This is a genomic window from Streptomyces africanus (genome assembly GCF_030816955.1).
Classification (GTDB): Bacteria; Actinomycetota; Actinomycetes; order Streptomycetales; family Streptomycetaceae; genus Streptomyces; species Streptomyces africanus.
This window is the reverse complement of sequence record NZ_JAUSYP010000001.1, coordinates 791378-904155: the sequence shown is the minus strand read 5'-3', so window position 1 is coordinate 904155 and position 112778 is coordinate 791378. Positions and strand designations below refer to the sequence as shown.

General features: G+C 71.4%; 107 protein-coding genes and 2 pseudogenes (2 of these 109 running past the window's edge). 66 read left to right on the top strand and 43 right to left on the bottom strand.

Translation table 11 applies throughout. The annotated features are described in order from the left end of the window. A protein-coding gene (locus QF034_RS04415; RefSeq protein ID WP_307173669.1) for an FAD-dependent oxidoreductase crosses the window boundary here: on the bottom strand, positions 1-603 show its beginning. Its footprint begins 741 nt before the window's first position; 603 of the gene's 1344 nt are visible here — the first part of the coding sequence; it begins with the start codon at positions 601-603; its stop codon lies off the left edge, out of view. Between the two features lie 209 nt (positions 604-812). Between QF034_RS04415 and QF034_RS04410 the strand changes: the two genes are divergently transcribed. Further along, positions 813-1277 carry a DUF6214 family protein gene (locus tag QF034_RS04410; RefSeq protein WP_307173668.1) on the top strand — a complete coding sequence of 155 codons (465 nt, stop codon included), beginning with the start codon at positions 813-815 and terminating at the stop codon, positions 1275-1277. A gap of 34 nt (positions 1278-1311) precedes the next feature. Here the strand turns inward: QF034_RS04410 and QF034_RS04405 are convergent, their stop codons facing one another. Then, the gene (locus QF034_RS04405; RefSeq protein ID WP_307173667.1) at positions 1312-1965 is read right to left on the bottom strand and encodes a DUF305 domain-containing protein; all 654 of its coding nucleotides are present in this window, start codon (positions 1963-1965) and stop codon (positions 1312-1314) included. 190 nt (positions 1966-2155) lie between these two features. Here QF034_RS04405 and QF034_RS04400 point away from each other — a divergent pair, with 190 nt between their 5' ends. Next, a complete protein-coding gene (locus tag QF034_RS04400) occupies positions 2156-3658 on the top strand; it encodes an LVIVD repeat-containing protein (RefSeq protein ID WP_307173666.1) in 1503 nt (500 codons plus the stop codon). Here the strand turns inward: QF034_RS04400 and QF034_RS04395 are convergent. The 5 genes from QF034_RS04395 to QF034_RS04375 form a co-directional block, all read right to left on the bottom strand. Beyond that, complete coding sequence (locus QF034_RS04395) at positions 3646-4332, bottom strand: TetR/AcrR family transcriptional regulator (protein ID WP_307173665.1); 687 nt, start codon at positions 4330-4332, stop codon at positions 3646-3648. The two genes, QF034_RS04400 and QF034_RS04395, sit on opposite strands and share 13 nt — an antisense overlap. Before the next feature lie 156 nt (positions 4333-4488). Beyond that, positions 4489-5178 (bottom strand): HAD family hydrolase, encoded by a 690-nt coding sequence (locus QF034_RS04390; RefSeq protein WP_307173664.1) that lies wholly within the window; start codon positions 5176-5178, stop codon positions 4489-4491. An 11-nt stretch (positions 5179-5189) separates the two neighbouring features. Next, entirely contained in the window at positions 5190-5885 is a 696-nt protein-coding gene (locus QF034_RS04385) for a phosphatase PAP2 family protein (RefSeq protein ID WP_307173663.1), read from the bottom strand. A gap of 147 nt (positions 5886-6032) precedes the next feature. Beyond that, entirely contained in the window at positions 6033-6968 is a 936-nt protein-coding gene (locus QF034_RS04380) for a M56 family metallopeptidase (RefSeq protein ID WP_307173662.1), read from the bottom strand. 99 nt (positions 6969-7067) lie between these two features. After that, positions 7068-7628: a DUF5134 domain-containing protein gene (locus tag QF034_RS04375; RefSeq protein WP_307173661.1), complete on the bottom strand. Its 561-nt coding sequence runs from the start codon at positions 7626-7628 to the stop codon at positions 7068-7070. Positions 7629-7795: 167 nt separating this feature from the next. On the opposite strand from QF034_RS04375, the gene QF034_RS04370 reads away from it, so the two are divergent. Together QF034_RS04370 and QF034_RS04365 are read left to right on the top strand one after the other, a co-directional pair. Next, positions 7796-9478 carry an FUSC family protein gene (locus tag QF034_RS04370; protein WP_307173660.1) on the top strand — a complete coding sequence of 561 codons (1683 nt, stop codon included), beginning with the start codon at positions 7796-7798 and terminating at the stop codon, positions 9476-9478. Continuing rightward, complete coding sequence (locus tag QF034_RS04365; protein ID WP_307173659.1) at positions 9475-10137, top strand: MarR family winged helix-turn-helix transcriptional regulator; 663 nt, start codon at positions 9475-9477, stop codon at positions 10135-10137. The genes QF034_RS04370 and QF034_RS04365 overlap by 4 nt, the downstream gene beginning before the upstream one ends. 28 nt (positions 10138-10165) lie before the next feature. On the opposite strand, the gene QF034_RS04360 is transcribed toward QF034_RS04365, so the two are convergent. Together QF034_RS04360 and QF034_RS04355 are read right to left on the bottom strand one after the other, a co-directional pair. Continuing rightward, positions 10166-11218: an aldo/keto reductase gene (locus tag QF034_RS04360; RefSeq protein WP_307173658.1), complete on the bottom strand. Its 1053-nt coding sequence runs from the start codon at positions 11216-11218 to the stop codon at positions 10166-10168. 104 nt (positions 11219-11322) lie between these two features. Then, positions 11323-12081: a VOC family protein gene (locus QF034_RS04355; RefSeq protein ID WP_307173657.1), complete on the bottom strand. Its 759-nt coding sequence runs from the start codon at positions 12079-12081 to the stop codon at positions 11323-11325. A 179-nt stretch (positions 12082-12260) separates the two neighbouring features. On the opposite strand from QF034_RS04355, the pseudogene QF034_RS04350 reads away from it, so the two are divergent. After that, a pseudogene (locus QF034_RS04350) lies at positions 12261-13027 on the top strand (N-acetyltransferase). 2 nt (positions 13028-13029) lie between these two features. Here the strand turns inward: QF034_RS04350 and QF034_RS04345 are convergent. Beyond that, entirely contained in the window at positions 13030-13422 is a 393-nt protein-coding gene (locus tag QF034_RS04345; RefSeq protein ID WP_307173656.1) for a VOC family protein, read from the bottom strand. Positions 13423-13492: 70 nt separating this feature from the next. Between QF034_RS04345 and QF034_RS04340 the strand changes: the two genes are divergently transcribed. Further along, positions 13493-14044, top strand: a complete 552-nt coding sequence (locus QF034_RS04340) for a GNAT family N-acetyltransferase (protein ID WP_307173655.1) — start codon at positions 13493-13495, stop codon at positions 14042-14044. On the opposite strand, the gene QF034_RS04335 is transcribed toward QF034_RS04340, so the two are convergent. Beyond that, complete coding sequence (locus QF034_RS04335) at positions 14041-14724, bottom strand: glycerophosphodiester phosphodiesterase (protein ID WP_307173654.1); 684 nt, start codon at positions 14722-14724, stop codon at positions 14041-14043. The two genes, QF034_RS04340 and QF034_RS04335, sit on opposite strands and share 4 nt — an antisense overlap. Before the next feature lie 249 nt (positions 14725-14973). Here QF034_RS04335 and QF034_RS04330 point away from each other — a divergent pair, with 249 nt between their 5' ends. The 3 genes from QF034_RS04330 to QF034_RS04320 are packed head-to-tail and all read left to right on the top strand — an operon-like array spanning position 14974 to position 18229. Beyond that, positions 14974-16371: a DUF6421 family protein gene (locus QF034_RS04330; protein WP_307173653.1), complete on the top strand. Its 1398-nt coding sequence runs from the start codon at positions 14974-14976 to the stop codon at positions 16369-16371. Between the two features lie 41 nt (positions 16372-16412). Beyond that, positions 16413-17162, top strand: coding sequence for an SDR family oxidoreductase (locus tag QF034_RS04325; RefSeq protein WP_307179797.1), 750 nt, complete (start codon positions 16413-16415; stop codon positions 17160-17162). Continuing rightward, positions 17159-18229 (top strand): threonine aldolase family protein, encoded by a 1071-nt coding sequence (locus QF034_RS04320; protein ID WP_307173652.1) that lies wholly within the window; start codon positions 17159-17161, stop codon positions 18227-18229. Before QF034_RS04325 ends, QF034_RS04320 begins: the two co-directional genes overlap by 4 nt. Before the next feature lie 24 nt (positions 18230-18253). Here the strand turns inward: QF034_RS04320 and QF034_RS04315 are convergent, their stop codons facing one another. Next, positions 18254-19621 carry a COG1361 family protein gene (locus QF034_RS04315; RefSeq protein ID WP_307173651.1) on the bottom strand — a complete coding sequence of 456 codons (1368 nt, stop codon included), beginning with the start codon at positions 19619-19621 and terminating at the stop codon, positions 18254-18256. Positions 19622-19795: 174 nt separating this feature from the next. Here QF034_RS04315 and QF034_RS04310 point away from each other — a divergent pair, with 174 nt between their 5' ends. Then, complete coding sequence (locus tag QF034_RS04310) at positions 19796-20368, top strand: transglutaminase domain-containing protein (RefSeq protein WP_307173650.1); 573 nt, start codon at positions 19796-19798, stop codon at positions 20366-20368. A 38-nt stretch (positions 20369-20406) separates the two neighbouring features. Here QF034_RS04310 and QF034_RS04305 read toward each other — a convergent pair whose 3' ends face one another. Beyond that, the gene (locus QF034_RS04305) at positions 20407-21135 is read right to left on the bottom strand and encodes a lysophospholipid acyltransferase family protein (protein ID WP_307173649.1); all 729 of its coding nucleotides are present in this window, start codon (positions 21133-21135) and stop codon (positions 20407-20409) included. 195 nt (positions 21136-21330) lie between these two features. Beyond that, positions 21331-21747, bottom strand: a complete 417-nt coding sequence (locus tag QF034_RS04300; protein WP_307173648.1) for a DUF4395 domain-containing protein — start codon at positions 21745-21747, stop codon at positions 21331-21333. Positions 21748-21825: 78 nt separating this feature from the next. Between QF034_RS04300 and QF034_RS04295 the strand changes: the two genes are divergently transcribed. The 4 genes from QF034_RS04295 (at position 21826) to QF034_RS04280 (ending at position 24853) form a co-directional block, all read left to right on the top strand. Further along, positions 21826-22239 (top strand): thioredoxin family protein, encoded by a 414-nt coding sequence (locus QF034_RS04295; RefSeq protein ID WP_307173647.1) that lies wholly within the window; start codon positions 21826-21828, stop codon positions 22237-22239. Positions 22240-22334: 95 nt separating this feature from the next. Then, the gene (locus QF034_RS04290; RefSeq protein WP_307173646.1) at positions 22335-22826 is read left to right on the top strand and encodes a flavin reductase family protein; all 492 of its coding nucleotides are present in this window, start codon (positions 22335-22337) and stop codon (positions 22824-22826) included. Between the two features lie 220 nt (positions 22827-23046). Continuing rightward, complete coding sequence (locus tag QF034_RS04285; protein ID WP_307173645.1) at positions 23047-23835, top strand: electron transfer flavoprotein subunit beta/FixA family protein; 789 nt, start codon at positions 23047-23049, stop codon at positions 23833-23835. 55 nt (positions 23836-23890) lie between these two features. After that, a complete protein-coding gene (locus tag QF034_RS04280; protein WP_307173644.1) occupies positions 23891-24853 on the top strand; it encodes an electron transfer flavoprotein subunit alpha/FixB family protein in 963 nt (320 codons plus the stop codon). A gap of 58 nt (positions 24854-24911) precedes the next feature. Here the strand turns inward: QF034_RS04280 and QF034_RS04275 are convergent, their stop codons facing one another. Further along, positions 24912-25817, bottom strand: a complete 906-nt coding sequence (locus QF034_RS04275; protein ID WP_307173643.1) for an endonuclease/exonuclease/phosphatase family protein — start codon at positions 25815-25817, stop codon at positions 24912-24914. A gap of 194 nt (positions 25818-26011) precedes the next feature. On the opposite strand from QF034_RS04275, the gene QF034_RS04270 reads away from it, so the two are divergent. Both QF034_RS04270 and QF034_RS04265 read left to right on the top strand, forming a co-directional pair. Further along, a complete protein-coding gene (locus QF034_RS04270; protein WP_307173642.1) occupies positions 26012-27313 on the top strand; it encodes a DUF6986 family protein in 1302 nt (433 codons plus the stop codon). Positions 27314-27375: 62 nt separating this feature from the next. Beyond that, positions 27376-28548, top strand: a complete 1173-nt coding sequence (locus QF034_RS04265) for a hypothetical protein (RefSeq protein ID WP_307173641.1) — start codon at positions 27376-27378, stop codon at positions 28546-28548. Here the strand turns inward: QF034_RS04265 and QF034_RS04260 are convergent. Next, entirely contained in the window at positions 28494-29309 is an 816-nt protein-coding gene (locus QF034_RS04260; protein ID WP_307173640.1) for a hypothetical protein, read from the bottom strand. The genes QF034_RS04265 and QF034_RS04260 overlap by 55 nt on opposite strands. A gap of 73 nt (positions 29310-29382) precedes the next feature. Next, the gene (locus QF034_RS04255; protein ID WP_370880932.1) at positions 29383-30369 is read right to left on the bottom strand and encodes a LacI family DNA-binding transcriptional regulator; all 987 of its coding nucleotides are present in this window, start codon (positions 30367-30369) and stop codon (positions 29383-29385) included. 238 nt (positions 30370-30607) lie between these two features. Between QF034_RS04255 and QF034_RS04250 the strand changes: the two genes are divergently transcribed. The 14 genes from QF034_RS04250 to QF034_RS04185 all read left to right on the top strand — a co-directional run bounded on the left by QF034_RS04250 (position 30608) and on the right by QF034_RS04185 (position 44170). After that, positions 30608-31561, top strand: coding sequence for an ROK family protein (locus QF034_RS04250; protein WP_307173638.1), 954 nt, complete (start codon positions 30608-30610; stop codon positions 31559-31561). 75 nt (positions 31562-31636) lie between these two features. After that, positions 31637-32104 carry a hypothetical protein gene (locus QF034_RS04245; protein WP_307173637.1) on the top strand — a complete coding sequence of 156 codons (468 nt, stop codon included), beginning with the start codon at positions 31637-31639 and terminating at the stop codon, positions 32102-32104. A 60-nt stretch (positions 32105-32164) separates the two neighbouring features. Further along, positions 32165-32638 (top strand): helix-turn-helix transcriptional regulator, encoded by a 474-nt coding sequence (locus QF034_RS04240; protein WP_370880767.1) that lies wholly within the window; start codon positions 32165-32167, stop codon positions 32636-32638. 10 nt (positions 32639-32648) lie between these two features. Next, positions 32649-33062 carry a VOC family protein gene (locus QF034_RS04235; protein ID WP_307173635.1) on the top strand — a complete coding sequence of 138 codons (414 nt, stop codon included), beginning with the start codon at positions 32649-32651 and terminating at the stop codon, positions 33060-33062. 125 nt (positions 33063-33187) lie between these two features. Beyond that, the gene (locus QF034_RS04230) at positions 33188-35581 is read left to right on the top strand and encodes an ATP-binding cassette domain-containing protein (RefSeq protein WP_307173634.1); all 2394 of its coding nucleotides are present in this window, start codon (positions 33188-33190) and stop codon (positions 35579-35581) included. Positions 35582-35724: 143 nt separating this feature from the next. Next, entirely contained in the window at positions 35725-36000 is a 276-nt protein-coding gene (locus QF034_RS04225) for a hypothetical protein (RefSeq protein ID WP_086560370.1), read from the top strand. Between the two features lie 50 nt (positions 36001-36050). Then, on the top strand, positions 36051-36275 hold the full coding sequence (locus QF034_RS04220) for a hypothetical protein (RefSeq protein ID WP_307173633.1): 225 nt from the start codon (positions 36051-36053) through the stop codon (positions 36273-36275). 66 nt (positions 36276-36341) lie between these two features. Further along, complete coding sequence (locus QF034_RS04215; protein WP_307173632.1) at positions 36342-36572, top strand: hypothetical protein; 231 nt, start codon at positions 36342-36344, stop codon at positions 36570-36572. 149 nt (positions 36573-36721) lie between these two features. After that, positions 36722-37765, top strand: a complete 1044-nt coding sequence (locus QF034_RS04210) for an NUDIX hydrolase (RefSeq protein ID WP_307173631.1) — start codon at positions 36722-36724, stop codon at positions 37763-37765. Positions 37766-38071: 306 nt separating this feature from the next. Then, complete coding sequence (locus QF034_RS04205; RefSeq protein ID WP_307173630.1) at positions 38072-39103, top strand: ABC transporter permease; 1032 nt, start codon at positions 38072-38074, stop codon at positions 39101-39103. A 79-nt stretch (positions 39104-39182) separates the two neighbouring features. Next, positions 39183-40859 (top strand): ABC transporter substrate-binding protein, encoded by a 1677-nt coding sequence (locus QF034_RS04200; RefSeq protein WP_307173629.1) that lies wholly within the window; start codon positions 39183-39185, stop codon positions 40857-40859. A 78-nt stretch (positions 40860-40937) separates the two neighbouring features. Then, complete coding sequence (locus QF034_RS04195) at positions 40938-41930, top strand: ABC transporter permease (protein ID WP_307173628.1); 993 nt, start codon at positions 40938-40940, stop codon at positions 41928-41930. A 27-nt stretch (positions 41931-41957) separates the two neighbouring features. Further along, complete coding sequence (locus QF034_RS04190) at positions 41958-43058, top strand: ABC transporter ATP-binding protein (protein WP_307173627.1); 1101 nt, start codon at positions 41958-41960, stop codon at positions 43056-43058. Between the two features lie 26 nt (positions 43059-43084). After that, complete coding sequence (locus QF034_RS04185) at positions 43085-44170, top strand: ABC transporter ATP-binding protein (RefSeq protein WP_307173626.1); 1086 nt, start codon at positions 43085-43087, stop codon at positions 44168-44170. Here QF034_RS04185 and QF034_RS04180 read toward each other — a convergent pair. Beyond that, the gene (locus QF034_RS04180) at positions 44167-44895 is read right to left on the bottom strand and encodes an MBL fold metallo-hydrolase (RefSeq protein ID WP_307173625.1); all 729 of its coding nucleotides are present in this window, start codon (positions 44893-44895) and stop codon (positions 44167-44169) included. The two genes, QF034_RS04185 and QF034_RS04180, sit on opposite strands and share 4 nt — an antisense overlap. Before the next feature lie 60 nt (positions 44896-44955). After that, complete coding sequence (locus QF034_RS04175) at positions 44956-46311, bottom strand: dipeptidase (RefSeq protein WP_307173624.1); 1356 nt, start codon at positions 46309-46311, stop codon at positions 44956-44958. 134 nt (positions 46312-46445) lie between these two features. Between QF034_RS04175 and QF034_RS04170 the strand changes: the two genes are divergently transcribed. Then, positions 46446-47690 carry a geranylgeranyl reductase family protein gene (locus tag QF034_RS04170; RefSeq protein ID WP_307173623.1) on the top strand — a complete coding sequence of 415 codons (1245 nt, stop codon included), beginning with the start codon at positions 46446-46448 and terminating at the stop codon, positions 47688-47690. On the opposite strand, the gene QF034_RS04165 is transcribed toward QF034_RS04170, so the two are convergent. Continuing rightward, positions 47674-48123 carry a nitroreductase family deazaflavin-dependent oxidoreductase gene (locus QF034_RS04165; protein ID WP_307173622.1) on the bottom strand — a complete coding sequence of 150 codons (450 nt, stop codon included), beginning with the start codon at positions 48121-48123 and terminating at the stop codon, positions 47674-47676. The two genes, QF034_RS04170 and QF034_RS04165, sit on opposite strands and share 17 nt — an antisense overlap. Before the next feature lie 179 nt (positions 48124-48302). On the opposite strand from QF034_RS04165, the gene QF034_RS04160 reads away from it, so the two are divergent. Further along, positions 48303-49004 carry a TetR/AcrR family transcriptional regulator gene (locus tag QF034_RS04160; RefSeq protein ID WP_307173621.1) on the top strand — a complete coding sequence of 234 codons (702 nt, stop codon included), beginning with the start codon at positions 48303-48305 and terminating at the stop codon, positions 49002-49004. Positions 49005-49013: 9 nt separating this feature from the next. On the opposite strand, the gene QF034_RS04155 is transcribed toward QF034_RS04160, so the two are convergent. Then, the gene (locus tag QF034_RS04155; RefSeq protein WP_307173620.1) at positions 49014-49808 is read right to left on the bottom strand and encodes an AfsR/SARP family transcriptional regulator; all 795 of its coding nucleotides are present in this window, start codon (positions 49806-49808) and stop codon (positions 49014-49016) included. A gap of 129 nt (positions 49809-49937) precedes the next feature. On the opposite strand from QF034_RS04155, the gene QF034_RS04150 reads away from it, so the two are divergent. From QF034_RS04150 to QF034_RS04140, 3 genes are read left to right on the top strand one after another with little or no spacing between them, the layout of a single operon-like run. Then, the gene (locus tag QF034_RS04150) at positions 49938-52109 is read left to right on the top strand and encodes an MMPL family transporter (RefSeq protein WP_307173619.1); all 2172 of its coding nucleotides are present in this window, start codon (positions 49938-49940) and stop codon (positions 52107-52109) included. Between the two features lie 53 nt (positions 52110-52162). Further along, positions 52163-53386 carry a sensor histidine kinase gene (locus QF034_RS04145; protein ID WP_307173618.1) on the top strand — a complete coding sequence of 408 codons (1224 nt, stop codon included), beginning with the start codon at positions 52163-52165 and terminating at the stop codon, positions 53384-53386. A gap of 42 nt (positions 53387-53428) precedes the next feature. After that, entirely contained in the window at positions 53429-54094 is a 666-nt protein-coding gene (locus QF034_RS04140; protein WP_307173617.1) for a response regulator transcription factor, read from the top strand. On the opposite strand, the gene QF034_RS04135 is transcribed toward QF034_RS04140, so the two are convergent. Continuing rightward, positions 54055-54339, bottom strand: coding sequence for a DUF6332 family protein (locus tag QF034_RS04135; RefSeq protein ID WP_307173616.1), 285 nt, complete (start codon positions 54337-54339; stop codon positions 54055-54057). The genes QF034_RS04140 and QF034_RS04135 overlap by 40 nt on opposite strands. 60 nt (positions 54340-54399) lie before the next feature. Further along, positions 54400-55320 (bottom strand): class I SAM-dependent methyltransferase, encoded by a 921-nt coding sequence (locus QF034_RS04130; RefSeq protein ID WP_307173615.1) that lies wholly within the window; start codon positions 55318-55320, stop codon positions 54400-54402. A 129-nt stretch (positions 55321-55449) separates the two neighbouring features. On the opposite strand from QF034_RS04130, the gene QF034_RS04125 reads away from it, so the two are divergent. From QF034_RS04125 to QF034_RS04110, 4 genes are read left to right on the top strand one after another with little or no spacing between them, the layout of a single operon-like run. Then, positions 55450-56430: a branched-chain amino acid ABC transporter permease gene (locus QF034_RS04125; protein WP_307173614.1), complete on the top strand. Its 981-nt coding sequence runs from the start codon at positions 55450-55452 to the stop codon at positions 56428-56430. Between the two features lie 10 nt (positions 56431-56440). Beyond that, positions 56441-57433 carry a branched-chain amino acid ABC transporter permease gene (locus QF034_RS04120; protein ID WP_307173613.1) on the top strand — a complete coding sequence of 331 codons (993 nt, stop codon included), beginning with the start codon at positions 56441-56443 and terminating at the stop codon, positions 57431-57433. Continuing rightward, entirely contained in the window at positions 57423-58307 is an 885-nt protein-coding gene (locus QF034_RS04115) for an ABC transporter ATP-binding protein (RefSeq protein ID WP_307173612.1), read from the top strand. Before QF034_RS04120 ends, QF034_RS04115 begins: the two co-directional genes overlap by 11 nt. Positions 58308-58309: 2 nt before the next feature. Next, positions 58310-59050 carry an ABC transporter ATP-binding protein gene (locus QF034_RS04110; protein ID WP_307173611.1) on the top strand — a complete coding sequence of 247 codons (741 nt, stop codon included), beginning with the start codon at positions 58310-58312 and terminating at the stop codon, positions 59048-59050. Between the two features lie 22 nt (positions 59051-59072). On the opposite strand, the gene QF034_RS04105 is transcribed toward QF034_RS04110, so the two are convergent. Beyond that, positions 59073-60320, bottom strand: a complete 1248-nt coding sequence (locus QF034_RS04105) for an ABC transporter substrate-binding protein (protein WP_307173610.1) — start codon at positions 60318-60320, stop codon at positions 59073-59075. Between the two features lie 194 nt (positions 60321-60514). Beyond that, on the bottom strand, positions 60515-61996 hold the full coding sequence (locus QF034_RS04100) for an MFS transporter (RefSeq protein ID WP_307173609.1): 1482 nt from the start codon (positions 61994-61996) through the stop codon (positions 60515-60517). 86 nt (positions 61997-62082) lie between these two features. Between QF034_RS04100 and QF034_RS04095 the strand changes: the two genes are divergently transcribed. Beyond that, positions 62083-62478, top strand: a complete 396-nt coding sequence (locus QF034_RS04095; protein WP_307173608.1) for a MarR family winged helix-turn-helix transcriptional regulator — start codon at positions 62083-62085, stop codon at positions 62476-62478. A gap of 6 nt (positions 62479-62484) precedes the next feature. Here the strand turns inward: QF034_RS04095 and QF034_RS04090 are convergent, their stop codons facing one another. From QF034_RS04090 to QF034_RS04080, 3 genes are all read right to left on the bottom strand, one after another. Further along, positions 62485-63213, bottom strand: coding sequence for a maleylpyruvate isomerase family mycothiol-dependent enzyme (locus QF034_RS04090; protein WP_307173607.1), 729 nt, complete (start codon positions 63211-63213; stop codon positions 62485-62487). A gap of 55 nt (positions 63214-63268) precedes the next feature. Further along, complete coding sequence (locus QF034_RS04085) at positions 63269-64147, bottom strand: SDR family oxidoreductase (protein ID WP_307173606.1); 879 nt, start codon at positions 64145-64147, stop codon at positions 63269-63271. A gap of 150 nt (positions 64148-64297) precedes the next feature. Then, positions 64298-65467 (bottom strand): MFS transporter, encoded by a 1170-nt coding sequence (locus tag QF034_RS04080; RefSeq protein WP_307173605.1) that lies wholly within the window; start codon positions 65465-65467, stop codon positions 64298-64300. A gap of 121 nt (positions 65468-65588) precedes the next feature. Here QF034_RS04080 and QF034_RS04075 point away from each other — a divergent pair, with 121 nt between their 5' ends. Continuing rightward, on the top strand, positions 65589-67067 hold the full coding sequence (locus QF034_RS04075; protein WP_307173604.1) for a glutamate-cysteine ligase family protein: 1479 nt from the start codon (positions 65589-65591) through the stop codon (positions 67065-67067). A 19-nt stretch (positions 67068-67086) separates the two neighbouring features. Here the strand turns inward: QF034_RS04075 and QF034_RS04070 are convergent, their stop codons facing one another. Genes QF034_RS04070 through QF034_RS04060 form a run of 3 tightly spaced genes read right to left on the bottom strand, consistent with a single transcriptional unit; the run spans position 67087 to position 69799 of the window. Further along, complete coding sequence (locus QF034_RS04070) at positions 67087-68208, bottom strand: Gfo/Idh/MocA family protein (protein WP_307173603.1); 1122 nt, start codon at positions 68206-68208, stop codon at positions 67087-67089. Further along, positions 68178-68888, bottom strand: a complete 711-nt coding sequence (locus QF034_RS04065) for a ThuA domain-containing protein (RefSeq protein ID WP_307173602.1) — start codon at positions 68886-68888, stop codon at positions 68178-68180. Before QF034_RS04065 ends, QF034_RS04070 begins: the two co-directional genes overlap by 31 nt. A 50-nt stretch (positions 68889-68938) precedes the next feature. Further along, entirely contained in the window at positions 68939-69799 is an 861-nt protein-coding gene (locus QF034_RS04060) for a class I SAM-dependent methyltransferase (protein WP_307173600.1), read from the bottom strand. 79 nt (positions 69800-69878) lie between these two features. Here QF034_RS04060 and QF034_RS04055 point away from each other — a divergent pair, with 79 nt between their 5' ends. Continuing rightward, a complete protein-coding gene (locus tag QF034_RS04055; protein ID WP_307173599.1) occupies positions 69879-70307 on the top strand; it encodes a helix-turn-helix domain-containing protein in 429 nt (142 codons plus the stop codon). A 116-nt stretch (positions 70308-70423) separates the two neighbouring features. After that, a complete protein-coding gene (locus QF034_RS04050; RefSeq protein WP_307173598.1) occupies positions 70424-71692 on the top strand; it encodes an MFS transporter in 1269 nt (422 codons plus the stop codon). A 356-nt stretch (positions 71693-72048) separates the two neighbouring features. Here the strand turns inward: QF034_RS04050 and QF034_RS04045 are convergent, their stop codons facing one another. Further along, entirely contained in the window at positions 72049-72246 is a 198-nt protein-coding gene (locus QF034_RS04045; RefSeq protein WP_307173597.1) for a hypothetical protein, read from the bottom strand. On the opposite strand from QF034_RS04045, the gene QF034_RS04040 reads away from it, so the two are divergent. The 5 genes from QF034_RS04040 (at position 72236) to QF034_RS04020 (ending at position 75108) form a co-directional block, all read left to right on the top strand. After that, the gene (locus QF034_RS04040; protein ID WP_307173596.1) at positions 72236-72367 is read left to right on the top strand and encodes a hypothetical protein; all 132 of its coding nucleotides are present in this window, start codon (positions 72236-72238) and stop codon (positions 72365-72367) included. The two genes, QF034_RS04045 and QF034_RS04040, sit on opposite strands and share 11 nt — an antisense overlap. Positions 72368-72372: 5 nt before the next feature. Then, positions 72373-72510, top strand: a complete 138-nt coding sequence (locus QF034_RS04035; protein WP_307173595.1) for a hypothetical protein — start codon at positions 72373-72375, stop codon at positions 72508-72510. A gap of 71 nt (positions 72511-72581) precedes the next feature. After that, the gene (locus QF034_RS04030; RefSeq protein WP_307173594.1) at positions 72582-73073 is read left to right on the top strand and encodes a pyridoxamine 5'-phosphate oxidase family protein; all 492 of its coding nucleotides are present in this window, start codon (positions 72582-72584) and stop codon (positions 73071-73073) included. A gap of 122 nt (positions 73074-73195) precedes the next feature. Beyond that, positions 73196-73972: a carbonic anhydrase gene (locus QF034_RS04025; RefSeq protein WP_307173593.1), complete on the top strand. Its 777-nt coding sequence runs from the start codon at positions 73196-73198 to the stop codon at positions 73970-73972. Between the two features lie 116 nt (positions 73973-74088). Further along, positions 74089-75108: a LacI family DNA-binding transcriptional regulator gene (locus QF034_RS04020; protein ID WP_307173592.1), complete on the top strand. Its 1020-nt coding sequence runs from the start codon at positions 74089-74091 to the stop codon at positions 75106-75108. Here QF034_RS04020 and QF034_RS04015 read toward each other — a convergent pair. Beyond that, a complete protein-coding gene (locus QF034_RS04015; protein WP_307173591.1) occupies positions 75105-79088 on the bottom strand; it encodes a glycosyl hydrolase in 3984 nt (1327 codons plus the stop codon). The genes QF034_RS04020 and QF034_RS04015 overlap by 4 nt on opposite strands. Positions 79089-79296: 208 nt before the next feature. On the opposite strand from QF034_RS04015, the gene QF034_RS04010 reads away from it, so the two are divergent. From QF034_RS04010 to htpG, 7 genes are all read left to right on the top strand, one after another. After that, positions 79297-80559 carry an MFS transporter gene (locus tag QF034_RS04010; protein ID WP_307173590.1) on the top strand — a complete coding sequence of 421 codons (1263 nt, stop codon included), beginning with the start codon at positions 79297-79299 and terminating at the stop codon, positions 80557-80559. Positions 80560-80590: 31 nt separating this feature from the next. After that, complete coding sequence (locus QF034_RS04005; RefSeq protein ID WP_307173589.1) at positions 80591-82054, top strand: L-fucose/L-arabinose isomerase family protein; 1464 nt, start codon at positions 80591-80593, stop codon at positions 82052-82054. 618 nt (positions 82055-82672) lie between these two features. Further along, positions 82673-83947 (top strand): cation:proton antiporter, encoded by a 1275-nt coding sequence (locus tag QF034_RS04000; RefSeq protein ID WP_307173588.1) that lies wholly within the window; start codon positions 82673-82675, stop codon positions 83945-83947. A gap of 199 nt (positions 83948-84146) precedes the next feature. Further along, positions 84147-84434 carry a DUF3040 domain-containing protein gene (locus tag QF034_RS03995; RefSeq protein WP_307173587.1) on the top strand — a complete coding sequence of 96 codons (288 nt, stop codon included), beginning with the start codon at positions 84147-84149 and terminating at the stop codon, positions 84432-84434. A gap of 167 nt (positions 84435-84601) precedes the next feature. After that, positions 84602-85288 (top strand): hypothetical protein, encoded by a 687-nt coding sequence (locus tag QF034_RS03990; RefSeq protein WP_307173586.1) that lies wholly within the window; start codon positions 84602-84604, stop codon positions 85286-85288. A 133-nt stretch (positions 85289-85421) separates the two neighbouring features. Continuing rightward, positions 85422-86138 (top strand): class F sortase, encoded by a 717-nt coding sequence (locus QF034_RS03985; RefSeq protein ID WP_370880766.1) that lies wholly within the window; start codon positions 85422-85424, stop codon positions 86136-86138. Positions 86139-86225: 87 nt separating this feature from the next. After that, entirely contained in the window at positions 86226-88121 is a 1896-nt protein-coding gene (htpG, locus tag QF034_RS03980; protein ID WP_307173584.1) for a molecular chaperone HtpG, read from the top strand. A gap of 12 nt (positions 88122-88133) precedes the next feature. Here the strand turns inward: htpG and QF034_RS03975 are convergent, their stop codons facing one another. Continuing rightward, positions 88134-88364: a twin-arginine translocase TatA/TatE family subunit gene (locus QF034_RS03975; protein WP_307173583.1), complete on the bottom strand. Its 231-nt coding sequence runs from the start codon at positions 88362-88364 to the stop codon at positions 88134-88136. Positions 88365-88888: 524 nt separating this feature from the next. On the opposite strand from QF034_RS03975, the gene QF034_RS03970 reads away from it, so the two are divergent. Next, complete coding sequence (locus QF034_RS03970; protein WP_307173582.1) at positions 88889-89398, top strand: cupin domain-containing protein; 510 nt, start codon at positions 88889-88891, stop codon at positions 89396-89398. A 70-nt stretch (positions 89399-89468) separates the two neighbouring features. On the opposite strand, the gene QF034_RS03965 is transcribed toward QF034_RS03970, so the two are convergent. From QF034_RS03965 to QF034_RS03945, 5 genes are all read right to left on the bottom strand, one after another. Then, the gene (locus tag QF034_RS03965) at positions 89469-91937 is read right to left on the bottom strand and encodes a CBM35 domain-containing protein (RefSeq protein WP_307173581.1); all 2469 of its coding nucleotides are present in this window, start codon (positions 91935-91937) and stop codon (positions 89469-89471) included. A 100-nt stretch (positions 91938-92037) separates the two neighbouring features. Further along, complete coding sequence (locus QF034_RS03960) at positions 92038-92862, bottom strand: carbohydrate ABC transporter permease (protein WP_307173580.1); 825 nt, start codon at positions 92860-92862, stop codon at positions 92038-92040. Continuing rightward, positions 92859-93782: a carbohydrate ABC transporter permease gene (locus QF034_RS03955; protein ID WP_307173579.1), complete on the bottom strand. Its 924-nt coding sequence runs from the start codon at positions 93780-93782 to the stop codon at positions 92859-92861. The genes QF034_RS03960 and QF034_RS03955 overlap by 4 nt, the downstream gene beginning before the upstream one ends. A 2-nt stretch (positions 93783-93784) precedes the next feature. Continuing rightward, entirely contained in the window at positions 93785-95116 is a 1332-nt protein-coding gene (locus QF034_RS03950) for an ABC transporter substrate-binding protein (RefSeq protein ID WP_307173578.1), read from the bottom strand. A gap of 86 nt (positions 95117-95202) precedes the next feature. Then, positions 95203-96240, bottom strand: a complete 1038-nt coding sequence (locus tag QF034_RS03945; RefSeq protein WP_307173577.1) for a LacI family DNA-binding transcriptional regulator — start codon at positions 96238-96240, stop codon at positions 95203-95205. Positions 96241-96373: 133 nt separating this feature from the next. Between QF034_RS03945 and QF034_RS03940 the strand changes: the two genes are divergently transcribed. Continuing rightward, positions 96374-98479 (top strand): alpha-galactosidase, encoded by a 2106-nt coding sequence (locus tag QF034_RS03940; protein WP_307179796.1) that lies wholly within the window; start codon positions 96374-96376, stop codon positions 98477-98479. 34 nt (positions 98480-98513) lie between these two features. On the opposite strand, the gene QF034_RS03935 is transcribed toward QF034_RS03940, so the two are convergent. The 4 genes from QF034_RS03935 to QF034_RS03920 all read right to left on the bottom strand — a co-directional run bounded on the left by QF034_RS03935 (position 98514) and on the right by QF034_RS03920 (position 102879). Beyond that, entirely contained in the window at positions 98514-99662 is a 1149-nt protein-coding gene (locus QF034_RS03935) for an acyltransferase family protein (RefSeq protein WP_307173576.1), read from the bottom strand. 175 nt (positions 99663-99837) lie between these two features. Next, positions 99838-101469, bottom strand: coding sequence for a cellulase family glycosylhydrolase (locus tag QF034_RS03930; protein ID WP_307173575.1), 1632 nt, complete (start codon positions 101467-101469; stop codon positions 99838-99840). 34 nt (positions 101470-101503) lie between these two features. Further along, on the bottom strand, positions 101504-102616 hold the full coding sequence (locus QF034_RS03925; protein WP_307173574.1) for a GDSL-type esterase/lipase family protein: 1113 nt from the start codon (positions 102614-102616) through the stop codon (positions 101504-101506). A gap of 98 nt (positions 102617-102714) precedes the next feature. Further along, positions 102715-102879 (bottom strand): hypothetical protein, encoded by a 165-nt coding sequence (locus QF034_RS03920; protein WP_307173573.1) that lies wholly within the window; start codon positions 102877-102879, stop codon positions 102715-102717. A gap of 181 nt (positions 102880-103060) precedes the next feature. Here QF034_RS03920 and QF034_RS03915 point away from each other — a divergent pair. The 9 genes and pseudogenes from QF034_RS03915 to QF034_RS03875 form a co-directional block, all read left to right on the top strand. Beyond that, a pseudogene (locus QF034_RS03915) lies at positions 103061-103715 on the top strand (alpha/beta hydrolase); the annotation flags it as partial. Positions 103716-103776: 61 nt separating this feature from the next. After that, positions 103777-104658, top strand: a complete 882-nt coding sequence (locus tag QF034_RS03910) for an alpha/beta hydrolase (protein ID WP_307173572.1) — start codon at positions 103777-103779, stop codon at positions 104656-104658. Between the two features lie 51 nt (positions 104659-104709). Next, on the top strand, positions 104710-105240 hold the full coding sequence (locus QF034_RS03905) for a GNAT family N-acetyltransferase (protein ID WP_307173571.1): 531 nt from the start codon (positions 104710-104712) through the stop codon (positions 105238-105240). A 159-nt stretch (positions 105241-105399) separates the two neighbouring features. Continuing rightward, positions 105400-107472, top strand: coding sequence for an iron uptake transporter permease EfeU (efeU, locus tag QF034_RS03900; RefSeq protein ID WP_307173570.1), 2073 nt, complete (start codon positions 105400-105402; stop codon positions 107470-107472). A 50-nt stretch (positions 107473-107522) separates the two neighbouring features. Beyond that, entirely contained in the window at positions 107523-108797 is a 1275-nt protein-coding gene (gene efeB / locus QF034_RS03895; RefSeq protein ID WP_307179795.1) for an iron uptake transporter deferrochelatase/peroxidase subunit, read from the top strand. 222 nt (positions 108798-109019) lie between these two features. Next, positions 109020-109874 carry an ABC transporter permease gene (locus tag QF034_RS03890; protein WP_307179794.1) on the top strand — a complete coding sequence of 285 codons (855 nt, stop codon included), beginning with the start codon at positions 109020-109022 and terminating at the stop codon, positions 109872-109874. Continuing rightward, positions 109871-110758 carry a carbohydrate ABC transporter permease gene (locus QF034_RS03885; RefSeq protein WP_307173569.1) on the top strand — a complete coding sequence of 296 codons (888 nt, stop codon included), beginning with the start codon at positions 109871-109873 and terminating at the stop codon, positions 110756-110758. Before QF034_RS03890 ends, QF034_RS03885 begins: the two co-directional genes overlap by 4 nt. A 17-nt stretch (positions 110759-110775) precedes the next feature. Continuing rightward, positions 110776-112425: an extracellular solute-binding protein gene (locus QF034_RS03880; protein ID WP_307173568.1), complete on the top strand. Its 1650-nt coding sequence runs from the start codon at positions 110776-110778 to the stop codon at positions 112423-112425. Positions 112426-112468: 43 nt separating this feature from the next. Then, positions 112469-112778, top strand: the beginning of a protein-coding gene (locus QF034_RS03875) for a LacI family DNA-binding transcriptional regulator (protein ID WP_307179793.1). Its footprint extends 746 nt past the window's final position; 310 of the gene's 1056 nt are visible here — the first part of the coding sequence; the start codon lies at positions 112469-112471; the stop codon falls past the right edge of the window.

The window sequence follows — 112778 nt, the reverse complement described above, 5'->3', positions numbered from 1 at the left end:
GAAGCGGGCCTGGGACGGGCCCCGCCGGCCCACCATGTGGATCTCGGTCACCCGGCTCGCCGCCAGTGTCGTCAGGGCCGCCTGCGGCATGTCGGTCGGGCTGAGCTCGGCCAGGCCGCGCGCCAGCATCCGGGTGACGTCCACGGCGACGTTCCCCACGCCGATCACCACGGCCGACCGGGCGTCCCGCAGGAACCCGGCGTCCACGGCGTCCGGGTGGGCGCTGTACCACGACACGAACTGCGTCGCCGACCAGCTGCCCGGCAGGTCCTCCCCGGGGATGCCCAGATGCCGGTCGGTGGCGGCGCCCACGCAGTACACCACCGCGTGGTAGAGCTCCCGCAGCCGGGCGACCGGCACTCCGCCGGGACCGGCCTGGATGCCTCCGAGGAACCGGACCCGGTCGTGCTCCAGGATCGTGCGCAGGTTGTTCTGGAGCGACTTGATCTTCTCGTGGTCCGGAGCCACGCCGTAGCGGACCAGGCCGTACGGGCACGGCAGCCGGTCCAGGACGTCGACACGCACCTCGGGGTCCTGCTGGACGAGGCTCTGGGCGGTGTAGCACCCGCTCGGCCCGGAGCCTACGACGGCGACTCGCAGCACGGCGGAACTCCTTACCCGGGATCCCGAGGGATCTCACGAGAGCGCTGACGCCTCCAGCATCGCACCGGCGGGGCTCCGCTGACAGGGTGCTGTCCGCCACCCGGGGTGCGTGTCCGATCTATAGGGAATGTGATCATTCGGTTACGTTCTGTGGTGTGCTGGAAGCATCCTTTCTTAATCTTTCTGATCGCTCTCCGGCGGACGGCACGGTGTCCGTGCGGCCCGCGTGGGAGGTGCGGGAGAACGAGGACGCCACGCGGTGGTTCGACGTCCGGCTGGTCTTCACGGACGGCGCCCACGTCGACGCGCTGGCCGTCGTGGCCGGGGGATGCGTCGGCGTGGAGGACGTACGCGCGCAACCCGCGCTGTCCGTCGACGACCTGGCGGTGCTCGCCGACTGGATCGAGGACTCGCTGGCCGAGGCGTGCGGCGCTGGTGCCGGGGCGGCTCCCGAAGGCCGCGGAGACCAGGGGCGGCGCGCCCGGCCGGCCTGGCCGCCCGGTGCGCGGGGGCGGTGGCTGGTGGCGCAGGAGTACCGAGCGGCCCAGCAGGAGGGCGCCGATCCGGTCCTCGCCGTGATGTGCGCGACCGGACACAGCCGCCGCACGTCCCTCAGGCTGATCGGCCAGGCCCGGGACGCCGGGCTCCTGACACCGCGCCGCGCCCGGCGCTGAGCGGGCCCGGTGCCGGGCGCGGCCCGGAAGTCCGCTAGAGCATGTCCCGCATCCGTGTGATCTCGCTCGTCTGCTGGGCGATCACCTCGTCGGCCATCTCCTCGATCCGGATGTTGTTGCCCTGCCCCTTCACGTCCGTGGCCATCGTGATCGCGCCCTGGTGATGGGTCGTCATCAGCGTCAGGAAAAGCCGGTCGAACGCCTTTCCGTCGGCCGCGCGGAGCTCCTTCAGTTGCGCCTCGGTCGCCATCCCGGGCATCACGGCGTGCTCGTGCCGCTCCGCCTTCAGCGGCTTGCCGTACGACTTCAGCCAGCCCTTCATGGCCTCGATCTCCGGCTTCTGGGCGGCGGCGATCCGTGCGGCGATCCGTTTCACCTTCGCCGACTCGGCGCGTCGCGGGGCGAGTTCGGTCATCACGAGGGCCTGGGCATGGTGTTCGATCATCATGCGGGCGTAGGAGACGTCCGCCGAGTTGGGGGAGTCGTTCTCCGAGCGCCGGCCCGCCGCCTCCTCGGCGGACAGGGTGCGGTTCGGCTCGCCGGGCTCACCCGGCGCGATCACGGCGGGCCCGTCCGCCGCGGCGGGCTTCCGGTCCGGACCGGAGTCGCAGCCGCCCGTCATGAGCGCGGCCAGGGCGACCAGCCCCGTCGCGACGACGGACGTACGGGACGCGCGGCGGAAGAGCACAACGACCTCCTGTTGCGGGCGGGTTGGCGGACACGCCGGGAATCTGACGACCATTCGGGCATGCTCCGCGGGTCATTGACCGAGTGACTTCTTTAAGATTTTGTTGACGCCTGTTGGTATGTGCATGGCGAGGACAATACTGCGTGGTGTGTGAACCGTTCCGCAGCGAGCGGAACCAGGGAGGAAAACAGTGATCCTGTTGAACGACCGCAGAACACGTCGCAGACGCCTCGGAGCCTCAGCGATCGCCGGCGGAGTGCTGGCCGCGCTCCTCGTGGCGGCGCCGGCAGGGGCCGTCCCCGACCCGGGGGACGAGCCGCCCACGCCGAAGGAGGTGTCCAAGAGCGCGCGGGCCGAGGCGCGCGAGGCCATCGAAAGCGGCGAGATACCCGGCCAGGACGAGATCGTCCACTCCGACAACATCGAGCACGTCGCCAACATCCCCAAGGACGTGCTGCCCGGCACCAACTCGGACCTGGCCTTCCAGGGCAGGTACGCCTTCGCCGGCAACTACGACGGCTTCCGCATCTTCGACATCAGCGACCCGAGGTCACCGAAGACGGTCGCCCAGGTGCTGTGCCCGGGCTCGCAGAACGACGTCTCCGTCTCCGGCAACCTGCTGTTCCTGTCCACCGACTCCTCGCGCAGCGACAGCAGTTGCAACAGCACCACACAGCCGGCGACCGAGAAGTCCTCGTGGGAGGGCATGAAGGTCTTCGACATCAGCGACAAGCGGAACCCGAGGTACGTCGCCGCCGTCGAGACCGCCTGCGGCTCGCACACCCACACGCTGGTGCCGGAGCGGCGGAACGTCTACGTGTACGTCTCGTCGTACTCGCCGAACGCCGCCTACCCCGACTGCCAGCCGCCGCACGACGGCATCTCCGTCATCAAGGTGCCGCGCGACGCCCCCGAGAAGGCGGCGGTCGTGGGCTTCCCCGTGCTGTTCCCCGGTGAGGGTCCGGACGGCGGCGGCAACCCGGGCGGGCCCACGAACCCGGGCGTGTCCAAGACCACCGGCTGCCACGACATCACCGTGCTGCCGTCGAAGGACCTGGCCGCGGGCGCCTGCATGGGGGACGGCATCCTGTTCTCCGTCGAGGACCCGGAGCACCCCAAGGTCATCGACCGGGTGCAGGACAACGTCAACTTCGCGTTCTGGCACTCGGCGACCTTCAACCAGAAGGCGAACAAGGTCGTGTTCACCGACGAGCTCGGCGGCGGCAGCGGGGCCACCTGCAACGAGGCGACCGGCCCGAACCGCGGCGCCGACGGCATCTACGACATCGTCGGCAAGGGCGAGAAGCGCAAGCTCGTCTTCCGCAGCTACTTCAAGATCCCCCGTCATCAGGCGGACACCGAGAACTGCGTCGCCCACAACGGCTCGCTGATCCCGGTGAAGGGCAAGGACCTCATGGTCCAGGCCTGGTACCAGGGCGGTGTCTCCGTCTGGGAGTTCACCGACTCGTCGAAGCCCCGGGAGATCGCCTACTTCGAACGCGGCCCGGCGACCACCGACCGGCTGATCCTGAGCGGCTCGTGGTCGGCGTACTACTACAACGGCTACATCTACTCGAACGAGATCACCAAGGGCTTCGACGTCCTGAAGATCAAGGACCGGCGCACGGACCCGGCACGGTGGGTCCATCTGCGTGAGCTCAACGTGCAGACGCAGCCGGACTACTTCGACTGACCCCGAGGGCCGCACTCCGGTGCGTCCCCGGTCGCGAAGAACCGCGACAGATCCCTGTCGTTCCTCCCGCCGGCGCCTTTGGCCTCCGGCGGGAGGCCCAGTTCCCAGTCGAGCCGGTAGCGCTTGAACAACTCGGCCCGCAGCACCGGGACCGGCATCGGCACGCCCGGCACCAGGGCGGCGTACACGGCACCCATCAGCAGGGCCCGCAGCATCGGGTAGTCGCTGTCGAGGTCCCCCGACCCGTGCCGGGCGACGGTGTCCCGCAGCAGTTCCGCCAGGCGCCGCTGTTCCGGGCAGGGCACGAAGCCCTCGGCCTGCAGCAGTCCGGCCATGTGCTGGCGCATCAGCACGGGCCGGTCCCTGGCCAGCCCCAGGATCGCGTCGATGGCCCGCGCCATCCGCTCCCGGCCGTCCTCGGTGCGCGGCTCGCGCTCCAGCGCCTCCTCCAGCGTGCGGTGCATCAGCCGGTGCACGGCGGACTGCACCAGCTGGCGCTTGCCCGGGAAGTAGTACGAGACCAGGCCGCGGGCCGAGCCCGCCCGGTCGGCGATGTCGCCGAGCGTCGTGGCCTCGAAGCCGCGCTCGCCGACCAGCTCGACCGCCGCCTGCAGAAGCCGCTCCTTCGAACGCCTCCGCAACTCTTCATTGACCGAGGCGCTGCGCGGGGACATGCTGTAACTCCTGCGTTGACTGGCTGCCAGCCAACTATACTCAGAGACGTCCGGCCAGGACCCGTGCGGTCCGGGCCGGCGATGCCGTCTGCCTCGGGCGACGCGGGGGATCGTCCGAGGCGGGCGAGCAGACGACCAGGTGACCTGGTGGTGGCCTCAGCTCACCAGGTCCAGGACCGGCCGCAGGCCGTCCGGCCGGTCGGTCACCGGCAGGTGGTCGACGAAGTGCACCCCGCATCCCAGGGCGGTGGCCCCGCCGTCCGCCCTGCGGTCGTCGCCGACCATGAGCGTCCGGCGCGGATCGGCGCCGAGCGCCTCGCAGGCGGTGGCGAACAGCCGCGGGTCGGGCTTCTGGATGCCGTGCTCGTACGACAGGACGTACACGTCGACGTAGCGGTCCAGGCCGTGCTCGCGGAAGACCGGGCGCAGGTCCCAGCCGATGTTGCTGACCACCCCGACGGGGATGCCCCGTTCCCGCAGCGTGCCCAGCACCTCGACGGCGTCCGGGTACGGGGTCCATGCCGCCGGTGTCATGTGGCGGTCGTACAGCGCGTCGTGCAACGCCGGGTCGGGGAGCGTGACCTGGCGGGAGAGGCCGGTGTAGGCGGCCCGGTGCAGTGCGGCGCTCCGGTCCCGGATCGGCCAGGCGTCGGCGAGTTCCGCCGGCACGCGGGCGGGGTCGCCGCCGCCGGGCAGCGCCCCCACCGCCTTCAGCGCACGTGCGGCGGCGGCCAATTCCGCCTCGGTGAAGGGGACCCCGGTGTCGGCCACGACGCCGCGCAGCCAGGAGTCGGTGGACTCGACACGGAACAGCGTTCCGGAGAAGTCGAACAGCACAGCCGTCATGGGGGCCGATCCTACGAGGCGGCGGTGTCCGGCCGGGGGCGCGGCTGCCGGTGCTCGTGCGTCCACACCGCCAGGGCCACCACCAGCGCGCCCAGCAGCCAGCCGCCCACCACGTCCGTCGGCCAGTGGACGCCCAGCCAGACCCGGGTCAGCCCGACACCGATCACGGACACGACGGCCACGGTCACGGCCGTACGCCACACCGCACGACCGACGCCGTGCCGGTGCAGGAGCCACAGCAGGAGGCCGCACACCACCGTGGCGGTCATGGCGTGGCCGGACGGGAAGGCCGAGTAGTGGGCCGAGTCGACGGGGTCGGGCCAGACCGGGCGGGGGCGGTCCACCAGGGCCTTGAGGGCCTGCTGGAACAGCGTGCCCAGCGTGACGGCCAGCGCCAGCCACACCGCCGTCCAGCGCGCCGCCAGGCGCACCACCAGCCACACGACCACGACGGCGCACAGCACCCGCATGGTCCACGGATCCCACACCCAGTCAGTGAGGATGCGGCACGCCTGGGTGATGCCGGATTCCTCGACCGCCCAGCGGTGGGTGGTGGCGGAGATGTCACGGTCCGCGCTGACCAGCGGGCTCCATCTGGCCGCGACGAGGGTCAGCAGCAGAGCGGAGCACAGCGCCAGGACGCCGGCCGACCGGGCGGCGGTACCGTGCTGCGGGCGGGGCGGGGAGTCGACGGACCGGGTGTGCATGATGCGATCCTCGCCGAACCGGGGGCTCCGGATCCAGTACGGTGCCGATCTTCGGCACCCGGACCGCACGCTTCGGCCACCCGGAGACCACTCTCACGCCTCCGAAACTGGCACGGAAGCCACATATACCCCGGAGCGCGCACCGGACTATCCCAGCGCCCGCAGCCCCGGTCCGAACGCCACCAGCACCGGCACCACGGGCACCAGTGCGGCCGCCGCCGTCAGCCGCAGCCGGCGTGCCGGGGGCAGCCGGTCCGGGGGAGTGAGCAACCGGTGCACCCGCGCCGGGACATGGGCCTGCGGCGTCGGGCAGGGGCCGAACACGCCGCGGTGCTCGTTGAGTTCCACCAGGGCCAGGGCCGTGGTCAGGCGGCCGAAACGGCGGGAGGCCGTGTCGTCGGCGGCGAGTTCGACCAGGCGGTGCATCTCGTCGCGGAACGCCGCGAACACCGGCACCTGCGGAAAGCCGCCCGCCAGTGCCGAGGAGCAGTTCAGCAGCCAGTCGTGCCGGGCCCGCGCGTGCCCCTGCTCATGGGCGAGCACGGCGTCCAGCTGCCGGCCCTTCAGCCGTCGCAACGCGGCCGTGGTGACGACCAGTCGCGGCGGAGCGCCGGGCTGCCACCAGGCGTCGGGCCGCTCGCCCTCCAGGACGACGAGCCGGCCCGACACGGCCAGCTCGCCCGGCAGCAGCGGCGCCCTGACCAGCAGATCGGCATTCCGGCGGCGGCGCCGGGCGCGTGCCCCGCCGATCTCGCGGACCAGCATCGCCGCGCTCCACAGCCCGCCCCCGGCCAGGGCCACGGCGGTGGCCGCCGCCCAGGGGCCCGCCGTACCGAGGGCGTAGGCCTCGACGACCGGGCTCGGCGCCGTCGCGAAGACGTGCCCGCCGACCGCGTGCCAGGCGGCTGCCGCGCTGAGCGTCATCGACAGCGCACAGCACACGAGCAGGGCCGCCACCACGCACTGCCACACCCACAGCGCCACGACCGGCTCACGATCAGGCCAGTCCGCCCGGGCGAGCAGCCGGGGGGCGACCACTGCGATCAGGGCGCCGAGCAGCAACAGTGCCGCGGGGAGCATCATGAGGCGCAGCCTATGAGCGATCCGCCGCTCAGGGGTACGACTTGTGGCGCCGAAGTGACGCAGGCAACGGATCCGTACGGCGTGCCGGGACGGTCCTGCTCACAGCGTCAGCAGCATCGCCACCATCGCGATCCCCATGGACAGCCGGCAGGCCCGCGTCAGCTCCGGCCGGTCGCCCCACCCGGCGGACCCGCCGCCCCCGGACCCGCCGCCCGCCACGGCGGCCACCGGCACCAGCCGGACGCCGGTGAGCAGCACGTATCCGGCGAAGTAGAGCAGCAGCGCGCCCGTCAGGAGCGGGACCCCCGATCCCCCCTGCCCGTGCGCGTGTGCGGGAGCGCCGGCCATGACGGCGGACATGTAGACCATGGCCCCGGCCCCCACCAGGTGGTGGAGGTGGTGCGCGTCGGCCCGCGCCGCCCACAGCGCGGGGAGCGCGGCCGCCCCGGACACCACCGCGTAGACGGGCCAGGCCCACGACGGCGGAGTGAACACCGCCGCCGGCACGGCCATCGCGGCCATCCCGAACCCCATCAGCGCCTCACCGCCCACGGTGCCGCGCTGTTCCCCGGCGCCGCTGCGCATCCGCGCCAGGCAGTAGGCGCCGGTCACCGCGCAGAGCGCCACCAGCAGCCAGCCGGACGTAGCCGGTCCGTGCACGCGCACCCTCCCCGCTCGACGGTCGGTCAGCTCGCCAGTCGGTCCATCGATGCCCGGGCCGTCCGGCGCGCACGCGAGCGCAAGGGTGTACACGGGGGGCATTCGACGGAGCACAGCAGGTGAGGGAATGTCCTTTACGGGTAAAACACCTGCTAATATTGTCTCTCATGAGTCCCCTGCGCAGCGCGACCTCCGCCTCCGTCTCCCCGCCCGCCCGGCGTCTCGCGCTGGCGGGCGTGCTGCGCGTCGGCCGTCCCTCGGACATCTGGTTCAAGCCCGCGCTCAGCGTGGTCGCGGCGATCGCCCCGCCCAACCTCGCCCTGCTGGCGCTCGGCCGACTCGATCTGGCGATGTACACGATGGCCGGATCCCTGTGCGCGCTGTACGCCCACAACCGGCCCTACGCCGCCCGGGCCGGGGCCCTGGTGTGGGTGGTGCTCGGCATGCTCGGCGGCCTCGCCGTCGCCCTGGTCGCGGCCTCGCTCACCGGCAGTGCCGTGGTGCTGGTCACCGTCGGCGCACTGCTGGCCGCCGCGCAGAAGGCGCTGTGCGACGCGACCCGGGTCGGACCGCCCGGCCATGTCGTCCTCACGTTCGTCAGTTCCGCCTCGCTCTTCGCGCCGCAGACCCTCGCCCAGGTCCCCGGCCATCTGGCACTGGCCGCCGCGACGGGTGTCTGGGCCTGGCTGGTCTGCATGGCGCCCGCCCTGGTCCGCCCGCACGGCCCGGAGCGCCGCGCCACCGCCGCCGCGCTGAAGGCCGCCGCCGCGTACGCCGAGACGGGCGGCGCGAGCGGCACGGGCGGCGGCGAGGGTCAGGCCCGGGCCGCGGGCTACGCCGCCGTACAGGCCGCCTGGCAGTCGCTGCTGTCCACCGGCGCCCGGTCCCGGACCCGGCGCGCGCTCGAACGGCTCGTCGTCCGTGCCGAGGTGGCCCTCGCCGCGCCGACGGAGGCGGCAGCCGGCCGGCTGCGGGCATGGGCGGACGCGCTGCGCGGCACCGGGCCCGTCCCGCAGGCCGGGCTGGAGCGGGCGGCCGCCGACGAACTTTTCGGGGTGGACGCGGCCCGCGGCCTCCGGGCGCGGCTCGGCCCGCTGACCCCGCTCGCGGTACGCACCGCGCTCGGCTGCGCGCTCGCCGGCTACGCCTCCCTGGCCCTCGGCATCGGCCGCCCCTACTGGGCCCTGGTCACCGCCGCCTCGCTCTACCAGGCGAACATCGCCCTGACCTGGAACCGGGCCGTCCAGCGCGTGGTGGGCAACGTCGTCGGAGTGCTCGTCTTCGCGGCCGTCGTACCGCTCGCGCACCTGGGCCAAGCGGCCCTCGTGGTGTGCTGCCTCGCCTTCAGCTTCGGCGCCGAGCTGCTGATCAGCCGCAACTACTGGCTCGGCAGCGTCTGCGTGACCCCCATGGCGCTGCTCATCACCGAGTTCGCCGGGTACCAGAAGCCGGGCGAGCTGATGACGGAGCGGCTGGTGGACACGGTCGTCGGCGCCCTGGTCGGATTCGCCGCCGCCGTGGCCGTCACCAACCGGCGAGCGGGCGACCGGGTCGAACGCACCCTGACCGCCGCCGACCGCGCCCGCGAGAGCGCCGCCCGCCTCCTGGCCGAGCCGCACCCCGACGCCGCCGCCCTGGAGGCCGCCCGCCGCGCACTCGTCGTCGCCCTGGCCGATCTGCGCGCCACCGCCGACGCGGCGGCCGGCGAATGGTGGCAGCGCGCCCTGCCCCAGGAGCGGGTCGTACTCGCCGAGCAGTCCGGACACCGTACGCTCGCCGCGACGGCACGACGCCAGGGGCTGCTCCCGGACCGGGGCACGGACACGAAGACGGAGGACGCACGGTCATGACGGCGACGGAGGGACCATCGCCCGACGGGGGCGGGCCGGGGGACGGCCCGCGGCCGACGACCGGGGCCGCGCACCCGGGGGCCGGCGGAGGCCTGGACGGTGAGCCCGCTGCCGCCGGGCAGGAACCGGTCGGAGCGGACCCCGTCGGGCACCGGCAGGGCGATACCGTCGCCGCCGTCGTCCGGCAGTGGCAGGCGGTTCATCCCGGGCTCGACACCGGGCCGATGGAGATCATCGGGCGGATCAACCGCTGCGCCGCCCTCCTGCAACAGGCCGAGGACGCGCCGCTGCGCAGGGCCGGGCTCAGCCGTCCCGAGTTCGATCTGCTCGGCGCGCTGCGCCGCACCGGGCACGAGCTGACCCCCGGGGAACTGGCCCGGGAGACCTTCTCCTCGGGCGCCGCCGTCACCAAGCGCCTCAAGCAGCTGACCGAACGCGGCCTGGTCGAACGCCGCGGAGACACCCGCGACCGCCGTGTCGCCCATCTCCGTCTCACCGACGCCGGACGCGAACTCGTCGACGGCATCCTGCCCGCCCAACTCGCCTACGAGACCGCCGCCCTGTCCGGCCTGGACGCCCCCGAGCAGGGCGAACTGGCCTCTCTGCTCGGAGAGTTGCTCGCCCAGCTGGAAGGCCGCCTGGGCGCGCTGCGAGGCTGAGGCGGCCACCGACGGCCCCGCCGTACCGTCAGAGCACGTCGTGCGCCGTGCGGCGGTGTGTGGAGCGGCGGTCCTCGATCTCCGGCCAGCGGTCGCCGTAGATGTTCCGGGTGATGGCCGGATCGCGGACGAAGTCGTGCGGGAAGCCCAGCTGCACGGCGCTCACCTCGTCGAGGCGGGCGAGGGCGTCCGCGTCGAGGCGGACGTCGACGCTGCCGAGGTTGTCGGCGAGCTGGCTCTCCTTGGTCGCCGCGATGATCGGGACCACGTTGCCCGGCCGGGCCAGCAGCCAGGCCAGCGCCACCTGGGCCGGACTCCAGCCGCCCTGCTCGGCGACCTCCAGCACGGCACTGATCACCGCCTCCTCGCGCGGGTCGACGTCACCGCCCGTGGTGTCCAGCCGCCCCGTCTCGCCCCTGCGGTACTTGCCGGTGAGCTTCCCGGCCGCGAGCGGCGCCCAGGCCAGTACCGCCAGGTCGAACGCCCGGGCCTGGGGCAGCAGTTCGCGCTCGGGGGTCCGCTCCAGCAGGCTGTAGCGCAGTTGCGAACCGGCGAACGCGGTCCAGCCCCGCAGCTCCGCCATCGTGTTGGCCTGCGCGATCTCCCAGGCCGGCCAGTCCGAGACACCGACGTACAGCACCTTGCCCGTGCGGACCAGGTCGTCCAGCGCCCGCATGACCTCCTCGACGGGCGTGAAGTTGTCCCGGGCGTGCACCCACAGCACGTCCAGCCGGTCGGTGCGAAGCCGCTGAAGGCTCGCCTCCACCGACTGGACCAGGTTCTTGCGGTGGTTGCCCGCGGCGTTGACGTCGCCCTCGCGGATCCCGCAGGTGTACTTGCTGGCCAGCACGAACGTGTCGCGCCGCCCCTGGAGCAGCTCACCCAGGATCCGCTCCGAGCTGCCGTCGGTGTAGTTGTTGGCGGTGTCGATGAAGTTGCCGCCCGCCTCCGCGTAGGCGTCGACGATCCGGGCACTTGCCTCCTCGCCGGCGCCCCAGCCCCAGTCGTCGCCGATGGTCATGGCGCCGAGGCTCAGCTCGCTCACGCGCAGACCGGTCTTGCCGAACAGTGTGTAACGCACGGTCTCCCCTCCGGGCAGGTCGTCCGCACGACGTTATGAGCTGGAGCGCACTTCAACGCAAGCCACGGCCCTGGCCACACACACCGTCGCCTCAGCCCTGGGCCCTAGGGGGTGTCCGCCCGGTACACACCGAACATCGCCCCCTGCGGGTCCCGCAGCACCGCGATGCGCCGACCGCCGGGCAGGGAGGTGGGGACCATCAGGACGTCGCCGAGCGCCTGGACGACGGCGGTCGTGGCGTCCACGTCCGCCACGGCGAAGTACGGCAGCCAGTGCGCCGGAACCTCGGGCGGGAACTTGTCGTCCATCGTCACCATGCCGCCGAAGTCCGCCCCGTCGACGCCCCACTGCGTGTACCGCTCCGAGGCGTTGACGGTCCAGCCGAACACGCGGCTGTAGAAGGCCACGGCCTGTTCCGGATCCCGGGTGTACAGCTCGGCCCAGCCCAGCGAACCGGGCGCGTTGAACAGCCCGGCGCCCGGGAAGGTCCCCGCCTGCCACAGCTGGAACGCGGCACCGGCCGGGTCGGCGGCCACCGCGAACCGGCCCGCGTCGAACACGTCCGTCGGGCCGAACAGCACCGTCCCGCCCGCCTCGGTCACCTCACGGACGGCGGCGTCCGCGTCGGCCACGGCGAACGACACGTTCCACGCCACCGGCTGCGACGGCTGGTACAGCGGGGCGAGCGCGGCGACGGCCGCGTCGCCGAGGTGCGCGACGGTGTAGCCGCCCGCCTCCTGACGCGGGTCCGTCTCGGGCCGCCAGCCGAACAGCCTCGTGTAGAACCGCTGGGCCGCCTCCAGGTCGGTGGTCCCCAGCTCGGTCCAGCAGGGCCCGCCGGTCACCGGTGCGTCGAGCTTCATGGCGTTCCTTCCGCAGGCAGTCCCCGGGCATGACCCTCTCCAGCACGCTAAGCCGCGGTCCGTTCTCCCCGCCATCCGGGGAAACCCACCGGTGTGCCGCACCGGCCCCGGCATACCCTCGTCCCCGTACCGCACCGCGTGGCGGCCTCCAGCTCCTTCACCCTGCCCGGAGGTTTCCCCTGCCCGCGCTCCAGGTGCGCCCCTTCCGCCGAGCCGACCGCGACCAGCTCGCCGACCTGGTCAACATGCACGTGGCGGCCGTCGTCCCCGGCGTCTCAGTCTCCGTGAACACCGTCCTCAGCGACCTGGAGCGGCAGCCCGGCGAGTTCATCACCGACCCGTGGGTGGCCGAGCGGACGACGCTCGTCGCCGAGCAGCGCGAGTACGTCGTCGCCGCGGCCCATCTGCTGCGCTACCGCGCCGACGCCGAGGTCGGCGACGGCGCGCTGCCCGCCCCCCCTCGTCTACGGCCTGCCCCGCAACTGGCCGCACATCCGGGCCGTCTACGAGCGCGCGGGCTTCCGGCACGCCGGGGACACCGAGGTCATCCTGATCACCCGGGTGGCCGAGCTGCCGGAGCCCGAGCCCCGGCCGGGCGTCATGGTCGAGCGCACGCTGGGGGAGTGCGGCACCCGCTTCACGGCCCGCACCGGCACCCGCGCCCTCGGCTTCGCCGAGATCGACACGGCCCTGGCCCGCCCGGAACGCCACGCCCGCGCCGCCGGCCTGGCCGACATCGGCAACCTGCACATCGACCCGGCGCAGTACGGCACGGGACTGGAGCACCGGCTGCTCGCCCAGGCCGCCGACTGGCTCCGCCTGTGCGGCGTGGACCGGCTCGTCGCCTACGAATCCGCCGCCGACAGCACCATGCTCGGGCACCTGACGGGTGCGGGCTTTCGCGAACTGACCCGTACCGACGGGCTGGGAGCACCGGCCCGGGTGACCTCAGATGCCCGGCCGGTAGCGCATCGGGTGGTCCGCCGGGACCTCCACCAGCACGATCGGCGTCCCGTCCGGATCGGCGATCCACATCTCGACCAGCCCCCAGGGCTCCTTCACCGGCGGCCGGACGATCTCCACGCCCTTCGCCCGCAGCTCGTCGTGCGCCGCCGCCGCGTCGGCGACCTGGAGCCACAGCCGCGTGGCCGGCGCCGACGGGGTCTCGGACCGGCCCGAGACCTCCAGGAAGCCCCCGCCCAGGAAGTAGACGGTCCCGCGCTCCGGCCCCGTACCGAACTCCCGGTACACGGCGAGCCCGAGCTGTTCACCGTAGAAGGCACGGGAGCGCTCGGGGTCGGTGGGACGGAGCAGAATCCGGCTGCTGAGTACATGCACCATGCACCGGAGCCTAGTGGTGGCGTTACTCTCATCCCTGCCCGAGCCCGCCACGAAACGGAGACGTACGCCCATGGACACCGCCGCCACCGGACTGACCTTCCGCGATGCCACGGACGCCGACGTGGACGAGCTGGTCGTGCTGATCGAGTCGGCGTACCGGGGCGACGCGAGCCGGGTCGGGTGGACCACCGAGGCGGACATCCTCCAAGGGCAGCGGACCGACCCGGAGGGGATCCTTGCCGTCATCAAGTCGCCCGACAGCCGGCTGCTGACGGTGGGGAGGGACGGACGGATCGTCGCCTGCTGCCAGCTGGAGCACCGGGGGGACCACGCCTACTTCGGCATGTTCGCGGTCAGTCCCCGGCTCCAGGGCGCGGGACTCGGCAAGGTGATCATCGCGGAGGCTGAGCGGCTGGCCCGTGAGACGTGGGGCGCGACGGAGATGCACATGACGGTGATCTCCGTACGCGAGGACCTCATCGCCTGGTACGAGCGGCGCGGCTACCGCCGTACGGGACGGATGACCCCGTTCCCGTACGGCGACGAGCGCTTCGGCATCCCGCAGCGCGACGACCTGCAGTTCGAGCTGCTGGTCAAGGAGCTTGCCCAGGGCGTGTACTAAGCGGTGAAACGGCCCGTGCGCTTGATGTCAGGGTGGTCGGTGGTCGCGCCGTCCAGACCGAAGGCGCGGACGAGCCGCAGATGGTCCTGCGTGTTCACCACCCAGCCGATGATCCTCAGGTCGGCCTTGCGGGCCCGCTCCACGATCTCCAGGGTGAGCCGGCGGATGTTCAGGCAGACGGTCTCGGCACCCGCCTCGACGGCCCGCTCCACGATGTCGGTGCCGTAGCGGCTGGCGATCAGCGCGGTGCGCACGCCCGGCACCAGCGGCTTGATCTCGGCGATCGCGTCGTCGTGGAACGAGGACACCTCCACCCGGTCGGCCAGCCCGCGCCGGTTCATCACCTCGGCCAGCGCCCGAGCCGCCTGCGCGTCCTTGATCTCCGCCTGGAGCGGCGTCTGCACGGCCTCCAGGACCTCCTCGAAGACCGGCACCCGCTCGCCCCGGCCCGCGTCCAGGGCCCGCAGCTCGGCGAGGGTCTTCTCGGCGATCGGCCCGGTGCCGTCGGTCGTGCGGTCCACGTCCGTGTCGTGCATGACGACGAGCGCGCCGTCCTTGCTCAGATGCAGATCGAGTTCGATGGCGTCGAGGCCGGCCTCCTGCGCGGCGACGAAGGACCGGAGGGTGTTCTCGGGTTCCACACCCATGATTCCGCGGTGACCGATGGTGAGGAAGTTCAAGACGGGACTCTCTTCCGTCGACAGGCGGCACTGGGGGCCTGACGGCCCCCCTGACCGTATCGCCTGCACCCGCCCTGTGCAGAGGGTGAGGGCATGGTCGGCGTGCGTGCGGGCAGAAGGATGACCGACAGGAAAAAGTGCGGTGCAGGGCCGGGTGAGGCAGGATATTTTCCCGAGGTGGCCCTTGCTGGGAGGAACCTCGTGTGTATACGGTCGGTGTACGCGAGATTCTCCCGTGGAAGGTGTGACATGACGGAAATTCTTGTGCAGGTGGGCTCGGAGGAGCGGGTTCCTCCTGTGGTGCGGGTGGTGGACCACCCGGCATGGCCCGTGCTCAAGGATGCCGTGGAGCGGATCCGGCCATGGCAGTCCAAGGACGGGTCGATCGACTTCGACGCCGAGGGCGCGCCCGACCCGGCCGACGCCGAGCTCGCCGTCCGTCAGGTCACGGACGCGGTCCTGGAGCTGTCCCCGCTGCTCCCGCACGACCGCGCCTACCACGAGGCCCTGGCCAAGGACCTGACCCGGTGGGCCGACGGCGGCTTCCAGGTGCCCGACTTCCTCGACTCGCTGCTGGCCTTCCAGCCCGCCGCGAACCGCGCGGACGGCCTCCAGCACCTGGTCGTCTTCCCGATGTACACGCAGAACGGCAACCCGGACCGCAACCTCGAAGCGGTCGTGCTGCGCATGGTCTGGCCGGACTGGCTGGCCGAACTGGAGCGCACCCGCTACGACAACCCCCTGTTCTGCGGCATCAAGTTCGAGGACTTCACGGCGGGCTACGACACCAACTCCGCCGTGCTCTTCCCCGAGACCATCGCCGTGCGCGAGGCCCCCGAGCGGTTCAGCTGGGGCGGCATCTTCTGCGACCGCGAGGCCGCCCGCTTCCGCCGTGTCACCGACGCCGCCGTCGAGATCCTCGGCCTGGAGCTGCCCGAGGACGTCGCCGCGATGGTCCACGACCAGAAGCGCTGCGAGGAGGCGTTCGTCCTGTGGGACATGGTCCACGACCGGACCCACAGCCACGGCGACCTGCCGTTCGACCCGTTCATGATCAAGCAGCGCCAGCCGTTCTGGATGTACGGCCTGGAGGAGCTGCGCTGCGACCTCACCGCCTTCAAGGAGGCCGTGAAGCTGGCGAAGGACGGCGTCCCGCAGGCCCGTGACGTGCAGGTCGCGGTCCTCTTCGACCGTATGTTCCGCTTCCCGGTCACCGGCGAGCGCGTGCGCAACTACGACGGCCTCGGCGGCCAGCTCCTCTTCGCCTACCTGCACAAGCACGACGTCGTCCGCTGGAGCGACAACAAGCTGTCCATCGACTGGGAGCGCGCCCCACAGGTCACCAACCAGCTGTGCGCCGAGATCGAGCAGTTGTACCGCGACGGCATCGACCGCCCCAAGCTCGTCCACTGGTTCGCCGGGTACGAGCTCGTCTCCACCTACCTCGCGCCGCACCCCGGCTCGAAGTGGGCCAAGGGCCCCGACGCGCTGGACGTGACGCAGCCGCCCCGCAAACTCGTCGATGACGTGCTTCCGGACGAGTTTCCGCTGAGCATGTTCTATGAGGCACTGTCCAAGAAGCTGAAGAACGTGATCGCCTCCACCAAGGGCATCACGGCGGACGGCGCCGAGCGGATCGCCGCGTGAGCGATCGGCGAAGCGAGAACACGGCTCAGGAGGCGAAGACCATGGCGGGGAACGGGGCGCTCAGCGGCGCGGTGATCGCGGTGGCCGGAGCGGGAGGACCCGCGGGGCGGGCCGCACTGCTCAGGCTGGCCGAGGCGGGGGCCACCGTCATCGGCTCGGACAACGACCCGGAGCGGCTGGCGGAGGCGGTGGACGCGGCGAGCTACGCGACCGGCGGCGCCACCGTCACCGGTGACACGGTGGACCTGCTCGACCTGCGGGCCACCCACGACTGGGCCACCCGCATCGAGAAGGACTACGGCCACGTCGATGGCCTGGTCCATCTCGTCGGCGGCTGGCGCGGCAGTGAGACCTTCACCCGGACCAGCCTCGACGACTGGGACTTCCTGGAGATGCTGCTCGTGCGGACCGTGCAGCACACGTCCCTCGCCTTCCACGAGGCGCTCCAGCGCAGCGACCGCGGCCGGTACGTGCTGATCAGCGCGGCGGGCGCCAGCAAGCCCACCGCGGGCAACGCCGCGTACGCCGCCGGCAAGGCGGCGGCGGAGGCGTGGACGCTGGCCATGGCCGACTACTTCCGCAAGGCCGGGGGCCCCGGGGGCCCGACCTCGGCGGCTACGATCCTGGTGGTGAAGGCACTGGTGCACGACGCCATGCGCGCCGACCGCCCCAACGCGAAGTTCGCGGGCTTCACCGACGTCAGGGACCTGGCCGAGGCCATCACCGGTATCTGGGAGAAGCCCGCCGCCGAAGTGAACGGAAACCGTCTGTGGCTCACCGAGAAGCCGTGAACCCGCCGAAGACCGACGCCCGTCGCCATCACGACCCCGAGGTCCGCGGTTTCGCCAGCGACAACTACGCCGGCGCCCACCCGGAGGTGCTCGCCGCACTGGCCCTGGCCAACGGCGGGCACCAGGTCTCCTACGGCGAGGACGCGTACACCGAGAACCTGCAGAGCGTCGTCCGCAGCCACTTCGGGGCCACGGCCGAGGCGTTCCCGGTCTTCAACGGCACCGGCGCCAACGTCGTCGCCCTCCAGGCGGTCACCGACCGCTGGGGCGCGGTGATCTGCGCCGAGAGCGCGCACATCAACGTCGACGAGTGCGGGGCGCCCGAGCGGGTCGGCGGTCTGAAGCTGCTCACCGTGCCCACGCCCGACGGCAAGCTCACCCCCGAGCTGATCGACCGGCAGGCCTACGGCTGGGACGACGAGCACCGCGCGATGCCCCAGGTCGTCTCCATCGCCCAGGCCACCGAGCTGGGCACGGTCTACACGCCGGACGAGATACGCGCCATCTGCGAGCACGCCCACGCGCACGGCATGAAGGTGCACCTGGACGGCTCCCGGCTGGCCAACGCCGCCGCCACCCTGGACGTCCCGATGCGGACGCTCACCAACGCCGCCGGCGTCGACCTCCTCTCCCTGGGCGGCACGAAGAACGGCGCCCTGTTCGGCGAGGCGGTCGTGGTCCTGAACCAGGACGCCGTCAGCCACATGAAGCACCTGCGCAAGCTGTCCATGCAGCTCGCCTCCAAGATGCGCTTCGTGTCGGTGCAGCTGGAGGCCCTGCTCGCCCGGGACCTGTGGCTGCGCAACGCCCGCCACTCCAACGAGATGGCCCAGCGCCTCGCCGAGGGCGTACGCGCCGTGCACGGCGTGGAGATCCTCTACCCGGTGCAGGCGAACGCGGTGTTCGCCCGCCTGCCGCACGACGTGACCGAGCGCCTCCAGAAGCGGTTCCGCTTCTACTTCTGGGACGAGGCCGCGGGCGACGTCCGCTGGATGTGCGCCTTCGACACGACCGAGGAGGACGTGGACGCGTTCGTGTCGGCGCTGAAGGAGGAGATGGCCCGCTGAGGCCATCTCCTCGCGGGTGCCGCGTCAGTTGACGACGATCCGCGCGCTGTTGTTGCGCAGGTTCGGGTCGAACTCCCTGATGCTCAGCTCGGGATCGTCGTTGACGGTGGCGACGGTGGTGCGGGCGCCGCGCACCACCCGGTCGATCCGCAACGGGAGCTCGAAGGTGTGCGAGGCCTTGTCGTGCAGGTGGATCGGCGTCTTGCAGTAGTAGGTCGCGGGGGACGTGCCGTCCTCGGAGGGCCCGCAGTCCTCCGGCAGCCCCAAGACGGTGGTCCCCTCCGGCGCCTGGAAGCGCACCGTCGCCACGGCGGCGCCGACGCCCAGCGACGCCACCCAGGCCGGACCGCGGTTGTGCACGGTGACCCGGGCGGTGACGGTGTCACCGGCGGCCCCGCCCACCCTGCTGCCCGCGAGCTTCAGGTCGGCGGTGTTCCGGGCGTTCAGTACGACGGCCCGGTAGTTGTCCTGCGGGTCGATGTCGGGGTCCGCCGTCGCGGCCCGGTCGGCGGCCACGGGACGCAGGTCCAGCTCGGCGCCCGTGCCCCGGGTCCACGTCCACTCGCCCCGCATCTGTGCCAGTGCCTCGTCGGAGTACGGATGGACGGAGTGGTCGAACCGCTCGTACAGCGCGTTGCGGCCCACACCGAGACCGGTGTTCAGCGCGTACTCCTGCCCGGGTGCCACCGCCTCGTCCAGCACGCACAGGGCGGACGTACCGGTGGCGTGCTCCCGGTACTCGCAGTTGGCGTGCCGCTGTTCGAACCGCAGGCCGTACGAGGCGTTGAGCCACAGCAGTGTGCGCTCCGCCGTGCGGTTGCCGCTGTTGGACAGCGTCGCCCGCACGCCGGTCTTCGAGCCCGGCCTGAGGCCGTGCTGGTAGTCGGCCTGGCTGAGCCCGAGGTCCGGCCCGTTGCCCACGCCGACCCGCGTCTCGGCCGGGTGGGACGTGGCCTCTCCGGCGACGGCCGAGTAGCGCACGTACCCCGAGGCGCCGGCGTCCGCGCCCGGCAGCGCGCGCAGCCCGAACGTGGCGGCCGGCACACTCTCCGTCCCGGCGGGCATCCCGGGGACGTCGCAGACCGCCTTGACCTCCGACTCGGGCTCGCAGTTCGCGGGCCACGACACCCGGGCGAACGAGGCGATCTCACTGACGTCGACGGTCAGTCGCCCGGCCGGCACCCGGTCGTCGGCGACGTCCCGACTGACCTCCACGGCCAGGCTGCGCTCGCGCGCGCCGCCGTCCGCGTCCGCGCCCGGCAGCACGGTCTCGTACGGCGCGTTGATCCACAGCTGGTTCTCCTGGGCGTACGCGGGCCCGGCCCCGACTCCGGCCGCCGTCAGGGCACAACTCACGAGCGCGGCGCCGAGCAGGCGCTGTGGGTCCTTCACGTCTTCCCCCTCGTCACGGATCTGCTTCAGGCCGAGACCCGTGGCCTGGGAGAAGGGTTGTGGCGAGGCGGGTGGTTGCGGCGGTCCTCAGCCGTTTTTGCATCGATGCATAACTATACGGAAGATTGAAAATGCATTGACCGGGTGGCGATCTCGTCCCTATGCTCTGCCTGCATGCAGCTGATCCAGGAAACCCCCGACCTCTCCGCCTACTTGGCCGCTGACGAGGCGATAGACCATCACCATCCGCTCGTTCGCGAGACGGCGGCCGAACTGGCCAGGGGTGTGGCGAACTCGTATGAGTATGCGCGGACGGCATTCGAATTCGTGCGCGACACCATCCCGCACTCGCAGGACGCGGGCGATCCGCGCGTCACCTGGCGCGCCTCCGATGTCCTGGAACAGCGCACCGGCATCTGTTACGCCAAGGCCCACGCGCTCGCGGCGCTGCTCCGGGCCGAGGACATCCCGACCGCGTTGTGCTACCAGACGTTCGACGTCGTGCACGGTCTGGTCGCCGTGCGGTTCAACGGCGCGTGGCACCGGCAGGATCCCCGGGGCAACAAGCCGGGGGTGGACGCGCGGTTCTCGCTCGACGGCGAGCGGCTCGCCTTCACGCCCGATCCGGCGCTCGGCGAGACGGACTGTCCGGTCCTGTACGCCGCGCCTCACCCGGTCGTACTCGACTCTCTCAAGGCCGCCGGCGACCGGTCCCACTTGTGGAGGACACTTCCCACCGCTCTGTGAGGCGGGTCCGGGGGCACGGCCCGGCCGCGCCCCCGGTGTCAGTGCGCCTCGGCCTCCCGCACCTGCTCCGGCGTCGGAGCCGTGCCGCCGAGGTGGGCCGGCATCCACCAGGTGTCGTCCGGGCCCTTCGGGCGTACGGGGTAGGCGCGCTGGGCGGCCTCCAGCAGCTCCTGGACGCGCTCGCGCAGCTGACGGGTGATCGCGCCCGCGTACTTGTCGCGGGAGGCCTCGATCGCCTCGCCGACCCGGAGCGTGATGGGGATGTGGCTGCGCTTGAAGTTGCGGGGGTGGCCCTTGGTCCACAGCCGCTGCGTGCCCCACACGGCCATCGGGATCAGCGGGACACCGGCCTCCTGAGCCATGCGCGCGGCGCCCGACTTGAAGCTCTTCAGCGTGAACGACTGCGAGATGGTCGCCTCCGGGAACACCCCGACGATCTCGCCCGACCGCAGCGAGTCCAGGGCGTGCGCGTAGGCCGCCTCGCCCTGCTTGCGGTCCACGGGGATGTGCTTCATCCCGCGCATCAGCGGGCCCGAGATCTTGTGGCGGAAGACGGACTCCTTCGCCATGAAGCGCACGAGACGTTTCTGCGGCAAGGCCGCCAGGCCGTTGAAGACGAAGTCCAGGTAGCTGATGTGATTGCTCACCAGCACGGCGCCGCCCGAGCGCGGGATGTTCTCCGAACCCTGACAGTCGATCTTGAGGTCCCACGCCTTGAACAGCGTGCGGGCGAAACCGACGACGGGACGGTAGACGAGCTCTGCCATGGGCGGGTCGGACCCTTCCTGCTCTGCCTGGGAAGGGATTCCCAGTGGAAGTTACGCAGCCGTAGGTTTACGGCTTGTCGCAGATCGTGCCCGAAGAACGGCCGGGTAGCCAGTCCCCGTGCCCGCCCGGGAGGAGATTCTCGTCACGTAGCCGCCGGGATCCCACCTCGTGCTTTTACGCTCCCATTACTCCGCTTACTCCGCGCGCACCGTCACCCGCCGCATGAGCAGGTACATTTCGCACCCCAGGCAGTACCCGAACGCGGCGTTCAGGAAGGCGGCCGCGAGCGCGGCGCCGGTGGCCGCGAGACCCAGCCAGCCGGGTCCCAGGGTGTAGCCGACGAGCCCGAGTCCGGCGAAGACCAGCCCCACCGCCTGGGCGAAACGCGGCGGTTCGGGCGCCTCGAACGCGACCGGCGGCCCGAGCCGCGGCCGTACGGCCTTGGCGAACAGCAGGCCGTAGGGCGACCGGGTCACGCCGCCGGCCGCGCCCAGCAGGAACGCCACCGTCTGCCAGGCCAGCAGCCACGCGCTCCCCGTGACCAGAACGACCGCCAGGACGACGGTCGTCACGGCCGCGCCGAAACGCGGCCCTCGTGCATCGATGTCCATGGGAACCAAGCATTCCGCAGCACGGGCCCGTTGGGTGGGCGGGAATCTTTGCGGTCTCGTGAACGCTTGCAGGAGGTGATGACCGGACTGGTGGTGTGCGTACTGGTGCTCGCGGCGGCGAGCGCCTTCGGAGTGCTGCAACGGCGGCGGAGCGGGAGAGTGCGAGTGCGCGGGCGGGACGACGGCAAGCTGCTGGACGCGGCCGAGCTGGGCGCGGAACTGGGCGAGCGGGCCACGCTCGTGCAGTTCTCCAGCGCGTTCTGCGCGCCCTGCCGGGCGACCCGGCGGGTCCTCGGCGAGGTCGCCGGCATGGTTCCGGGCGTGACCCACGTCGAGATCGACGCCGAGGCCCATCTGGACCTCGTGCGACGGCTGGACATCCTCAAGACCCCGACCGTGCTGGTCCTCGACGCCGACGGCCGGGTGGTGCGGCGGGCCACCGGCCAGCCGCGCAAGGCGGATGTGATCGCCGCGCTGGGGGAGGCGGTGTGAGGGACGCGACCCGGTCGGTGAGTCATCTCCCACATCCGGTCCCGCATCCGGGAACGAACTTGACTGCGCCAACCATTTATCGTCAGCCTGACCCCATGCCTGCGGACCTTCTCGCCACGCCCGACCTCCTGCGCTCGGTCTTCCGGCGGCACGCGGCAGGAGTCGCCGTGATCACCGCCCGTGGCGACACCGGCCCGGTGGGCTTCACCGCCACATCCCTGGCGTCCGTCTCGGCCGAGCCGCCCCTGCTGTCCTTCGGGGTCGGCACCGGCTCCTCCAGCTGGCCCGCGATCGCGGCGGCCGGCCATGTCGGCGTCCACATCCTCGGCGAGCACCAGCAGGAGCTGGCGGCCACCTTCTCCCGCAGCGGAGCCGACCGCTTCGCGCCGCCCACCGCCTGGCGGGACGGACCCGAGGGGGTCCCCGTGCTCGACGGTGTGCCGGCCTGGCTGGTGGGCCGGGTCGTCGCGCGCGTGCCCGCCGGAGACCACCGGATCGTGATCGCGGAGGTCGTGCACGGCGACCACACGGGCACCGGCCGGCCGCTCCTCTACCACCAGGGACGTTTCAACCGCCTGCGCGACTGATCCGCGCGTCCCCCTGTGCTGCGGGACCGTCGAGTTCCGGTTACGCTGCGTTGCGAAGGTCACAGTTCAAAGCGCTTGCTTAGCGGGAACGAACTGGATGTACTGGTGAGTAATATTTCGCTCGGAGCGTGGGTCGCCCCGACCGGGATCGGCCGCTTGAGGCGCCTATGCTGCCTGCGAGTAGGCAGCATGGAAATGACGATGCAGTAGGAGAGCCGGCGTGAGCTTGAGGATCGTTGTCACTGTGAAGTACGTGCCCGACGCCACTGGCGACCGGCACTTCGCCGATGACCTGACCGTCGACCGGGACGACGTGGACGGTCTGCTCTCCGAGCTCGACGAGTACGCGGTCGAGCAGGCGCTGCAGATCTCCGAGAACTCCGACGACGACGTGGAGATCACCGTCCTGACGGTGGGCCCCGAGGACGCCAAGGACGCCCTGCGCAAGGCGCTGTCCATGGGCGCCGACAAGGCGATCCACGTCGAGGACGACGACATCCACGGCACCGACGCCATCGGCACCTCCCTGGTCCTGGCCAAGGCGATCGAGAAGGCCGGCTACGACCTGGTGATCTCCGGCATGGCCTCCACCGACGGCACCATGGGCGTCGTGCCCGCGCTGCTCGCCGAGCGTCTGGGCGTGCCGCAGGTGACCCTGCTCTCCGAGGTGTCGGTCGAGGACGGCACGGTCAAGGGCCGCCGCGACGGCGACGCCGCCTCCGAGAGCCTGGAGGCGTCCCTGCCGGCGGTCGTGTCGGTGACCGACCAGTCGGGCGAGGCGCGGTACCCGTCCTTCAAGGGCATCATGGCGGCCAAGAAGAAGCCGGTGGAGTCCTGGGACCTGTCCGACCTCGACATCGAGGCGGAGGAGGTCGGCCTGGCGGGCGCCTACACCACGGTCGACAACGCGGCCGAGCGTCCGGCCCGTACCGCGGGCACGATCGTCAAGGACGAGGGCGAGGGCGGCAAGCAGCTCGCTGAGTTCCTCGCGGGCCAGAAGTTCATCTGAGCCCCGCATTCGCTGACCGCCCCTCATCTTTCGCAAGCAGGAGAGAAGAAGTCCCATGGCTGAAGTTCTCGTCTACGTCGACCACGTGGACGGTGCCGTCCGCAAGCCCACCCTGGAGCTGCTGACCCTGGCCCGCCGCATCGGCGAGCCGGTCGCCGTCGCGCTCGGCAACGGCGCCGGTGACACCGCCGCCACGCTCGCCGAGCACGGCGCGGTCAAGGTCCTCACGCACGAGGCGTCCGAGTACGCCGACTACCTGGTCGTACCGAAGGTGGACGCCCTCCAGGCCGCGGTTGCCGCGGTGTCCCCGGCGGCCGTGCTGGTCCCGTCCTCCGCCGAGGGCAAGGAGATCGCCGCCCGTCTGGCGCTGCGTCTGGGCTCCGGCATCATCACCGACGCCGTCGACCTGGAGGCCGGCGAGGAGGGCCCGGTGGCCACGCAGTCGGTGTTCGCCGCGTCCTTCACCACCAAGTCCCGTGTCTCCAAGGGCACGCCGGTCATCACGGTCAAGCCCAACAGCGCGGCCGTCGAGGCCGCTCCGGCCGCCGGTGCGGTCGAGGCGCTGTCCGTGACCTTCTCCGAGAAGGCCACCGGCACGAAGGTCACCGGCCGTACGCCGCGTGAGTCGACGGGCCGTCCGGAGCTGACCGAGGCCGCGATCGTGGTCTCCGGTGGCCGTGGCGTCAACGGCGCGGAGAACTTCGCGATCATCGAGGCCCTCGCCGACTCCCTCGGCGCGGCCGTCGGTGCCTCGCGTGCCGCCGTCGACGCCGGCTGGTACCCGCACACCAACCAGGTCGGCCAGACGGGCAAGTCCGTCTCGCCGCAGCTGTACATCGCCTCCGGCATCTCCGGCGCGATCCAGCACCGCGCCGGTATGCAGACCTCGAAGACGATCGTGGCGATCAACAAGGACGCCGAGGCCCCGATCTTCGACCTCGTCGACTACGGCGTCGTCGGCGACCTCTTCGACGTCGTCCCCGCGCTGACCGAGGAGATCAAGACCCGCAAGGGCTGATCGACCCCGGCTGTGGAAGGGCCCCCGTGACCGCACGAACGGTCACGGGGGCCTCTTCTCATCCCAGGGTCATCGAGGCCTGCACCGGCAGGTGGTCGCTCGGGTACGTCCCGTCCACGGAGAAGGTGTTCATCCCGGCCCAGTGCGTGGTCACCCCGGGCGTGGTGAGGATCCAGTCGATGCGCCGCCCGCCGGGCTTGGGCCCTCGGTAGCCGTGGTGCGTCCCGTAGGCCGGACTCCGCGAGGCCGCCGCGTCCCAGGCGTCCACCAGTCCGATGTCCAGCATGAGGTCGTACACCCGGTTGGCGTGGGCGTCCGCGTTGAAGTCGCCGGTGACGATGACCGGTAACGACCGGTCCCACCCGGCGATCGTCTCGCCGATGAGGCCCGCCGAGCGTTCCCGGGCGTACTGACTGACGCTGTCCAGATGGGTGTTGAGGACGTAGAACTCCCGTCCCCCGTCGGCGAGATCGGCGAAACGGACCCAGGTCACCATGCGCAGCCAGTCCGCGCCCCAGGTGTTCGAGGCGATCGTGTTCGGGGTGTCGGACAGCCAGAAGTGATCGAACTCGATCGGGTCGAGTCTGCGCGTGTCGTAGAAGATCGCCATGAACTCGTCCTTGCTGCCGCCCCCACGTCCGGTGCCGATCCAGTCGTAGTGCCCGCCGAGATCTGTCTCGATCATGCGAAGCTGCTGGTAGAGCCCTTCCTGGGTGCCGATGACGTGCGGTCGCTCGCGGCGCAGCAGTTCTCGCATCACCGGTCGGCGCACGGCCCAGCGCGGTGTCTCGTCGACGACGGTCGCGAAGCGCACGTTGAACGTCATGACGTTCAGGGCGCCCGGGTGCTCGTCGGCGGAAGCGGGGTGTGTGGGGCCCGCGGTGGTGAGCAGCGGTCCTGCGATGGCGGCGGCCGCCGCCGCCTTGAGCCCGTGGCGGCGCGTCACTCCGACCTCGTTCGGCACGTGGTCTCCCTCCCCTTGCACGTCAGAATGAAGCTTGCCTTCTGAATACGGAAGAAGAGGGTGGGTCTGCAGCGACCGAGGGTGAAGGATGGGGAACCCCACTTCAGGACGGTGTTGACCAGGCCGAAGGTGGGCCGATAACTTCGCTCTACGGATTGTTGATTCCGTAGAGCGGAAAACAGGAGGGTCTCGGAATGGGTCAGGGCCAGCAGGAGAAGGTGGCGACGAGCCTCGCGGGCGCCGTCAGCGAGGAGATCAGCGCCTCCCTCGCGCCGGTCGACGCCGAACTGGAGCGCCGCTACCCCGGAGACCCCGGCACCCGCCAGCCCGTCCACACCGTCTACGTACCCGGCGACGTCTTCGCCGCCGACACCGTCCGCTCCTGGGGCGACCGTGCCCTGGCCGCTCTCGATCAACACGCCCCCGACGCCGAGTCCTTCGCGGCAGTCCTCGGTCTCTCGGACGAACTCGCCGAGCCCGTCCACGCGCGCGTGCGCGCCAAGCTGGAGCGCGAGCCGATCGAGGACCTGCGCGTCGACTTCGAGGACGGCTACGGCAACCGCCCCGACGCCGAGGAGGACGAGGCCGCCGCCCGCGCCGCCCGGCTCATCGCCGAAGCCCACGAGGACCGCACCGCGGCCCCCTACATGGGCATCCGCATGAAGTGCATGGAAGCGCCCGTACGGGCCCGGGGCATCCGCACGCTCGACATCTTCCTCACCGGCCTGATGGAGGCCGGCGGCCTGCCCGGCGGGCTGGTCCTCACCCTGCCGAAGGTGACCTACGCCGAGCAGGTCACGGCCATGGCGCGGCTGCTGGACGCCTTCGAGAAGACACACGGCCTGGAGCCCGGCCGGATCGGCTTCGAGATACAGATCGAGACCAGCCAGTCCATCCTCGCCGCCGACGGCACCGCCACCGTCGCCCGTATGATCCAGGCCGCCGAGGGCCGCGCCACCGGCCTGCACTACGGCACCTTCGACTACAGCGCCTGCCTCGGCGTCTCCGCCGCCCACCAGGCCAGTGACCACCCGGCCGCCGACCACGCCAAGGCGGTCATGCAGGTCGCCGCGGCCGGTACGGGCGTGCGCGTCTGCGACGGCTCCACCAACGTCCTGCCCGTCGGCCCGACCGAGAAGGTGCACGCCGCCTGGCGCCTGCACTACGGCCTCACCCGCCGCGCGCTGGCCCGCGCCTACTACCAGGGCTGGGACATGCACCCCGGCCACATCCCCACCCGCTACGCGGCCGTCTTCGCCTTCTACCGGGAGGGCTTCGAACAGGCCGCCGCCCGCCTCGCCCGCTACGCCAACCGCACCGGCGGCGACGTCATGGACGAACCCGCCACCGCCAAGGCCCTCAGCGGCTACCTGCTGCGCGGCCTGGACTGCGGCGCCCTCGACATCGGCGAGGTCGCCCGGCTGACCGGCCTGACCCGCGCCGACCTGGAGGCCTTCGCGGTGCCCCGGCGGGGGGATCTGACGGCCTCCGCCTGACGGCCGAGCCCCTGCCCGAGCCCCGCCGCGCCGGCCCCCTCGCCCCGGTCCTCCAGCAGCTGATGGACAAGCGTCCCGAGGGCCGCCCGGAGGCGGACCAGGCCCGCGAGATGCTCCAGGCCGTCGCGGACTCGGGCGGCACGGACACGCCGACGTCATCGCTGCGAGGGCCGGTGTCCGCACCGCCCCCGCGCCCGGAGACGGAGCGCGGTGTCCCGTCGGTGCCGCCGGGATTCGGGCCGCCGCAGCGGCCGCACGAAAGCCAGGGCACGCCTCAGTTCGACCCGGCAGCGGCCTTCGGGGCTGCCGGGGCACCGGGAGCGGGCGGCCATGACGGGCCGGGCACCGGCCGGCCGCCGCAAGCGGGGCCCGCCGGGTTCCAGGCTGAGGGCCCTGGCCCGCAGGGCCCGAACGCCGGCCCCCAGGTCTCGGGCCCCGGCTCACAGGCGTCAGGACCGCAAGATCCGGGCCCCGGCACCCAGGGCTTCGGCCCGGCCGACCCGGGCGGCACCTCCCCGACCGGCCCGATGAACCCCGGCCCCGCCCCCCGCCGTAAGAAGACCCGCGCCCTGCTGGCCGCCGCGGCCGTCACCGTCGTCCTCGCAGCGGCCGGCACCACGGTCGCCCTGCTCAGAGGCTCGGACGGCACGGACCCGGGCAACCGGACCGACGCTGCCCGAGTGGATGCCGCGGCCTCCGCGTCCGAGTCCGGTCGTACCGACGACGGCTCGAACGCTCCCAGGCCCGAGGGTCAGGGCGACGAGAAGGGCAAGGCCCCGTCGAAGAAACCCCGGGACAAGGAGCCGGAGCCCACCGGCCGGGCGACCACCTCCGCCCCCGCCAAGTCCGCCGGCGGCACCACCGGCGACGCGAGCGGTGGAACGCCGGGCGGCGCCACCAGTGGCGGTTCCGGCGACGACGGCACGACAGGCGGCGAAACCGCCACGCCCGCACCGGTCTGCCACGCCATCGGCGGCGGCAAGTACAACTGCCAGGTCTGGAAGACCGCCACGTCGTACACCGCCTCCGGCGCCGAGGCCGGCGTCCTCAACGCCGGCACCAACTACTTCTACTGCCAGCAGAACCTCGGCCGGCGAGAGACCGACGGCCGGTGGACCAACGTCTGGTGGGCCAGGACCGACGACGACAGCGGCAACACGGACGTCTGGGTCAGCGACGTCTACATCAAGGGCGGCGACAACGACGCGCCCGTCCCCGGGCTCCCGGTCTGCTGAGCGCGCAGCGACGCCGCCGCGTACCGCTCCAGCCCGGAGGCCGTCACCAGCTTCTCCTCGACGAACAGCCGCGTGCCCCGCTCGCACAGCCGCCGGTCGGAGCGGGCCCGTAGGGAGAACTCCTCGGGCACCACACCGAACAGCTCCCGGAAGCGCGGCAGGCCGACGAGCAGCTCGGTGAGCAGCACCCGCTGGCCCGGGTGGGTGCGCGGCACGCCGGTGCCGTCGTGCAGGACGCCGTGCCGGTTGACGTACGCGTACGCGCCGGGCAGGCGGGTGCCGTCCGCGAGGTCGATGCGCACGTCGGGCGAGGGCAGCCAGGCACGGTCGTAGTTGCCGGCCGGCAACGGCACGCCCTCACTCGCGTCGATCACGGCGAGCTGCTCGGCGTCGAGCCAGATGACGAACAGCTCCCGCACGGTGTCCGGGGCGCTGACCGGCGAGGCCGACACGTACCCCATGCGGCTCACATGCGCCGACACACCGGCGTCGACGCCCGTCACCCGGGCCTTCACCATCGGGATCGGCGACATGATCCCGAACTCCACCATCTTGTGCCGCAGCTGCCCGGGGCAGGCGTTGGAGCCGATGGCCAGAACCGGGGTGCGGTCCTCGTGGACCAGCCGGTCCAGCGGCAGGAAGCAGTCCCCGTCGAGGAGCCCGGAATCGGCGGGCCACGCGCCCGGGTAGAGCAGGGGGTGCTCGCGCGGGGCCTCGGCCAGGCCGAGTGCTCGCAGCGTGCGATCGGCCAGGTGCTCCATAGGCTCCGTATGTTCCGTATGTTCCGTTTGCTCTGTATGTTCAGTATGTTCCGTGGGATGGTTCATGGGCCGCTCAGTCCGCCGGGGGCAGCTCGCCCGAGCCGCGGGTGATCAGCCGGGTCGGCAGCTCGATGCGCTCGGGGGCGACGAGGGTGCCGTCCAGCTGCCGGAAGAGGCGTTCCGCGGCGGTACGGCCGATGGCCGCCGCGTCCTGGGCGACGACGGTGACGCCCGGCTGGAGCAGGTCGGCCAGCTCGATGTCGTCGAAGCCGACCAGGGCCACCCGGCGGGCCTGCTCGGCGAGCACGCGGATCACGGTGACCGTCACCCGGTTGTTGGCCGCGAAGATCGCGGTGACCGGATCCCGGCCGGTCAGCATCTCCTCGGCCGCCCCGCGCACCCGCTCGGGGTCGGTGACACCCAGGGACATCCAGGAGTCCGCCACCGGTATGCCCGCGTCCTCCATGGCGGCCCGGTAGCCGCGCAGCCGCTCGGCGGCGGTGTGGATGCGGGGCATGTCGCCGATGAAGCCGATCCGGCGGTGCCCGTGCGCGATGAGGTGGGCGACGCCGTCCCGGGCACCGCCGAAGTTGTCCGACAGCACCACGTCGGCGTCGATGTGCCCGGCCGGCCGGTCCACGAACACCGTGGCGACACCCGCCTTGAGCTCCGGCTCCAGATACCGGTGGTCGTCACCGGCCGGGATCACCACCAGCCCGTCCACCCGCCGCGCGCACAGGGCCAGCACCAGCTCCTGCTCGCGTTCCGGGTCCTCCGCGCTGGAGCCGTTGATCAGCAGGGCGCCGTGCGCGCGGGCCACCTCCTCGACCGACCGGCTCAGCGGCCCGTAGAACGGGTCCGCGAGGTCCTCCAGGACCAGGCCGATGCTCGCCGTCCGGCCCTTGCGCAACACCCGCGCGCTGTCGTTGCGGCGGAAACCGAGCGCCTCGATCGACTCCTGGACACGCCGCTCCGTCTCCGGGGTCACGCCCGGCTCCCCGTTCACGACGCGGGAGACCGTCTTCAGTCCGACCCCGGCACGGGCCGCGACGTCCTTCATGGTCGGCCGGGTGCCGTAGCGCGCTGCGGAGCGGAGGTTGGTCTGGGGCACGGTGCGGTGTCCTGTCCTGTCGTCCACGGGGGTGCGTCGGTCCTGGGTTTGTATGAGGATGTGGCGTCGAGCATAGAGCCTGGACAACGTTGTCAGGCTCGGGGGAGACTGTCCACCGCAATCTCCGGACCGTGCTCCGCTGCTGGCCGGCCAGTCCTTTCACCGTAGACGGGGAGTTCCGACACTCATGCACACCGACCTCGTGGCCGCGCTCGACATCGGCGGCACCAAGATCGCCGGCGCTCTGGTGGACGGTCAGGGACGGATCCTCGTCCGCGCCCAGCGGCCGACGCCCGCCCGGGAGGACGGTGGCACCGTGATGCGGGCCGTGGAGCAGGTGCTCGGCGAACTCACCGGGACGCCGCTCTGGGCGCGGGTCACGGCCGTGGGGATCGGCAGCGCCGGTCCGGTCGACCGGTCTGCGGGCACGGTGAGTCCGGTGAACGTGCCCGGCTGGCGCGACTACCCGCTCGTCGGGCGGGTGCGGGCCGCGGCCGGGGACCTGCCCGTCGAGCTGATCGGCGACGGTGTGGCGATCACGGCGGCCGAACACTGGCAGGGTGCCGCCCGCGGCCATGACAACGCGCTGTGCATGGTCGTCTCCACGGGCGTCGGCGGCGGCCTCGTGCTCGGCGGCCGGCTGCACGCCGGACCCACCGGCAATGCCGGCCACATCGGCCACATCAGCGTGGACCTCGACGGCGATCTGTGCCCGTGCGGCTCGCACGGCTGCGTGGAGCGCATCGCGAGCGGCCCGAACATCGCCCGGCGCGCCCTGGAGAACGGCTGGCGGCCCGGCCCCGACGGCGACCCGTCCGCCGCCGCGGTGGCCGCCGCTGCCCGGGCCGGCGACCCGGTCGCCGTCGCCTCCTTCGAGCGCGCCGCCCAGGCCCTGGCCGCCGGGATCGCCGCGACCGCGACCCTTGTGGAGATCGACATCGCCGTCATCGGCGGGGGAGTGGGCAAGGCGGGCGACGTCCTCTTCGCCCCCCTGCGCAAGGCCCTGAGCACCTACGCGACGCTGTCCTTCGTCCGGAACCTGACGGTGGCCCCGGCCCAGATGGGCACCGACGCCGGTCTGGTGGGCGCGGCGGCGGCAGCGTTGGCCAGGCGGACGGACGCGGCCGCGGCGGGGGTGTGAGAGCGGGCAGGAACGTTCAGGCGGGGCTCCTGATGCGGAGGGAACCGCTCCGACGCGGGCGGCATCTGGCACGGCATGGGTCTCGGGATGTTGTTCTTCGGCCTCGCCTTCATGGGCGGATGGGCGGCGGCGGCCGGCGCGCTGGTGTACGCCGTCGTCGCGCTCGTCCGTGGCCGGGCGGAGGACTGGATGCGGCGCGACGGACACCCCGCGGCGCGGCTGCTGCTGCCTGCGCCCGCGTACCTGCGCTTCGACGTGGCGCTCGCCGTGACGGCCTTTCTGGCCGATCTGTGGCTGGTGTCGGCGTCCGTCGTGTTCGGGGCGGACGGCGTCTTCACCGAGGACTGGATGGGCTATCCCGGCATGATGGACCCCACCGGGCAGGGGTATCAGGCCGGAGTCGTGAGCGCGTTGCACACGACGGCGTGGTGGACCTTCGGGATCGCGGTCCTCGGCCGGTGCTGGATCACGGCCGGCGTGCAGGTGTGCCTCCTGCCGCTCGCCGCCTGGTGGATCGGGACGTTCGACACGTACTACACCTGACGGGCCCCACCTGACGGGCGCCGGTCCGGGATATCGGGCTTTCCCGCGGAAAGCGACCGAATGTCAGTGCGATGTGGCACGATCGCGCATGTGAGCAGCAGACCCGCCCCGGCGCAGCGCCTGCGCGATCTCGCCCTCCTGCGCCAGGTCAAGGACCGGATCGACCGGGAGTACGCACGGCCGCTGGACGTCGAGGCGCTGGCCCGGGGTGTGCACATGTCGGCCGGGCATCTCAGCCGCGCGTTCAAGTCGGCGTACGGCGAGTCGCCGTACAGCTATCTCATGACGCGCCGCATCGAGCGCGCCATGGCGCTGCTGCGCCGTGGGGACCTCAGCGTCACCGAAGTGTGTTTCGAGGTCGGCTGCTCGTCGCTGGGCACGTTCAGCACCCGCTTCACCGAACTGGTCGGCATGCCGCCCAGCGCTTACCGGCGCCAGGCGGTCCTCGCCACCGCGGGCATTCCGTCGTGCGTGGCGAAACAGGTGACCAGACCGATCAGGAATCGAGAAGCGCCCACCCCGGGGCGAAACTAGCGTGAAGGCCATGGACCTCACCATTCACGCCAGCTTCCTTCCGCACGACGACCCGGACGCCGCCCTGGCGTTCTACCGAGACACCCTCGGCTTCGAAGTCCGCAACGACGTCGGGTACCAGGGCATGCGCTGGATCACGGTCGGCCCCGTCGGCCAGCCCGGCACGAACATCGTGCTGCATCCGCCGGCCGCCGACCCCGGCATCACCGAGGACGAACGCAAGACCATCGCCGAGATGATGGCCAAGGGCACCTACGGCAGCATCGTGCTGGCCACCCGCGACGTCGACGCCGTGTTCGAACAGGTGCAGGCGGGTGACGCCGAGGTGGTCCAGGAGCCCGTGGACCAGCCGTACGGCGTTCGCGACTGCGCCTTCCGCGACCCCGCGGGCAACATGGTCCGCATCCAGCAGCTGAAGCCGTGATGGCCCGGTAGCAGCCGGCCCACGGATCCGCACTCACCCGCAACACCCCCGTGCCGCGCCTCAGGGCCGGCGCGGGGACCCAGATCGTCCGACCGCGGCAGCCCCCGCCCGACAGATGGAGACCGATGAGCATGGCCACGAGGACGGACAGACAGTCGTCCGGACCGCACGTCGCCGACAGCCACGATGTGATCCGTGTGCACGGCGCGCGCGAGAACAACCTCAAGGACGTCAGCATCGAGATCCCCAAGCGCCGGCTGACGGTGTTCACCGGCGTCTCCGGCTCGGGCAAGAGCTCGCTCGTGTTCGACACGATCGCCGCGGAGTCGCAGCGGCTGATCAACGAGACCTACAGCGCCTTCCTCCAGGGCTTCATGCCCAACCGGGCCCGGCCCGAGGTCGACGTGCTCGACGGGCTGACGACCGCGATCGCCGTGGACCAGCAGCGGATGGGCGGCGACCCCCGCTCCACGGTCGGCACCGCCACCGACGCCAACGCGATGCTGCGCATCCTCTTCAGCCGGCTCGGCAAGCCGCACATCGGCCCGCCCAGCGCGTACTCCTTCAACACCGCCTCGGTCCGGGCGAGCGGCGCGATCACCGTCGAGCGCGGCGCCAAGACCAAGGCGCAGAAGGCGACCTACGAGCGCACCGGCGGCATGTGCAACCGCTGCGAGGGCCGCGGCAAGGTGTCCGACATCGACCTCACCCAGCTCTACGACGACTCCAAGTCACTGTCCGAGGGCGCCTTCACCATCCCCGGCTGGAAGTCGGACAGCCAGTGGACCGTGCAGCTCTACGCCCAGTCGGGCTTCGTCGACCCGGACAAGCCCATCCGCGAGTACACCAAGAAGGAGATGCACGCCTTCCTCTACGGGGAACCGGTCAAGATCAAGGTCAACGGCATCAACCTCACCTACGAGGGACTGATCCCCAAGATCCAGAAGTCGTTCCTGTCCAAGGACAAGGAGGCGATGCAGCCGCACATCCGGGCGTTCGTGGAGCGGGCGGTCACCTTCACCGTCTGTCCCGAGTGCGACGGCACCCGGCTGAGCGAGGGCGCCAGGTCCTCGAAGATCGAGAACATCAGCATCGCCGACGCCTGCGCGATGGAGATCAGGGACCTGGCCGAGTGGGTCCGGGGGCTCTCGGAGCCGTCCGTGGCGCCGCTGCTCACCGCGTTGCAGGGGACGCTCGACTCCTTCGTGGAGATCGGCCTGGGGTATCTCTCGCTCGACCGGCCGGCGGGCACGCTGTCGGGCGGCGAGGCGCAGCGCGTGAAGATGATCCGCCACCTGGGCTCCTCGCTCACGGACGTCACCTACGTCTTCGACGAGCCGACCATCGGCCTGCACCCGCATGACATCCAGCGGATGAACGGCCTGCTGCTGCGGCTGCGGGACAAGGGCAACACGGTGCTCGTCGTGGAGCACAAGCCGGAGGCGATCGCGATCGCCGACCACGTCGTCGACCTGGGCCCCGGCGCCGGCACGGCGGGCGGCACCGTCTGCTTCGAGGGCACGGTCGAGGGGCTGCGGGCCGCGGACACCGTCACCGGCCGTCACCTCGACGACCGGGCCACCCTCAAGGACACGGTCCGCAAGGCCACCGGTGCGCTGGAGATCCGGGGTGCGACGGCGAACAACCTCCGGGACGTCGACGTCGACATCCCGCTCGGGGTGCTCACGGTCGTCACCGGTGTCGCCGGTTCCGGCAAGAGCTCCCTGCTGCACGGGTCGGTCCCCGCCGACGCGGGCGTCGTCTCGGTGGACCAGAGCCCGATCAAGGGCTCGCGGCGCAGCAACCCCGCGACCTACACCGGGCTGCTCGACCCCATCCGCAAGGCGTTCGCCAAGGTCAACGGGGTGAAGCCGGCCCTGTTCAGCGCCAACTCCGAGGGTGCCTGCCCCACCTGCAACGGCGCCGGTGTCATCTACCTCGACGTCGGCATGATGGCCGGTGTCGACACCCCCTGCGAGGACTGCGAGGGCAAGCGGTTCCAGGCCTCGGTGCTGGAGTACCACCTCGGCGGCCGGGACATCAGCGAGGTGCTCGCGATGTCGGTGGCCGAGGCCGAGGAGTTCTTCGACGCCGGCGAGGCACGTACCCCGGCCGCGCACAGGATCCTGGAGCGGCTCGCCGACGTCGGCCTCGGCTACCTCACCCTCGGCCAGCCGCTCACCACGCTCTCCGGCGGCGAGCGGCAGCGCCTCAAGCTGGCCACGCACATGGCGGACAAGGGCGGCATCTACGTCCTCGACGAGCCGACGACGGGCCTCCACCTCGCGGACGTGGAGCAGCTGCTGGGCCTGCTCGACCGGCTCGTCGACTCCGGCAAGTCGGTCGTCGTCATCGAGCACCACCAGGCGGTCATGGCGCATGCCGACTGGATCATCGACCTCGGTCCCGGCGCCGGCCACGACGGCGGCCGGATCGTCTTCGAGGGCACACCGGCCGCCCTCGTCGCGGCCCGCTCCACCCTGACCGGGGAGCACCTGGCGGCGTACGTGGGCGCCTGACGGCGTTCTGCGGGGGTTGTGAGACGGGCACGCCGAAGGCTCGTCTCACAACCCACGATTTTGGACATAAAGCGCGAAAGTGTGAATATCACCCACCTTCGAGGGCACTCCGTTCCCTGACCTCCCACAGAACGGAGCCGCTGATGATCATCAAGAAGATGCACGAGATGGGCGTCCGCAGCGAGCACGCCTACATGGCCGCCATGGCATCCATCGGCCTCAGTGTGGCCGCGTGGGTGGGTTCCCTGAAGATCGAACCCGGCACCAACGTCGCCCGTGCCGACCGCTGGGGCATCTTCGTCGGCGAGTGGGCGCCCACGTTCTTCGGTCTCGGACTCGCCCTGTCCCACTACGAACAGCAGGACGGCACGCTCACCGCCGACGTCCACGAGTTCCGCCAGACGCAGAAGGCCGGCTGAACGGCCCGCTCCGGCGAGCGCCCGGCGCCGTTCCCGCGCACCCTGGTGCCATGGCGTCCGTGAAACCCGTCGTGGTCTACCCGCCCGCCACGGACGGTGGCCGGCGGGTACGCGTGGACGACCAGTTCCTCGGCATCGCCTACGGGCTGCTGGACGTCGCCGAGTTCCTGCGACGGGCGGGGATCGAGGACGCGGACGAGGCGTACGTGGCGGCGTCGGGCCTGATCGAGTGGCGCGGCGGCGGGCCCGGCACCTGGGGTACGGGGCCCGGGTGAAGCCGGCGCTTCCCCCGAACGGCCCAGCGGCGTGACCCCTGAGCGGGTCCGGCAGTTGAGTCGGGCATGAAGAAGCGCAGCATGCTCGCCATCGCCTCCCTGGCCACCGGCTTCGTCGTCGCCGCGGTCACTCCGTCGCACGCCATCGGGGAGCAGCTCCCCTCCATCAACGTGGACGAGACCCTCAAGACGCTCGACCAGGCCGTCGGCAAGGACGGCCTCTCCGTGGCCGGTAAGGATGGCGTCCAGAAGAAGAAGGGCGTCCAGAAGAAGGGCACCCAGAAGAAGAAGGGCTGACGAGCCGCTCCGGCCCCCGGCCCACGGCGCCGGCGCTCCCCGACCGAGGGGGGGCGCCGGCGCCGTCGTCATGCGCCCTCAACTGCGGCTGGTTTCCGTGGCAGGGTGGAGCGGGCAAGCCTCAGGGGGCCAACAGAAGAGGGGGACCTGTGACCGTCGTCTGGATCAACGGCGCGTTCGGTGCGGGGAAGACCACCACCGCACAGGAACTGATCGAACTGATCCCGAACAGCGCGCTCTTCGACCCCGAGGTCATCGGCGGAGCGCTCCGGTATCTGCTACCGCCCAAACACCTCGCCGAGGTCGGCGACTTCCAGGACCTGCCGATCTGGCGACGGCTCGTGATCGACACGGCGGCCGCGATGCTCGCCGAGCTCGGCGGGACCCTGGTCGTTCCCATGACCCTGCTGCGCCAGGAGTACCGCGACGAGATCTTCGGCGGCCTGGCCGCCCGCAGGATTCCGGTCAGGCACATCCTGCTCGCTCCGGCCGAAACGATACTGCGGGAGCGGATAGCGGGTCGCGAGGTTCCGCCGGACCTGCCCGACGGCGAGATGCGAATACGCCAGTGGTCCTTCGACCACATCGAGCCGTACCGCGCCGCCCTCGCCTCCTGGCTCACCACCGACGCCCACCCGGTCGACACCAGCGACCTCACGCCCCACGAGACCGCCGCCCGGATCGCCGAGGCGGTCAACAGCGGCTCCGCGCCCGTCTGCGACATCGTGCAGACGCCCGAGCCCACCGCCGAGACACTCGCCGCCGGAGTGCTCCTCTTCGACGAACAGGACCGGGTGCTGCTCGTCGACCCCACCTACAAGGCCGGCTGGGAGTTCCCCGGCGGGGTCGTCGAACCCGGCGAGGCGCCCGCGCGCGCCGGTGTCCGGGAGGTCGCCGAGGAGACCGGCATCCACCTCGACGAGGTACCGAGCCTCCTCGTCGTCGACTGGGAACGCCCCTCACCCCCCGGGTTCGGCGGACTGCGGCTCCTCTTCGACGGCGGCCTCCTCGACTCCGCGGAGGCCGGAAGGCTGCTGCTGCCCGGGCCGGAGCTGCGCGACTGCCGCTTCGTCACCGAGGAGGAGGCCGCCGACCTGCTGCCACCGGTGCGCTACGAGCGGCTGCGCTGGGCCCTGCGGGCCCGGGAGCGCGGAGCGGCGTTCTATCTGGAAGCCGGGGTGCCGGTCGGCTGACGCCGAGTTCTCCGTCCGTGCCCTTTACCCGGCGCGGGGGATTCCGAGGGAAAAGCAAAAGGAAACGTCCACGCAGCCACTGCCAATCGCTGCCCAAGGAATCTCCCGCACTCCCTCACGCGGCGGGTAATCACATTCCCCGTGCTCGTCAACACTTTTCCATGAGCGCAAACAATCCCTTTTCCGGCCCCTGCTCGGCTTGACCGGACTCGCACGTCATTGCGAAAGTCCGCAGAGTCTCACGGCGGCACTTCCGACCGCCACTCAATTTCCTTGCCTCAGGGGCAGATCCGGGATGTCCGTACGATGACCACGCAACACCAGCCGGTCGACGCCGGCGGCGGCACCGCGCTGCTGACCGAGCCGCCGACGCAGGACCCCCGCCCCGCCGACACGGTCGTCGCCGGCCGTTCACCGGCCCGTATGGCCTGGAAGCGGATCAGGCGGGACAAGGTCACCATGGCCGCCCTGGTGGCCACCCTCCTGTTCATCGCGATCGCACTGCTCGCGCCGGTCCTCACCGCCCTGACCAGCTGGGGACCGATCACCCCCGACAACAAGGCGATCAACCCCGACACGGGCAACTTCCCCTACGGATCGCTGGGCGGCATCAGCGCCCAGCACCTCCTCGGTGTCGAACCGGGCACCGGCTACGACCTGTTCGCCCGCATCGTCTACGGCCTGCGCACCTCCCTCTACGTGGGGTTCGCCTCGGCCGTGCTGTCCACCGCGGTCGGTGTCGTGGCGGGGCTCGCGGCCGGCTACTTCGGCGGCTGGGTCGACTCCCTGCTGTCCCGGGTCATGGACGTCATGCTGGCCTTCCCGCAGCTGCTGTTCATCATCGCGCTCACCCCGGTGATCCAGAACGCCCTGCAGACCAACACCCACGGCGGAACCGACGAGAACCTCCGCCTCCTCGTCCTGGTCCTCAACATCGCCGTCTTCGCCTGGGCGTACACCGCCCGTCTGGTGCGCGGGCAGGTACTGTCCCTGCGCGAGCGGGAGTTCGTCGACGCCGCGCGGCTGATGAGCGCCGGGCGGCGGCACATCCTCTTCCGGCAGCTGCTGCCCAACCTGTGGGCGCCGATCCTGATCTCCTTCGCCCTCGCCGTCCCGCAGAACATCACCACCGAGGCGGCCCTGTCGTACCTGGGCGTCGGCGTCATCCCGCCCAACCCCGACTGGGGAGCGCTGCTGTCGGACGCCTCCCAGTTCTTCCTCCAGGACCCGATGTACCTCTTCGTACCCGGTGTCCTGCTCCTCCTGCTGGTCCTGGCGCTCAATCTCCTCGGGGACGGCGTCCGGGACGCCCTGGACCCCCGCGCCCGGCGCGGCTGACAAGCCACCACCCCCCGAGTGTCGGCCCGGCGGTCCCACGAACGGCCGCCGAGCCCGTAGCAAGAACGGAGTTTCCTCAATGACGCGCAGCACGCGCAGATCGCGCACGGTCGCTCTCACGGCGTCCGCCGTGATGATCGCCCTGGGGGCCACCGCATGCGGAGGTTCCTCCGGCAACAGCGCCGGCGGCGCTCCCGGAAAGGGCGGCACCCTGACCGTCCTGAACAAGGCGGACTTCGACCACCTCGACCCCCAGCGCGTCTACACGACCGAGGGTTCGAGCATGGACCAGGAAATCGTCCGGGACCTGACGGGCTGGGACGAGACGGGCTCGAAGCCGAAGCTCGTCGGCGACCTGGCCACCGACACCGGGACACCCTCCAAGGGCGCCACGGTCTGGACCTTCCACCTGCGGCACGGCATCAAGTACCAGGACGGCACCGAGGTCACCGCACCCGACGTCAAGTACGGCGTCGAGCGGTTCTTCTCCTCCGACATCAACGGCGGCCCGCCCTACGCGGCCCAGTGGCTCGTCGGCGGCGCCGACTACAAGGGCCCGTACCAGGGCAAGCAGCTCGACTCCATCCAGACGCCGGACAAGTACACGATCGTCTTCCATCTGAACCAGCCGGTGGCCGACTTCAACGAGACCACCACGATGACCGGCTGGGCGGCCGTGCCCAAGGCCCATGACACCGGCTCGACCTACGACACCAAGGTCTGGTCCGACGGTCCGTACATGATCAAGTCCTACACCAAGAACAAGGAACTCGTCCTCACCAAGAACACGCACTGGTCCCAGGCGACCGACCCGATCCGGCAGCAGAACGTCGACGAGATGGACGTCAAGTTCGGCCAGGACGAGTCGGCCATCGACCAGCAGATCAAGTCCGACGCCGGCACCGCCCAGACCTCGATCCAGCAGTGGCCCATCGCCGGTTCCGACCTGGCCCAGCTCGCCGGCGACCCGTCCCTGAAGAGCCGTTACTACAAGATCCCCGCGCCCGGCATCAACTACCTGGCCATCAACACCACCCGCGTCAAGGACCTCAAGGTCCGCCAGGCGATCGAGTACGCCATCGACAAGACGACGGTCCGCGGCGCCTTCGGCGGCTCCGCGTACGGCGACTACGCCACCACCATGCTGAGCCCCGGCATCGGCGGCTACAAGAAGTTCAACCTGTACAGCGCCAACCCTGCGGGCAACCTGACCAAGGCCAAGGCCCTGATGAAGCAGGCGGGCGACCCGAAGCCCACCATGTCGATCGCCGTGGAGAACACGCCCACCCAGGAGCACTTCGCCGACGCGGTGAAGACCGCGCTGGAGCACATCGGCATCCACGTCAACATCTCCCCGATCGACGCGGCGAACTACTTCAGCACCGTCAACAACACGAAGAACCAGTACGACCTGACCTGGGGCGACTGGATCGCCGACTGGCCGAACGCCTCCACGGTGCTGCCCACCCTCTTCGACGGCCGGCTGATCAAGAAGAACCCGCAGGCCAACCAGGACCTGTCGTACCTGAACGACCCCAAGGTCAACGCGCTGATCGACAAGGCCGCCAAGATGACCGACGTCCAGCAGCGCAACGCCGCCTACGGCCAGATGGACGAGCAGATCCTCAAGGACGCCGCCGTGGTCCCGCTGACGTACATGAACTTCAGCGACATGTCCGGCTCGAAGGTCGGCGGTGTCATCCCCGACACGATCCTGGCCGAGCCGAGCCTGGTCCACGTCTACGTCAAGCACTGACGGACCCCACTCCTTCGAACCCCGCCGGCGGCCCCGGCCGCCGGCGGGCACCCCACTCACGTCAGGTCCCGGCACCCCATGTTTCGTTACCTCATCAGACGCCTGCTGGCAGCGGCCGTGATCATGCTGGTGATCACCACGATCACCTTCTTCATCTTCTTCGCGCTGCCGTCCGACCCTGCCCTCCTGGCCTGCGGAAAGACCTGCTCCCCCTCCCGGCTCGCGGAGATCAAGCACTCGCTGGGCCTGGACCGGAGCTACCTGACGCAGTACTGGGAGTTCTTCAAGGGCCTGTTCATCGGCCGTGACTTCGGCGACCAGAGCGTCCGCATCCACTGCGGAGCGCCCTGCCTCGGCGTCTCCTTCCAGACCGACACCCCCGTACTGACCACGCTCCTGCAGGACTTCCCGGCGGACCTCTCCCTCGGTGTCGGCGCCGCGGTGGCGTTCCTGGTCCTGGGTGTCGGCCTCGGTACGGTGGCCGCGGTCCGCAGGGGCAGGGCAGCCGACAAGGCGGCGGTCGGACTGGCCCTGTTCGGCGTCTCGGTGCAGATCTACTTCATCGGCCTGCTCCTGCTGTACCTCTTCGTCGACAAGTTCCAGATCCTGCCGGCCTCCGGCTACACGCCGATCACCGAGGACCCGGCCGGCTGGTTCAAGGGGCTGGTCCTGCCGTGGATCACCCTGGTCATCGTCTACCTCGCGATGTACACCCGGCTCACCCGCTCCTCCATGCTGGAGGTCTTCGCCGAGGACTACATGCGCACCGCCCGCGCCAAGGGCCTGCCGGCCGCCACCGTCGTCCTCAAGCACGGGCTGCGGGCCGCCATCACCCCGATCATCACCATCTTCGGCATGGACGTCGGCTCCCTGATCGGCGGCTCCGCGGTCATCACCGAGTCCGTGTTCGGCATCAACGGCATCGGCAAGCTCGCGGTCGACTCCGTCCAGAACTCCGACCTGCCCGTCATCCTCGGCACCACACTCTTCGCCGCGACGTTCGTCGTCCTCGCCAACGTGGTCGTCGACCTGGTGTACGGCCTCGTCGACCCGCGCGTGCGCCTCGCCTGAGCCCCTCTTTCGTCCTTAGGAACACCCGTGTCCGTTCAGACCTCACCGCAGCCCGCGGACGTCACGCCCGCACCCGCGCCCTTCCTCGACGTACGCGACCTGAGGGTGCACTTCCCGACCGAGGACGGCCTCGTCAAGTCCGTCGACGGCGTCTCCTTCACCCTGGAGAAGGGCAGCACCCTCGGCATCGTCGGCGAGTCCGGCTCCGGCAAGTCGGTGACCTCCCTGGCCCTGCTCGGACTGCACAAGGGCACCCGCGCCCGGGTCAGCGGCGAGATCTGGCTGGAGGGCAGGGAACTCGTCGCGCTGCCCGAGGCCGACATGCGCGCACTGCGCGGCCGCACGGTCTCCATGATCTTCCAGGACCCGCTCTCCGCGCTGCACCCCTTCTTCACCGTCGGCTCCCAGATCGCCGAGGCCTACCGCGTCCACCACAAGGTCACCAAGAAGGAGGCCAGGGACCGCGCGGTGGAGATGCTGAAGCGGGTCGGCATCCCGCAGCCCGAACGCCGGGTCAGGGACTACCCGCACCAGTTCTCCGGCGGCATGCGCCAGCGCGCCATGATCGCCATGTCCCTGGTCTGCGACCCCGCCCTCCTCATCGCCGACGAGCCCACCACCGCCCTGGACGTCACCGTCCAGGCGCAGATCCTCGACCTGATCCGCGACCTCCAGGAGGAGTTCGGCTCGGCCGTCGTCATCATCACGCACGACCTCGGCGTGGTCTCCGACATCGCGGATGACATCCTCGTGATGTACGGCGGCCGCCGGATCGAGTACGGCACCACCCGCGAGGTCCTCAAGCAGCCCCAGCACCCCTACACCTGGGGCCTGTTGCAGTCGATGCCGCACCTCACCGGCGACGTCGGCGAACGGCTGAACCCCATCCCCGGCACCCCGCCGAGCCTGATCAACCTGCCGGACGGCTGCTCCTTCCACCCGCGCTGCGCCTACAAGGGCTGGGCCCCCGAGGGGCGTTGCACCGTGGAGCGACCCGAACTGCGCCTCGTCTCCGGCACCCGAGGGCACCTCGCCGCGTGCCATCTGACCGACGAAGCCAAGCAGGAGATCCGCGGCGGAACCGGCCCGGACGACCGCGGCGCCGCAGCCGCACGGGCCGCGCAGTGACGGCGGCGGACGAAAGGGAGCAAGCCGTGAGCACCACCCAGCCCCTCACCGGGCCGACCAGCGACCACCCCACCGGCGAGAACCTCCTCGAAGTACGCGGTCTCCAGAAGCACTTCCCCCTCCGGCAGGGCATCATCTTCCAGCGGCAGATCGGAGCCGTACGAGCCGTCGACGGCATCGACTTCTCCGTCGGACCGGCCGAGTCGCTGGGCCTGGTCGGCGAGTCCGGCTGCGGCAAGTCCACCACCGGCCGCCTGATCACCCGGCTGCTCGAACCCACCGGCGGCTCCGTCGTGTTCGACGGCGAGGACATCACCCACCGGCCTCCCGGACGGATGGTCCAGGCCCGCCGCAACCTCCAGATGATCTTCCAGGACCCGTACTCCTCGCTGAACCCCCGGCACACCGTCGGCACCATCATCGAGACGCCGATGCGGCTCAACGGCATCAACCCGCCCCAGGGCCACAAGCGGCGCGCCCAGGAACTCCTGGAGACAGTGGGCCTCAACCCCGAGCACTACAACCGCTACCCGAACGAGTTCTCCGGCGGCCAGCGCCAGCGCATCGGCATCGCCCGCGCCCTCGCCTTGCGGCCCAAGCTGATCGTGGCCGACGAACCCGTTTCCGCGCTGGACGTCTCCATCCAGGCGCAGGTCGTCAACCTGCTCCAGGACCTCCAGCGGGAGTTCGGCATCGCCTTCGTCTTCATCGCCCACGACCTCGCCGTCGTACGGCACTTCTCCGAACGCGTCGCCGTGATGTACCTCGGCAAGATCGTCGAGGTGGCCGACCGGGAGTCCCTCTACACCAAGCCACGGCACCCCTACACGCACGCGCTGCTGTCCGCCGTGCCCGAGGCCGACCCGGACGCCACCGAGCGGCGCGAGCGCATCCGGCTGGCCGGCGACGTTCCCTCACCGATCGACCCGCCCTCCGGCTGCCGTTTCCGCACCCGCTGCTGGAAGGCCCAGGACAAGTGCGCCACCGAGGAACCGCGACTGGTCAGCGTCGAGGGCAGCCCCGCGGGCCATCTGACCGCCTGCCACTTCCCCGAGGAGCCGACGGTCGCGGCGCGCGAGGAGGACATCGTCCTCGATCCGGCGCTCAGCTAGGCGCGGCTACCCCGCGCCGCGTTCCTCAGCGCCCGGGCCGCCTGCTCCAGCGCCGGATCCCCGTGACCGAAGCAGGCCACGTCCGCGTCGAGCTCCGCCAGTCGCCCGCAGGCGGCGAGGACCTGGCCGCGATCGAGGTTGAAGACGCCGGGGATCACCGAGCCGTCCACGGGTGACGCCGCGACCGTGTCACCCGTGAACAGCACGCCGTGCTCCGGGAGATGGAGCGCGATGCTGCCGTGCGTGTGCCGCGGCACGTGGACGACGTGCGCCCCGCCGCCCCAGTCCAGGACCTCGCCCCCGGCCAGCTCCGTGACCTGCGCCGGCCGCACGAGGTCACCCTCGGGCCGGAACTTCGCAGCCTGCTCGTACAGCGGCCGCTCCCAGTCCTCGAACACCGGCTCCGGGCCCGGCACTTCACCCCGTACGACGGGCGCGTCCAGCCGGTGCGCCAGCACCTCGGCACCGCTGAGCGCGGCGAACTCGGCCGCCCCGCCCGCGTGGTCCCAGTGGAAGTGGGTGAGCACGATCCGCCGTACGTCCCGCGGATCCCGGCCGAGCGCGGTCACCGCCTCGGCGATCGGGGCACCGGAGCCGGGGGGACCGGCGTCGATCAGGGTCAGCTCGGCGTGTTCGGCGTGGTCGGCCCCGTCGCGCCACACATAGGCCTGGCCGACCGGGAAGCGCAGTAAGTGGAGGCGGGGGAGGAGCTCGATGACGTCCATGGGACGACCGTAGGCAAGGCCCCCGTCCGCGGACGAGGGCCTTGGCCGAGGGCAGAGCGGTCAGCTCGCCGCGTAGTTGCGCAGGAACAGCGCCTCCGCCACCGACAGCCGCTCCAGCTCCTCGGGGGACACGCTCTCGTTCACGGCGTGGATCTGGGCCTCCGGCTCGCTCAGCCCGATGAGCAGGATCTCCGCCTGCGGATAGAGCGCGGCGAGCGTGTTGCACAGCGGGATGGAGCCGCCCTGGCCGGCGTACTGCATCTCCTGCCCGGGGTACGCCACCGCCATCGCGTCCGCCATGGCCTGGTACGCCGGGCTGGTGGTGTCGGCGCGGAAGGCCTGGCCCTGGCCGATCTGCTCGGTGCTCACCCGCGCACCCCACGGCGTGTGCGCCTCCAGGTGCGCCTGGAGCAGCTTCGTCGCCTCGGCCGCGTCCACCCCCGGCGGGACCCGCAGGCTGATCAGCGCCCGGGCGCTCGCCTGCACCGACGGGGTGGCACCGACGACGGGCGGGCAGTCGATGCCGAGGACCGTCACGGCCGGGCGCGCCCAGATGCGGTCGGCGACCGTCCCGGAGCCGATCAGCCCGACACCGTCCAGCACCTTGGCGTCCTGCCGGAACCGCTCCTCGTCGTACTGGAGCCCCTCCCAGGCCGAGTCGCCGGTGAGTCCGTCGACGGTCGTGGAACCGTCCTCGGCGCGCAGCGAGTCCAGGACCCGGATCAGGGCGGCCAGCGCGTCGGGTGCGGCACCGCCGAACTGGCCCGAGTGCAGGTTGCCGGCGAGCGTGTCGATCCGCACGCGGACGAGAGTCATACCGCGCAGGGTGGACGTGACGGTCGGCAGCCCGACCCGGAAGTTGCCCGCGTCGCCGATGACGATCGTGTCGGCCTCCAGCAGGTCCGGGTGCGCCTCCGCGTACCGCTCCAGGCCGCCCGTGCCCTGCTCCTCCGAGCCCTCGGCGATCACCTTCACGTGGACCGGCACGCCGCCGTTCGCCTTCAGTGCGCGCAGCGCCAGCAGGTGCATGACGACACCGCCCTTGCAGTCGGCGGCCCCGCGCCCGTACCAGCGCCCGTCCCGCTCGGTCAGTTCGAACGGCGGGGTCGTCCAGCCGGCCTCGTCCAGCGGCGGCTGCACGTCGTAGTGGGCGTACAGCAGGACGGTCTTCGCGCCCTCGGGGCCGGGCAGGTAGCCGTAGACCGACTGCGTGCCGTCGGGGGTGTCGAGCAGGGCCACGTCCTGGAAACCCTCGGCGGCGAGCGCGTCCGCGACCCAGCGGGCGGCGCCCTCGCTCTCGCTCCTCGGGAACTGGTCGAAGTCCGCCACCGACCGGAAGGCCACCAGTTCGGTGAGCTCCTCCTTCGCCCTGGGCATCAGCGAGGCGACGGTCTCGGCGACCGGATTCGACGACATGGGCACGCTCCTTGTGGGTGCGACGTTGTAGCAGTGAGTGCCGTCGATCCTCCCACAGCGGCCTGCGGCCAGGTCCGCCGTAGGATGCGGGAGACAGCAGGGGCAGGCGGCTTGATCGGGAGCAGTAGACCATCGTGAGCAGCGAGAACTCTTCGGCGGACGACGTGCGACAGGTGTGGGACGTCGTCGTGGTGGGCGCGGGACCCGCGGGCGCTTCGGCCGCGTACGCGGCGGCGGTCGCCGGCAGACGCGTGCTGTTGCTGGAGAAGGCGGAGCTGCCGCGGTACAAGACGTGCGGCGGCGGCATCATCGGCCCCTCGCGCGACGCCCTCCCGCCCGGCTTCGAGCTGCCGCTCAGGGACCGGGTGCACGCGGTGACGTTCTCGAACAACGGCCGTTTCACGCGCACCCGCCGGTCCAAGCAGATGCTGTTCGGGCTGATCAACCGGCCCGAGTTCGACCAGCAGCTCGTCGAGCACGCGCAGAAGGCGGGCGCCGAGCTGCGTACGGGGGTCACGGTCCAGCGGGTCGAGCAGCACGGCTCGGCGGTGCCCGACCGGCGCACGGTCGCCGTGCTCCTCCAGGGCGGCGAGGTCCTGCTCGCGCGAGCCGTGGTCGGCGCGGACGGCAGCGCCAGCCGCATAGGGGCGCATGTCGGGGTCAAGGTCGACCAGGTGGACCTCGGCCTGGAGGTGGAGATCCCGGTGCCGGAGACCGTCGCCGAGGACTGGAAGGGGCGGGTGCTCCTCGACTGGGGCCCCATGCCCGGTAGTTACGGCTGGGTCTTCCCCAAGGGCGACACCCTGACGGTCGGGGTGATCTCGGCGCGGGGCGAAGGCGCCGCGACGAAGCGGTACTTGGAGGAGTTCGTCGGACGGCTTGGCCTCGCCGGCTTCGAACCGAGCATCTCCTCCGGGCACCTGACCCGCTGCCGGGCCGACGACTCGCCGCTCTCGCGCGGGCGGGTGCTGGTGTGCGGCGACGCGGCAGGGCTGCTGGAGCCGTGGACCCGCGAGGGCATCTCCTTCGCGCTGCGGTCGGGGCGGCTCGCGGGGGAGTGGGCGGTGCGGATCGCCGAGGCGCACGACGCCGTGGACACGCGCCGGCAGGCCCTCAACTACGCGTTCGCGGTCAAGGCCGGGCTCGGCGTGGAGATGAGCGTCGGCAAGCGGCTGCTGACCGTGTTCGAGCGCCGCCCCGGGCTGTTCCACGCGGCGCTGACGAGCTTCCGCCCGGCCTGGAGGGCGTTCAAGGAGATCACGCAGGGCGCGACGTCGCTGGGCGAGATCGTCCGCACGTACCCGGTGGCCCAGCGGGCCCTGGCCGCGCTGGACCGCCGTCCGGCCGCGCCGGGTGACGAGGTCAGCCCTTCACAGTGACCTCGAAGACCGGGTGGTCGGGGGCGATGCGGCGCAGCTGGTCGTCGGGGGAGTCGGGGCCGACGCCGTTGAAGAAGACCCCGACCTCCGCCTTCCAGCGTTTGAGGTAGGCGCGCAGGATCGGGGTCTTGCCGTCGTCGGCCACCTCGGTCGCGGTGAAGGTGTCCACGTGCTTGCCGAGGTGCAGCTCGCCGCCGCCCGCCGCGCGCATGTTGTGCGTCCACTGGACGTGGCCGCGGGGTGCGACCAGGTACTGGCGGCCGTCCAGGGTCAGCACGTTGACCGGGGTGGTGCGCCACTGGCCGCTCTTGCGGCCGCGGACGGCGAGGACACGGGAGCCCCAGACGCTGATGCCGCGGCGCGTCAGCCAGGCGACGAGCCGGTTGAAGACGTTGATCGTGAACCAGCCGGGCTTGCGGACGTGCGTGGACATGGGTCCCCCTGTTGGGTCTGGAGCGACGGGGGAGCGGTGCTCTTGTTTGTGAGCACTGCTCTCGCTCGGTGGTGCCAGTCTGCCCCAGGCCGGTGCCCCAGATCAAGAGCACTGCTCTCTTTTGTGTGCGCCGCTCTTGTTTGTGTGCACTGCTCTGCTTTCATGGCACACTTCCCCGCATGAGCACCGCACACGGCGCCCGTGCCCGGGCCAGGATCGAAGTCACCGCGGCCATCAAGGACGAGGCCCGCAGACAGCTCGCGGCCGAGGGCGCCGCCCGGCTCTCGCTGCGGGCCGTCGCCCGCGAGCTCGGCATGGTCTCCTCCGCGCTCTACCGCTACTTCCCCAGCCGTGACGACCTGCTGACCGCTCTCATCATCGACGCCTACGACTCCCTCGGCGAGAGCGCCGAGGCCGCCCACGAGGCGGCCGCCGGCTCCGGCCCCCTGCAACGCTGGATCGCGGTGTGCGAGGCGGTGCGGCGCTGGGCGCTCGGCCATCCGCACGAGTACGCCCTCATCTACGGGTCGCCCGTCCCGGGTTACACCGCCCCCGACACCACCGTCCCGGCCGCCGCCCGCGTCGGTCTCCTGTTCATCGGCATCGTGCGCGACGCGTACCGTGGCCTCGGCCTGGCCCGGCCCTCGCTCCCGGCGGACCTGCGCCCGGAGGCCGAGCGGATGGCCGCCGACCTCGCGCCGGATCTCCCGCCGGAGGTGGTGACGGTGCTCGTCGCGGCCTGGGCCCAGCTGTACGGGCTGGTCGGGTTCGAGCTGTTCGGGCAGTTCAACCGGGTGGTGGAGGACCGGGAGGCGTTCTTCCGGCACGCGGCGGGGCAACTCGCCCATGGGGTGGGGCTGGTGTATCCGCAGAAGCGGTGACCGGGACTCTCAGGCCACCGGGACCGGCGGCCCGGGCAGCAGCGCCGCATCCTGGCGCAGGACCCGGGCGTGCAGGGCTCGCAGGCCGGGCCCCGGGTCCGCGCCCATCGCGTCGGCGAGCCGCCGCCGTGCCTCCTCGTACACGGTGAGCGCGTCCGCCGGCCGGCCGGTTCGGCACAGGGCGAGCATCAGCAGTTCGGCGAGGCGTTCGCGCAGCGGGTGGGCCGCGACGAGCCGGACGAGTTCGTGGACGTACTCGAAGGAGCGGCCCAGTTCGATCTCGCCCTCCAGTCGCGCTTCGAGGACGGTGAGCCGCTTCTCCGTCCAGCGCAGCCGTTCCGCGGTGAGGTACGGCGCCTGCAGGCCCTCGGCGAAGTCGCCGCGCCACAGTTCCTCGGCGCGGTGGGCCAGCCCGACCGCACGCCGCACCTCGCCGGCCTGCCGTGCCGCGAGCGCCTCGTCCACCAGCAGCCGGCGCTCCGCCAGATCGTCGGCCCGGACGCCGGTCAGCCGGTAACCGGAGCCGGTCCAGGACAGCTCAGGTCCGTCCCCGAGCGCGCGGCGCAGCCCGGAGACGTACTTCTGTACGAGGTTGCGCACATGCACCGGCGGCGCGCCGCCCCACACGGCCTCGACCAGACCGTCGTACGACAGGGGGCGGCCCTCCTGGAGCAGCAGGACGGCGAACACCGCCCGCTGCTTGGGCGGGCCGAGCGGGATCTGGGCGCCGTCGCGCAACGCGCGCAGCGGTCCGAGCAGTTCGATGCGCACGGCGTGCGAGGTCCCGGACGTCTGCTCAGCCATGCGCCGAGCGTATCCCGAGCCCCGCGTTCCAGTGGATCTTCCAGTGGGCCTTCCAGCGGCCGGGCCGACGGTGTTCGCACCCACCGAAGTCCCCGCGGCTTCCCCGGACTCGCTGCGAAAGGCCACCTCATGCTCACCCGGCTCGGTCGTCGGTCCGCGCGGTACAGCCGTGCCGTGCTGCTCGGCTTCCTCCTGCTCTTCCTCGGCCTCGGCGGCTACGGCGCCGGCGCCCAGGACGACCTCGACCTGTCCCGCTGGAGCTCCCCCGGCACGGAGTCGGTGCGTGCCGCCGACGAACTGCGCGACGGCTTCCGCACCGGCAACCCCAACCTCGCCCTCCTGGTCACGGCGCGCGACGGTGACGTGGACAGCCCGCGCACCCAGCGGGCGGCGAGGCAACTCACCGACGAGGTCGAGCGGTTGCCCCTCGTCACGGACGTCACCGCCTACTGGGACGCCGACAGCCCCGCCCTGCGCGGCCAGGACGGCCGACTGGCCCTGATCCTCGTCCACCTGGAGGGCACCGCCACCGAGACCCGCGAGGAACTCGCTTCCCTCTCACCCCGGTTGACCCGCACCACCGCCGACATCGAGGTCCGCGTGGGCGGCCAGGAGGAGATCTCCCGGCAGGTCGGCCTGCAGGCCCGCGCCGACTTCCTGCGCGCGGAGGCGTTCGCGCTCCCCGTTGTACTGCTCCTGCTGATCCTCGTCTACCGGCGCACCGTCGCCGCCCTGCTGACCGTGGCGGTCGGGCTGTTCTCGGTCGTCGGCACGCTCGCCGGGCTGCGGGTGATCGCGCAGTTCACCGAGGTGTCGACGTTCGCCGCCAACCTCGCGCTGGTGCTCGGACTGGGGCTGGGCATCGACTACAGCCTGTTCATGATCAACCGGTACCGCGAGGAGCGGGCCGCCGGGCACGACCGGCGGGCAGCCGTGCCCCGTGCCACCGCCGCCGCGGGACGCACGGTCCTCTTCAGCGGCGTCACCGTCGCGGTGTCGCTGTGCGCGCTGCTGGTGTTCCCGTTCTTCTTCCTCAGTTCGTTCGCCTACGCGGGCGTGCTCGTGGTGGTGACGGCGGTCGCCGGCGCGGTGCTGTTCCTGCCCGCCGCCCTCGCCCGCTGGGGGCACCGGGTGGAGCGTGCCGCCGCGCCCGGCTCCGGCTTCTGGCACCGTGCCGCGCTCACCGCCATGCGCCGCCCCTTCCTCGCCGGCGCCGGGGTGCTGATCGTCCTGCTCGTGACCGCCTCGCCCCTGCTCGGACTGCGGTTCGGCCTGCCCGACGAACGCACGCTGCCCGAGGGCACCTCCTCGCGCACCACCTCGGAGATCGTGCACCGGGAGTTCGCCGCCGAACCCACGGACACCGTCCAGGTCGTCCTCGGCGCACCCGCGGCCGAACCGGCCGGCACGCGCGCGTACGCCGCCGAACTCTCCCGCCTGCCCGGCGTGTTCCAGGTCGACGCGCCCGAAGGGGCCTACCAGGACGGCCGGCGCACCGGCCCGTCCGGCCAGGACCGGCTGACGGCGTCCGACGGACGGGTGCGCCTGGCCGTCATACCCACCCAGGAGGCCTTGTCCGGCGATGTGCCCGCGTTCGTCGAACGCGTCCGGCGGACACCGGCACCGGCGCCCGTCCTGGTCGGCGGCTATCCCGGCGAGACCACCGACTTCCGCTCCACGCTCCTGGACCGGCTCCCGTTCGCCGTGGGGATCGTGCTGGTGGCTACGTACGTGATTCTCTTCCTGATGACGAACAGCGTGCTGCTGCCGGCGAAGGCGACCGTGCTGAACCTGCTCAGCCTGTCGGTGATGTTCGGCTGCCTGGTGTGGGTCTTTCAGGACGGGCACCTGTCCGGACCGCTCGGCTTCACCGCCACCGGGTCGATCGAGCCGAGCATCCCGGTGCTGATGTTCTGCGTGGCCTACGGACTGTCGATGGACTACGAGGTGTTCCTGCTGGCCCGCATCAAGGAGGAGCACGACCGCACCGGCGACACCCGGCGCGCCGTCGGCGAGGGCATCCGGCGCAGCGCCCCGTTGATCACGGCCGCCGCAGGGATCCTGGCGCTGTCCTTCCTGTCGTACGCCACCGGAGGGGTCGTCTTCCTCAAGGAACTCGGCATCGGCACGGCCCTGACGATCCTCGTCGACGCCACCCTGATCCGGGTCGTGCTGCTGCCGGTGACCATGCGGCTGGCCGGGCGGGCGAACTGGTGGGCGCCGCGGCGGCTGCGCCGGCTGCGGATCAGGGAGGGCGAGGCCGCCCCGGCGGACGACGTACTTCCCCGGGAGTACGCGTGATCACCACGCGTGGGTGACGCCGTCGCGGGCCGGCGGCGTCTAGCGTGGCCGGTATGGACGAGCAGCGGGTGCGGGGCGGTCCGCCGCAGTGGTGGCGGCACGGACCTCCCTGGTGGGACCGGTGGGGCGAGGGGGAGCGTGCGCCCCGGTGGCCCTGGCGGTCCACCGTCGTCGTCACGGTCTTCGTGCTGCTCGGCTCGAACTTCGCCGCTCACGGCCAGGAGGGCGAGCGGGCGGCCCTGGACCCCTTCGCGCGCGTGCTGCTGCTGGTGGCCGGGGCGCTGCTGTTGTGGCGCAAGCGGTATCCGGTGGCCGTGGTCTTCGGCACCGCGGGTGCCGTCATGGTCTACCTGGGGGCCGGGTATCCGTACGGGCCGGTGCTCCTCACCGTCGCGCTGGCGTGCTTCAGCGCGATCGTCGCCGGGCATCGCCGGGCGGCGTGGGCGGCGATGGGAACGCTCTGGGCGGGGCACGTCCTGGTGGCGCACTGGCTCTACCAGTGGCTGCCGCCGTCGGGGGACTCCGCCGCCTCCTGGGGCGAGGAGCTGGTGGTCGCCACCTGGGTGGTGGCGATCGCGGCGGTGTCGGAGCTGTTCCGGGTCCGGCGCGAGCAGTGGGCCCGGGAGCGGGCCGAGCGCGCCCAGGCCGCGCGGCGGCGGGCCGACGAGGAGCGGCTGCGGATCGCGCGGGAACTGCACGACGTGCTCGCCCACAGCATTTCCGTGATCAACGTGCAGGCGGGTGTCGGCCTCGCGCTCCTCGACTCCGATCCCGAGCAGGCCCGTACCGCGCTCACCACGATCAAGGCCCAGAGCAAGGAAGCGCTCGGCGAGGTGCGCCAGGTGCTCGACACGCTGCGCGCGCCCGGTGACGCGCCGCGCGCGCCCGCGCCCGGGCTGGACCGGCTGCCCGAGCTGGTGGAGCAGGCGGCGAGCGCGGGCCTCACGGTGGAGGTCGAGGGGGAGCCGCCCCGGCTCGCTCCCGGCACGGACCTCGCCGCCTTCCGGATCGTCCAGGAGGCTCTGACCAACGTCGTGCGGCACTCGGGTTCGCGGCACGCGCGCGTGCACCTCGCGCACGACGCGGACGCGCTGCGGCTGCGGGTCGACGACGACGGGCCCGCGACCGGCGCCGACGCGGGCGGCAGCGGCAACGGGCTGGCCGGGATGCGGGAGCGGGCCGCCGTGCTGGGTGGCACCATCGAGGCGGGACCCCGTCCGGACGGCGGTTTCCGGGTGCTCGCCGTACTGCCCCTGACGGCTTCCGCCGGGACCTGAACCGCACGTGAACGGAACCAGAGAAGTGCCGAAGGAGGACCGGTGATCCGCGTACTGCTCGCCGACGATCAGTCACTGGTCCGGGCCGGGTTCCGGGCGCTGCTCGACGCGCAGCCCGACATCGAGGTGGCCGCGGAGGCCGCCGACGGGGAGGAGGCCGTGCGCGGGATCCGCGAACTGCGGCCCGACGTCGTCCTGATGGACATCCGCATGCCCGTGCTCGACGGCCTGGCCGCGACCCGGCGGGTCACCGGGGACCCGGACCTGAAGGACGTCAAGGTGGTCATGCTCACCACCTTCGAGCTCGACGAGTACGTCTTCGAGGCGATCCGCTCGGGCGCCTCCGGCTTCCTGGTCAAGGACACCGAGCCGGACGAACTCCTGCGCGCCGTACGGGCGGTGGTCGCGGGCGACGCGCTGCTCTCGCCGGGGGTGACGCGCCGCCTGATCGCCGAGTTCGCGGCCCGCTCCAAGGAACCCGCGGCGGCCGGCGCGCTGGCCGGGCTCACCGAGCGGGAGCGGGAGGTGATGGCCCTGGTCGGCATCGGACTGTCCAACGAGGAGATCGCCCGCCGCCTGGTCGTCAGCCCGCTCACCGCGAAGACCCACGTCAGCCGCACGATGGTGAAACTGGGCGCCCGCGACCGGGCCCAACTGGTGGTGCTCGCCTACGAGTCCGGGCTGGTGCGGCCGGGCTGGCTGGGCTGACCCGCCGAGCCGAACCGGACCAGCACACTGACGACCCGGGCGACGAAGAGGACGGGCGTGAGCACCAGCCCGGCGCGCAGCAGCAGACGCTCCGGTGTGTCCGGGAGGTCGAAGAGCAGCGCGGGACCGGCCACGGCCCCGAAGACGACCGCCGCGGCGAAGGCCGCACTGCACAGCGCGTACCCGATCTCGACGGTGATCGCGTCCCGTTCGGCCTGCGTACGCCGTCCCCCGTGACTGGTCATACGGCGAGTCAAACAGGAGGGCGTCCGGTGGGCAAGCGTCCCGCCGGGTGCTGCCGCCGACTACCGGGCGACGTCGGCGACGCCGTCCGCGGGTTTGTCGAGGACGTACGCCGTGTAGCCAGTGACGCGTCCGATGGCCCGGTGAGCCCGGATGACGGCGATGACCTCGTCCCAGTCCTGTGCGTCGAGTGTTCTCAGGCCGGGCCACCGCACGCACAGGGCCTGTCGGCCGGCCCGGGTGGACGCGGCGCCGACGAACAGGGCGCAGAGCTGGGCTGCCCGGTGGAGCACGGGAGTGGTCCAGTCGAGGATCCGGCGCGTGGTGAAGCCGGCGGCGGACGCCATCAGCGGGTACCGCTCGTACGGTTCGATGTCGTCGAAGCGCCAGATCCCGCGTACGAGGCCGGTCGCGTCGAGAGTCCCGATCGGCTGGTCCGTACGGGACGTGACATCCACGAGGACGAGTCGGCCTCCTGGGCGGAGCAGCCGGAAGCTTTCGCTCAGGAATGACCTACGGCCCTCATGACCGAAGTGGAAGGCGGCCTCCAGGCAGTGCACTCGGTCGAAGGAACCATCCGTCAGCGGCATCTGCGCTGCCTGCCGCGGCAGAGCCGCGGCGTCGGCGACGGCGAAGCGCGCGCCGGAACAGCCGCCGAAGCGGTGACGTGCCTGGTCGACCTGCGCGGGCTGGATGTCCACCCCCAGCGCCCGGCATCCCGCGGCGCCCAACCGCGCAGTGGTGTCACCGCGGCCGCATCCGGCATCCAGGACGAGCTGTCCGGGCCTGGCGTCCAGCAACGCCAGCGACCGGCGAGCCAGTCGGCGCTGAAAGGGCACCGGTCCGGTCAGGACCACGAGCGGCAGGCTGGGCAGCGTGAAGTAGCCGATGTCGACCAGGCTGTCCCAGCCGAGGTGCCGCAACACCCGGAAGAGCACACTGTCGTCGTTGTACGCACTCGCGAGGTCCCCGCTGTCACCCATCCCGCATCCTCCGCTTTCCGAGGGTTCTCACACTGGGCCCACTGCCCGTGTCACCGGCCCGACCTGCGCCTACACTGACCCCGTAAGGGATGTTTGTGACGTACCGGAACCGTCGTGCGCTGCCAGCGGATGCTCGTACCGGCCCTCGCCCTGGTCCTCTTGATGGTGCCCGCGATCTCAGCCCGGGCACAGGGTGAGGAAGTACCGCGCGGCCCCACCTTCGCCGCACGCGCTCTGCAGGCGCTGATCGACGGTATCCAGTTCGGGGTGATCATTGCGATCACCTCGGTCGGGCTCTCGCTGATCTTCGGCACCATCCACCTGATCAACTTCGCGCACGGTGAGTTCGTGACGATCGGCGCCACCTTCGCGTTCTTCCTCAACGTCTCCGCGGCCGGTCCGGGCTGGCATCTGATTCCCGCCGCCCTCGCCGCGGTGGTCTTCGGCGCCCTGCTGGGCGGGGCGGTCGAGCGCGGCATCTGGCGCCCGCTGCGGGCCAGGGGCACCGGGCTGATCAACATGTTCATCGTCACCATCGGGCTCTCGCTGGTGCTGCGCCACGTCATACTCGTGCTGTACGGAACGCGGCCCGCCTCGTACGCCCAGTACGACATCCAGAGCACGATCGGCCTCGGGCCGGCCGGCATCACCCCACGGGACCTCACCGTCACCCTGCTCTCCGTACTGGTGCTGCTCGGCATCGCCGCGCTCCTGCAGAAGACGCGGATCGGCACGGCCGTGCGGGCCGTCTCCGCCAACCGTGACCTCGCGGAGGCGTCGGGCATCGACGTGCAGCGGGTGGTGCTGTTCGTGTGGATGCTCGGCGGCGGGCTGGCCGCGCTCGGCGGGGTCTTCTTCGGCCTGGTCGAGATCATCACCTGGGACATGGGCTTCAAGCTCCTGCTGCTCATGTTCGCGGGGATCGTCCTGGGCGGCCTCGGCTCCGCCTACGGTGCGATGGTCGGCAGCCTCGTCATCGGCGTCGTCGCCCAGATGTCCACCCTGTGGTTCCCGGTCGACCTGCAGTACGCCTGGGCGCTGCTCGTCCTCATCCTCGTCCTCCTCGTCCGGCCGCAGGGCATCCTCGGCCGGGCCGAACGCGTCGGGTGAGGGGTGCGCCATGGACTTCTCGGCCATCGTCTCCGACGCCCTGCGCTCGGGCATCGGCCCCATCGCCGCCGTCTACGCGCTCGCCGCGATGGGGCTGAACCTGCACTTCGGTTACACGGGGCTGCTGAACTTCGGCCAGGTCGGTTTCATGCTGGTCGGCGGTTACGGGCTCGCCATCACCGTGTCGACGTACGACGGCCCGATGTGGCTCGGCGTCCTGGGCGGAATCGCCTGCGCGATCGTGCTGGCCCTGCTCCTCGGCCTGCCCACCTTGCGGCTGCGCGCCGACTACCTCGCGATCACCACGATCGCGGCGGGGGAGACGCTACGGCTGTTCTACCGCTCCAGCTGGGCCGAGCCGGTCACGGGCGGGGTGTTCGGGCTGCAGAGGTTCGCGAACGACTTCTACGAGCTGAGCCCCATCGAGCCCGGTACCTACGGCGTGTGGCTCGTGCGGTTCAGCTCCCGCGACCTCTGGGTGATGATCGTGGGCTGGGCGCTGGTGCTCGTGGTCGGAAGTCTGCTGGCCCTGCTGATCCACAGCCCCTGGGGCCGGGTCATCCGGTCGGTCCGTGAGGACGAGCTCGCCGCACGCAGCCTCGGCAAGAACGTCTACGCGTACAAGATGCAGAGCCTCGTGCTCGGCGGCGTCATCGGGGCGGTCGCGGGCATGACGCAGGCGATCCAGGTGCAGTCCGTGAACCCGGACAACTACGATCCGGGTGTCACGTTCTTCCTGTACACGCTGCTCGTCCTCGGAGGTGCCGGGCGGATCCTCGGGCCGGTCGTCGGCTCGATCCTGTTCTGGTTCGTCCTCAGCTTCCTCGACAGCGCGCTCCGCCAGGCCATCGACGCCGAGTACATCTCGCCGGACCTCATCAGCACGTCGGAGGTCGGCGCGGTGCGCTTCGCCCTGGTCGGGGTCGCCCTGATCCTGCTGGTCGCGTTCCGGCCGCAGGGCATCCTCGGCAGCCGGAAGGAGATGCTGCTCAGTGGCCGCTGACCCTGTCGTGTCCCACCCGGGCCGGCTCTCCGCGCTCGATCCCGAGCCGGGGGTGCGCAAGCCCGACCCCCTGCTGGTCATGGACCAGGTGACCCGCACCTTCGGCGGCCTCGTCGCCGTGCGGGTCGAGCACCTGGAGGTGCAGCGCGGGGCCATCACGGCGCTCATCGGGCCGAACGGCGCCGGCAAGACCACTCTGTTCAACGTGGTGAGCGGGTTCGACCGGGCCGACGGCGGCCGGTGGTCGTTCGACGGAAAGCCGCTCACCGGCGCCCCGGCGCACCGGGTGGCGCGGCGCGGAATGGTCCGTACGTTCCAGCTCTCCAGGGCGCTCGCCCGGCTCACGGTGCTGGAGAACCTGCTGCTCGCCGCGCCCGGGCAACGCGGCGAGCGGGCGCTGCCCGCGCTGCTGCGACCGCTGTGGCGCGGGCAGGAGCAGGAGTTCGAGCGCCGGGCCGACGAACTGCTGGACCGGTTCCGGCTCGGGCCCCTGCGCGACGACCACGCCGGCACGCTCTCCGGGGGGCAGCGCAAACTGCTGGAACTGGCCCGCGCGCTGATGACCCGGCCGGTCATGCTCCTGCTCGACGAGCCCATGGCCGGGGTGAACCCCGCGCTGACCCAGTCGCTGCTCGGACACATCAGGCAGCTGCGCGACGAGGGGCTCACGGTGTGCTTCGTCGAGCACGACATGGACGTGGTGATGGGCATCAGCGACTGGGTGGCAGTCATGGCCGACGGCCGCCTGGTGGCCGAGGGCCCACCGCACACGATCGGCCGGAACGCCGCCGTCGTGGACGCCTACCTGGGCAAGCGGCACGACGATCCGGAGGCGACCGACGAGAAGGGCGACGAGAAGGGCGAGGAGGAGTAGCGATGTCCGCCGAGAAGCAGACACCGGTGCTCGCGGCCGACGGCATCGTCGCCGGTTACGTCCCCGGTGTCGATGTGCTGCGCGGATGCAGCGTCGAGGTGCGGCCGGGCGAGGTGGTCGGCGTGATCGGCCCCAACGGCGCCGGCAAGTCGACGCTGGTCAAGGCCGTCTTCGGGCTGCTGCGGGTGCGCGGCGGGACCGTGCGGCTGCGCGGCGAGGACGTGACCGGCCGGCCCGCGCACGAGCTGGTCCGGCGGGGCGTGGGCTACGTACCGCAGCTGCAGAACGTGTTCCCCACGCTGACCGTCGAGGAGAACCTGCGGATGGGCGTGTATCTGCGGCCCAAGGACCACACGCGGCGGGTCGCGGCGGTCGAGGAGCTCTTCCCCGTCCTGGCCGACCGCCGCAAGCAGAAGGCCGGAGCGATGTCCGGCGGCGAACGCCAGATGCTCGCGATGGCCCGCGCCCTGATGATGGAGCCGCAGCTGCTGCTGCTCGACGAGCCATCGGCCGGCCTGTCACCGCTCCATCAGGACCACGTCTTCGACCGGTGCAGAATGATCAACAGCGCGGGCGTCGCCGTGCTCATGGTCGAGCAGAACGCCCGCAGGTGCCTGCAGCTCTGCGACCGCGGCTATGTCCTCGACCAGGGCCGCAACGCGTACACCGGCACGGGTACGGCCCTGCTGCACGACGAGAAGGTGATCGAGCTCTACCTCGGCACGCTCGCCCGTGTCCGTTGACTCCCGATGTCGGTCCTCCCGGTCACTGCTCGGCCTTGCTGGTCTCGGTGCGCAGCGTCTGCAACTTCCCCTCGTCGTCGTAGCCGTACACCTCGATCGTCGCCTGGCCGGGTTCGCCCTTGTCGATGAAGTCGAGCGGCCCGCTCACACCGTCGTAGTCGATGTCCCTGCCGTCGGCGAGCAGTTCCTTGCAGGCGGCGAACGAGTTGCACTTCTGGCCGTCCTTGGTGATCCCGTTCATCTCCTTGACGAACTCGCCGGGATCGTCGGACTTCGCCTTCTCGGCGGCGAGCGCGATCGTCGTCACGCAGTCGAACACCTGTGGTGCGAACTGCAGCTCCTTCAGCTTCGGTGCGAATTTCTTGAGGTCCTTCACGTACTGCTCGTTCTCCGCCGATGCCGGCGCGGTCCCCTTCATCCCGGAGAGCCTCTCGGGCTGGCCGGGAGCGACCAGCGAGGGCAGTTCCTCGCTGCGCAGTCCGTCGGCGCCGTAGACGCCGATCCGGTCGGGCCCGATTCCGGACTCGATCATGCCCTGCAGGATCTGGGAGCCTTCCTCGAAGGCGATCACCACGGCGGCGTCCGGCCTGGAGTTCTCGATCTTCTGGGCGACCTGGTCGAAGTTGGTCGCCTTGGGGTCGTAGGTCTCGGCGAGCGTCACCGTCGCACCGCGCTCCTCCAGTGTCTTCCGGGTGGCCTCCATCAGGCCGCGCCCGTAGTCGTCCGCCCGTGCGACCAGGGCCACCCGGTTGTGGCCGTCGTCGCGGACGACATCCGCCAGGATGGGCCCCTGCAACGCGTCGCTCGGGACGGTACGGAAGTAGAAGCCGTCGTCCTCGTAGTCGGTGAAGGTGGGAGCGGTGTTCGACCCCGAACACTGCACGACGCCCGCTCCGGTCACCCGGTCGATGAAGGACAGCGACATGCCGGAAGCCGCGGCGCCGATGATCGCGTCCACGCCTGCCGCGAGGACCCGGTCCGCCGACTGTGCGGCAACGGCCTCCTGGCCCGCCTCGTCGCTGGAGACCACCTTCGGCACGGGCTTGCCCAGGACTCCGCCGGCGTCGTTGATCTTCTGAATCGCGAACTTCAACGACTCGATCTGCGGCGGGCCGAGGTAGGCCAGCTGTCCCGTCTCCGGCAGGACGTAGCCGAACTGGAGCTCACCATCGCCCGGATCGGCCTGGGCAGTGCCCGTCGTACCGCAGACGGCAATCACAAGAGCAGCCGCGCTTGCGAAGATCGCGGACCGCCGTATCGACGCTTTCATCTCCGCCTCCGCTTGTTACAGGCGACGGTGGTCGACTGGCCGGCCATCGCCCGCCATCTGTACACGAGGGTAGAACTCAGTCAGAGTCCGGAAAAGTGTAAAACGTACATTTTTTCGACTGCCTGCGCTGCTCGCCTCGGCCCTGCGTTCCCTTCGAAGGTCACGCAGGGCTTGATCACACCTGAAGACGCTCCCTAGTCGCGCACGGCGACGCGCTCCGTCTCCTTCGGGGTGGACGTGGCGACCACGACGGACGGCCGCTCCCGGCGGGTCCGCAGACCCGTGAGGGTGATCAGCAGGCCGGCGAGGGCGATGAGCGTCACGACCAGCAGGCCGGGCCGGTAGCTGTCCAGCACGGCCTGCGGGGAGGCGTCGCCCCGCTCGGGGGCGTTCGCGGTCACCACCGCCGTCACCACGGCGAGGAAGATCGCGCCGCCCACCTGGACCGAGGTGTTGAGCAGTCCGGAGACCATGCCCTGCTCGTGCTCGTCGACGCCGTTGGTGGCCTGGACGTTGAGGGACGGGAAGGTCAGCGCGAAGCCCGAGCCGACGAGCAGCATCGTCGGCAGGATCACCGCCGCGTAGACCGGGTCGAGGTCGATGCGCAGGAACAGCACGTAGCCGGTCACCATCAGGGCGAAGCCCAGCACCATCAGTCGGGCCGTGCCGAACCGGTCGATGACGGCGCCCACCTTCGTCGCGGACAGCGCCACCAGCGCGCCCGCCGGTAGGAAGGCCAGGGCCGTGTGCAGCGCCGACCAGCCGAGCAGCTGCTGCATGTAGAGGGTCACCAGGAACTGGAAGCCGATGTAGCTGCCGACGAACGTCAACGCACCCAGCTGTGCCCGCACTTGCGGCCCCGAGCGCAGCACGCCGAGCCGGATCAGCGGACTGGGGCTGCGCCGCTCGACGGCGACGAAGGCCGCCAGCAGGATGGCGACGGCGGCGAAGGACAGGACGGTCCGGGCCGACCCCCAGCCCACCTCGGGCGCCTCGACGACGGTGAAGACGAGCAGCAGCATCGAGGCGGTGCCGAGGACGGCGCCGGGGACGTCGTAGCCGCCCTGGCCGCGCTCGCGCTCGGTGCGCGGCAGCAGCTTCAGGCCCACGAGCAGGGCGATCAGCGCGATGGGGGCGGGCAGGAGCATGGTGAGCCGCCAACTGGCCTCCGTGAGCAGGCCGGAGAAGACCAGGCCCATCGAGTAGCCGGTGGCGCCGCAGGTGGTGTAGATGGCGAGGGCGCGGTTGCGCAACGTGCCTTCGGGGAACGTCGTGGTGATGATCGACAGGCCGGCGGGGGCCGTGAAGGCCGCGCTCAGGCCCTTGATGAAGCGGCTGGCGATGAGCAGCGGACCCGAGTCGACGAGCCCGCCGAGCAGCGAGGCCAGCGCGAAGACGCCCAGCGCCACCAGGAAGACCTGGCGCCGGCCCAGCAGGTCGGCGGCGCGTCCGCCGAGGAGCAGCAGCCCGCCGTAGCCGAGGATGTAGCCGCTGACGATCCATTGCAGCGCCGAGGTCGACAGGCCGAGGTCGGCACCGATGGAGGGCAGCGCGACGCCGACCATGGACACGTCCAGGGCGTCCAGGAACATCGCGGCGCAGAGCACCAGCAGGGTGCCCCAGAGCCGGGGAGTCCAACGCCCGTCGGACGTGGGAGTGGTGAGCGGAGAGGTCATGCCCGAGAGACTACATGCGCATGCATGTGATGCAAGTGCATTTAATTCAGGTGCAACAATCCGGGTTCTCTGTTACGGTGCGGCGCATGGCGGCGAAGCAGGCCGAGCAGGCGCTCGTGGAACAGTGGCGCGACATTCTGGCGCTGCATGCGCGAACACAGTGTGAACTCGACCGGGTTCTGCACGAACACGGCCTGTGCGCCAGTGACTTCGAGGTGCTCGACGTCCTCGCCGGGTGCCGGGCGGCGAAGGGCACGCCCTCCTACCGCGTCCAGGAGATCTCCGAGCGGGTCCACCTGAGCCAGAGCGCGCTGTCGCGGCTGATCGCCCGGCTGGAGAAGGAAGGGCTCGTCGAGCGCTGCATGTGCCCGGAGGACCGGCGGGGTGTGCGCGTCGCGCTCACGGCGAAGGGGCGCACGCTGCACGGTGAGGTACTGCCCGTGCAGCGTGCGGTGCTGGCGCGGATGCTGGCGGACGACTGAGCCCGGTCAGATCCCCGAGGTCTCCCGCCACAGTGCGGCGAGCTCCTGGTCGCCCGTGACCGACGGCAGGGGCGCCCGGTTCCAGAGTGCCAGGTACAACTGCTCGGCCGGGCCGGACAGTTCGCACTCGGCGTCCCCGGACCCGCCCGGCGTGGTCACGGGCGGCTCGGACGACAGCCGTACGGTCCACACCGCGCCGGTGTCGTCCGTGCGCACGCGCAGGACGCGCGGCTCGGGGGTGCGGACCCGGCTCCTGGAGCGGGCGTGGAAGCCGCGCAGTAGTTCGTCGATGCCGTCGGTCGCGAACTCCGGGGTGACGGCCGTGATGCCGGCTCCGCGCGCGGACTCCGCGTCGACCCGGTGCACGGCCGTCTCGTGTGCCTGCCGCCGGGTCCAGAAGGCCAGCGGGGACGGCGCGGGCAGGAAGAACCAGCACTCCACGTCCGGTGCGGCGGCGGCCAGCGTGTCGACGAGACGGCGGTGACTGTCGCGGTACCAGGCCACGAGCTCCGCGCCGTCGAGGTCCGGGGCGTCACCCAGCGGACGGCGCTCGCTGTACCCCTCGGCGACGTACGACGCGGCCCAGCGGTGCACGGCGCCCGTGTGCCGCAGCAGATCGCGTACGTGCCACTCCGGGCACGTCGGTACCTTGGCGTCGGTCCCGGCCTCCTCGGCGGCCTTGGCCAGCAACCGGCCCTCTGTTTCGAGCGTTTGAAGGAACTCAGCGGTCTCCATGCCGCGAGTCTGCCGTACGGAGTTCACTCCAAGCGCCGGAATTACCGAGGGGACGCTACGGCAGCGGTGTGCCGCCGGTGGCGTTGACGATCTCGGCGGTGATGTACGACGCCTCCTGAGAGGCGAGGAAGACGTACGCCGGTGCCATCTCGGCCGGCTGCGCGGGCCGCCCGATGGGCGCCTGCTTGCCGAACTTCTGGGTGTCCGGCATCGTCGCCGGGATCAGCGGCGTCCACACCGGGCCGGGCGCCACGGCGTTGACGCGGACACCCTTGTCGATCACCATCTGCGCCAGCCCCTGCGTGAAGGTGACGATCGCGCCCTTGGTCGTCGCGTAGTCCAGCAGATGCGGACTGGGCTTGTAGGCCTGCACCGACGTGGAGTTGATGATGCTGCCGCCCTCCGGGATGTGCGGCAGGGCCATCTTGCACAGCCAGAACATGCCGTACAGGTTGGTGCGCAGCACCCGGTCGAACTGCTCGGTGGAGATCGCCTCGATGCCGTCGGGCTGCGACATCTGGTACGCCGCGTTGTTCACCAGGACGTCGATCCGGCCGAACTCCGCGACGGCACGGTCGATCAGCGCGCGGCAGTTCTCCTCCTCCCGTACGTCGCACGAGACGGGCACGGCACGCCGCCCGGCATCCTCGACCAGCCGGGCGGTCTCGGCGGCGTCGTCCTTCTCGTCGTCCAGGTGGGTGAAGAGCACGTCGGCTCCCTCCCGGGCGAACGCCAGGGCGACCGCGCGGCCGATCCCGGAGTCCCCGCCGGTGATCACGGCCTTGCGGCCGTCCAGCCGGCCGCTGCCCCGGTAGGACTTCTCACCGTGGTCCGGGGGCGGGTCCATGGGGCCGGTCCAGCCCGGGTGCGGCTGGTCCTGGGAGGGAAACTCCGGGGTGGGGTGCTGTTCGCCGGGGTGCTGTTGATCGGTCACGGGTCTGCCTCCTTGTCCATGGCGTACGGCCCGGTGATCACGACCGGTGATCACAACGGGCGAGGCCCGGGTACCCCGATGCCGGGGCGCCGATCACCTGGTTGTTCGTCCGGTTGTTCGTCTGGACGTTCGGCAGGTCGGCCTGCCGGATCAGCCCGCCGTGGCGCGTCGTGTCGCGAAACCGATGAGCGCGGCCACGGCGGCCAGGATCGCCACGCTGGTGAGCGCGGCCGGGAGGGAGAACCAGTCCGCCATGAACCCGATGGCGGGCGGCCCCAGCAGCATGCCGCCGTAGCCCAGCGTGGAGGCCGTGGCGACTCCGCTGGGGCCGGCGAGCGCGCCCGCGCGTTCCACGGCCACGGGGAAGAGGTTCGCCAGGCCGATGCCCGTGATCGCGTACCCGAACAGGGCCGCCCACAGGGCGGGGGCGAGCGAGCCGAGCAGCATCCCGGCCGCCGCCGTGGCGCCGCCCGCCACGACGGTCCGGGTCCGCCCCAGGCGCTCCAGGAGCGTGGTACCGGTCAGGCGGCCCACCGTCATGGCCAGCGCGAAGCAGGAGTAGCCGATGGCCGCGGCGCCCGGCGAGGCGGCCAGGTCCTCTTCCAGGTGCAGGGCGCCCCAGTCGGCCAGCGCCCCCTCGCCGTACGCGGTACAGCCCGCGATCAGGCCGAAGACGAGCACGAGTCCCCGGGTACGGCCGTCCAGGCGGCGCGGGGCGTCCGCCGCCGGCCGTTCCCGTTCCGGCGGCGCCGGCGGCTCGTGCCGGAGCAGAACGGGGCCCGCCACGGCGGTCACGAGCAGTCCGGTGGCGGTGAGCAGCAGCAGGTGCCGCGTGGGGGAGAGGGACCCCGCGACCAGGGCGCCCAGCCCCGCGCCGACCATGCCGCCCAGGCTGAACGCGGCGTGGAAGCTCGGCATGATCGGCCGCCGCATCGCGGCCACGAGGTCCACGGCGGCGCTGTTGAAGGCGACGTTGATCCCGCCGTACGCGGCGCCGAAGACCAGCAGGACGAGGCCGAGCGCGAGGGCCGAGTGGGTCAGCGGGGGCAGGGCCACGCTGAGGGAGAGCAGGACGGCGCAGGCCACGGTGACCCGGTGGTTGCCGAAGCGGCGGCACAGGCGGCCGGTGAGGATCATCGTGACGACGGCTCCGGCGGAGACGCCCAGGAGGGCGAGGCCGAGGGCGCTGGCGGAGGCGTCGGTCTGTTCCTTGATGGCGGGGATGCGCACGACCCAGCCGGCGAAGACGAAGCCGTCGAGGGCGAAGAAGACGGTGATCGCTGTACGGAGTGTGGTGAGGGAGTTGCCGTCGCCCGGCACGGCACTGTGCGTTCGGGGTTTGTTTATTTGCGGCACAAACTCAGGCTAGGTGGGTGCGGGCACCACGACAAGGTGCGACGCTGGGACGAGAGCCATCCGCCGAGGGACCTCGGGAGCGTACATGGGACGTGACGTGCCGGCCCTGGTGTTCACACGGGAGGACCGCCGTCGGTACCGGGCCAAGATGCAGACCGGGCTCGAAGTGCTGGCCCGGATGCTGCGCGAGTCCAGCTTCGAGAGCGAGCGCCCCCGGGTCGGGCTGGAGATCGAGCTCAACCTGGTGGACGACCAGGGGCTGCCCGCGATGCGCAACACCGACGTCCTCCAGGCGATCGCCGACCCCGCCTGGTCCAGCGAGCTGGGCCGCTTCAACCTGGAGATCGACATCCCGCCGCGGGAACTGACGACCGGCGGCCCCGGCGCCTGGGAACAGACGATCCGGGACGCCCTGAACCACGCCGAGGACCGCGCCGCGGCCGTGGGCGCCCATCTGATCATGGTCGGCATCCTGCCCACCCTGGACGAGGCGGACGTCAGCGAGTCCGCCCTCTCCGGCGACCCGCGCTACCGGCTGCTCAACGAGCAGATCTTCGCGGCACGCGGGGAGGACCTGCGGATCAGGATCGACGGCGTGGAGCGCCTGTCGACGTACGCCGACACCATCACCCCCGAGGCCGCCTGCACCAGCACCCAGTTCCATCTCCAGGTCGTCCCCAAGCAGTTCGCAGACTACTGGAACGCGGCCCAGGCCATCGCGGGCGTGCAGACCGCCCTCGCGGCGAACTCGCCCTTCCTGTTCGGCAAGGAGCTGTGGCGCGAGACCCGCATCCCCCTGTTCGAGCAGGCCACCGACACCCGCCCGGAGGAGATCAAGGCCCAGGGCGTACGGCCCCGGGTGTGGTTCGGGGAGCGGTGGATCACCAGCGTCTTCGACCTCTTCGAGGAGAACGTGCGCTACTTCCCGGCCCTGCTCCCGCTGTGCGAGGACGAGGACCCGCAGCAGGAGCTCGACCGCGGCGGCGTTCCGCAACTGGGCGAACTGACCCTGCACAACGGCACGATCTACCGTTGGAACCGCCCCGTCTACGCCGTCACCGACAGCGGCCCGCATCTGCGCATCGAGAACCGGGTGCTGCCCGCCGGCCCCACCGTGGCCGACATCATCGCCAACGGCGCCTTCTACTACGGCCTCACCCGCGCCCTCGTCGACGAGGACCGGCCGGTGTGGACGCGGATGTCCTTCGCGGTCGCCGAGGAGAACCTGCACACCGCGGCCCGCGACGGTATCGACGCCCGCCTGTACTGGCCCGGCGTGGGCGAAGTACCGGTCACGGAACTGGTGTTGCGGCGTCTGCTGCCGCTGGCCCACCGGGGTCTGGAGCTGGCCGGCATGGACGCGGCCTGGCGCGAGCCCCTGCTCGGCATCGTGGAGCAGCGCTGTGTCACCGCGCGCAACGGCGCCCTGTGGCAGGCGGAGACGCTCCACCATCTGGAGAAGGCCGGCGTCTCCGACCGACGGGAGGCGCTGCGGCAGATGACCAGGACGTACATGGACTACATGCACATGAACGCGCCCGCGCACACCTGGCCCGTGGACTGACCGCCGTGACATCGCCGGGTCACGCGGGGCTGGGGGCGGCCTGGCCTCCCCACTCCTCGGCGGCCGTCAGCGGGACGGGAGCGGGCGGCTGCGCCGACGTCGTCAGCTCGATCCGCCGTCCCTCGGCCGACGAACGCAGGAGCGCGGTCATCGTCTCCAGTACGTGCAGGGCGAGTTCGCCGTTCGCGCGCGGTGCCCGCTGCCCGCCGGCGGCGACGAAGTCCAGCAGCCCGACGCCCCGCGCGCCGTCGACGTAGCCCGCGGACGGCGGGAGCGTGCGCCACTGGGTGTCGCCGAGACCGAAGAGCCGTACGTCGCCGTCGAAGCGGTTGGGATCCGGGACGGCGAGGGTGCCCGCCTCGCCGTGGACTTCGATCGGGGAGGCCGTGGTGGCCACCCCGTCGAAGCTCGTCGTGATCGTCGTCAGTGTCCCGCCCACGTGCTCCAGCACACCGGAGACATGGCTGTCCACCTCCACCGGTATCCGCTCGCCCGTACGCGGACCTGAACCGATGACCCGCTCGGCGCGCAGCCGGCTGGACGCCCCCGTCACGGCCCGCACCGGACCCAGCAGGTGAATCAGGGACGCCAGGTAGTACGGCCCCATGTCCAGCAGGGGGCCGCCGCCCTCGGTGTAGTAGAAGTCGGGGTGCGGGTGCCAGCGTTCGTGGCCCGCGGTGACCATCACGGCCGAGGCGAACAGGGGGCGTCCGATGCGCCCCGCCGCCACGGCCGCCCGCGCCGTCTGGACCCCGGTGCCCAGCACGGTGTCCGGCGCGCACCCCACCCCGACGCCCGCCCGCGCGGCGGCCGCCATGACGGCGTGGGCGTCGGTGAGCGTGGCGGCGAGCGGCTTCTCCCCGTAGACGTTCTTGCCGTGGCCGATGGCCCCGAGGGCGATCGCGGCGTGCGCCCCGGGAGTGGTGAGGTTCAGCACCGTGTCCACGTCCGGGCTGCTCAGCAGCTCCTCGACGGTCAGCGCCCGCACGCCGGGCAGCTCGGCGGCGACCGCGGCCGACCGGGAGGCGTCGAGGTCGGCGACCGCTGTCACCCGCACGGCGGAAGGGCCGGCGAGCGTGTCCAGGTACGCGCGGGAGATGACGCCGAGCCCTACGACGCCGATGCGGTGCGCGTCGCCCACAGCATGCCCCTCTCGATGATGGTGCGGACGCTGGGATTCTCGAGCACGTCGACGCTGTGCCCCGGTGTCGTCACCACGATCCGTCCGGCGCCCCATCGGCGGGTCCAGACCGCCGGCGAGGTGACCGGCCGGTGCCAGGGCTCCCACGGCCGGGTGGGGTGCGTGGTGGTGGCCAGGACGTCGATGAGGTCGTCGTGGAGCACCCAGTACTGCTCGGTGTGCAGCTCGAAGTCCTCGATGCCCGCGGTGACGGGGTGCGCGCGGCCGGCCTCGGTGAGGGCGATGGTGTGCGGCAGGAAGTTGTCCTCCGGCCCGCCCCGGCGCTCGCACGGCTCCTTGCCCGGGTGCGTGGCGAACTGCCCTCCCACCAGGTGGAGATAGTCGGAGGAGGCGCGGAACGAGTCGGCGATGCCGCCGTGCCAGCCGGTGAACCCGGTGCCGGCCACGACCGCCGAGCTCAGCCCCGCGAGCTGTTCGCGCGTGATCTCCGACATCGTGACGCACTGCACGATCAGGTCGGTGCCGGCCAACTCGGCGGTGTCGGCGTAGACGTCGGTCGACTCCTCGACCCGGACGGCGTATCCGTTGCTCCGCAGGAAGGGCAGGAACAGTTCCGTCGCCTCGACCGGCTGGTGCCCCTCCCAGCCGCCGCGGACCACCAGTGCTCTCTTCTGCGTCATCGTGATCTCACTATGCGGGGGCGTCCGCGCTCACGAAAGGGGGCCGGGCCTCACGAAAATTTCGCTGTCGAGGCCCGCGCGCCGACCGTCCAACAGGCCGCGGTGAAGCGGACTTCCGAGCCGTGCACGAAGGGGTCGAAGGCGGCACGCACCGTCTCGACGACGCGGTCACGGGTCTGCTCGTCCACCTCGGGCAGGTGCATGCCGACCGCACCGAGCCGGGTGAAGTAGCGGACCAGTTCCTGCTCGGGCAGGGTGCAGACGACGTCGACCGGCCGGATGTCGATCCCGGCCCAGCCGCTGTCGGACAGGATGCGCCGGACCTTGTCGGGGTCCGCGAAGGCGAACTGGCCCGGCTCGTCCGGCCCGCGGACGGGCAGGTCCGGGAGCAGCGGTGCCGCGGCGCGCTGGGCCGTCGTCATGAACGGGTTCTCGGCCGGATCGCGCCAGACGACGCACCGCAGCGCGGCCTCGTCCCGGGCGGCGCGCCGGAGGTTGGCGAAGGCCCGGACGGGGTCGCTGAAGAACATGACGCCGAACCGCGAGATGACGGCGTCGAAGGTGCCGGGTTCGAAGGGGTGGTCCTGGGCGTCGGCGCAGAGGAAGGACGCCGGGACGTCCTCCTGCCCGGCGTACTCCCGGGCGGTGCTGATCATCGCCTCGGAGATGTCGACGCCGACGCAGCGACCGGCCGGGCCGAGCCGTCGCGCGACGGCCAGTGTGACGCCGCCCGTACCGCAGCCGACCTCCAGCACGTGCCGCGCCTGTTCGGCGGCGACGGCGTCGACCAGGAGCTCCTCGAAGGGTCTGAACATGTCGTCCAGTACGCCCTTCAGATCGCCCCAGGCGTGGCCGGCGCGCCCCTTCCAGCGGGCTGCCTGCTCGTCGTCGGCCCTGCGCGCAGCGTCCATGGCTGTCTCTCCTTCTGGTTGCCTTCGTCGTAGCGGGGTGACAGCGTTCTACTTCAAGTCGACTTGAGGTCAATGCAGAATGACAGAACTGGACATCGCCGACGTGTCGCACCGCGCCGGGGTCCCGGCATCGACCCTGCGCTATTACGAGGAGAAGGGGCTGATCTCCTCGACGGGCCGGCGGGGCCTGCGCCGCCAGTACGACCCGGGCGTACTGGAGCGGCTGGCGCTGATCGCGCTGGGGCGGACGGCCGGGTTCTCGCTCGACGAGATCGCGGACATGCTCGCGCCGGACGGGCGGCCGCGGATCGACCGCCGGATGCTGGCGGCCAAGGCGGACGAACTCGACGACAGGATCCGCGAACTGGGCGTCCTGCGCGACTCCCTGCGGCATGCCGCCGCGTGCCCCGCGCCGAGCCACCTGGAGTGCCCCACCTTCCGCCGCCTCCTCGACGCGGCGGCCTCCGGCCGTGTCGCGGCGCCGGGAAGGCGGGTTCCCGGCAGGTAGGGGGTGCGGACACCCTCTGGGCGGCCGTCGGTGCTCTTGGGGCAATCGTGGTTCTTGCTTTGCCCGATTCTCGGTGGTCCGTGCCTAGCCTCGGCTGCGAACTTCGGGAGGCCGCAGTGCTGAACACCGTGAAAGCGCAGGCAGCGGGTCTGACGAAAGACCAGCGCAACGCCTTCGTGGCCGCCTATCTCGGCTGGGCGATGGACGCGTTCGACTATTTCCTGGTCGTGCTCGTCTACAGCGAGATAGCCGACGATTTCCATGTCTCCCTGACCGACATGGCCTTCCTCACCACCGCGACGCTGGTGATGCGGCCCGTCGGCGCGCTGCTGTTCGGCATGTGGGCCGACCGGCGCGGCCGTCGCGTCCCGCTCATGGTGGACGTCGTCTTCTACTCGATCGTCGGTTTCGCCTGCGCCTTCGCGCCCAATTACACCGTGCTGCTGGTGCTGCGCCTGCTCTACGGCATCGGCATGGGCGGCGAGTGGGGCCTGGGAGCGGCCCTGGCCATGGAGAAGATCCCGGCGGAGAGGCGCGGATTCTGGTCGGGGCTGTTGCAGAGCGGCTACTCGCTGGGGTACCTGCTGGCCGCCGTGGCGTTCTTCGTCATCGAGCCCGTCTTCGGCTGGCGGGGACTGTTCGCCTTCAGCCTGCTGCCCGCGCTGGTCGCGCTGTGGGTGCGCAGCCGGGTGGAGGAGAGCGAGGTGTGGGAGAAGACCGTCCGGCTCAACCGCACCCCCGCGCACCATGTGTTCAAGAACCCCGCGGTGCTGCGGCGCTTCGTCTACCTGGTCGCGCTGATGACCGCCTTCAACTGGATGTCGCACGGCACGCAGGACATCTACCCGACCTTCGTGAAGAAGGGCCTGGAGCTGTCCGCGAACACCTCGATCGCGATCGCCGTGGTGTACAACATCGGCGCCATGATCGGAGGTGTGCTGCTCGGGGCGTACTCCGAGCGGCTGGGCCGCCGCCGGACGATCATGATCGCGGCGGCCGGGGGCCTGGTCGTGGTGCCGTTCTTCGTGCTGTCCACGACCGTCGGCTGGCTGATGCTGTCGTCCTTCCTGATGCAGGTGTGCGTGCAGGGAGCCTGGGGCGTCATCCCGGCCCATCTGACCGAGATGAGCCCGGACGCCGTCCGGGGCTTCTACCCGGGCGTCACCTACCAGCTCGGCAACCTGATCGCCGCGCTGAACCTGCCGATCCAGGAGGCCATCGCCGAGCGCCACGGGTATCCGTCGGCGATGGCGTGGACCGTCGTGCCCACCCTGGTCGTGGTGATCCTGCTCAGCGCGATCGGCAAGGAGGCCAAGGGCATCCACTTCGGAACCAGCGGCCCACAGGCCCCGAGCACGGCGGCAACGGGCACGGTCCAGCCCTGACGTGCAACACGCGGCCGCGGCGGGGCGGGGCTCCGGCCCCGCGCAGGGCCCTGGCACCGTGCAGGCCTCCGCCGCCGTGCGGGCCCGCAGTGGAGCAGCGGTGCCGCGGCGCGCGCCCGGCCCTCAGCGCTGCCGCACGAGGCCGGGCGCCGTGCCGATTCCTGGCCTCGGGTGAACCTTCAGCCCTGTGCGAGGCCCGGCGAAGGGCGAGCCCTCGGCGCCGCGCGAGTCCCTGGCACGGTGTAAATCCCCGGCGCGGGGCGAGCCTTCAGCCGTGTCCGAGGTTCGGCGCCGCGTGCAGCCCCCGGCATCGGGCGAGCCCTCAGCTCCGCGAAGCCCTGGCATCGCGTGGGCCTTCAGTTCTGCGCGTGGCCCGGGGGCGTGCAGGTCCCCGGCGTCGCGTGAGCCCTCGGAGAAGTTCTCGGCGTTGCGCGAGCCCCCGGCGCCTCGTGAGCCCCCGGCCCGTGCAAGTTCCCTGTGGTGTGCCCGGGGTAGAGGTGACCGGCGGCGTGCAGGGCCTCCTTGTTGAGGGGTGCGGTGCGGATGCCGTCCACCTCGCCGCGCAGCGCCAGCTCGGCGGCGACGCGTACGCGTTTCGCGCACGGCCGGCACCCGGTGTGCGACGCCGACCTCGACGCGATCGCCGCGGCGGCGCTCGAACTGGGCCCGGGATAAGGCTGTTGGGCACGGAGTTGTCCTACCCCTCCCTCGCCCAGACACCGGACGGCACCCTCCACGTCGCCCACACCCACCACCGCCGCACCATCAAGCACGTCCGCCTGGACGGCGACTGGCTGAAGAGCGAGTTCCCCGCCTGACCCGGCCCCCGCTCGTAAAGTGACCCCCATCAGACCGGAAGCACCGGAACACCGGAACCAGGGGGGCACGCATGAGTGAGGACACTCGCAGCGCGGCACGCGCGATCATCGACCGGAACCTGTACATGGTGCTGGCCACCGTCGGCCCGGACGGCGCCCCCTGGGCCTCGCCCGTCTTCTACTCCACCGAGGACGGACGGGACCTGTACTGGGTCTCGTCCCCCGAGGTTACGCACTCCCGCAACATCGCCCACGAGCCCCGGATCGGCATCGTCCTCCACGACTCCCGCGCCCCGGTGGGCACGGCGAGTCCCCTCGCCCTGTATCTGAAGGCCACGGCGGAGGAACTCCACGGGGAGGCAGCCCTGGAGGGCCTGCGGGTGATCCCCCGCCCCGCCGGACGCGGCGGTCGCTCCCTCGAACCGGAGGAGGTCCGTCCGCCGGCCCCGTGGCGGGTGTACCGGGCCCGGGTCAGCGAGTACTCGATGATCTGCCCCCGCGGTGAGGGACGTTGCGCCGAACACGAGCTGGACTACGAGCACCGCACCACAGTCCTCCTCTGACCAAGTCTTGGAACAGCACTTCTCCTGCGCTGCATCAGCGCTGTACGGGCGCTAACCGGCCTCCCACGACAGTTGGATCACCGCTCCCGGCAGGGAGAACGGAGACCGAAAGGGACGGCCACATGGGTACCGCCAGGACACCGCAGCGCAGGGCCATACTCACCGGTGGGCTGGCTGCCACCGCAGCCATGCTCACCGCCTGTTCGTCGAACTCGGACACCTCGGGCGCGGGGAAGACGTCGGCCGTGGGCGCGGCCAAGACCCCCTCACCCTCGCCCGCGGCGGGCCCGCGACCGGACTCGCCCTGGGCGGCGTACGCGCGGCTGATGGACGGCAACAAGCGCTGGGCGGACGGAAAGCTCCAGCACCCCGACCGTGACCCGAAGCGGCGCGAGTTCGTCGCCGAGGCACAGGACCCCTACGGCGTCGTCCTGTCCTGCATCGACTCCCGCGTGCCGCCGGAGCTCGTCTTCGACACGGGCCTCGGCGACCTGTTCGTGATGCGCACCGGCGGGCAGGTCGTGGGGCCGGTGGTCACCGGGTCCGTGGAGTACGGGCCGATGACGTCCGGCACCCCGCTGATCGTGGTCCTCGGACACCAGCGCTGCGGTGCGATCAAGGCGGCCTACGAGGCGATGCGCGACGGCAAGACGCTGCCCGGCAACCTCCAGGCGATCTCCGACGCCCTGCGGCCGGCCTACCGGGAGACCACCCGGCAGAAGCACTCCGACCCGGTCGACGCCATGGTGCGGATCCACATCGACCGGACCGCCGCCGAGCTGCGGACCAACAGGGACCTCGCCCCGCTCGTGACGAAGGGCGACCTGGCCGTCGTCAGCGCCTACTACTCACTCGACACCGGCCGCGTGGAGGTCCTCAGCGGCGCGCCCTCCGCCTGACTCGGAGACCACGACGACCGGGCGGGAAAAAAACGTTCCACGCCCGGTCACGTTATACTTGCGGCGCCCATGAAGGCCACGGTCGTGCCTGGTCGCACGGCTGCAACAGCGAGGGGGTGGACGCCGTTCCGGCACGCCCCGCCCGCATCCAGGACGTCGCGGCCGCCGCCGGCGTCTCGGTGTCCACGGTGTCGAACGTGCTCAACCGGCCCGAGCGCGTCACCGCACAGACCGCCGAGCGCGTCCGCGTCGCCGTCGCCGCGCTCGACTACGTCCCCCACCCCGGAGCCGCCGGACTGCGCACCGGGCGCGCCTCGGCCATCGGCCTGGTGCTGCCCGACGTGACCAACTCCTTCTACGCGCGCATCGCCCGGGGCGCCGCGGACGCGGCCTACGACCACGGCTACTCCCTCGTCCTCTGCCACAGCGGAGACGACCCGGAACGGGAGCAGGGCTACTTCAGCATGCTCGTCGAGCAGCGGGCCGTCGGCGTCGTCGTCGTGCCGCTCAGCGCCGACCCGGGCCGGCTCGCCCGGCTGCGCGAGCGGGGCATCCCGCTCGTCCTGGCCGACCGCGCGATGCCCGACCGGGACGGCTGCTCGGCCTCCGTCGACGACATCGCCGGCGGCCGGATCGCCGTACAGCACCTCCTCGACAGCGGCGCGCGCGACATCCTCGTCGTCAACGGCGAGCGCGGCATACGCCAGTGCGCCGACCGCTACCAGGGCGCCCGGCAGGCCGTGCGCAGCCGGCGCGAGGCACGGCTGGACCAGGTCGTCGCCGAGCGGATGACCGTCGCGTACGGCACACGGATCGCGCACGGCCTCGGGGACCGGCCCGACGGGGTCTTCTGCACCAACGACTTCCTCGCCGCGGGCCTGTGCCGCGGACTGACCGACCGGGGCGTGCGCATTCCCGAGGAGGTCCAGGTGGTCGGCTACGGCGATCTCGACATCGCGACCTTCGGCGCCATCACCCTCACGACGGTCCGGCAGCCGGTCGAGGACCTCGGCCGGGCGGCCGTGGAGATGCTCCTCGACGAGATCGAGGCCCGCGCGGACCACGTCCACGAGACCCGCGTCTTCGCCCCCGGCCTCGTCGTGCGCGACTCCACCCGACCGCCCGCCGAGGACTAGACTCCGCCCGCCGAGGCGGACGCGATCCGCAGCGTCACCGGCCCCACCAGCCCCGACGACAGCTGGGACTCGAACGCCCAGGCCGTCGGCGTCGCCTGAGCGAGATACGGCGCCAGCGTGCCCCGGACGGTCACCTCCAGCCGCACGCTGCGCCCGGCGGCACCGCGCAACGGGAAACGGTACGGCGCGCAGAACGCCTCACCGGCCGGCTCCCCGTCGACCGACACCTCCACACTGCCCCGCACCCGCCCGAGATCCAGCACGGGATCGGGTCCCGACGGCACGTCCAGAACCCGCGCGTACGTCACGCCTCCGCTCCAACTGCCCAGCCCCAGCTCCCGCCAGTCCCCCAGGGGCAGCGGCGCCGGCACGGCACGCACCCGCACCGGCCCCCGCCAGGCGGAGCCGCCCCGCAGGACCGCCGTCGGCTCGGTGACCACCTCGACCGGGGTGGGCTCCGGGAGAGGCTGATGAAGTGTCAGCCGATCGCCTTCCAGGGGGAGTTCCGGCCCGTCCCCGACGCGCACGCTCGCGCGCAGTGCCAGCGGCAGGCCGAGCGACACCGTTCCCGCCGGCACCGTGAACCGGAAGCGCTGCGGCAGCGCGCGGACCTCGTCGGTGGACCGCGACGGCCATACGGTGCCGCCGAGCACCGGCCGGCCGGTGAGCCACCCGGTGTCCGGCAGCGGGTGCGGCCGTACCGCCGCGTGGCAGTGCTGCACCTCGCCCCGCCTGCGCGCGTCCTCGACGGTCCGGCCCCGCCAGTCACCCGTCGCGGCTTCCCAGCCCGCGCCGCTGACCAGCGCCGTCACCCCGGCCCCGCAGCGCACCACCAGGTCGACGAACACCGCGTCCCGGGCGTCGGCACCGTCGGCCACGACCTCCAGCGTGTGCTCGCCCGCCCCGAGCACCGGTTCGTGCCGGAAGAACATCGGCACGGCGCCCCAGTCCGCCTCGTAGTACTCCACCTTCTCCTGCCGCGCCACGACCTCCCCGTCGAGCAGCACGGTGACCGCCGAGGCGGCACCCACGACGAGCACCGTCCGGGCGTCGCCGCCCGGGACCCGCAGCCGCGCCCGGTAGGTGACGCGGCCGTCCGGCCGCACTCCGTCCGGGGGCCGCATGAACCGCGGACGCGGCCCGAGCCCGCCCGGCTCCGACAGACAGAAGAAGCTGCCCAGGGGCGTGCCGTCGGTGGCCGAGATCGTCGAGGGGCGGCTCTGGGCGCCGGACAGTTCGTACTCGAGCACGTTGCGGTCCCGGGCCACCGTGACCCGGGCGGAGGCCAGGTAGCCGCCGTCCGGTTCCAGCGGCTGCCCGTTCCACCACACGCGCTTGGCGCACTCCGCGCCGACGTGCAGTTCGGCGGGCCCCCGGTGGCTGGTCTCCACGATCGCCCGGACCCGGGCGGCCGTTTTGCCGAGCGGCACCGGGACGCGGACGAACTCCTCGTTCACCAGCCCCTTGAGGCCCAGCAGGCCGCCAGGGTCCGGGATGCCCCGGCTCGACGAGTACACGGCGACGTCCCAGCCCGCGCCGGGTGGCGCGAGCGGCAGCTCACCGGCCAGGACCCGCTCCACGGATACGGTGTCCAGCGGCTCGGGCACCTGGCCGAGCGGCACCGGAGGCAGGACACGGACCCGGTTGCCGTAGGTGACTCGCGTCCGCTCCCAAGCCCCGCCCTCGGCCCACTCCATGGTCCAGATCTGCGGCTCGTCCACCGGCGAACCCGGGGGCAGCGCGAGATCGCCCCAGGTGTTGTCCATGGTGGGGACCAGGCGGCCGTGCCAGCCGGTCGAGACGTCGATCACCCGGGCGGGTGTCTCCCGTGTCTCCCGTCGAGGACGCGTCGTCCCCGGCCGCCCCTCGCGCCACACGACCAGGACCGCGGGGGCGCCGTCCAGCGGCACGTCGATGGTCGAGACGTCGCCGTCGCCGTCGCCGGAGACGGTGACGTGCGCGGGCGCGCGGGAACCGGTCGCCGGGTTCCACACCTCGGCCTCCGCGACGGCGGCCCGCACGGTGACGGACGAGGTGCCGGCCGCGTCGCCCGACGGGGAGGACCCGGCCCGCAGCGGATGCGCGCCGATCTCGGGGAAGGCCGCCGTGACCAGCGCCACCGCCTCGTTGCCCGTCCGCCGGACGAGCAGCGGCACCTCGCCGGTGGCGTGACCGGCCGCGTCGGTCACGGCCGCCGCGCCGGCCTCCGGGTCGCGCACCCGCTCCAGCCGGGGATGCGCCAGCAGGGCCGCCACCACCGCGTCGTCACCGGCCCGGCCGGCGGCCGTGGCAGGAGGCCGGCCCACGACGACGACGCGGCCGCCCACGTCGAGCAGTTCGGTCAGCCGCCGCGCCGTCTCCTCCTCCAGCACACTCGCCGAGGGCAGCAGCACCGCACGGTACGCCAGGTCCCTGATCCGCAGGGCGCCGTCGGCGGCCTTGGCGCGCTGCACCGAGTCGTCGTCGACCACGTCGAAGGAGATGCCGCGCCGGTCCAGGGCGCCGGCGTGCGGGGCGAGCCAGTTGTTCGTGCCGCACAGGTCGAGGTAGTGGCGCTGCGTCTCGTCGGCGTCGGCGTGGCCGTCGCCCAGCCGGCCGTCGCCGAAGTGCCGCACGGGCGCGTCCAGCGGGACGAGGGCCTGCATGGTCGCGGTCGGGTGCAGGACCGCCACGTCGGCGGCGTAGCCGCCCCAGGACATGATCGAGCAGATCCGGGCCACGGCCCGGGAGAACGCCGGGTACTGCTTCCAGTACGGCTGGCGCCAGTCGGTGGACGGCGGCGCCCACTCGAACCAGCCGCCCGCGGTGCCGAAGTAACTGGCGTGCGGGTTGTACAGGTTGGCGCCGCTGCGCAGGAACGGCAGCAGCCAGTGGTAGGTGTCCTCCAGCGTGCCGCCCCAGCCGGAGGAGTGGAACGCCTCGATCCAGACCCGCTCGTGGCCGTAGAGGTGGGCCATGGAGGAGTGCACCTTGGCGTCGCCGTGGTGGTCGCTGCCGGCGGCGCCGTACCAGCGGTGGGTGCGGAAATAGTCGGTGTAGATCTGCGTCGACTGGGCCGGGTAGCCCGCGCGGGCGGGGTGGCTCTGGTCGCTGCCCAGCAGCATCCCGCGCTCCCGGTGCCAAGCGGCCAGCGGCCGGAAGAGGGCCTCTTCGGTGAGTTCCGCGCGGACCGCGTAGTAGTCGGCGCGGATCTTCGTCTCCGGGACGGCGGCGTCCGTGCCGAACAGGGCCGGCAGGTGATCGAGCAGGTCGTAGCCCCGCCGGGCGCGGAACTCCTCGGCGAAGCGGTGGCTCCAGGCGTTCGTGCCCGGCAGTTCGTCCTGGAAGCTGCCCGCGATGACGGTGCCCAGATACTCGGGCACGCGGCGGTCGTACTCGTGGTGCACGGCGTCCATCAACAGCCCGACGGCCTGCGGGTCCAGATAGTCGAACGCCGTGGGCACGGTGGTGACGAGCCGTACGCCGGTTCCGTCGGCGGCGGCGACGGACAGGGTGCCCGGGCCGTCCACGACGACGTCGAGGCGTCGGCCCTGCGGCGAGTAGGCGGCCAGCGGGGTCTCGGCGTCCCGCAGGGCCACCGTGCCCCGGGAGACGGTGACGTCGCGACAGCGCAGCGCACAACCCCTGGCCTCGGGATGACGCCGTGTCACTCCACCCTGCACATTGGCGCCGGAGAACCCGATCTGGTCGTAGAACCACAGGCGCGTGCCCAACTCCGCGGCGATCTCGCAGGCGTCGGTGAAGCGCGCCCACCACTCCTTGCCGAACCACGCCGGATCGTCCGCCCGGGCGCCGAACGTCGGACCGGCCGGGGCCAGGTTGATCACCACGAGGTTGTGGACACCGCCCTCGGCGAACGCCCGCAGTTGCCAGGCGAGTCGCTCGCGGGTGACCTTCGCACCCGACCACCACCACAGGGGAGCCGGGCCGAAATCGCGGGGCGGGTCGTCGAACAGCTGCCGGAGCGCGGGGGAGATCACGGACGCGGTCCTTCCCCTAAAACGTTTTTAGGCCACCTTCACCGTAGGCGACCTGGAACAGTCACGCCATATCCCCGGACGGCACGGCGGACGGCGACACGCTGAAGCCGATGTCTGCGCGACACCTTGTTGCAACGTTTTTCCCGCCCTATATTCGCTGCGACCAGGCCCCCGGAACCGCGATGTCACCAGACGACGGAGTCGCATCATGGCCGGTACCCGCCCCATCCCCACACCGCTCTGGAAGGCCGCCGCCCTGTCGGGCATGGCCTCCTACCTCGACGCCGGGCTGATCGTCAGCATCTCCGTCAACCTGGCCATCTATCGCGACAGTTACGACATGGGCGTGTGGATGGCCGGTGCGATCAGCGCGATCGTCACCGGCTGCATCGCCGTCGGCTCCCTCGTCGGCGGCCGGCTCGCCGACCTCTTCGGCCGCCGCCGCGTCTACAACTGGGACATCTTCTGCTTCGCGCTCGGGGCGATCGTCATCACGCTGGCGCCCGACGACATCACGCTGCTGATCGGCGTCCTCATCGCGGGACTCGCGGCCGGCGCCGACCTGCCGACGTCCCTGGCCGTGGTCTCGGACGCCGCGCCCTCCTGGGCCCGCGGCAGGCTCATCGCCTTCACGCAGGTCATGTGGATGCTGGGCATCACCGTCGCCATCTTCCTCGGCTTCGTCCTGTCCACCACGGGCATGACCGGGGCCCGGCTCATCACCGGACAGCTCGCCGTCGCCGCACTCGTCACCTGGGCCCTGCGATCCCGCCTGAAGCTGTCCCCGGAGCACGACACGGCGGAGCCGGCGACAAAGGCCGCCCCGCAGCGCGTCGCCCTGAAGAAGATCTGGACGCGCGCCGCCCTGCTGCCCATGACCGCGACGTTCGTCTTCTACGTCACCTGGGGCCTCGGGGCCAACACCTTCGGCCAGTTCGGCACCTATCTGCTCGTGACCGTCAGCGACGCCTCACAGAGCCTGGCCACCGGGATCAACCTGGCCTTCATCCCGATCGGCGTGCTGCTGACCTTCGCCTTCGTCCGCGTCGCCGACAGCCCCTGGCGCGACCGGCTGTTCCACGTGGCCGCGGTGGTGCAGATCCTCGCCTTCGTCATCGCGTCCCTGACCGCGGGCGCGCTCGTCGGCATGCTCGTCTTCTTCGTGCTCTACCAGCTCTCCAACCCCTTCGCCGGAGAGGCGAACTACAAGGTGTGGTCGCAGCTCACGCTGCCCGCGGACACCCGCGGCACCACCCAGGGCCTCACCTACGCCCTGTCCCGGGGGGTCTTCGCGGTCGCCGCGTTCTTCACTCCCGCCCTGGCCGACCACAGCCCGGCCGTCCTGCTCTGGACGATCACCGCCTGCATGACGGTGGCCGCGTTCGCGGGCGTGTTCATCATCCGCGTCCTGGTCCGCCGTACCACCGGCGCCGCGCCGGACAGAGCCGACCTGCGTGTCCCCAGCACCTGAGCCGCAGCAGACCCGACAAGGAGCACCGACCATGGCAACGACCGCGGACCGCACCGCCGTACGGGCCGCCGCCCTGCACGACCTGCTCCCGCCGGTCACCCGGCGCCGCACCCGGATCGGACTGGTCGCCGGCGGACTCGGCACGTACTGGCCGCAGTTCCCCGGGCTCCTCCCGCAGCTGCAGGAGTCGGCCGCCTATGTCGCCGAGCGCTTCCGGGGGATGGACGCCGAGGTGACCGACGCCGGGTTCGTCTCCGACGCCCGGGAAGGAGCGCGCGCCGCCGAGCAGTTGCGCAAGGCCGACTGCGACCTCATCGTGCTGTTCCTGACGACGTACCTCACCTCCTCGATGGTGCTGCCGATCGCGCAGCGCTCGCACACGCCGGTCCTGGTCATCGACCTCCAGCCGACCGAGAGGATGGACCACGCCTCCTTCGACACCGGCGCCTGGCTGGCCTACTGCGGCCAGTGCCCCGTCCCCGAGGTCGGCAACGTCTTCCGGCGCGCCGGCATCCCCTTCCGCTCGGTCTCGGGCTGGCTGCGGCAGGAGTCCGCCTGGCGGCGCATCGAACAGTGGATCCGGGCCGCGCACATCCGCGCCGCGCTCCGGCACGCCCGGCACGGCCTCATGGGACACGTGTATCCCGGCATGCTCGACGTGCAGACCGATCCGACGCTGCTGTCCACGACGTTCGGCTCGCACGTGGAGGTGCTGGAGTTCGACGACCTGCGGCACCGGGTGGAGCGCGTGACCGAGCAGGAGACCCGGGAGCGGATGACGCTCGCCCGGCAGGTCTTCACCCTCGACGACAGTGTCGTGGAGGAGGACTTCGCCTGGGGCGCGACCGTGTCCGTCGCCCTCGACCGGCTCGTGGCGGACTTCCAGCTCGACAGCCTCGCGTACTACCACCGGGGCCTCGACGGGGAGCTGCACGAGCGGCTCGGCGCCGGCATGATCCTGGGTGCCTCCCTGCTCACGGCCCGGGGCGTGCCGGCGGCCGGGGAGTACGAACTGCGCACCAGCGTCGCCCAGCTCGCCTCCCAGAGCGTCGGCGCCGGAGGCTCCTTCACCGAGATCCAGGCCCTGAACTTCGAGGACGGCGTCGTGGAGATGGGCCACGACGGACCCGCCCACCTCGCGGTCAGCGCCCGCGACCCCCTGCTGCGCGGGCTCGGCGTCTACCACGGCAAACGCGGCTGGGGCGTGAGCGTCGAGTTCGACGTCCAGCACGGGCCCGTCACACTGCTCGGCCTCGGCCAGGACGCCGACGGCAGCCTGTCCTTCGTCACCTCCGAGGGAACCGTCGTTCCGGGACCCCTGCTGGAGATCGGCAACACCACCAGCCGCGTCGACTTCGGCCGCGACCCCGGCGAATGGGTGGACGCATGGAGCGCCACGGGTGTCGGCCACCACTGGTCCCTCGCGGTCGGCCACCACGCGGCCGACTTCAGGGCGGCGGCGAGCCTGCTGGACATCGACCACCGCCACGTGTGACAGGGAGCCGGGTGCAGCCCTCCGTGATGGGTGTCGCCCCCCACGGGTGCCGCCCCCCGTGACAGGTCCCCCTCCGTGGTGGGTGTCCCTCCCGCGACGGGTGCCGTCCCCGAGACGGGTGTCGCCGCCCCGGTGACCGGTGTCCCCGTGATGGGTGTCGCCCCGGTGCCGCCCACGCGTCGGTTGTCGCCCCGTGCCGCCCCCCGGTGACCGGTGTCGCCCCCCGTGACAGGTCCCCCTCCGTGGTGGGTGTCCCTCCCGTGACGGGTGGCGCCGCGCCGGTGACCGTTGTCGCCCCGTGACCGGTGCCGCCCACGTGTCGGTTGTCGTCCCCGTGACGGGTCCCCCCGGTGACGGGTGCCGCCCCCGGCACGGGCCCCTGTGTGATGGGTGTCGCCCCCACCCCCAAATGGGTGCGGGCACCGATGGAGACGGGCCCGGGGCCCGTGTGAGGCTGGCGGCGTCGGCGAGGCTCGGGCCGGTTGTCATGGCCCCGGCCTCGGCCGGTGCCGAGACGCGCACGACGCCGTCCGACCCAGCCCCACGAAGGAGGAGCCCTTATCCATCCCCGCACGGTGAAACGATCCGCCCCCGGCGCGCCCGCGAAGGCGGTGACCCGTGGGACACGCTGACAGCCTCCTCGCCATGGGCGGTGCCTTCCTGGCCGCCGCCTTCCTCGCCCGCCTCGGCGGCAGGATCGGACTCCCGACGATCCCGCTGTTCATGCTCGCGGGCATCCTGCTCGGCCCGCACACCCCGGGCCTGGTCATCGTCGAGGACGCACACGACTTCGAGATGCTCTCCGCGCTCGGACTGGTGCTGCTGCTGTTCTACCTGGGCCTGGAGTTCCACCTCGACGACCTCAAGAGCGGCGGCCGGCGTCTGCTGACGGCGGGCGGCATCTATCTGCTGCTCAACGTCGGCGCGGGTCTGGTCTTCGGGTTCGCCCTGGGCTGGGGCCTGAGGGAGGCGCTGGTGCTCGCCGGTGTCCTGGGGATCTCCTCGTCCGCCATCGTCACCAAGATCCTCATCGACCAGGGCCGCATCGGCCGCCCCGAGACCCGCCTCATCCTGGGCGTCATCGTGGTCGAGGACATCTTCCTGGCCCTCTACCTAGCCGCGCTCCAGCCGGTCATCAGCGGCGCCCAGGGCGTCGGCGACATGGTCCTCCAGGGCGCCAAGGCCTTCGGTTTCCTGCTGCTGCTCGCTGCCGCGGCCCGCTACGGCACCCGGCTGGTCGGGCGTCTCATCGCCACCCGCGACAACGAACTGCTCGTCATCAGCTTCCTCGGCGCGGCCGTCCTCGTGGCGGGAGTCGCCGAGGTCCTCGGAGTCGCCGACGCCATCGGCGCGTTCATGGTCGGCCTGATCCTGGCCGGCACGCCGTCCGGCCCGCGCATCCGGGAACTCGTGCATCCGCTGCGCGACGCCTTCGCGGCGATCTTCTTCTTCGCCTTCGGGCTCTCCATCGACCCCGGCGACATCGTCTCCGTCGTCGGCCCGGTCACCGCGGCGGCGGTCCTGACCGTCGTCATGAACGTCACCGCGGGACTCCTCGTCGCCCGCGTGTACCGCTACGGCACCGAGCCCGCCGCCGAGATCGCCACCACCCTCGTGGCCCGCGGAGAGTTCGCACTGATCCTGGCCGCCATGGCCGCCGGCGCCGGACTCGACGCCCGGCTCGCCCCGTTCATCGCCGGGTACGTCCTCGTCCTCGCGATTCTCGGCCCCATCGCCGCCGGCCAGGCACACCTGCTCGCCCGCGCGCTCCGGGCGGCCCAGGACCTCCTGCCCGGCCGCACGGCCCCGTCGTACGACACCGAGCCGCGCTCCCCGGACGACAGCACACCGTCGTCCGCCACCGCCGCTCTGCCGGCCGAGGCCGAGCGGTAGGGGGTGTCCTGGCACACCCTCGTCCGCACGCGCGGCTCTCGTCGTGGCTGGTCGCGCAGTTCCCCGCGCCCCTGCGGGGGCGCGGCGTTCGTACGGGGCGGCCACCGGGAAGGATGGGTGTGGGGCCCATGGCGGACGCCGCTGGAGGGGGGAGAAGCCGAAGCCCTGGTGAGACCGGCCGCGCCGCGAAGGAGAAGCCGTGCCCCAGTCCGAAGACGCGCGTCTCGTCGACCTCGAAGCACGACTCGAGCGGGAGGATCCCAGGTTCACCCGGGCCATGAGCGCCGGCCGCCCGGCCCGGCCCCGGGAGTACCGGCGTACCGGAGCCTGGTGGGCCCTGGCCCTCGGCGTGGCCGTCCTGGGCTCCGGCATCGCCCTGGCGCAAGGGCTGCTCATCGCCACCGGGCTGGTCCTCGTCGGCATGGCGGCCCAGCTGGTCGACCCGGACCCGAGCCGCCTGGGCCGGCAGAGGCAGAGGCGATGGTGACGCGCGCGGCGGCCGGGGCGGATGCCGCCGTCAGAGTGGGGTCGTAACCCGTGTGAACGCCCCGGATGGTGGGACGGCCCGGCATGACTGACGGTGGTTCACGTCGAGGCCGGGTCTCGTGAGCTGGCGAGGCGTCAGCGCCCGGTCCGCGACGGAAGGACTCACCGATGCGCTCTGCCCGCATGCTGCTCGCGACGGCCACGGCCACGGCCGCCCTCGCGATCGCCGCACCCGCCGCCTACGCCGAGGCGATGGGTGACTGGGACCACGACAACACTTCTAACAGCAGGGAGCACCACAAGGACGGCAAACACGACGCGCCGCACGGCGGGATGCACACGGGTGGCGGAGCCCTGACCGCGGTGACCGCGGACGACGGGGACGACCCGGACCACCGCAAGGACGAGGAGCACGGCAAGCACGAGGAGCACGGCAAGCACGAGGAGCACGGCAAGCACGAGGAGCACGGCAAGCACGAGAAGGACTCGGAGCACGGCGACGAGCACCACAAGCCGCACGGCGGGATGGACACCGGCAGCGGAGCCCTGGCCGCGGTGAACTCCGACGACGACTGGGACCAGGACTCCCTCGGGGACGACGAGCACGGCGACGACTCCTGGGGCGACAAGCAGGACGAGGACCCCTGGGGCGACAAGCAGGAGGACCACGGCAAGCACGACAACGGCTCCTGGCACGGCGACAAGCACGACAAGCCGCACGGCGGGATGCACACCGGTGGCGGAGCCCTGGCCGCGGGACCGGCCGTGACGGCCGGCGGTCTCGCGGTACTGGCGGTGGCCGGCACCGGCCTGTACGCACTGCGGCGCCAGAAGGCCTCGCGGGGCGCGGCATGACCGAGGCCTGACCTCGTAGCCGCCGTGGCCGCCGCACGTGCTCCTCGCGTCGCGGCGGCCCGGCTCGTCCTCCCGCGTGCCGTCTCCGCTGCCGTGTCCGTTCCGCTGCCGTGCCCGAATGAGGTGGTCTCCGATGGCAGCCAGCCCCCTTCCCCCTGCCGAGCCCGGCCTCCCGCCGTCGAGGCGGCGATTCCGTACCGTCATGACGGTCCTGTGGAGTCTCGCCGCCCTGGTCCTGACCGTGAGCATGGTCGCCGGCCGTGGTGAGTCGTCGTCCGACACCGGCGGCCCGCCGCACGCCCCGCCGGCCGTCTCGCCGGCCGCACCCGCCGTGCCCGACGCGCCGCCCTCGTCCGCGGCGCCGCACCGGACCGACGCGTCCGGGGCCGGACCCCATCTGCCGCGGTCCCGGCCGGTCCGCCTGTACATCCCCAAGATCTCGGTGAACGCGCCCTTCACCGACCTCGTCATCGGCCGTTCGGGTCAGCTCGAACCGCCTCCGGCCCACGACACCAACCTCGTCGGCTGGTACGCCAAGGGCGTCTCGCCCGGCGAGGCCGGAACCGCGATCATCGCCGGGCACGTGGACACCGCGACGTCACCGGCCGTGTTCGCGGGGCTCAGCGAGCTGAGGAAGGGCGACCGGTTCCACGTGGCGCGAGCCGACGGCAGCAGGGCGACCTTCGTGGTCGACGACACGGAGTCCTTCGAGAAGGACGAGTTCCCCAGCGAGCGCGTGTACGGCGACACCCCGGACGCCCAGGTCCGGCTCATCACGTGCTCGGGCCCCTACGACCGTCAGGCCCGGGACTACACCGAGAACCTGGTCGTCTTCGCCCACCTCGTGTGACATCCGGGTCTCCGGCGCTGACGTGGTGTTTTAAAGTGACTGCCACCAGTTCAGGCGACTGTGGGACCTGTGAGGTATTCGCGAACCATGACGACCGAAACGTTTGAGTTCCAGGTAGAGGCACGTCAGCTGCTCCAGCTGATGATCCACTCGGTCTACTCGAACAAGGATGTCTTCCTGCGGGAGCTCGTCTCCAACGCCTCCGACGCGCTGGACAAGCTGCGCCTGGAGAAGCTGCGGGACGACTCGCTCGACGCCGACGTGTCCGACCTGCACATCGAGATCGACGTCGACAAGAACGCCCGGACCCTCACCGTGCGGGACAACGGCATCGGGATGTCGTACGACGAGGTCGGACAGCTCATCGGCACCATCGCCAACTCGGGCACGGCCCGTTTCCTGAAGGAGCTGCGGGAGGCTCAGGACGGGGCCGGCGCCGAGGGGCTCATCGGCCAGTTCGGCGTCGGCTTCTACTCGGGCTTCATGGTGGCGGACGAGGTGACGCTGGTGACCCGGCGCGCCGGCGAGAGCCAGGGGACCCGCTGGACGTCGCGCGGCGAGTCCACGTACACGCTGGAGAAGGTCGACGCCCCGCAGGGCACCTCCGTGACGCTCCACCTCAAGCCCGCCGACCCGGAGAACCAGCTCCACGACTACACCTCGCCGTGGACGATCAGGGAGATCGTCAAGCGGTACTCGGACTTCATCACCTGGCCCATCCGGATGGTCCCGGAGAAGGGCGACGGCGAGGACGCGCCCGAGCCCGAGACGCTGAACTCCATGAAGGCCCTGTGGGCGCGGTCGCGCGACGAGGTGTCCGACGACGAGTACCACGAGCTCTACAAGCACATCAGCCACGACTGGCGCGAGCCGCTGGAGACGATCCGGCTCCAGGCCGAGGGCACCTTCGAGTACCAGGCCCTGCTCTTCGTGCCCTCGCACGCCCCGCACGACCTGTTCACGCGGGACTTCAAGCGCGGTGTCCAGCTGTATGTGAAGCGCGTCTTCATCATGGACGACTGCGAGGCGCTGCTGCCGCCCTACCTCCGCTTCGTCAAGGGCGTCGTCGACGCGCAGGACCTCTCGCTCAACGTCTCCCGCGAGATCCTCCAGCAGGACCGGCACATCCGGATGATGCAGCGCCGGCTGACGAAGAAGGTCCTCTCCACGGTCAAGGAGATCAAGACCAAGGACGCCGACCGCTACGCCACGTTCTGGCGGGAGTTCGGCACCGTCCTGAAGGAGGGCCTGGTCACCGACTCCGAGAACCGGGACGCCATCCTCGCCGTCGCGTCGTTCGCCACCACGCACGCCGAGGACGAGCCGACCACCCTCGCGCAGTACGTGGAGCGGATGAAGGACGGCCAGGAGGACATCTACTACATCACCGGCGAGTCCCGGCAGAGCATCGAGAACTCCCCGCACATGGAGGCGTTCCGGGACAAGGGCATCGAGGTCCTGCTGCTCACCGACGCGGTCGACGAGGTGTGGGTCGACGCCGTCGGCGAGTACGAGGGCAAGAAGCTGCGCTCCGTCGCCAAGGGCGAGATCGACCTCGACGGCGAGAAGGACGAGAAGGCCGGCGGGGAGCGGGAGAAGCAGGCCGAGGAGTACGCCGGACTGCTCGGCTGGATGCGGGAGCAGCTGGACGAGGACATCAAGGAGGTGCGCCTGTCGGCGCGGCTCACCGTCTCCCCGGCCTGTGTCGTCTCGGACGCGCACGACCTGACCCCGGCCCTGGAGAACATGTACCGGGCGATGGGCCAGGAGGTGCCGCGCACCAAGCGGATCCTCGAACTCAACCCCGGCCACCCGCTGGTGAAGAACCTGAACCAGGCGTACCAGGAGCGCGAGGACCGCTCGGGCCTCGTGGAGTCCGCCGAGCTGCTCCACACACTGGCGGTGCTCGCCGAGGGCGGCCAGCCCAAGGATCCCGCGCGCTTCGTCAAGCTCGTGGCCGACCGCCTGGAGCGCACGCTGTAGGCAGGGGGAGGATCAGCGGGGGTCCGGGGCGTCCGCGGCACGCGCGGCGGGCGGGACGATCTCGCCCTGGACCACCCGTGGCGCGGGGGCCGTCCCGGCCTCCTCGTCCTTCGCGGCGCGTGCCTCGGCCTTGAGGATGCGGGCGGACTTGCCGGCCGACCGGGCCAGTTCGGGCAGCTTCTTCGCCCCGATCACGGCTATGACGACGATGAGGATGATCGCGAGCTCGCTCAGTCCGAACATGATGTCCTGTCCTTTCTCGCCCGGGCCGGGCACGGCGCGAGCGTATCGGGCGGGGAGCCCCTTGTGACCCCCGCCCTCGGTGCGTGCGACCGCCGGACGCCGGAGCAGAGGGGGCAGCAGGCCGCGGTCGAGCAGGCCTGCCCCCGGGCGAGCCGGGTGACGGGCCCGGCCCGCCGGCGACCCGGAGCAGGCAGCCGAGCAGCAGCAGAGCCCCGGGCGGACACACCCGCCACGATCAGGGTGAGCACCGCGAGCGCGGCAGCGGACTGCCGGTGGCGAGCGGACGCCGCGCGTCCTGCCGGGCGGCCGTCCGTACGGCGAGGCAGGCGCGGTACGGCTCGCCCCGGTACTAGGGGGGTGTTTCGAAAGTCCCGCACAGCACCCACGGCGCCCGGCACGCACTCTCGCCGACCCTAGGTCCCCAGCCCTCATCCCGGTCCGACGCAAGATCATCCGTGCGCCCGATGCCGCCTTCCAGGGGCGGGAGCCACCATGCTGGTGGAGACCTGCCGAAGGAGCGCATCATGTCGTACCCCGAGTACCCGGAGCCCCGCTACCACGGCGACAAGGGTGAGGTGAACGCGGTTTTCCGCCCGGCCGACACCCCGCCGGACATCTCCTCGCCCGGCGGCGCCACCCACTACCTCGCCACCAACGAGTCGACGGGCGGCGAATTCGGCCTGTACAAGGTGGAGTTGGGCGCACGGTCCGCTGGGGCCAAGACTCACTTCCACAAGGCGATGTCGGAGTCCTTCTACATCCTCTCCGGCGAACTGGAGCTGTACAACGGCGAGAGGTGGGTCACGGGCCGCGCGGGCGACTTCCTGTACGTACCGGTCGGCGGTCTGCACGCCTTCAAAAACGTGACCGACGAGCCCATGTCCATGCTCCTGCTCTTCTCCCCGGGCGCCCCACGCGAGGAGTACTTCGAGCGGGTCGCGGAGATGTCACAGCGCGGCGGCGAGGAACTCAAGCAGTTCCGCATCCGGCACGACAGCTACTTCGTGGAGGACTTCGAGCCCGGGGCGGAGTAGTTCATCCCGCGGGCCGGTTGCGGAGGAGAACCGCTGGCTCCTCCGCAACCGCCCCCGGTCAGCGTGCGGTTCAGCCCACGACCCGGCCCAGCTCGATCCGGTCGAGGTTCGGCGCCCAGGCGCTCGCGTTGCCGAACGTCACCTTGTTCGCGCCCTTCGCCAGATCGACCGGGACGCCGACGGTCCAGTAGTCGTCCCAGCTCCAGGTGTTCTTGAAGGTGACCTTCACCGGGTCCGCCGTCCCGACCGTGATGTCCGCCGTACGGGACATGATGTCCGTGTTGTAGGCGTGGCCGTTGTCCCTGCGGTCGTTGTGCGCGTAGTGGACGACCAGCAGATAGCGGCCGGACCGGGGCGCGTTCACCGTGAACTCGGCGGTGCTGGAGGGGCTGTTGCCGAGCCGGCCGATGTACGAGCCGGCCGACGCGTGCGGGGAGTCGACGAGTTCGGCCCCGCCGGCGAGCGTGGCCTTGGCGCCCTCGTAGGAGAGGGTGCCGGCGGCCGAGCCGTCGCCGGAGACGTCGAGCGAGCGGACGGCGGAGTGGCTGGACGTCATCGCGATCCGGTTGTTGCCCGCGACGAGGTAGAGCCGCAGCGGGCGGCCGGGCGCGGCCGTGACCGTCTCCCCGTGCAGCGAGAGCTTCACGGCCGCCGAGGTGCGCGGCACCACGGTGTAGTAGCCGTCGCGCGGGGCGTAGACGTCGAACACGGCCTTGTCACCGGAGCGCAGGACCAGGGAGCCGGTGCCCACACCGGCCGACGAGGTGTAGTCGTACGACGGCTTGCCGCTGATGTCCGCCAGCGTGGCCTCGTAGGACGCGGAGGGCGCGCCCGTCCGCGTGGTCAGGTCGATCCGGTCCAGGGTGACCTCGGCGTCGCCCTTGGACAGGGTGAGCTGGTGCGTGCCCGCCTTCAGCTGGACACGGACGTCCTTCTTGGCGCGGTACGTCCAGTTCTCCGTGGAGGGGTAGGTGACCGTCACCGGGTCGCCGCCGTCGACGGACAGCTTCTGCGTGGCGGGGCCGCCGGACTGGTTGCCGTACAGGATCGCCAGGTCGTACGTGCCGTCCTTCGGCACCGTCACCGAGAAGGCGACCTTGCTGCCGGGCTGGTTGAGCGAGCCGACGTCCTTGGTGCCGGAGGCCGCGTAGCCGTTGGCGTTCTGGACCGTGCCCTGGGTGTAGACCTTGCCGTCGGTGATGGCCGCGTCCTCGGCCTCGTACGACGCCGACCACGGGACGGAGGCGGCGGACGGGGTGCCCGAGCCACCGGGGGTGAGGACGACCCGGTACGCCGACATCTTGTGCAGGCCGCGCAGCGGGACGGTCACCGAACCGTCGTCCGCGACCTTCACCTTGGTGCGCGCGAGGACCCGCGGCGCCGCGTGCTGCCCCTCGTACCCGGACCAGGCGGCCTCGGCGACGGTCGCGGTGACCGTGCGGCCGAACACCGACCGGGGGACATCGCGCACGACCACGTCCGAGTCGCCCGCGGAGCCGCCGAGCAGAACCTGCGCCTGGCGGCGGGAGGTGTCGAGGGAGGCCAGCCCCTGGAGCGTGTCGATGGTGTTCGGCTGCGGCGGCGTCACCTTCACGGTGTCGCCGGTCATGCCCGCGTACCAGCGGAACAGCCACCAGCCGCCGTTGGGGATGTTCGAGCGCACCACCTGGCCGCTGAGATTGCCGGCGGCATCCCAGTAGGCCATGTTGGCGTACACCTTGTTGCGCTCGAACATCGAGACCCACTGCACGAGCTGTCCGGGCACGGACAGGTCGCGGCGATTGGCGTACTCGTCGATGTTGATCTTCAGCGGGGCGATGCCCGCCTCACGCTCCAGCTTGCGGTAGTCGTCGTAGTGCGCCTGGAAGTCGCGCAGCGAGCCGGAGCCCAGCTCGTGCCAGGTCATCACCTGGGGCAGCACGTTCTCCCGCTTGGCGAAGGCCAGGAAGTCCTTCAACAGGCGGGTGTGGTACGCGGCTTCGTTGGGTCCGGCGATCCTCGCGTCCGGGTCGATCGCGCGGATCCGCTGGTACACCGTCTTCCAGTCCTGGAAGAACCGGTCGCGGTTCTTCTCGTACTGCGCCTGGTCGGCGACGTCGAGCTTGTACCAGATCTGGTCCGGCTCGTTGAACGGGATGTAGACGAAGCGGTCGCTGTTCGGGTCGGCCGACACCTCCTTGACGATCTTGTCGACCTTGGGGAGGTAGTCGTCGATGCCGAGGTCCTCGTACGGCCACTTGGCGTAGATGTCCTGCATCATCACGTTGATCTCGCCGCCGCCGTTGCGGAAGAACGACTTGGAGACGGTGAGCGCGTCGCCGTTGGGGTGCTGGGCGCCGCCCTCCGGCTTCTGCGAGACGCTGGTGATCTTCAGCGGCTCCATCGCGGCGTCGCTGGGCACGCCGTCGTCGCTGAGGCCGTACAGCGAGCCGTTGGCGCCGAGCATCACCGGGCCCTCGGAGGCCTTGAGGTCGACGGTGAGGCGCTGCGGGTCGGCTGCCGCCGCCGCGTTGCCGGCTGCGGGGAGAGTGGCTGCCATGGCGGCTGCTCCAAGTAGTGCTGTCATCAAGGCGGTTCTGGTACGAGACCTCGTACCGGCTCTCGTGCGGGTGGGGGTGATCACGCTGCTGGACCTCCAGTCACTTCACGGCTCCACTGGTGATTCCGGACACGATCTTTCGCTGGCCGACGAGGAACACGGCGACCATGGGCAGGCTCATCACCACGACGTACGCGAAGACGAGATGCCAGTTGTTGAGGTAGAGCTGGGCGCTGGCGACCTGGTAGAGGTTGAGCGGCAGGGTCGCCCGCTCTCCGCCACCGAGGACGAAGAACGCGTAGAAGATGTCGCTCCAGGCGTAGAGCATCACCATGATCGTCGCGGTGGCGATCACCGGCCGGAGCAGCGGCAGGACGATCCGCCAGAAGATGCGGGACGGGCTCGCCCCGTCCATCCGGGCCGCCTCCTCCAGCTCCATGGGGATGGCGCGGATGAAGCCGGTCATGAAGAAGATCGACGTCGACAGGTACATCCCGGTGTAGACGGCGATCATGCCGGGGCGGGTGTTGGACAGCCCCAGTTGCCGCAGCTCCATCACGATGGTGATGACGGCGGGCGGCAGCAGCAGTCCGCTGATGCACAGCGCGTACGCCGCCGAGACCAGCTTCGACTTCCTGCGGGCGAAGACCCAGGCCGCACCCGCGCCCAGGATCAGCACCAGAACCACCGAAGGCACCACGACCAGCAGCGAGTTGAGGAAACCGCGCAGCATCTCGCCCTGGCCGACGGCGTCCGCGTAGTTGCTCGCGGGCTGCCAGTGCCGGGGCAGGTCGAGGTTCGGCTTGATCGCCTCGGCCTGCGGCTTGGCCGAGGTGACGGCGACCAGCCACAGCGGCACGCCCACGGCCAGCGCGGCGAGCAGGACGACGAGGGACGGGCGGCCGTACCGCCAGAGCGCGGTCACAGCATCTGCTCCCTTCGCCGGAGTCCCACGACCAGCGGGATCGCCACGGCGACCACCACCAGGAACAGCACGAGGCTCATCGCGGAGGCCTGCGCGTACAGGCCCTGCCCGAAGATCCGGAACATGTAGATGTTGAAGACCTCCGTGGAGGCCGCGGGGCCGCCGCCCGTGGTGGCCTGCACGATGTCGAAGGTGTTCATCGAACCGATCAGCGCGGTGGTGACGTTGAAGGTGACGGCCGGCGCGAGCATCGGCCAGCGCACCGACCAGAAGGTCCGCCACGGCCCCGCGCCGTCGCACTTCGCGGCCTCCAGCATTTCGCCGGGGATGCCCTTGAGCCCGGCCAGATAGATCAGCATCGACAGGCCCATCCACTTCCAGCCGTGGATGAGCGTGACGATCACCAGCGTCCAGGTCGTCGAGCCCAGCCATGGGACGTCCGTGTCCAGGACCGAGTTGACGGCCCCGTCCTGGTCGAGCAGCGCCTGGAAGACGTAACCGGTCGCGAGGGCCGAGATCAGCACCGGCAGGAAGAAGACGGCACGGAAGAACCGGTTGAAGCGGCTGTCGTCCTCCAGCAGCAGCGCGAGCACGAGCCCGAAGCCGTTCTGGAACAGCGCCGCCAGCAGCGCGTACACCAGGGTCGTGCGGATCGCCCGCAGCAGCGAGCCGTCCTCGGCGATGGTCCTGAAGTTGTCCAGGCCCGTGAAGGCGATGTCCGCGTGGTACGAGGACCAGTTGGTGAACGGGTAGTAGAAGTTCAGCAGGTTCGGCACCAGGAAGAAACCCGCGAAGACGACGATCGCGGGGAGCGCGAACCACCAGGGGTGGTGCACGGCGGCGCGTGGCAGCCGTCCCACGCCCTTCGGTGCGCCTGGTGCAGCCGGCTGCTTGCGCGTACGTACGACCGTGTCCGCCATGGTCAGAACCCGGGAGCGCCCTGGGCCTTGGCCACCTGCGCGAACTGGTCCTGGATCGCCTGCGCGACCTGCTGCGGGCTCTTCTTGCCGAAGATCATGTCGGCCAGGTAGAGGTGGGTGTCGGGGGCGACGATCGCCTTGGCCTGGAAGACGCCGATGGCCTTGGGCAGGGCCGCCATCTGGGCCGTGGACGTCTCGGGCAGCCCGTCGGGGGTGGGCACGGACGGCTGCACGGACGGGATCTTCATCGTCTTGATGTAGTCCGGGTAGTCCGGTCCGAGCCAGAAGGCGAGGAACTGCCGGGCCGCGTTCTGGCGCTTCTCGTCACCGGTCTTGAAGGCGACGACACCGTTGGTCTGGTCGGGGGAGTACAGGCCGGTGGCCGAGGAGTTGGCGACCGGGAACCAGCCGATCTTCTTGTCGAGCTCGGCGGTGGAGTACTTGGCCTGCAACTGGCTCTGGAAGGACGTGACGTTGAGGACCATGCCGGCGTCGCCCTTCCACAGCGCGTCGGCCTGCCCGGTGAAGGTGCCCGTCCGGTAGTTCTTCTGGGCGAGCCCGGCGTCGAGCAGCTTCTCCTTGTACTTCTTGATCGCGCCGACGACGACCGGGTCGGTCCACTTCTTCCTGCCGGCGTTGAGATCGGCCCACCACTGCCGGTCGAGGTCGGTGAGCTGGAGCTGCATCTGCCACTGCAGCGGCCACTTGTCGCCGCCGGCCTCGTAGAAGGCGGCCGCATCGGTCTTGTCGACGACCTTGTGGCCGAGGGCGAGCAACTCGTCGTAGGACTTCGGGAAGTCCTTCTCGCTCAGTCCGGCCTGCTTGAAGACGTCCTTGTTGTAATAGACGCCGAGCATGGCGGGGCTGGTGACGATCGCCGCGTACCGCTTGCCGTCGATGACGCCGAGGGACCTTTCGGTGTCGCCGAGCTTGGAGACCCACGGCTCCCCGTCGAGGGTCAGCAGGTTCTGCTTCGGCTGGACGAACGGCAGCGTGGAGATGGACGGCTGCCAGAACATCAGGTCGGGGCGGTCGCCCGAGGCCAGCTTCGTCGGCACGTTCTGCTCGTAGAGGTCCGGGATCGCCTGGGTGTCGACCTTGGCGCCGGTGGCCTTCTCGAAGGCGTCGATGACCTGCTTGGGCGCGGTCACCGTGTTCTGCGCGGTCCACATGGTCAGCTTCACGCCGTCCAGCCGGGCGGTCGGATTCACCGCCGCCTGCTTGGCGTCCGAACCGTCCGAACCGGAGCCCCCGGCGGTGGGGTCGCTGCACGCGGTGGCGGCCAGGCCGACGGCGCATATCAGCGCCAGGGCGGGGAGAGCTCTTCTCTTCATCTCGTGCCTTTCGGAGCAGGCGGTTCGGTTCAGAAAGCGGGACTCACAACTGCTGGGCTCGTTCGGGTGGTTCAGGCATCGGTGGTTCAGGCGTCGGCGGGCGGTGGCCCCGAGCTCTCCCGCACCACCAGTTCCGGCACGGACACGGGGTGCGGGGCGACCGGCGCCGACTCCTCCAGCACGCCGTGCAGCAGGGCGAACGCGGACCGCCCGAGGCCGGTGAAGTCCAGGCGTACGGTCGTCAGGGACGGGGTGAGGAAGGCGGAGTGCGGGGCGTCGTCGAAACCGGCCACGCTGACCTCGCCCGGCACCGGGCGGCCGGACTCGTGCAGGGCGCGCAGCACGCCGAGCGCGAGGTCGTCGTTGCCGCACAGGATCGCGGTGACGGACGGGTCCTTCGCCAGCTTCAGCCCGGCCGCGTGCCCGCCCGCCGGCCCCCAACTGCTCTGCACGGGGCGGGGTTCCGGCGCACCGGCCTCCTTCAGCGCCTGCCGCCAGCCGCCGGTGCGGGCGCTGGTGCGGCGGGTGCTGGACGGGATGGCCACGTAGTGCACGGTCTCGTGGCCGAGGGAGAGCAGATGGCGGGTCGCCTGGTAGGCGGCCTCGCGGTCGTCGGCCCACACCCACGGGCGGTCGCCGCCGGGCGGGCTCGCCGGGGTCTCGACCACGCCCACCACCGGCAGCCCGGCGGGCACGGCTGCCAGCGCCCGGACACCGGCCGGATCGTAGGCGATCACGACGATCCCGCCGCCGGCGTCCGCCGCGCGCTGCACCTCGGCGGCGACGGCCGCGTCCTCGGCCGACTCCAGCACCCCGATCCCGACCGCGTACGACGCCGCGCGGGCCGCCTCCTCGATGCCCTGGAGGATCGAGGCGTAGCCGTAGTGGGTGGTGTTCGCGGTGAGCACGGTCACGGCCCGGCTGCGCCCGCTGGCCAGGGCGAGGGCGGTCGCGTTGCGGCGGAAGCCCAGTTCCTCGATGGCGGCGAGCACCCGCTCCCGGGTGGACGGCCGGACGCTGGGATGGCCGTTGATCACCCGCGAGACCGTCTGGTACGAGACCCCCGCGGCGGTCGCGACGTCCCTGATGCTCGCCGGGCGCCTTGTGTGACCGGTCACATTCATGCGAGGATTGTGACCGGTCACACTTGGGTCGTCAAGAGACCGTAACGAGGGATTCACACGGACCTCCGCTCCCCGAGGACGGGACGGGGTCAGGAGGGGGAGCACCTTGACCGGCACGGCGGATGCGGCGCACATGGCCTCCAACCAGCGGCGGGACGAGTTCACTTGGGGGCATCAGGCACTCCGGGCCGGGTTCGCCGTCGCCGCCGACGGAACGCTGCGGCTGGTCCGGCTGGCCCACCCCGACGACGACCGCCCCGCCGCCCCGCACTCCGCCCTCCCGCTCGTGGAGCTCACCGCCCTCGGCCACGGCAGCGGCTGGTCCGGCCCCCGCTTCACCGGCACGGCCTTCGGCGCCCGGCTCGCCTACCGGACCCACCGCACGGACAGACGTAACGGCTGGGAACGGCTGACCGTCGAACTCCACGACCCGGCCACCGGGTTGACGGCGTTCGTCGAACTCACGTCACCCACCGGCGTTTCCGTCCTCCGCTCCCGCGTCCGGCTGCGCAACGAGGGCCGCGAGCCGCTGGTCGTCCAGTCCGTCAGCAGTCTCCTGCTCGGCGGCCTGCCCGCACCGGACGCCCTCGACGTCCACCGGGCCCGCAACGACTGGCTAGCCGAGTGCCGTTGGTACAGCGAGCCGCTGCGCGCCGCCGTCGCCGACATCCACGTCGACGTCCACCAGCACGACAGCCGGGCCGCCCTCGCCCTCACCGGGCGCGGCAGCTGGCCCACCGACGGGCATCTGGCCATGGGCGCGCTGACGGAGCGCGGCGGCGGCCGGGCCTGGGCCTGGCAGGTCGAGTCCCCGGCCGGCTGGCGCTGGGACGTGGGCGAACACGCACACGGCGGCTACCTGGCGCTGAACGGCCCCACCGACGCCGAACACCAGTGGCGGGTCCGGCTCGCCCCGGGCGAGGAGTTCACCACCGTGTACGGGGCCCTGGCCCTCGGCTCCGGCCTCGACGCGGCGATCGGCGCCCTGACCTCCTACCGCCGGGCGATCCGCCGCCCGCACCCGGACCACACCGCCCTCCCCGTCGTCTTCAACGACTACATGAACACCCTGATGGGCGACCCGACCACGGCCAAGCTGCTGCCGCTCATCGACGCCGCCGCGGACGCCGGCGCCGAGTACTTCTGCATCGACTCGGGCTGGTACGACGACGACACCCGGGGCTGGTGGGACAGCGTCGGCGCCTGGCAGCCCTCGCCGCGCCGCTTCCCCGACGGCGGCATCCAGGCCGTCCTGGACCGGATCCGGGAGCGCGGGATGGTGCCCGGGCTGTGGCTGGAACCGGAGGTCGTCGGGGTGCGCAGCCCCGTCGCGGCCGAACTGCCCGGCGAGGCGTTCTTCCAGCGCGACGGTGTGCGCCTGGCCGAACAGGGCCGCCACCAGCTCGACCTGCGGCATCCGGCCGCCCGCGCCCACCTCGACAAGACCGTGGACCGCATCGTCGGCGACTGGGGCGTGGGCTACCTCAAGCTCGACTACAACATCGTGGTCGACCCCGGCACCCAGGCCCCCGGCGACCTCGCTCCGGGAGCCGGGCTGCTGGGCCATGCCCACGCCTACCTGGACTGGCTGTCCGGCGTGCTGGACCGCCACCCCGGCCTCGTCGTGGAGAACTGCGCCTCGGGCGGCATGCGCATGGACGGCGCCACCCTGGCCGTCGCCCAGCTCCAGTCCACCAGCGACCAGCAGGACCCCCTGCGCTACCCGCCGATCGCCGCCGCCGCACCGACCGCGGTCCCGCCCGAACAGGGCGCCGTCTGGGCCTATCCGCAGCCCGGCTTCGACGACGACCTGATCACCACGACCCTCGGCGGGGCCCTGCTCGGCCGGATCCACCTCTCGGGCCACCTCGACCGCATGTCGGACCACCAGCTGGCCCTCGTACGGGATGCCGTCGCGGTCTACAAGTCGATCCGCGGGGACCTCGCGCGGGCCCTGCCGTTCTGGCCGCTCGGCCTGCCCGGCTGGACGGACGAGTGGCTCGCCCTGGGGCTGAAGGTCCCCGGAGACCGCACGGCGTACCTGTCGGTGTGGCGGCGCGGCGGACCGGCCGAACTCCGCGTCCCCGTCGGGCACCTGGCGGGCCGGGCCGTCCGCGCGGACGTCCTGCACCCGTCCTCAGCGGAGGCGGGCCGGGCCGTCTGGGACGGGGAGGGGCTGACGGTGTCCGTGCCGCGCACGCCCGGCGCGCTGCTGATCCGGCTCACGCAGGACGGGTAGGCGGGGTGCCGGGCGGTTGGCGGGGCGGCGGGCGTCACCCGCGTACCGCGCTCCCCTCGCGGACGGCATTCCGTTCCCGCGCCCGCTGAGGTGCGTCCCGGCGGAACGCCCACGCCATGTCGGGCTCCATCACCCAGCGGAACAGCCGCCGCACCGGCGGCGTGCACAGCGCGGTCACGAGCACCGCGGCGAAGACCGTCACCACGACCATGCCCACGGGCCGGTGAACCCACGCCGGCTCGTACCAGCCCCAGAACTTGGACCCCTGGGCGACGAAGCCGTGCAGCAGGTAGCCGTAGAGCGTTCCCCCGCCCAGCACCGTGAACCACGCCCGGCGCCCGGGCACCCACGCGAGGAAGCAGGCCACCAGGACCAGCGAACAGCCGAAGGTCACCAGCGTCATCACGGGCCCGTACCAGGCGGGCGCGCCGAGTTCCCCGGCGCTGTCACGGTGGTAGAACCAGGCGCCGCTCATCCGCGGGACCGCCCAGTAGGCCGCGACGACGGCGGCGGCGAAGACCGGCACGGCCAGCATCCGCGCCGAGCGGCGGCGCACCAGCCGGAAGTGCTCCGGCTTCAGCAGCAGACCGAGGACGAAGTACGGCAGGAACTGAAGGGTGCGCTGCAGGTCGAGGTCGTTGCCGACGGACGAGAGCGTCGCCAGCATCGCGATGACGAGGGCGATCGGCAGCGGCCACCGCACGCGCCGCCACACCGGCGTGGTCAGCCGCCAGACGAACAGCGCCGCCAGGAACCAGGTCAGATACAGCGGATCCAGCAGGCTGACCGGCCGGTCGGGCTCCTGGTCCGTCCAGCGGGTGAACAGCGTGTACGCCGTCTCGAAGACGACGTACGGCACGGCGAGCCCGGTGACCAGACGCCTGATCCGTCCCGGGCTCGCGTCGAAGGAGCGCGAGAAGTAGCCGGAGATGACGATGAACGCCGGCATGTGGAAGGCGTAGACGGCCATGTAGAGCGCGCTGACCGTCCGGCTGCCGTCCCGCAACGGCTCCCAGGCGTGCCCGATCGCCACCAGCACGATCGCCAGGTACTTGGCGTTGTCGAAGAACGCGTCGCGCTGCCCGGCCTGTTGCGGCGGTGCGGCGGCCTCGCGTGCGGTGCTCGCGCCGGTCTCGCCGCTCCCGCTCGGCACGGCCCGCATGCGCAGGGTGTCCTCGCTCATCGCACCTCCCGGGCACGGTGCGGGGAACACGGACGGGCGGGTACACGTCTTGCCGGAGTGACGGCGGTGGGGTGCCGGTGCGACATCCCCGCCGCCTCACCACTCCGGCCTGGCGTAAACCGCTTTCTGGTGTGGATGTTGCGCGGATCACACCCAGGGGGGTGATGCCGCCCGGTCAGCTCACCGAGCAGGCCGCGCCGTTCAGCGTGAACGCCGTCGGGCTGGGGTTCGCCGTCGCCCGGGAGGCCGTGAAGCCCAGGGTGACCGAACCCGACGCGGGGATCGTCGCGGTGTAGGGGGCGGCCGCCACGCTGACCTCGGAGCCGCTCTGCGTCGCCGTGCCGCCCCACAGGTTGGTGATGCGCTGGCTGTCCGGGAAGGTCCAGCGCAGCGTCCAGCCGTTGATCGCCGACGTGCCGGCGTTGCGCAGGGTGATCTCGCCCTGGAAGCCGCCGGGCCAGCTGCTCGTCACCCGGTAGCCGACGCCGCAGGACGACGGCGAGCCGCCGGAGGAGGTCGTGAACGTCACCGTGGCCGAGCGGGGCGAACGGTTGCCGGCGGCGTCACGGGCGTAGACCGCGAACGTGTAGGCGGTGGCGGGGGACAGGCCGGTGAGAGTGGCGGTCGTGGTGGCCGTGCTGGTGGCGACCGTCTCGCTGCCGCCGCTGACCCGGACGACGTCGTAGCCGGTGACGCCGGTCGCGTCGGTGGCGGCGGCCCACTTCAGGGTGGCGGACGAGGAGGTCACCGCGGACGCGGCCGGGGCACCGGGGGCCGTCGGGGGAGTGGTGTCGCCGCCGGAGGAGGAGTAGACGGTGGCCTCCTTCGAGGTGGCGGCGATGCCGTTGGCGCCCTTGAAGACACGCTGGCCCCAGGAGCTGAGCCGTGTGGGGTCGAAGTCGATCGCCAGGTCGAGGACCGGGTCGGTGTTGCCGCTCCAGGACCAGGCCAGGTAGCCGAGCCCGAGCTGCTGGGCGACGGCCATCATGGTGTCCTCGTCCGGGTCGCCGTACTGGTCGGCAGGGCCACCGAACTCACCGATGAGGATGGGCAGTTTCGCGTTGACGAAGGCGTTCAGGTAGTCGGTGATCTCCTGGGCGGTGTCGTACACGCTGTACATGTGGATCGAGAAGATCAGGTTGCCGGTGGGGTCGGCGTCGTAGATGGACTGGGCGTTGGCGCGCATGACGCCCTGCCAGTCCTGGCCCCAGTTGGGCGCGTCCACCATGATCGTGTGGGCGAATCCTGCGTCACGGAGCTTCTTGACGGCCGCGATCGTGGGCTCGGTCCAGCCGGCGGGATTGGTGTTCCCCCAGGGCTCGTTGCCGATGTTGATGATGACGTGGTTCTCCTGGCCGGTGAGCACCTCCTTCAGGCCGATCCAGTAGTCGGCCGCGTGGTCGAGGGTCCCGGCCGCGGCCTCCTCCCCGTAGCCGGTGGTGTCGTGCACCTCCAGTACGCAGATGAGCCGGTTGGCCTTGCACTGGGTGATGACGCCCGCCACGTCCTGGGCGCTGTTCTTCGTCCAGCGGTGGCCGTCGGAGAGGACGACGCGGACGGTGTTGGCACCGAGCGCCTTGACGTCGGCCAGCGACTGCGTTTCGCCGGGGTACCAGGTGTGGGCGTGGTTGACACCACGCATCACGAAGTCGTTCCCGTTCGCCTCCAGCAGCCGGCCGCTCTGGATGCGGAAGCCGGTGGCCGCCGCCTGGGCGGGTGCGGCGAAGGAGAGCAAGGGGACGAGGAGGCCCAGGAGGGCGGCCACGACGGCGGCCACTCGTGGGGCGGTGCGGGTGCGGGATCTCATGGCGGCTCCAAGGGTGAGATGGGGGGACGGTGCGTCAGGAAGACGCGGCGCGCGCCGTGCAACTGACAGTCGCCGACGGGGTGCCGGCCGTTGCCGGGGTACTCGCGATGAAGCCGAACGTGGCGTTCGCACCGGGGGCCAGGGTGCCGTTCCAACTCGCGTTCGTGACGGTCGCCGTGCCGTCGGCGGCCGTGGTGAGGGTGCCGCCCCAGATCTGGGTGAGACGGGCGCCGTCGGCCGCCACGACGGTCACGGTCCAGCCCGTGACGGACGACGCGGACGTGTTGGTCACCGTCACCTCGCCCTGGTAGCCGCCCTGCCAGACGGAGGGGGCCCGGAAGGACGCGGAGCAGGAGGGCCGACCTCCACCCGGGTCGCCGGGATCGCCGGGGTCTGATGGTGCGTCCCCGTCGAGGAGGGAGGTCAGGGCCGGGTACCACCGGGCGGCGATCTTGTCGTCACCGGAGGCGTTGGGGTGTACCCCGTCGTAGGTGTCCGTGGCCGTACTGAAGCCCGTCCACTGGTCGACCACGGTGATCGAGGAGCGTTCGGTGCTGGTCGCCCGGGCCCAGTCGGGGATCCGCGCGTTGAAGTCGACGACGCGTTGCGCACAGGCCGCGCAACTGGCCGGATTCATGGGGATGAGCTGTGCGACGAGGATCCGCATGTCCGGATTCGAGGCCCTCATCTGCGTCACGAGCTTGGTGTACGCGGCGAGGATGCGGTCGGGGGCGATGCTGCTCCACACGTCGTTCGTGCCGAAGTGCATGACAACGATGTCCGGACGGGTGGCCGCGAGCCTGCCCGGCAGCAGGTTCTGGTCGGCCACGTTGGTCACCAGCTCGCCGCCGTGACCCTCGTTGTCGCCGTCGTGCGCCTGTCCGCAGCCCTGCGGCGGGAGGGTGCCGACGAAGTCGATGTCCGTGTATCCACTGTTCAGCAGCCGGTTCCAGAGCACCGCCCGCCAGCAGCCCGGCGAGCCCGTGATCGAGTCGCCGAGCGGCATGACGCGGACGGGGTCGGCCGCCGCCGGTGCGGCTGTGGCCCCGGGCGCGAAGGTGATGCAGAGGGGGAGGAGCAGGGCGGCCAGGAGGCCGAGAACCGGGGCGATCCGTAAGCGTGGGGACGAGCGGCGGGTTCTGCGCATGGTGATCCCTTCTCCGGATGAAGTGGGAGCGCTCCCATGCATCAAGCCATTGTTGTCATTGACGCGTCAAGAGGGGCGGGGGCATCTCGCAAGTCTGGTCAGCGTCGCGGCGTGCGGCGCCAAGGGCTGAGGGCGGTCGTCGCGGGTCCCCGGTGTCCGGTCACGCCCTCAGCGATGAGGGAGACGCCGATGCCCAGCATCCACACGTCCTTGGCCGGCGCGGTTCCCTGCTCGGTGGGGCGCAGGCTGCCTTCCTGACGCATGCCGGGCGTCTGCAGGTACAGCCCGAGCGTGCCGCAGGAGAACGCGGTGAGCGGAGCCCCGGCGACAGCGGCAGGGATGATCGGCAGGAGCAGTGAGGTGGCAATGGTGATCTCCCCGGCGGTGAGCAGCCGGGTGAACTTCTGGGCGTCGAGCTTGCCCAGGAAGGGGTAGGTGGCGCCGCGCGAACTCGCCGTCGGAGCCCGTGCGGCGCTCGCCTTCGTGGAGTACCCGAACGCGCCGGAAGCGCACTATCCGACCGCGATCGAGCAGGGCTACGCCACCGCCCAGTGGAACACCCGGGAAGGGGCGTCCAAAGGCCTGGACGCCGGGCGCATGGCGGTGGCCGGCGAATCGGTGGGGGGCAACATGGCCGCCGCGCTGGCGCTGATGGCCAAGGAACGCGGCGACGTCGCCTTCGTGCAGCAGTCGATGTACTACCCGGTCACCGACGCGGCGATGAACACCGCGTCGTACGAGCAGTTCGCCACCGGCTACTACCTCTCCCGCAAGGCGATGGAGTGGTTCTGGGACGCCTACACGACCGACCCGGCGCAGCGCGCCGAGATCACGGCGTCACCGAATCAGGCCGACACCGAGCAGGCCACCGGGCTGCCGCCCACGTACCTGCGCGTTGACGAGGCAGTGTGTGCTGCGCGACGAGGGAGAGGCCTACGCCGCCAAGCTGCGCGCGGCGGGCGTCCCCGTGACCACCGTGCGCTACGACGGCACCATCCACGACTTCATGCTGCTCAACGCGCTCAGCGAGACCCCAGCCACGCGAGGCGCCGTCAGCCAGGCCACCGCTTTCCTGCGCGCCGGGCTCGCAACGGGCTGAGGCGTCCGCAGACGAAACCTCACAACAGCAGAAATGTCCCGGCTCACCAGGAGGAACTGCCATGACCGACGCAGGGTCGAACTCGCCGCCGGACGGCAAGACGATCACCGAGCACGAACTGGAGCAGTGCGGGCGCGCGAACGAGACCGGCCGCCAGCCGGTGGTGTTCGTCCACGGTCTGTGGCTGCTGCCCAGCAGCTGGGATCGCTGGGCGAAGCTGTTCGAGGACAACGGCTATGCAGCCCTGACCCCAGGCTGGCCGGACGACCCCGACACGGTCGAGGAAGCCGCCGAGCACCCGGAGGTGTTCGCCGGCAAGTCGATCGGCCAGGTCGCCGACCACTTCGAGACCATCATCCGCGGGCTGGACCACAAGCCGGCGATCATCGGCCACTCCACGGGCGGGCTGCTGACCCAGATCCTGGCCGGGCGGGGCCTGGCCGCGGTGTCGGTGGCGATCGATCCCGCCCCCTTCCGCGGGGTGCTGCCCCTGCCGATCTCGACCCTCAAGTCGAGCTTCCCGGTGCTCGGCAACCCGGCCAACCGCAACCGCGCAGTGCCGCTGACCTACGAGCAGTTCCGCTACGCCTTCGCCAACGCCGTGAGCGAGGACGAGGCCAGGCAGCTGTACGACACCTACGCCGTGCCGAGCCCGGGCAAGCCGCTGTTCCAGGCGGCCGCGGCCAACCTCAATCCCTGGACCGAGGACAAGGTCGACACCAAGAACCCCGACCGCGGACCGCTGTTGCTCATCTCCGGCGAGCGGGACAACACCGTCCCCTGGGCGATCGTCAACGCCTCCTACAAGCAGCAACAGAACAACCCCGGGGTGACCGAGATCGAGAAGATGCCCGGCCGGGGGCACGCGCTGACCATAGACAACGGCTGGCGTGACGTCGCCGAGAAGGCGCTCGCGTTCGTCGGACGGTTCGTCAAGAGCTGACCCGTCACGTCTTCGGGATCGCTCGCTCGGGCTCGCGATATGTTGCCCGCCATGACTGGATTAGGACCCGTCGCCTGGCCCCTTGCCCCGATGAAGACCGAACGGCTCGTGCTCCGCGAGTCCGAGGCCCGGGACCGTGCCGCGTTCATCGAGCTGTTCGCCTCGCCGGAGGTGAGCGCCTACCTCGGTGGCCCCCGACCGCGGGATGAGCTCGAACGTGCGGTGCCTGCGGTTCCCGGGCGGCGTCCCGGCCTGTTCGTGATCGACCTCGACGGAGCGATGATCGGCACGGTCACGCTCGACCGTCGTGACGCGGAACGCCCGGGTCGCGTCCGTCCGGGTGGCGGAGATGCCGAACTCGGCTACATGTTCCTGCCGGAGGCGTGGGGACGCGGGTACGCCGCCGAGGCGTGCGCGGCGGCACTCGACTGGTTCGCCGATGCGTTTCCCGGCGAGCCGGTGGTGCTCTGCACCCAGACCGCCAACGAACGCTCGATGCGGCTCGCGTCGAAGCTGAGGTTCACCGAGGTGGAGCGGTTCGAGGAGTTCGGCGCCGAGCAGTGGTTCGGCGTGTGGTCGTAGGGGCTTACCGCCCAGGTCTCCGTACTTTTGCCGTGCCATGAGGCATTCATGACCGGATGCCCAGAGAGCCGAGGTCATGATGGTCGGCGTCGGTAAGGCATGCCTTGGCTAACTCGCTCGCGTGGTGGCCGGGGCGGAGGGCCGGGAGGGCCGCAGCACATGTGGGACGACGCGTTTCCCAGCTTCCTGATCGGGCTGAGGGAAGGACTGGAAGCCGGTCTCATCGTCTCCGTGCTGGTCGCCACCCTGGTGCGGGCGGGCGCCAAGTCCCGTCTGCCGCAGGTGTGGACCGGCGTCCTGGCCGCGATCGCGCTCTCGATGAGCTTCGGCGCGGTCCTCACGTTCACGGCCGCGTCCCTCTCCACCGCCGCCCAGGAGGCCTTCGGCGGCGCGCTGAGCATCGTTGCCGTCGCCTTCGTGACCGCGATGGTGTTCTGGATGCGCCGCTCGGCCCGCAGCCTGGCGGGCGAGATCAAGGAGAAGGTCACCGGGGCACTGACCATGGGCGCCGGCGTGCTGGTCCTCACCTCCTTCCTGGCGGTGGGGCGCGAGGGCCTGGAGACGGCCCTGTTCCTGTGGACCACGGCCCGCGCGGCACACGAGTCGGCCGGGCCGCTGACCGGCGCGGGCATCGGGCTCGTACTGGCGGCGGTGCTGTGCTGGGGGCTCTACCGCCGGGTGCTCTCCATCAACCTCACCCGCTTCTTCACCGCCACCGGCGCCGTCCTCGTCGTGATCGCCGCGGGCGTACTCGGCTACGGCCTGCGTGACCTCCAGGAGGGCGGGGTCCTGCCCGGCGGGACGGCCTACGCCGTCGACCTGAGCGGCAGCGTCGACGCAGGGTCCTGGTACAGCACCCTGCTCCAGGGCGTGCTCAACCTGACGCCGACGATGACGTGGCTTCAGGTGGCCGGGTACGTCGGGTATCTCGGCGTGGTGATGACGCTGTTCGTGAGGGGGGTGCGGGGAGGTGCCCCGGCCTCGGCCCCGAGTCCGACACGGCCCACGCCCGCGACACCGCCCCGGCCCGCGAAGGCCCCATCGCCCCAGCCCACCCCCGCGGCACCCACCCGCCGCCGCCCCGCCTGGCTCATCCCCGTCGCCGTCGTCGCCGTGCCCGCGGTCCTCGCCGGACTCGTCGTCGCCCTGGCACGCCCCAAGCCCGCCGGGGGCGAGACGGTCGCCGTCTCCGCGAAGGACTGCGGTCAGGGCTTCACCGCGCCCGAGCCGGGGCGGCGGACCTTCCAGATGCGCAACACCGGCGACCAGACGTCCGAGGTGTACCTCATCGACCCGGACACCCACGCGGTCTACGGCGAGATCGAGGGCCTGGCCCCCGGCACCACCCGGGACCTCGTCGCCACCGTGGCGGGCGGTACGTACGCCTGGCGCTGCGTCCCCGCCGACGGCAAGGCCGTCACCTCCAGGGCGGTCCGGGTCGGCGGCGCCGCCGGTGCCGGGGCCGTGATCCCCGTCTCCGAGCGGGATCTCGCGGGACCGCTGCGGGCGTACAAGGCGTACGTGAACCGGGGCCTGGCCACCCTCGTCACCGAGACCCGGACACTCAGCGACGACATCCGCACCGGGCACCTGGACACGGCACGCGCCGACTGGCTGACCGCGCACCGCACCTACGCCTCCCTCGGCGCCGCCTACGGCACCTTCGAGGACTTCGACCAGAAGATCGACGGCCGGCCCGACGGTCTGCCGGGCGGGGTCGATGACAAGGACTTCACCGGATTCCACCGGATCGAGTACGGGCTGTGGCACGGCCGGTCGGCCGGTGAACTCAAGGGCCCGGCGAATCAACTCGCAGCCGACGCCGCCGGGTTGCGGAAGGCCTTCCCGCATCAGGACTTCGACCCCTCCGACCTGCCCCTGCGCGCCCACGAGATCCTGGAGAACACCCTCCAGTTCGAGCTGACCGGCGACACCGACCAGGGCAGCGGCACGGGACTGGCCACGGCCGAGGCCAACCTCGCCGGTACCCGCGAACTGCTCACCGTCCTCAGGCCGTTGCTCACCATCCGGGCCCCGCGTCTGCTCTCGACCGTCGGCGCGGACACCGCGCGACTCCAAGCACTGCTCGACGCCGAGCACCACGACGGCGGCTGGATCCCCGTCGACCGGCTCGGCCGGACCGCGAAGGACCGGATCGACGGGGCCACGGGGCAACTCCTGGAAGACCTGTCGCCCGTGCCGGACCTGCTGGAGATCAGGAAGTCCGCGTGAGCACGGGCCACCGCCGCCGGCACGACGAACACGCCGAAGGGAACACCCTCATGCCGTCCGCCGACACGCCTCCGCCGGGCTGCCCCGCTCACGCCGGCCGCCGCTCCTTCGTCAGGACGGCCCTGGGCGCCGGAGCCGCGGGAGCCGCACTGGCCGGGGGCGGGTTCGCCCTCGCCGAGAGCAGTGACGGCACGGCCCGGGCCGCCGCAGGGACGGACGCCGCCGCCGTGCCCTTCCACGGAATCCACCAGGCAGGAATCCTCACCCCCCAGCAGCAGGCCGCCGCCTTCGTCTCCTTCGACGTCATCGCCGGCGACCGCGCGGAACTGGCCGACCTGCTGCGGACCCTGACCCAGCGGGCCCGTTTCCTCACCACCGGCGGCACCCCCGCCGACCTGGGTGTCGGCGCCCCGCCCTCGGACAACGGCATCCTCGGGCCGGTCGTCCCGGCCGACGCGCTCACCGTGACCGTCGGCGTCGGCGCCTCCCTCTTCGACGACCGCTACGGACTCGCCGAGGCGAAGCCGCGCCGGCTCACGCCCATGCGCACCTTCCCCAACGACAACCTCCACCCGGCCGAGTGTCACGGCGACCTGTCCCTCCAGATCTGCGCGGCCCGGCAGGACACCGTGCTGCACGCGCTGCGTGACATCGCCAAGCACACCCGGGGCGCGATGCAGATCCGGTGGCGTGTCGACGGCTTCCAGAACGCGCCCCGGCCCAGCGGCGCCCAGCGCAACCTGCTGGGCTTCAAGGACGGCATAGCCAACCCGGACGTCGCGTCGGCCCGCGAGATGGACCACCTCGTGTGGGTCGGCGAAGGGCGGGGCGAACCCGGCTGGGCGACCGGAGGCAGTTACCAGGTCGTCCGGATCATCCGGATGCTCGTGGAGTTCTGGGACCGGGTCTCGCTGACCGAGCAGGAGCAGATGTTCGGCCGGCGCAAGGACACCGGTGCCCCGCTGGACGGCGCCAAGGAGACAGACAGCCCGAACTACGCCAAGGACCCGCACGGCACGGCCATCCCGCTCGACGCCCACATCCGCCTCGCCAACCCGCGCACCACGGCGACCGACGACTCCCGCATCCTGCGCCGGGGTTACAACTACGACCGGGGCGTCGACAGCGTCGGCGACCTCGACATGGGCTTGATCTTCTGCTGCTACCAGCAGGATGTGCGACGCCAGTTCGAGGCCACCCAGACCCGGCTGATCGACGAACCCCTCGTCGACTACATCTCCCCGACCGGCGGTGGTTACTTCTTCGCCCTGCCCGGCGTGCGTTCGTCCTCCGACTGGTTCGGCCGGGGACTGCTCTCGGCCTGAAGTCCCTTGTCCCGGCTTCAAGTCCCGTCTGTGTCAGAAGTGTTGACCGCGCAGTGAAAACGTTTTAACTTCCCTTCACCGGACACGCCGAGGTGAGGGGGAGCCGTGGCAACTGCCTTACGGGAACGAGCAGGTACGAAGGGGGTGGGCCCGGGCGGACGCGACCCTGATGGGGTGAAGCGTCAGCGTAAAGGTTTTCAGAGCTGGACGTTGTTCCTGCTGATGCTGCCCGGCGTCGCCTACTTCCTGCTGTTCCACTACGGCGCACTCGTCGGCAACGTCATCGCGTTCAAGGAGTACGTGCCGTTCGACGGCCTGTGGGGCAGCCCCTGGGTGGGCCTCGGCAACTTCCAGCGCATGTTCGAGGACGCGGCGTTCTGGGACTCGGTCCTCAACACCCTCTGGATCGCCGTCCTCCAGCTGGTCTTCTACTTCCCGGTGCCGCTCGGTCTCGCCCTGCTGCTGCACACCCTCACCTGGAGTTCGGTGCGCCGGTTCGTGCAGTCGGTGGCGTATCTGCCGCACTTCATCTCATGGGTGATCGTCGTCGCGCTCTTCCAGCAGGTGCTGGGGGACACCGGCCTGCTCAACAGCGGCCTGAGCGGAGCCGGTCTGCACACCGTCGACATCATCGGCGACCCCGACGCCTTCCGGCCGCTCGTCGTCGCCCAGGTCGTCTGGAAGGACGCCGGCTGGGGCACGATCATCTTCCTCGCCGCGCTCGCCCAGGTCGACGAGCAGCAGTACGAGGCCGCCGCCATCGACGGCGCCGGGCCCTGGCGGCGCTTCTGGCACGTCACCCTGCCCGCCATCCGCCCGGTGGTCGTGCTGCTGCTCATCATACGGCTCGGCGACATCCTCTCCGTCGGCTTCGAGCAGATGCTGCTGCAACGCGACGCGGTCGGGCCGGAGACCGCCGAGGTCATCGACACGTTCGTCTACTACCAGGGCATCGTCGGCGGCGACTACGGATTCGCCGCCGCCGCGGGCCTGTTCAAGGGGCTCGTCGGCGCCCTCCTCGTGTACGCGGCCAACAAGGTCGCCCACCGTCTCGGCGAACAGGGGGTCTACAAGTGAGCGCGTCCGCCCGGCCCGGCTGGATGGAGAAACCCCGGCCGCTCACCCAGACCGCGAAGGCCCTCGCCCTCGCCGCGGTCGTGCTGCTGGTGTGCGTGCCGTTCCTGGTGATCGTGTCGACCTCGCTGGCGTCCACCCGGGAGGTCGTCGACAACGGCGGCTGGGTGCTGTGGCCCACCGAGCCCACGCTCGACGCCTACCGCGACATCTTCGACGGCGGCATCGTCACCCACGCCCTCGGCGTCAGCGCCGGTGTCACGATCGTGGGCACCCTGCTCAGCCTCGCCTGCACGGTGACCCTGGCCTACGCGCTGTCCCGCCCGGGCGTCTTCGGCGGCAGACCGGTCCTGCTGCTGGTGCTGTTCACGTTCCTCTTCCCGCCCGGCATGATCCCGAGCTTCCTGCTCGTCAAGGAACTCGGCCTGCTCGACTCGTACGCCTCGCTCGTCCTGCCCGTCCTCGTCAACGTGTTCAACCTGGTCGTCCTGCGCGGCTTCTTCCAGTCGGTCCCCGAGGAGCTGTACGAGGCGGCCCGGCTGGACGGGGCGGGGGACTGGCGGGTGCTGGTGTCGGTGGTGCTGCCGCTGTCCAAGGCCGCGCTCGCCGTCGTCGGCCTGTTCTACGCCGTCGCCTACTGGAACTCCTGGTTCTACGCCTCGCTGTATCTGGAGAGCGACCACTGGCCGCTCCAGCAGGTGCTGCGCACCTACGTGGTGGCCGGTGCCGGACTCACCGACGCGACCACCGGCGAGGCCACCGTCACCGCTCCGCAGACCGTGCAGATGGCCGTGCTGGTGATCGCCACCGTGCCGATCCTGCTCGTCTACCCCTTCCTGCAGAAGTACTTCACCAAAGGCGTGCTCACCGGCGCCATCAAGAGCTGACACGAGGTGGTTCACCCATGCCCCGCATGTCCCGACGCACCCTCCTGCGCTCCATGGCAGTGGGCGGTGCCGCCGTCTCCGTCCCCGGTCTGCTGACCGCGTGCTCCTCGGACTCCGGCGACAGCGACGTCTCCAACACAGGCAAGAAACTCGCCCCCTGGCCCGCCTACCGCCCGGCGACCGGGCCCAAGCCGGACCTCGCGCCCACCGAGGAAGGCGTCCAGGCCGGCTACACCTCCTACCCGTCCGACCTGGTCAAGTCCGTCCCCCGCACCCCGGGCGACGGCTCCACCGTCCGCGTCATGACGGTCTCCTTCGGCACACCGCCCAAGCCCGCCTCGCAGAACCGCTTCTGGGCGGCCGTCGAGAAGGCCCTCGGCGTGAAGATCGAGTACACGATCATCTCCCAGGCCGACTACCAGAAGAAGATGGCGACCGTGATGGCGGGCGACGCCGACGCCCTGCCCGACATCATCAACATGTTCGCCGGCTTCACCCTGCCCCGTGAGGCACAGTTCGTGCAGCGCCGCGCCCAGGACCTCACGCCGTACCTGTCGGGCGACGCGATCGCCGACTACCCGAACCTCGCGGGCATCCCCACGCACGCCTGGCGCGACATGGGCCGCATCGGCGGCCGTATCTACGGCATCCCGCTGGAACGCCCGCTGCCCGGCTCGACCCTCTGGATCAACCAGGACCTGTTCGCCGACGCGGGCATGAAGGAGGGCTGGACCGCCGAGGACTTCACCGCCGTGGCCCGGCGGGGCACCCGCGGCAGGACGTACATGCTCGGCGCCGCCAACGGCTCCCTGTTCGGCAACGGCTTCCACTCCGCCGCCCACAACGCCCCCCAGCGGTGGGCCGTCACCAAGGACGGCACCTTCCTGCCGGCCGCCGCCGACGAGCGCTACAAGGCGTCCGTCGCCTTCCAGGCGCAGCTGCGCAAGAACGGCTCCTACCACCCCGACGCCACGTCCATCTCCCAGATCGACCTGACGACCCTCTACTACAACGGCACCGTCGGCTCCATGCAGGACGGATTCGGCGCCTACCTGCCCAAGTACCGTGAGTCCCAGGGCAAGATGAGTCCCGCCGCGGCCCTGCCGTACAGCGTCGGCGGAGAGCCCGGCGGCATCGTCGCCGCCCGCCGCTCCTTCGGCTACACCGTCCTGAAGCAGGCGAAGAAGGAGCGCATCGAACTGCTGCTGCGCATCCTGGACTACCTCGCCGCGCCCTTCGGCAGCGAGGAGTGGGAGCTCGTCCACTACGGCGTCGAGGGCGTCCACTTCACCCGCGCCAAGGACGGCTCGCCCGAGTACACCAAGCTCGGCGAGGTCGAGAACAACACCAACCTGCCGCTGAAGTACCTCGCCGAAGGCCCCCAGGTGCTGTTCGTGCCCGGTATGCCCGACGCCGTGCGCGCCCTGCACGCCTGGCAGCGGAAAGTCGTGCCGCACGCCATCCGCGACGCCTCCTTCGGGCTCCAGTCCGCGACGAACAACGCCCAGGGCGCCACCCTCAAGACGTTCCTGGACGACACCATCACCGGGATCATCGCCGGGCGCCTGCCCATGTCCGAGTGGGACGCGGCCGTGAAGAAGTGGCGGAGCCGGGGCGGCGACAGAATGGCCGAGGAATACGCCAAGGACTACGCGGCCAACACCTGAACAGCGGTGGGCCGAAGAGGAGACGCGGGGGATGGGGAACGACATGGGGTCCAAGGGACGGGTCACGATCCGCGAGGTCGCCGAGCGGGCGGGTGTGTCCACGGCCACCGCCTCCCGCGCGCTCAGCGGCAACCACCCGGTGCCCCCGGCCACCCGGGCCCGGGTCCTGCGCGCGGCCCGCGACCTCGACTACGTGGCCAACGCGCACGCCCGCGCCCTGGTCGGCGGCGGCCGCAAGATGGCCGCCGTCGTCGTCCGTCAGGTCACCAGCCCCTTCTACGCCCAGGTCGCCGAGGGCGTGGAGGCCGAGGCCGCCGACCGCGGCTGGCTCTGCGTGGTCGGCGCCACCGGCG

Bases quoted from the DNA above. Each gene is read 5' to 3' on its own strand.
- QF034_RS04200 (WP_307173629.1), top strand. From the start codon at position 39,183: ATGACGCGCAGCACGCGCAGATCGCGCACGGTCGCTCTCACGGCGTCC.
- QF034_RS03965 (WP_307173581.1), bottom strand. From the start codon at position 91,937: ATGGCAGCCACTCTCCCCGCAGCCGGCAACGCGGCGGCGGCAGCCGAC.
- QF034_RS04060 (WP_307173600.1), bottom strand. From the start codon at position 69,799: ATGGACGCTGCGCGCAGGGCCGACGACGAGCAGGCAGCCCGCTGGAAG.
- htpG (WP_307173584.1), top strand. From the start codon at position 86,226: ATGACGACCGAAACGTTTGAGTTCCAGGTAGAGGCACGTCAGCTGCTC.
- QF034_RS04270 (WP_307173642.1), top strand. From the start codon at position 26,012: ATGGGTCAGGGCCAGCAGGAGAAGGTGGCGACGAGCCTCGCGGGCGCC.
- QF034_RS03990 (WP_307173586.1), top strand. From the start codon at position 84,602: ATGCGCTCTGCCCGCATGCTGCTCGCGACGGCCACGGCCACGGCCGCC.
- QF034_RS04220 (WP_307173633.1), top strand. From the start codon at position 36,051: ATGGCGTCCGTGAAACCCGTCGTGGTCTACCCGCCCGCCACGGACGGT.
- QF034_RS04380 (WP_307173662.1), bottom strand. From the start codon at position 6,968: ATGATGCTCCCCGCGGCACTGTTGCTGCTCGGCGCCCTGATCGCAGTG.
- QF034_RS04230 (WP_307173634.1), top strand. From the start codon at position 33,188: ATGAGCATGGCCACGAGGACGGACAGACAGTCGTCCGGACCGCACGTC.
- QF034_RS04385 (WP_307173663.1), bottom strand. From the start codon at position 5,885: ATGCACACCCGGTCCGTCGACTCCCCGCCCCGCCCGCAGCACGGTACC.
- QF034_RS04180 (WP_307173625.1), bottom strand. From the start codon at position 44,895: ATGGACGTCATCGAGCTCCTCCCCCGCCTCCACTTACTGCGCTTCCCG.
- QF034_RS04095 (WP_307173608.1), top strand. From the start codon at position 62,083: ATGGCGGCGAAGCAGGCCGAGCAGGCGCTCGTGGAACAGTGGCGCGAC.
- QF034_RS04160 (WP_307173621.1), top strand. From the start codon at position 48,303: ATGAGCACCGCACACGGCGCCCGTGCCCGGGCCAGGATCGAAGTCACC.
- QF034_RS04135 (WP_307173616.1), bottom strand. From the start codon at position 54,339: ATGACCAGTCACGGGGGACGGCGTACGCAGGCCGAACGGGACGCGATC.
- efeU (WP_307173570.1), top strand. From the start codon at position 105,400: ATGTGGGACGACGCGTTTCCCAGCTTCCTGATCGGGCTGAGGGAAGGA.
- QF034_RS04055 (WP_307173599.1), top strand. From the start codon at position 69,879: ATGACAGAACTGGACATCGCCGACGTGTCGCACCGCGCCGGGGTCCCG.
- QF034_RS04265 (WP_307173641.1), top strand. From the start codon at position 27,376: ATGGACAAGCGTCCCGAGGGCCGCCCGGAGGCGGACCAGGCCCGCGAG.
- QF034_RS04090 (WP_307173607.1), bottom strand. From the start codon at position 63,213: ATGGAGACCGCTGAGTTCCTTCAAACGCTCGAAACAGAGGGCCGGTTG.
- QF034_RS04155 (WP_307173620.1), bottom strand. From the start codon at position 49,808: ATGGCTGAGCAGACGTCCGGGACCTCGCACGCCGTGCGCATCGAACTG.
- QF034_RS04250 (WP_307173638.1), top strand. From the start codon at position 30,608: ATGCACACCGACCTCGTGGCCGCGCTCGACATCGGCGGCACCAAGATC.
- QF034_RS04030 (WP_307173594.1), top strand. From the start codon at position 72,582: ATGAGTGAGGACACTCGCAGCGCGGCACGCGCGATCATCGACCGGAAC.
- QF034_RS04205 (WP_307173630.1), top strand. From the start codon at position 38,072: ATGACCACGCAACACCAGCCGGTCGACGCCGGCGGCGGCACCGCGCTG.
- QF034_RS04290 (WP_307173646.1), top strand. From the start codon at position 22,335: ATGCCTGCGGACCTTCTCGCCACGCCCGACCTCCTGCGCTCGGTCTTC.
- QF034_RS04175 (WP_307173624.1), bottom strand. From the start codon at position 46,311: ATGTCGTCGAATCCGGTCGCCGAGACCGTCGCCTCGCTGATGCCCAGG.
- QF034_RS04280 (WP_307173644.1), top strand. From the start codon at position 23,891: ATGGCTGAAGTTCTCGTCTACGTCGACCACGTGGACGGTGCCGTCCGC.
- QF034_RS04365 (WP_307173659.1), top strand. From the start codon at position 9,475: ATGACGGCGACGGAGGGACCATCGCCCGACGGGGGCGGGCCGGGGGAC.
- QF034_RS03975 (WP_307173583.1), bottom strand. From the start codon at position 88,364: ATGTTCGGACTGAGCGAGCTCGCGATCATCCTCATCGTCGTCATAGCC.
- efeB (WP_307179795.1), top strand. From the start codon at position 107,523: ATGCCGTCCGCCGACACGCCTCCGCCGGGCTGCCCCGCTCACGCCGGC.
- QF034_RS04165 (WP_307173622.1), bottom strand. From the start codon at position 48,123: ATGTCCACGCACGTCCGCAAGCCCGGCTGGTTCACGATCAACGTCTTC.
- QF034_RS04300 (WP_307173648.1), bottom strand. From the start codon at position 21,747: ATGGACATCGATGCACGAGGGCCGCGTTTCGGCGCGGCCGTGACGACC.
- QF034_RS04325 (WP_307179797.1), top strand. From the start codon at position 16,413: ATGGCGGGGAACGGGGCGCTCAGCGGCGCGGTGATCGCGGTGGCCGGA.
- QF034_RS04005 (WP_307173589.1), top strand. From the start codon at position 80,591: ATGGCAACGACCGCGGACCGCACCGCCGTACGGGCCGCCGCCCTGCAC.
- QF034_RS03920 (WP_307173573.1), bottom strand. From the start codon at position 102,879: ATGCGTCAGGAAGGCAGCCTGCGCCCCACCGAGCAGGGAACCGCGCCG.
- QF034_RS03925 (WP_307173574.1), bottom strand. From the start codon at position 102,616: ATGCGCAGAACCCGCCGCTCGTCCCCACGCTTACGGATCGCCCCGGTT.
- QF034_RS04195 (WP_307173628.1), top strand. From the start codon at position 40,938: ATGTTTCGTTACCTCATCAGACGCCTGCTGGCAGCGGCCGTGATCATG.
- QF034_RS03945 (WP_307173577.1), bottom strand. From the start codon at position 96,240: ATGAATGTGACCGGTCACACAAGGCGCCCGGCGAGCATCAGGGACGTC.
- QF034_RS04260 (WP_307173640.1), bottom strand. From the start codon at position 29,309: ATGGAGCACCTGGCCGATCGCACGCTGCGAGCACTCGGCCTGGCCGAG.
- QF034_RS04110 (WP_307173611.1), top strand. From the start codon at position 58,310: ATGTCCGCCGAGAAGCAGACACCGGTGCTCGCGGCCGACGGCATCGTC.
- QF034_RS04235 (WP_307173635.1), top strand. From the start codon at position 32,649: ATGGACCTCACCATTCACGCCAGCTTCCTTCCGCACGACGACCCGGAC.
- QF034_RS04225 (WP_086560370.1), top strand. From the start codon at position 35,725: ATGATCATCAAGAAGATGCACGAGATGGGCGTCCGCAGCGAGCACGCC.
- QF034_RS04075 (WP_307173604.1), top strand. From the start codon at position 65,589: ATGGGACGTGACGTGCCGGCCCTGGTGTTCACACGGGAGGACCGCCGT.
- QF034_RS04310 (WP_307173650.1), top strand. From the start codon at position 19,796: ATGCAGCTGATCCAGGAAACCCCCGACCTCTCCGCCTACTTGGCCGCT.
- QF034_RS03940 (WP_307179796.1), top strand. From the start codon at position 96,374: ATGGCCTCCAACCAGCGGCGGGACGAGTTCACTTGGGGGCATCAGGCA.
- QF034_RS04390 (WP_307173664.1), bottom strand. From the start codon at position 5,178: ATGACGGCTGTGCTGTTCGACTTCTCCGGAACGCTGTTCCGTGTCGAG.
- QF034_RS04150 (WP_307173619.1), top strand. From the start codon at position 49,938: ATGCTCACCCGGCTCGGTCGTCGGTCCGCGCGGTACAGCCGTGCCGTG.
- QF034_RS04040 (WP_307173596.1), top strand. From the start codon at position 72,236: ATGCCGTCCACCTCGCCGCGCAGCGCCAGCTCGGCGGCGACGCGTACG.
- QF034_RS04330 (WP_307173653.1), top strand. From the start codon at position 14,974: ATGACGGAAATTCTTGTGCAGGTGGGCTCGGAGGAGCGGGTTCCTCCT.
- QF034_RS03955 (WP_307173579.1), bottom strand. From the start codon at position 93,782: ATGGCGGACACGGTCGTACGTACGCGCAAGCAGCCGGCTGCACCAGGC.
- QF034_RS04345 (WP_307173656.1), bottom strand. From the start codon at position 13,422: ATGGTGCATGTACTCAGCAGCCGGATTCTGCTCCGTCCCACCGACCCC.
- QF034_RS04255 (WP_370880932.1), bottom strand. From the start codon at position 30,369: ATGAAGGACGTCGCGGCCCGTGCCGGGGTCGGACTGAAGACGGTCTCC.
- QF034_RS03930 (WP_307173575.1), bottom strand. From the start codon at position 101,469: ATGAGATCCCGCACCCGCACCGCCCCACGAGTGGCCGCCGTCGTGGCC.
- QF034_RS04295 (WP_307173647.1), top strand. From the start codon at position 21,826: ATGACCGGACTGGTGGTGTGCGTACTGGTGCTCGCGGCGGCGAGCGCC.
- QF034_RS04145 (WP_307173618.1), top strand. From the start codon at position 52,163: ATGGACGAGCAGCGGGTGCGGGGCGGTCCGCCGCAGTGGTGGCGGCAC.
- QF034_RS03985 (WP_370880766.1), top strand. From the start codon at position 85,422: ATGGCAGCCAGCCCCCTTCCCCCTGCCGAGCCCGGCCTCCCGCCGTCG.
- QF034_RS04245 (WP_307173637.1), top strand. From the start codon at position 31,637: ATGGGTCTCGGGATGTTGTTCTTCGGCCTCGCCTTCATGGGCGGATGG.
- QF034_RS04355 (WP_307173657.1), bottom strand. From the start codon at position 12,081: ATGAAGCTCGACGCACCGGTGACCGGCGGGCCCTGCTGGACCGAGCTG.
- QF034_RS03950 (WP_307173578.1), bottom strand. From the start codon at position 95,116: ATGAAGAGAAGAGCTCTCCCCGCCCTGGCGCTGATATGCGCCGTCGGC.
- QF034_RS04100 (WP_307173609.1), bottom strand. From the start codon at position 61,996: ATGACCTCTCCGCTCACCACTCCCACGTCCGACGGGCGTTGGACTCCC.
- QF034_RS03970 (WP_307173582.1), top strand. From the start codon at position 88,889: ATGTCGTACCCCGAGTACCCGGAGCCCCGCTACCACGGCGACAAGGGT.
- QF034_RS03880 (WP_307173568.1), top strand. From the start codon at position 110,776: ATGCCCCGCATGTCCCGACGCACCCTCCTGCGCTCCATGGCAGTGGGC.
- QF034_RS04120 (WP_307173613.1), top strand. From the start codon at position 56,441: ATGGACTTCTCGGCCATCGTCTCCGACGCCCTGCGCTCGGGCATCGGC.
- QF034_RS04125 (WP_307173614.1), top strand. From the start codon at position 55,450: ATGCTCGTACCGGCCCTCGCCCTGGTCCTCTTGATGGTGCCCGCGATC.
- QF034_RS04105 (WP_307173610.1), bottom strand. From the start codon at position 60,320: ATGAAAGCGTCGATACGGCGGTCCGCGATCTTCGCAAGCGCGGCTGCT.
- QF034_RS04370 (WP_307173660.1), top strand. From the start codon at position 7,796: ATGAGTCCCCTGCGCAGCGCGACCTCCGCCTCCGTCTCCCCGCCCGCC.
- QF034_RS04065 (WP_307173602.1), bottom strand. From the start codon at position 68,888: ATGACGCAGAAGAGAGCACTGGTGGTCCGCGGCGGCTGGGAGGGGCAC.
- QF034_RS04340 (WP_307173655.1), top strand. From the start codon at position 13,493: ATGGACACCGCCGCCACCGGACTGACCTTCCGCGATGCCACGGACGCC.
- QF034_RS03905 (WP_307173571.1), top strand. From the start codon at position 104,710: ATGACTGGATTAGGACCCGTCGCCTGGCCCCTTGCCCCGATGAAGACC.
- QF034_RS03890 (WP_307179794.1), top strand. From the start codon at position 109,020: ATGCTGCCCGGCGTCGCCTACTTCCTGCTGTTCCACTACGGCGCACTC.
- QF034_RS04395 (WP_307173665.1), bottom strand. From the start codon at position 4,332: ATGTCCCCGCGCAGCGCCTCGGTCAATGAAGAGTTGCGGAGGCGTTCG.
- QF034_RS03935 (WP_307173576.1), bottom strand. From the start codon at position 99,662: ATGAGCGAGGACACCCTGCGCATGCGGGCCGTGCCGAGCGGGAGCGGC.
- QF034_RS04305 (WP_307173649.1), bottom strand. From the start codon at position 21,135: ATGGCAGAGCTCGTCTACCGTCCCGTCGTCGGTTTCGCCCGCACGCTG.
- QF034_RS04215 (WP_307173632.1), top strand. From the start codon at position 36,342: ATGAAGAAGCGCAGCATGCTCGCCATCGCCTCCCTGGCCACCGGCTTC.
- QF034_RS03910 (WP_307173572.1), top strand. From the start codon at position 103,777: ATGACCGACGCAGGGTCGAACTCGCCGCCGGACGGCAAGACGATCACC.
- QF034_RS04010 (WP_307173590.1), top strand. From the start codon at position 79,297: ATGGCCGGTACCCGCCCCATCCCCACACCGCTCTGGAAGGCCGCCGCC.
- QF034_RS04025 (WP_307173593.1), top strand. From the start codon at position 73,196: ATGGGTACCGCCAGGACACCGCAGCGCAGGGCCATACTCACCGGTGGG.
- QF034_RS04130 (WP_307173615.1), bottom strand. From the start codon at position 55,320: ATGGGTGACAGCGGGGACCTCGCGAGTGCGTACAACGACGACAGTGTG.
- QF034_RS04240 (WP_370880767.1), top strand. From the start codon at position 32,165: ATGTCAGTGCGATGTGGCACGATCGCGCATGTGAGCAGCAGACCCGCC.